The sequence below is a fragment of the Acidobacteriota bacterium genome (genome assembly GCA_020845575.1).
Classification (GTDB): Bacteria; Acidobacteriota; Vicinamibacteria; order Vicinamibacterales; family Vicinamibacteraceae; genus Luteitalea.
In genome coordinates, this window is the sequence record JADLFL010000072.1 from 1 (window position 1) to 115,343 (window position 115,343).

General features: G+C 68.7%; 91 protein-coding genes and 2 pseudogenes (1 of these 93 running past the window's edge). 33 read left to right on the forward strand and 60 right to left on the reverse strand.

The window, feature by feature from the left end; translation table 11 throughout:
* From IT182_18225 to IT182_18235, 3 genes and pseudogenes are all read right to left on the reverse strand, one after another.
* A partial coding sequence (locus tag IT182_18225; protein MCC6165286.1) for a ribonuclease H-like domain-containing protein occupies positions 1 to 1,294 on the reverse strand: 1,294 nt, incomplete at its 3' end.
* A 2-nt stretch (positions 1,295 to 1,296) separates the two neighbouring features.
* The gene (locus IT182_18230) at positions 1,297 to 1,863 is read right to left on the reverse strand and encodes a DUF1998 domain-containing protein (GenBank protein ID MCC6165287.1); all 567 of its coding nucleotides are present in this window, start codon (positions 1,861 to 1,863) and stop codon (positions 1,297 to 1,299) included.
* A gap of 312 nt (positions 1,864 to 2,175) precedes the next feature.
* Positions 2,176 to 4,005 (reverse strand): annotated as a pseudogene (locus IT182_18235) (DEAD/DEAH box helicase).
* Positions 4,006 to 4,156: 151 nt separating this feature from the next.
* On the opposite strand from IT182_18235, the gene IT182_18240 reads away from it, so the two are divergent.
* Entirely contained in the window at positions 4,157 to 6,103 is a 1,947-nt protein-coding gene (locus IT182_18240) for a hypothetical protein (GenBank protein ID MCC6165288.1), read from the forward strand.
* Between the two features lie 3 nt (positions 6,104 to 6,106).
* Here the strand turns inward: IT182_18240 and IT182_18245 are convergent, their stop codons facing one another.
* The 4 genes from IT182_18245 to IT182_18260 form a co-directional block, all read right to left on the reverse strand.
* Positions 6,107 to 7,423 carry a sodium:alanine symporter family protein gene (locus IT182_18245; protein MCC6165289.1) on the reverse strand — a complete coding sequence of 439 codons (1,317 nt, stop codon included), beginning with the start codon at positions 7,421 to 7,423 and terminating at the stop codon, positions 6,107 to 6,109.
* Positions 7,424 to 7,435: 12 nt separating this feature from the next.
* Positions 7,436 to 8,215 carry an SDR family oxidoreductase gene (locus tag IT182_18250; protein MCC6165290.1) on the reverse strand — a complete coding sequence of 260 codons (780 nt, stop codon included), beginning with the start codon at positions 8,213 to 8,215 and terminating at the stop codon, positions 7,436 to 7,438.
* Positions 8,216 to 9,079: a DUF547 domain-containing protein gene (locus IT182_18255; GenBank protein MCC6165291.1), complete on the reverse strand. Its 864-nt coding sequence runs from the start codon at positions 9,077 to 9,079 to the stop codon at positions 8,216 to 8,218. It abuts the gene before it with no gap.
* Positions 9,080 to 9,249: 170 nt separating this feature from the next.
* Entirely contained in the window at positions 9,250 to 10,056 is an 807-nt protein-coding gene (locus IT182_18260) for an alpha/beta fold hydrolase (GenBank protein ID MCC6165292.1), read from the reverse strand.
* Positions 10,057 to 10,088: 32 nt separating this feature from the next.
* Between IT182_18260 and IT182_18265 the strand changes: the two genes are divergently transcribed.
* The gene (locus IT182_18265; protein ID MCC6165293.1) at positions 10,089 to 11,882 is read left to right on the forward strand and encodes a hypothetical protein; all 1,794 of its coding nucleotides are present in this window, start codon (positions 10,089 to 10,091) and stop codon (positions 11,880 to 11,882) included.
* A gap of 54 nt (positions 11,883 to 11,936) precedes the next feature.
* Here the strand turns inward: IT182_18265 and IT182_18270 are convergent, their stop codons facing one another.
* Positions 11,937 to 12,332, reverse strand: coding sequence for a hypothetical protein (locus IT182_18270; GenBank protein ID MCC6165294.1), 396 nt, complete (start codon positions 12,330 to 12,332; stop codon positions 11,937 to 11,939).
* Between the two features lie 66 nt (positions 12,333 to 12,398).
* Here IT182_18270 and IT182_18275 point away from each other — a divergent pair, with 66 nt between their 5' ends.
* Positions 12,399 to 13,319 (forward strand): COX15/CtaA family protein, encoded by a 921-nt coding sequence (locus IT182_18275; GenBank protein MCC6165295.1) that lies wholly within the window; start codon positions 12,399 to 12,401, stop codon positions 13,317 to 13,319.
* On the opposite strand, the gene IT182_18280 is transcribed toward IT182_18275, so the two are convergent.
* Entirely contained in the window at positions 13,306 to 14,148 is an 843-nt protein-coding gene (locus tag IT182_18280; GenBank protein ID MCC6165296.1) for a zinc metallopeptidase, read from the reverse strand. The two genes, IT182_18275 and IT182_18280, sit on opposite strands and share 14 nt — an antisense overlap.
* A 253-nt stretch (positions 14,149 to 14,401) precedes the next feature.
* Between IT182_18280 and IT182_18285 the strand changes: the two genes are divergently transcribed.
* Positions 14,402 to 15,361, forward strand: a complete 960-nt coding sequence (locus IT182_18285) for a ring-cleaving dioxygenase (protein ID MCC6165297.1) — start codon at positions 14,402 to 14,404, stop codon at positions 15,359 to 15,361.
* A 118-nt stretch (positions 15,362 to 15,479) separates the two neighbouring features.
* On the opposite strand, the gene IT182_18290 is transcribed toward IT182_18285, so the two are convergent.
* The 5 genes from IT182_18290 to IT182_18310 all read right to left on the reverse strand — a co-directional run bounded on the left by IT182_18290 (position 15,480) and on the right by IT182_18310 (position 19,679).
* Positions 15,480 to 16,505, reverse strand: a complete 1,026-nt coding sequence (locus tag IT182_18290) for an aminotransferase class I/II-fold pyridoxal phosphate-dependent enzyme (GenBank protein ID MCC6165298.1) — start codon at positions 16,503 to 16,505, stop codon at positions 15,480 to 15,482.
* A 22-nt stretch (positions 16,506 to 16,527) separates the two neighbouring features.
* Entirely contained in the window at positions 16,528 to 17,583 is a 1,056-nt protein-coding gene (locus IT182_18295) for a DUF3500 domain-containing protein (GenBank protein MCC6165299.1), read from the reverse strand.
* Between the two features lie 140 nt (positions 17,584 to 17,723).
* Positions 17,724 to 17,936 carry a cold-shock protein gene (locus IT182_18300; GenBank protein ID MCC6165300.1) on the reverse strand — a complete coding sequence of 71 codons (213 nt, stop codon included), beginning with the start codon at positions 17,934 to 17,936 and terminating at the stop codon, positions 17,724 to 17,726.
* A 329-nt stretch (positions 17,937 to 18,265) separates the two neighbouring features.
* Complete coding sequence (locus tag IT182_18305; GenBank protein ID MCC6165301.1) at positions 18,266 to 18,721, reverse strand: CoA-binding protein; 456 nt, start codon at positions 18,719 to 18,721, stop codon at positions 18,266 to 18,268.
* 7 nt (positions 18,722 to 18,728) lie between these two features.
* Entirely contained in the window at positions 18,729 to 19,679 is a 951-nt protein-coding gene (locus IT182_18310; GenBank protein ID MCC6165302.1) for a TIM barrel protein, read from the reverse strand.
* Positions 19,680 to 19,768: 89 nt separating this feature from the next.
* Here IT182_18310 and IT182_18315 point away from each other — a divergent pair, with 89 nt between their 5' ends.
* Positions 19,769 to 21,484: an NAD-binding protein gene (locus IT182_18315; GenBank protein ID MCC6165303.1), complete on the forward strand. Its 1,716-nt coding sequence runs from the start codon at positions 19,769 to 19,771 to the stop codon at positions 21,482 to 21,484.
* Positions 21,485 to 21,505: 21 nt separating this feature from the next.
* Here IT182_18315 and fumC read toward each other — a convergent pair whose 3' ends face one another.
* Positions 21,506 to 22,909, reverse strand: a complete 1,404-nt coding sequence (gene fumC / locus IT182_18320; protein ID MCC6165304.1) for a class II fumarate hydratase — start codon at positions 22,907 to 22,909, stop codon at positions 21,506 to 21,508.
* A gap of 109 nt (positions 22,910 to 23,018) precedes the next feature.
* On the opposite strand from fumC, the gene IT182_18325 reads away from it, so the two are divergent.
* Positions 23,019 to 24,773, forward strand: a complete 1,755-nt coding sequence (locus IT182_18325; protein MCC6165305.1) for a hypothetical protein — start codon at positions 23,019 to 23,021, stop codon at positions 24,771 to 24,773.
* Positions 24,774 to 24,794: 21 nt separating this feature from the next.
* On the opposite strand, the gene IT182_18330 is transcribed toward IT182_18325, so the two are convergent.
* Genes IT182_18330 through IT182_18340 form a run of 3 tightly spaced genes read right to left on the reverse strand, consistent with a single transcriptional unit; the run spans position 24,795 to position 31,315 of the window.
* Positions 24,795 to 25,226, reverse strand: coding sequence for an NIPSNAP family protein (locus IT182_18330; GenBank protein ID MCC6165306.1), 432 nt, complete (start codon positions 25,224 to 25,226; stop codon positions 24,795 to 24,797).
* Between the two features lie 20 nt (positions 25,227 to 25,246).
* Complete coding sequence (locus IT182_18335) at positions 25,247 to 28,414, reverse strand: TonB-dependent receptor (GenBank protein MCC6165307.1); 3,168 nt, start codon at positions 28,412 to 28,414, stop codon at positions 25,247 to 25,249.
* A 21-nt stretch (positions 28,415 to 28,435) separates the two neighbouring features.
* On the reverse strand, positions 28,436 to 31,315 hold the full coding sequence (locus IT182_18340; protein MCC6165308.1) for a HEAT repeat domain-containing protein: 2,880 nt from the start codon (positions 31,313 to 31,315) through the stop codon (positions 28,436 to 28,438).
* A 353-nt stretch (positions 31,316 to 31,668) separates the two neighbouring features.
* On the opposite strand from IT182_18340, the gene IT182_18345 reads away from it, so the two are divergent.
* From IT182_18345 to IT182_18355, 3 genes are read left to right on the forward strand one after another with little or no spacing between them, the layout of a single operon-like run.
* Positions 31,669 to 32,430, forward strand: coding sequence for a class I SAM-dependent methyltransferase (locus IT182_18345; GenBank protein ID MCC6165309.1), 762 nt, complete (start codon positions 31,669 to 31,671; stop codon positions 32,428 to 32,430).
* Between the two features lie 21 nt (positions 32,431 to 32,451).
* Positions 32,452 to 33,960, forward strand: a complete 1,509-nt coding sequence (locus IT182_18350; protein MCC6165310.1) for a hypothetical protein — start codon at positions 32,452 to 32,454, stop codon at positions 33,958 to 33,960.
* Entirely contained in the window at positions 33,957 to 35,249 is a 1,293-nt protein-coding gene (locus IT182_18355; GenBank protein ID MCC6165311.1) for a hypothetical protein, read from the forward strand. Before IT182_18350 ends, IT182_18355 begins: the two co-directional genes overlap by 4 nt.
* Positions 35,250 to 35,423: 174 nt before the next feature.
* Here the strand turns inward: IT182_18355 and IT182_18360 are convergent, their stop codons facing one another.
* The 5 genes from IT182_18360 to IT182_18380 all read right to left on the reverse strand — a co-directional run bounded on the left by IT182_18360 (position 35,424) and on the right by IT182_18380 (position 43,549).
* Positions 35,424 to 36,029, reverse strand: coding sequence for a hypothetical protein (locus IT182_18360; protein ID MCC6165312.1), 606 nt, complete (start codon positions 36,027 to 36,029; stop codon positions 35,424 to 35,426).
* Positions 36,030 to 36,365: 336 nt separating this feature from the next.
* Complete coding sequence (locus tag IT182_18365; GenBank protein ID MCC6165313.1) at positions 36,366 to 39,140, reverse strand: vitamin B12-dependent ribonucleotide reductase; 2,775 nt, start codon at positions 39,138 to 39,140, stop codon at positions 36,366 to 36,368.
* Positions 39,141 to 39,641: 501 nt separating this feature from the next.
* Entirely contained in the window at positions 39,642 to 40,241 is a 600-nt protein-coding gene (locus IT182_18370; protein ID MCC6165314.1) for a hypothetical protein, read from the reverse strand.
* A 16-nt stretch (positions 40,242 to 40,257) separates the two neighbouring features.
* Complete coding sequence (locus IT182_18375) at positions 40,258 to 42,102, reverse strand: HAMP domain-containing protein (GenBank protein ID MCC6165315.1); 1,845 nt, start codon at positions 42,100 to 42,102, stop codon at positions 40,258 to 40,260.
* Between the two features lie 13 nt (positions 42,103 to 42,115).
* Positions 42,116 to 43,549: a sigma-54-dependent Fis family transcriptional regulator gene (locus IT182_18380; GenBank protein MCC6165316.1), complete on the reverse strand. Its 1,434-nt coding sequence runs from the start codon at positions 43,547 to 43,549 to the stop codon at positions 42,116 to 42,118.
* Positions 43,550 to 43,574: 25 nt separating this feature from the next.
* Between IT182_18380 and IT182_18385 the strand changes: the two genes are divergently transcribed.
* On the forward strand, positions 43,575 to 44,357 hold the full coding sequence (locus IT182_18385) for a CPBP family intramembrane metalloprotease (protein ID MCC6165317.1): 783 nt from the start codon (positions 43,575 to 43,577) through the stop codon (positions 44,355 to 44,357).
* A 106-nt stretch (positions 44,358 to 44,463) separates the two neighbouring features.
* On the opposite strand, the gene IT182_18390 is transcribed toward IT182_18385, so the two are convergent.
* A complete protein-coding gene (locus IT182_18390; GenBank protein ID MCC6165318.1) occupies positions 44,464 to 46,500 on the reverse strand; it encodes an O-antigen ligase family protein in 2,037 nt (678 codons plus the stop codon).
* Positions 46,497 to 47,057 carry a hypothetical protein gene (locus IT182_18395; GenBank protein MCC6165319.1) on the reverse strand — a complete coding sequence of 187 codons (561 nt, stop codon included), beginning with the start codon at positions 47,055 to 47,057 and terminating at the stop codon, positions 46,497 to 46,499. Before IT182_18395 ends, IT182_18390 begins: the two co-directional genes overlap by 4 nt.
* A gap of 64 nt (positions 47,058 to 47,121) precedes the next feature.
* Here IT182_18395 and IT182_18400 point away from each other — a divergent pair, with 64 nt between their 5' ends.
* Positions 47,122 to 47,808: a glycosyltransferase family 2 protein gene (locus tag IT182_18400; GenBank protein MCC6165320.1), complete on the forward strand. Its 687-nt coding sequence runs from the start codon at positions 47,122 to 47,124 to the stop codon at positions 47,806 to 47,808.
* Between the two features lie 35 nt (positions 47,809 to 47,843).
* Here IT182_18400 and IT182_18405 read toward each other — a convergent pair whose 3' ends face one another.
* The 8 genes and pseudogenes from IT182_18405 to IT182_18440 form a co-directional block, all read right to left on the reverse strand.
* Entirely contained in the window at positions 47,844 to 50,960 is a 3,117-nt protein-coding gene (locus tag IT182_18405) for a BamA/TamA family outer membrane protein (protein MCC6165321.1), read from the reverse strand.
* Entirely contained in the window at positions 50,960 to 55,009 is a 4,050-nt protein-coding gene (locus tag IT182_18410) for a translocation/assembly module TamB domain-containing protein (protein ID MCC6165322.1), read from the reverse strand. The genes IT182_18405 and IT182_18410 overlap by 1 nt, the downstream gene beginning before the upstream one ends.
* A gap of 83 nt (positions 55,010 to 55,092) precedes the next feature.
* Positions 55,093 to 55,602: a hypothetical protein gene (locus tag IT182_18415; protein MCC6165323.1), complete on the reverse strand. Its 510-nt coding sequence runs from the start codon at positions 55,600 to 55,602 to the stop codon at positions 55,093 to 55,095.
* Positions 55,603 to 55,616: 14 nt separating this feature from the next.
* Positions 55,617 to 57,143 (reverse strand): annotated as a pseudogene (locus tag IT182_18420) (ATP-grasp domain-containing protein).
* 83 nt (positions 57,144 to 57,226) lie between these two features.
* Complete coding sequence (locus tag IT182_18425) at positions 57,227 to 58,777, reverse strand: methylmalonyl-CoA carboxyltransferase (GenBank protein ID MCC6165324.1); 1,551 nt, start codon at positions 58,775 to 58,777, stop codon at positions 57,227 to 57,229.
* A gap of 3 nt (positions 58,778 to 58,780) precedes the next feature.
* Positions 58,781 to 59,428, reverse strand: coding sequence for a fructose-6-phosphate aldolase (fsa, locus tag IT182_18430; protein ID MCC6165325.1), 648 nt, complete (start codon positions 59,426 to 59,428; stop codon positions 58,781 to 58,783).
* A 39-nt stretch (positions 59,429 to 59,467) separates the two neighbouring features.
* On the reverse strand, positions 59,468 to 60,211 hold the full coding sequence (locus tag IT182_18435) for a fumarylacetoacetate hydrolase family protein (GenBank protein ID MCC6165326.1): 744 nt from the start codon (positions 60,209 to 60,211) through the stop codon (positions 59,468 to 59,470).
* Between the two features lie 11 nt (positions 60,212 to 60,222).
* Positions 60,223 to 61,605, reverse strand: coding sequence for a hypothetical protein (locus IT182_18440; protein ID MCC6165327.1), 1,383 nt, complete (start codon positions 61,603 to 61,605; stop codon positions 60,223 to 60,225).
* Positions 61,606 to 61,758: 153 nt separating this feature from the next.
* Here IT182_18440 and IT182_18445 point away from each other — a divergent pair, with 153 nt between their 5' ends.
* Positions 61,759 to 62,694 carry a PEGA domain-containing protein gene (locus tag IT182_18445; protein ID MCC6165328.1) on the forward strand — a complete coding sequence of 312 codons (936 nt, stop codon included), beginning with the start codon at positions 61,759 to 61,761 and terminating at the stop codon, positions 62,692 to 62,694.
* A gap of 96 nt (positions 62,695 to 62,790) precedes the next feature.
* Here IT182_18445 and IT182_18450 read toward each other — a convergent pair whose 3' ends face one another.
* The 5 genes from IT182_18450 to IT182_18470 form a co-directional block, all read right to left on the reverse strand.
* Complete coding sequence (locus IT182_18450; GenBank protein ID MCC6165329.1) at positions 62,791 to 64,191, reverse strand: amino acid permease; 1,401 nt, start codon at positions 64,189 to 64,191, stop codon at positions 62,791 to 62,793.
* On the reverse strand, positions 64,188 to 64,700 hold the full coding sequence (locus IT182_18455) for a hypothetical protein (protein MCC6165330.1): 513 nt from the start codon (positions 64,698 to 64,700) through the stop codon (positions 64,188 to 64,190). The genes IT182_18450 and IT182_18455 overlap by 4 nt, the downstream gene beginning before the upstream one ends.
* 30 nt (positions 64,701 to 64,730) lie before the next feature.
* On the reverse strand, positions 64,731 to 65,657 hold the full coding sequence (locus tag IT182_18460; GenBank protein MCC6165331.1) for a hypothetical protein: 927 nt from the start codon (positions 65,655 to 65,657) through the stop codon (positions 64,731 to 64,733).
* 184 nt (positions 65,658 to 65,841) lie between these two features.
* A complete protein-coding gene (locus IT182_18465; protein MCC6165332.1) occupies positions 65,842 to 66,711 on the reverse strand; it encodes a hypothetical protein in 870 nt (289 codons plus the stop codon).
* A 12-nt stretch (positions 66,712 to 66,723) separates the two neighbouring features.
* Positions 66,724 to 67,347, reverse strand: a complete 624-nt coding sequence (locus IT182_18470) for a sigma-70 family RNA polymerase sigma factor (GenBank protein ID MCC6165333.1) — start codon at positions 67,345 to 67,347, stop codon at positions 66,724 to 66,726.
* 189 nt (positions 67,348 to 67,536) lie between these two features.
* Here IT182_18470 and IT182_18475 point away from each other — a divergent pair, with 189 nt between their 5' ends.
* From IT182_18475 to IT182_18485, 3 genes are all read left to right on the forward strand, one after another.
* Positions 67,537 to 69,615, forward strand: coding sequence for an ABC-F family ATP-binding cassette domain-containing protein (locus IT182_18475; GenBank protein ID MCC6165334.1), 2,079 nt, complete (start codon positions 67,537 to 67,539; stop codon positions 69,613 to 69,615).
* 135 nt (positions 69,616 to 69,750) lie between these two features.
* Positions 69,751 to 70,962: a hypothetical protein gene (locus IT182_18480; protein MCC6165335.1), complete on the forward strand. Its 1,212-nt coding sequence runs from the start codon at positions 69,751 to 69,753 to the stop codon at positions 70,960 to 70,962.
* Between the two features lie 66 nt (positions 70,963 to 71,028).
* Positions 71,029 to 72,441: a sigma-54-dependent Fis family transcriptional regulator gene (locus tag IT182_18485; GenBank protein MCC6165336.1), complete on the forward strand. Its 1,413-nt coding sequence runs from the start codon at positions 71,029 to 71,031 to the stop codon at positions 72,439 to 72,441.
* Here the strand turns inward: IT182_18485 and IT182_18490 are convergent.
* From IT182_18490 to dprA, 4 genes are all read right to left on the reverse strand, one after another.
* Positions 72,434 to 73,384, reverse strand: coding sequence for a tyrosine recombinase XerC (locus IT182_18490; protein ID MCC6165337.1), 951 nt, complete (start codon positions 73,382 to 73,384; stop codon positions 72,434 to 72,436). The genes IT182_18485 and IT182_18490 overlap by 8 nt on opposite strands.
* Positions 73,385 to 73,452: 68 nt before the next feature.
* Positions 73,453 to 74,946, reverse strand: a complete 1,494-nt coding sequence (gene trmFO, locus IT182_18495; protein ID MCC6165338.1) for a methylenetetrahydrofolate--tRNA-(uracil(54)-C(5))-methyltransferase (FADH(2)-oxidizing) TrmFO — start codon at positions 74,944 to 74,946, stop codon at positions 73,453 to 73,455.
* Positions 74,943 to 77,606 carry a type I DNA topoisomerase gene (gene topA, locus IT182_18500; protein ID MCC6165339.1) on the reverse strand — a complete coding sequence of 888 codons (2,664 nt, stop codon included), beginning with the start codon at positions 77,604 to 77,606 and terminating at the stop codon, positions 74,943 to 74,945. Before topA ends, trmFO begins: the two co-directional genes overlap by 4 nt.
* Before the next feature lie 17 nt (positions 77,607 to 77,623).
* Positions 77,624 to 78,712, reverse strand: a complete 1,089-nt coding sequence (gene dprA / locus IT182_18505; protein ID MCC6165340.1) for a DNA-protecting protein DprA — start codon at positions 78,710 to 78,712, stop codon at positions 77,624 to 77,626.
* A gap of 1 nt (position 78,713) precedes the next feature.
* Between dprA and IT182_18510 the strand changes: the two genes are divergently transcribed.
* The 8 genes from IT182_18510 (at position 78,714) to IT182_18545 (ending at position 83,649) form a co-directional block, all read left to right on the forward strand.
* Positions 78,714 to 79,214 carry a tetratricopeptide repeat protein gene (locus IT182_18510; protein MCC6165341.1) on the forward strand — a complete coding sequence of 167 codons (501 nt, stop codon included), beginning with the start codon at positions 78,714 to 78,716 and terminating at the stop codon, positions 79,212 to 79,214.
* Complete coding sequence (locus IT182_18515) at positions 79,183 to 79,956, forward strand: hypothetical protein (protein ID MCC6165342.1); 774 nt, start codon at positions 79,183 to 79,185, stop codon at positions 79,954 to 79,956. Before IT182_18510 ends, IT182_18515 begins: the two co-directional genes overlap by 32 nt.
* Positions 79,957 to 80,154: 198 nt before the next feature.
* Complete coding sequence (rplU, locus tag IT182_18520) at positions 80,155 to 80,469, forward strand: 50S ribosomal protein L21 (protein MCC6165343.1); 315 nt, start codon at positions 80,155 to 80,157, stop codon at positions 80,467 to 80,469.
* A 12-nt stretch (positions 80,470 to 80,481) separates the two neighbouring features.
* Complete coding sequence (rpmA, locus tag IT182_18525; protein ID MCC6165344.1) at positions 80,482 to 80,742, forward strand: 50S ribosomal protein L27; 261 nt, start codon at positions 80,482 to 80,484, stop codon at positions 80,740 to 80,742.
* Positions 80,743 to 80,778: 36 nt separating this feature from the next.
* Positions 80,779 to 81,855 carry a GTPase ObgE gene (gene obgE, locus IT182_18530; protein ID MCC6165345.1) on the forward strand — a complete coding sequence of 359 codons (1,077 nt, stop codon included), beginning with the start codon at positions 80,779 to 80,781 and terminating at the stop codon, positions 81,853 to 81,855.
* A complete protein-coding gene (gene nadD / locus IT182_18535) occupies positions 81,848 to 82,546 on the forward strand; it encodes a nicotinate (nicotinamide) nucleotide adenylyltransferase (protein MCC6165346.1) in 699 nt (232 codons plus the stop codon). The genes obgE and nadD overlap by 8 nt, the downstream gene beginning before the upstream one ends.
* Positions 82,533 to 82,925: a ribosome silencing factor gene (gene rsfS / locus IT182_18540; protein ID MCC6165347.1), complete on the forward strand. Its 393-nt coding sequence runs from the start codon at positions 82,533 to 82,535 to the stop codon at positions 82,923 to 82,925. The genes nadD and rsfS overlap by 14 nt, the downstream gene beginning before the upstream one ends.
* Positions 82,926 to 83,088: 163 nt before the next feature.
* On the forward strand, positions 83,089 to 83,649 hold the full coding sequence (locus tag IT182_18545; protein MCC6165348.1) for a ComF family protein: 561 nt from the start codon (positions 83,089 to 83,091) through the stop codon (positions 83,647 to 83,649).
* Positions 83,650 to 83,680: 31 nt separating this feature from the next.
* Here the strand turns inward: IT182_18545 and IT182_18550 are convergent, their stop codons facing one another.
* The 4 genes from IT182_18550 to lysA form a co-directional block, all read right to left on the reverse strand.
* The gene (locus IT182_18550) at positions 83,681 to 84,073 is read right to left on the reverse strand and encodes a putative addiction module antidote protein (GenBank protein MCC6165349.1); all 393 of its coding nucleotides are present in this window, start codon (positions 84,071 to 84,073) and stop codon (positions 83,681 to 83,683) included.
* Complete coding sequence (locus tag IT182_18555) at positions 84,070 to 84,339, reverse strand: type II toxin-antitoxin system RelE/ParE family toxin (GenBank protein ID MCC6165350.1); 270 nt, start codon at positions 84,337 to 84,339, stop codon at positions 84,070 to 84,072. Before IT182_18555 ends, IT182_18550 begins: the two co-directional genes overlap by 4 nt.
* 113 nt (positions 84,340 to 84,452) lie before the next feature.
* Positions 84,453 to 85,034 carry a dTMP kinase gene (gene tmk, locus IT182_18560; GenBank protein MCC6165351.1) on the reverse strand — a complete coding sequence of 194 codons (582 nt, stop codon included), beginning with the start codon at positions 85,032 to 85,034 and terminating at the stop codon, positions 84,453 to 84,455.
* On the reverse strand, positions 85,031 to 86,293 hold the full coding sequence (gene lysA, locus IT182_18565; protein ID MCC6165352.1) for a diaminopimelate decarboxylase: 1,263 nt from the start codon (positions 86,291 to 86,293) through the stop codon (positions 85,031 to 85,033). Before lysA ends, tmk begins: the two co-directional genes overlap by 4 nt.
* Positions 86,294 to 86,385: 92 nt before the next feature.
* On the opposite strand from lysA, the gene IT182_18570 reads away from it, so the two are divergent.
* From IT182_18570 to IT182_18585, 4 genes are read left to right on the forward strand one after another with little or no spacing between them, the layout of a single operon-like run.
* Positions 86,386 to 86,979: a sigma-70 family RNA polymerase sigma factor gene (locus IT182_18570; protein ID MCC6165353.1), complete on the forward strand. Its 594-nt coding sequence runs from the start codon at positions 86,386 to 86,388 to the stop codon at positions 86,977 to 86,979.
* 24 nt (positions 86,980 to 87,003) lie between these two features.
* Positions 87,004 to 87,345, forward strand: a complete 342-nt coding sequence (locus IT182_18575) for an STAS domain-containing protein (GenBank protein MCC6165354.1) — start codon at positions 87,004 to 87,006, stop codon at positions 87,343 to 87,345.
* A gap of 4 nt (positions 87,346 to 87,349) precedes the next feature.
* Entirely contained in the window at positions 87,350 to 87,616 is a 267-nt protein-coding gene (locus tag IT182_18580; protein ID MCC6165355.1) for a hypothetical protein, read from the forward strand.
* 3 nt (positions 87,617 to 87,619) lie between these two features.
* Positions 87,620 to 88,978 carry a radical SAM protein gene (locus tag IT182_18585; protein MCC6165356.1) on the forward strand — a complete coding sequence of 453 codons (1,359 nt, stop codon included), beginning with the start codon at positions 87,620 to 87,622 and terminating at the stop codon, positions 88,976 to 88,978.
* 392 nt (positions 88,979 to 89,370) lie between these two features.
* On the opposite strand, the gene IT182_18590 is transcribed toward IT182_18585, so the two are convergent.
* The 9 genes from IT182_18590 to IT182_18630 form a co-directional block, all read right to left on the reverse strand.
* Positions 89,371 to 90,030 carry a hypothetical protein gene (locus tag IT182_18590; protein MCC6165357.1) on the reverse strand — a complete coding sequence of 220 codons (660 nt, stop codon included), beginning with the start codon at positions 90,028 to 90,030 and terminating at the stop codon, positions 89,371 to 89,373.
* 161 nt (positions 90,031 to 90,191) lie between these two features.
* Positions 90,192 to 91,226 (reverse strand): hypothetical protein, encoded by a 1,035-nt coding sequence (locus IT182_18595; protein ID MCC6165358.1) that lies wholly within the window; start codon positions 91,224 to 91,226, stop codon positions 90,192 to 90,194.
* Positions 91,226 to 91,831 (reverse strand): sigma-70 family RNA polymerase sigma factor, encoded by a 606-nt coding sequence (locus IT182_18600; protein MCC6165359.1) that lies wholly within the window; start codon positions 91,829 to 91,831, stop codon positions 91,226 to 91,228. The genes IT182_18595 and IT182_18600 overlap by 1 nt, the downstream gene beginning before the upstream one ends.
* A 178-nt stretch (positions 91,832 to 92,009) precedes the next feature.
* The gene (locus tag IT182_18605; protein MCC6165360.1) at positions 92,010 to 92,918 is read right to left on the reverse strand and encodes a UDP-3-O-acyl-N-acetylglucosamine deacetylase; all 909 of its coding nucleotides are present in this window, start codon (positions 92,916 to 92,918) and stop codon (positions 92,010 to 92,012) included.
* A 195-nt stretch (positions 92,919 to 93,113) separates the two neighbouring features.
* Positions 93,114 to 95,981 carry an excinuclease ABC subunit UvrA gene (gene uvrA, locus IT182_18610; protein ID MCC6165361.1) on the reverse strand — a complete coding sequence of 956 codons (2,868 nt, stop codon included), beginning with the start codon at positions 95,979 to 95,981 and terminating at the stop codon, positions 93,114 to 93,116.
* Between the two features lie 44 nt (positions 95,982 to 96,025).
* The gene (locus IT182_18615) at positions 96,026 to 97,861 is read right to left on the reverse strand and encodes a CRTAC1 family protein (protein ID MCC6165362.1); all 1,836 of its coding nucleotides are present in this window, start codon (positions 97,859 to 97,861) and stop codon (positions 96,026 to 96,028) included.
* Positions 97,862 to 97,895: 34 nt separating this feature from the next.
* Positions 97,896 to 98,555 carry a response regulator transcription factor gene (locus IT182_18620; protein ID MCC6165363.1) on the reverse strand — a complete coding sequence of 220 codons (660 nt, stop codon included), beginning with the start codon at positions 98,553 to 98,555 and terminating at the stop codon, positions 97,896 to 97,898.
* 10 nt (positions 98,556 to 98,565) lie between these two features.
* Positions 98,566 to 99,933, reverse strand: a complete 1,368-nt coding sequence (locus tag IT182_18625; GenBank protein MCC6165364.1) for a sensor histidine kinase — start codon at positions 99,931 to 99,933, stop codon at positions 98,566 to 98,568.
* 15 nt (positions 99,934 to 99,948) lie between these two features.
* Positions 99,949 to 100,809: a sugar phosphate isomerase/epimerase gene (locus IT182_18630; GenBank protein MCC6165365.1), complete on the reverse strand. Its 861-nt coding sequence runs from the start codon at positions 100,807 to 100,809 to the stop codon at positions 99,949 to 99,951.
* 121 nt (positions 100,810 to 100,930) lie between these two features.
* On the opposite strand from IT182_18630, the gene IT182_18635 reads away from it, so the two are divergent.
* From IT182_18635 to IT182_18645, 3 genes are read left to right on the forward strand one after another with little or no spacing between them, the layout of a single operon-like run.
* Positions 100,931 to 102,622 (forward strand): CRTAC1 family protein, encoded by a 1,692-nt coding sequence (locus tag IT182_18635; GenBank protein MCC6165366.1) that lies wholly within the window; start codon positions 100,931 to 100,933, stop codon positions 102,620 to 102,622.
* 7 nt (positions 102,623 to 102,629) lie between these two features.
* Entirely contained in the window at positions 102,630 to 105,938 is a 3,309-nt protein-coding gene (locus IT182_18640; protein ID MCC6165367.1) for a VCBS repeat-containing protein, read from the forward strand.
* Complete coding sequence (locus IT182_18645; GenBank protein ID MCC6165368.1) at positions 105,935 to 106,927, forward strand: nitrilase; 993 nt, start codon at positions 105,935 to 105,937, stop codon at positions 106,925 to 106,927. Before IT182_18640 ends, IT182_18645 begins: the two co-directional genes overlap by 4 nt.
* 80 nt (positions 106,928 to 107,007) lie before the next feature.
* Here IT182_18645 and IT182_18650 read toward each other — a convergent pair whose 3' ends face one another.
* Together IT182_18650 and IT182_18655 are read right to left on the reverse strand one after the other, a co-directional pair.
* The gene (locus IT182_18650; protein MCC6165369.1) at positions 107,008 to 107,967 is read right to left on the reverse strand and encodes a gluconolaconase; all 960 of its coding nucleotides are present in this window, start codon (positions 107,965 to 107,967) and stop codon (positions 107,008 to 107,010) included.
* Positions 107,968 to 108,056: 89 nt separating this feature from the next.
* Positions 108,057 to 108,536 (reverse strand): C40 family peptidase, encoded by a 480-nt coding sequence (locus IT182_18655; protein MCC6165370.1) that lies wholly within the window; start codon positions 108,534 to 108,536, stop codon positions 108,057 to 108,059.
* A 172-nt stretch (positions 108,537 to 108,708) separates the two neighbouring features.
* Here IT182_18655 and IT182_18660 point away from each other — a divergent pair, with 172 nt between their 5' ends.
* Positions 108,709 to 109,242 carry an HNH endonuclease gene (locus IT182_18660; GenBank protein MCC6165371.1) on the forward strand — a complete coding sequence of 178 codons (534 nt, stop codon included), beginning with the start codon at positions 108,709 to 108,711 and terminating at the stop codon, positions 109,240 to 109,242.
* 84 nt (positions 109,243 to 109,326) lie between these two features.
* Here IT182_18660 and IT182_18665 read toward each other — a convergent pair whose 3' ends face one another.
* Together IT182_18665 and mtgA are read right to left on the reverse strand one after the other, a co-directional pair.
* On the reverse strand, positions 109,327 to 110,118 hold the full coding sequence (locus IT182_18665; GenBank protein ID MCC6165372.1) for a hypothetical protein: 792 nt from the start codon (positions 110,116 to 110,118) through the stop codon (positions 109,327 to 109,329).
* Between the two features lie 59 nt (positions 110,119 to 110,177).
* Positions 110,178 to 111,101, reverse strand: a complete 924-nt coding sequence (gene mtgA / locus IT182_18670; GenBank protein MCC6165373.1) for a monofunctional biosynthetic peptidoglycan transglycosylase — start codon at positions 111,099 to 111,101, stop codon at positions 110,178 to 110,180.
* Positions 111,102 to 111,176: 75 nt separating this feature from the next.
* Between mtgA and IT182_18675 the strand changes: the two genes are divergently transcribed.
* Positions 111,177 to 114,038, forward strand: a complete 2,862-nt coding sequence (locus IT182_18675) for a SpoIIE family protein phosphatase (protein ID MCC6165374.1) — start codon at positions 111,177 to 111,179, stop codon at positions 114,036 to 114,038.
* Between the two features lies 1 nt (position 114,039).
* Here the strand turns inward: IT182_18675 and IT182_18680 are convergent, their stop codons facing one another.
* The gene (locus tag IT182_18680; protein MCC6165375.1) at positions 114,040 to 115,053 is read right to left on the reverse strand and encodes a dihydrodipicolinate reductase; all 1,014 of its coding nucleotides are present in this window, start codon (positions 115,051 to 115,053) and stop codon (positions 114,040 to 114,042) included.
* 75 nt (positions 115,054 to 115,128) lie between these two features.
* Between IT182_18680 and IT182_18685 the strand changes: the two genes are divergently transcribed.
* Positions 115,129 to 115,343, forward strand: partial view of a DUF2339 domain-containing protein gene (locus tag IT182_18685; GenBank protein ID MCC6165376.1) — the start only. Its footprint extends 2,107 nt past the window's final position; the window shows 215 of its 2,322 coding nt (coding positions 1–215); the start codon lies at positions 115,129 to 115,131; its stop codon lies beyond the right edge, outside the window.

Consider the following 115,343-nt stretch of genomic DNA (forward strand, 5'->3'; position numbering starts at 1 on the left):
GTTTGCGCTCGAGCCGTGCCAGACGCCGGCTGAAGTCGTCCCGCTCCCCTCGCCCGATCGCCTGCTCGACGCCCGCCACGGCGTGACGCCTGGCTTCCTCGAGCCGGCCGCCCCGATGTTCGTGGTGAATGGCCAGCGCTTCACGCGCCTCGCGGAGCACCTGCGGCCGACCGCCCAATTGCAGCACCACGTGCCACGCCTCGGCGGCCTCGTCGAAGCGACGCTGTCGGCGTAGGAGCCTGCCCAGCGCCCGCGCCGCGGCACGCCTGACGTCGCGCGTCTGCCAGCGATCCTCGATGGCCGCGCGGTACGCCGCCACGGCCGCGTCGATCCACCCGCCGCGTTCGTACAGCACGCCAAGCCCGAACGCCGTCGCGCCGCTGAAGGTCGGGTTCGGGGGGCCGACCCTACCGAGGCTTCCTTCGCGCACGAGCTGCTGTGCGTGGGCCGTGAGGGCGGCGAGCGAGAGCAGGTCCAGACGGTTGTGCAGCAGCACGGGTTCCAGCAGGGCGGCGCTGCCGCCGCGCACGAAGTGGAAGTAGCGCGCGGGAATCTCGAACCCGCCGACGTCGCCCACGCGGCCGAATCCGAGCACCGATTCCTCGAGGTGCGTGAGGCGGCAGGATCTGTCGCCCTCCTCCGACATCCGCCAGAGACGCCGCGCCGGGTGCAGCATGTCGAGGTGCGGGAGTTCGCAGGCCACCTGCGGGACGCGCTGCATCTCGCCGCGCAGTTCCATCACCGGCACGTCGAACGTCCGCCCGTTGTAGGTCACCAGCACCGCATCGTCGCGGAGGTACGCGTTGAGGGCGTGCAGCAGCGCACGTTCCGCCGCGAGTGCGGGCATGAGGAACTGCGTGGTGCGGAAGCCGTCGGGCGTCCACTCCCCCACGCCCGCGAGGAACGCCACCATGCCCGCGCCGCCGTTGAGTCCCGTGGTCTCGAGATCGAAGTAGACGAGACGCGACGGCGCACAGTCCGCGCCGGCCGGACGCAGCGATCGCCCGGCGAGCAGGTCGAGCGTGTCGTCGACGACCACGTCGCCGCACTGCTCCACGCGCACGCGCCCGTGGCTGCGGTCGGCCTCGAAGAGATGCTCGACGATCACGCACGGTCCATGCGCCGTCTGCTCCAGCCGCGCGCCGTCGAGACCGATGGCGGAGCCTTCGGGATCCGTCGTACGCGGATCGAGCGGCAGGCCGTCGGCGTCGACAGGCTCGTACGTCAGCTCCGGGCGAGGAGACGCGCGTCGCGCACCGTTGGCGATCTCACGCAGGCGCGACAGCGTCGACACGGCTAGAACGGCACCTCGTCGGCCGACGGCGCCGTGCCCTGCAGGCGTGCGAGCAGTTCGAGCGCCACGCGCTTGGCGCGCGGGCCGATGTCTCCGACGGGCCCCACGCACGACGGACATCCCACGTCGCAGGGGCACGCCTCGATCAACTCGCGCGTCTGCGCGAGCAACGCGTCGTGCATGCGGTACAACGGCGCGCTGCACCCGATGCCGCCCGGGTAGTTGTCGTAGAGGAAGACGTGCGCATCGGCGTCGCCCGTGGCCGGCGCGGCATCACCCGCACCGGACGCCTCGCCGCTGCCCGTGTCGATCGAGACGCCGATGTCGCGCCTGTCGCACATCAGCAGCAACTGCGCGATCGACACCATCGCGTACGCGAGTCCGCTGACGCCATCGCGTCGATCGTCGGGCGAGTACGGCACGTCGAGCAGCACCTCGCGCGGCACCGTCAGCCAGTACGACGTGGTGTGCATCTGCTGCTCGGGCAGATCGAGATCGCCCGATCCCACGTTCTCGTTGGTGTAGAACCGGATCTTCTTGAACCCCACCCCGCGCGACACCACATGCACGTCGCCATGCGAACGTCGATGCGGGTGTGCCACGGGCTGAAGCCCGTGGCCTCCATCAGAAATCGATGCGCGGCCTTCATCATGCTGCCCGGTTGCCGGCTAGTCCACCGTAGCGCGCAGCGCGGAGGTGGATTGCCCGTTGCCCGTTGCCGGAGTTCCGGTGCCCGGTGCCCGCTGCCCGGTGCCCGATGTCTCCCCGGTTGCCGGTTGCCGGTTGCCCGTTGCCGGCGGTCCGGTGCCCGCTGTCTCTCCGGTTGCCCGTTGCCCGTTGCCGGTTGCCGACTCTGTTTCCGTTTCCGTTTCCGCCTCGTCCAGCACCTTGACCTTCGTGTACGTGATCGCATCCGTGTAGTAATCGCACTCCACGCTGCGCACGTATGCCTTGCGGCCTTCCACGTCGAGGCGCTCCACCTGGAACAGCGCCCCTTCGAGGATGTAGATCGCCTTCTCGTGCAGCGTCGACAGCGCGCTCGTGTAGTCGGTCTCACCGATCACGCGCGATCCTTCCGTCACGTCGACGATCACGAAGTTGTCCGACGTGATCGCGCGCAGGCTGATGGCGTCCGCAGGATACGACTCGTGCGTCCAGTGCCACTGCCCGTCGGCGGCGTGCACGAAGCCTTCCTCGTCGAGCACCTGGAGGATCTCCTCGGTGCTCACGGGCGTGCGACCGAAGCGCTCGCCCTCCTGGAACGGCAGCTCGAACGCCGCGCACTTCACATGATTGAACAGGACGTGCAGGTTCTCCGGGTTGATCAGCGCATGTTCGGGCGACGCGTCGAAGAAGTACGTCGGGTGCCTGACGATGAACTGATCGAGTGGCGCGCTCGATGCCACGAGCACCGCCGCCGATCGCCCCGACCGCCTGCCGGCCCGGCCCGCGCGCTGCCACGTCGACGCGATCGTGCCCGGATACCCTGCCATCACGCACACGTCGAGCGCGCCGATGTCGATGCCGAGTTCCAGCGCGTTGGTCGACACCACGGCGCGCACGTCGCCCTCGCGCAGGCCTCGCTCGATCTCGCGGCGGCGCAGCGGCAGGTACCCACCGCGATAGCCGCGCACCGCCTCGGTCGCACCCGGCGGACCCTGGAAGGCATCCTTCAGATACGTCGTGAGAATCTCGGTGGCGAGGCGGCTCTGCGCAAAGACGATCAGCTGCAGGTTGCGCCGCAGGAACTCGAGCGCCACGCGTCGTGCTTCGGACAGGTACGACCGGCGGATGCCCAGTTCACGATTGACGACGGGCGGATTCAACAGCACGAAGAACTTCTCGCCGCGCGGCGCGCCGCTGTCGGCCACGAGCTCGAACGACTGCTCGGTGAGCTGCTCGGCGAGCGCCTTCGGGTTGGCGATGGTCGCCGACGTGCAGATGAACGTCGGATTCGATCCGTAGTGCCGGCAGATGCGCTGCAGCCGCCGCAGCACGTTCGCAAGGTGGCTGCCGAACACGCCGCGATACGCGTGCAGTTCGTCGATGACGATGAAGCGGAGGTTCTCGAAGAGGCGCGCCCAGCGGGGATGGTGCGGCAGCACGCCGGCGTGCAGCATGTCCGGATTGCTCAACACGACGCTGGCGCGCGCGCGGATCGCGCGCCGCGCGTCTGCCGGCGTATCGCCGTCGTAGGTGAAGACGCCGATCTCGCGTTCGGCGGCCGCGCCGACGATCTGCGCGAGCCCCTGCAACTCCGCGAGCTGATCCTGCGCGAGGGCTTTCGTCGGAAACAGATACAGCGCGCGTGCGCCGGGCTCGCGCAGCACCGTGCTGAGGACGGCGCCGTTGTAGCAGAGCGTCTTGCCCGACGCCGTCGGCGTGACCACCACCACGTGACGTCCCGCGAGTGCGTGACCGATCGCGTCAGCCTGATGCGAATACGGCTCCTCGATCCCGCGCGCGCGCAGCGCTTCCCTCAGCAGCGGATCCACGTCGGCCGGCCACGGGGCGTATCGAGCCGACTGCGCCGGGATATGCCGCACCGCCGTGACGACAGTGTCGCCACCGACCTGGACGTGGACGCCTGCCGCGGCCGCTGGCGACGGCAGCGTGGACGGCGCCGTGCGGGCGTCTGGTGCGAGATGGCCGATGGCGTCCTGCAGCGCCTGATCCTTGTTGCCGGAGACGCGCGTCAGGGTGCCGGACATCGCGTCCGATGCTACGCCGAGGGGTCGAGGCGATCAAGAGACGAAAGAGACGGCTATCCGTGTCGTAACAAACGTTAAGAAATTGTCAAGCTTGTAAAGCGGCCGTGCTAGCATCCACCCGCTCGACCGTCTCACCGTGCCGTCTCCTCGTGTGTCCCTGCTGTGGTGTGGCTTGTGTCTCGGCCTTGCGGTGGCCTTCTCGTGGCCATTGCCGCTCCACCTCTCGACGCACCTCATGGGTGAGCCCAGCGGCGATACGGGCGTCTACGTGTGGAACATGTGGGTGTTCCGGCACGAGGTGCTCCAGCACCAGTTCCCGCTGCAGACCAACGCCGTCCTGTCGCTGTCGCCGCGCGTCGACCTGACCCTGCACAACTACACGCTGTTCATGAACCTGCTGGCGTTCCCGTTGATCGGACCGCTCGGGCTCGTGGCGGCGTTCAACGTCGTGTATGTCGCGATGATGGCCCTCACGGCATGGTGTACGGCGCGCCTCGCGTACGCGCTCTGCGGGCGCGGCTGGGAGTCGTGGCTGGCCGGTGTGGCCTTCGCGTTCTCACCCGTGCTGATGGCGCGCAGCACGGCGCACTTCTCGCTCGTCGCCGCGGCGCCCCTCGCCGTGCTGGTGCTCATCCTGGTCAGGGGCGAGGGCAAGGGACGGATACGCGACTCGATCGCGCTCGGGGCAACGCTGGCGTGGGCGGCGTTCTGCGACATCTACTACGCCGTGTACGGCGCCCTCATCATCGGCGCCTACGTGATCGCGGCCGCCATCACCATCTCGCGCGGCGAGGCTGCGGCCTGGACGGCGTTCGTCCACAGGGCCACTCGTGGACTCTCGGTGATCGCCGCCACGTTCGTGGGCGTGGTCGCCGTGCAGGGTGGTCTGATCCACGTGGCCGGCATCCGCATCAGCATGCGGTCGCTCTACACACCCGTGCTGGTGCTCACGGTGCTCGTGGTGACGTACCTGCTGACGGTCTGGCGGCCGACGATCGCATGGCGCCACAGGTTCACGTGGTCGCACGCGCGCATGGCGGGCGCACTGGTGGCGACGGCCGCCCTGCTGCTCTCGCCGGTGCTCATCGCCTACGGCCAGCGGATGCTCAGCGGCCAGATGGCACCGCACGAGATCTACTGGCGCACGAGCCCGCCGGGCGTGGACCTGCTCGCGTTCGTGATGCCGAACCCGACGTCGCCGTGGTTCGGCGCGCCGTTCAAGGCATGGATCGAAGCGCGGCGTGCCGACGGCTTCGCGGAACTGACGGGGTCGATGTCACTCGTGGTGCTCGCCGTGCTGGCGTTCGCGTGGTTCCGTGCCGGCTGGCGGCCCACTCGGCGGCGCTGGCTGTGGTTCCCCGTGGTGTTCGCCACGATGGCGCTCGGGCCGTTCGTCCACATCGCGGGCATCAACACGTACATTCCCGGACCGTGGGCCGTGTTGCGCTACGTGCCGATCGTCGGCCTCGCGCGATCGCCGTCGCGCTTGGTCGTGCTCGTCGCGCTGTTCGTGGCCGTGCTGTTCGCGCTCGCGCTCACGGCGATCGGCCAGCGCTGGCCCGCGCGCCGCCGCGTTGTCCTCTCGGTGCTGACGGTGTTGCTGCTGCTCGAACTGTCGCCGGTGCCCCGGCAGATCTACTCCGGCGACGTGGCCGCGGCGTACCACACGATCGCCGCCGATCCACGCGCCGACGCGCGCGTGCTGTCGCTCCCCTTCGGCGTGCGCGATGGCACCTCCTCGCTCGGCCGCTTCAACCCGCTCACGCAGTACCAGCAGACGGTGCACGGCAAGCGGCTCGTCGGCGGCTATCTGTCGCGCGTCACGCGCGAACAGAAGCAGTCGCTGCTCCGCCACCCGGTGCCCGATGCACTGGTGGCGCTGAGCGAGCCTGGCTCACCTGGTCTCACCGATGAGCAACGGCAGCGCGCGTACGACGGGCGCGATCGCTTCCTCGACGCGACGCACCTCGCATGGGTCGTGACAGACGATGCGTTGACGTCTCCGGAACTGCGCGCCTTCGCCGAGGACCTGCTGCGCCTCCGCCGTATCAGTTCAGCGGACGGTTACACGTTGTACGTCCCTGAACAGGCTCCCTGAATTTCAGCGCTCTCTTCTCCCCCGCGCCACCTTCGCGACGACGCCCGACAAGCCGATGACGCCGACGAGGTTCGGGAAGATCTGGAGGGCGTTCATCAGGTCGCCCCACGCCCACACGACTTCCACGCGGCCGATTGCGCCGAACGGAATCAGCAGGCAGTAGATCCAGCGGTACCAGTGCGCCACGGGACGGCCCAGCAGGTACTCGAAGAACTGCTCGCCGTAGAAGGCCCAGCCGATCAGCGTGGTGTAGCCGAAGAGGAACGCGCACAGCGCGACGACGTAGCCGCCGATGCCCGGCATCGCGGCGTCGAAGGCTGATGCCACGGCCGCCGAACTCGTGAGCCCCGATTGCCAGGCGCCCGTCAGCAGGATCGTCATTGCGCTGATCGTCGACGTGACGAACGACACGATCGCCACTTCCATCACCGCCTGCAACCCCTGCTGCGCGGGATCGTCGCTGCGCGCGGTGCCGTACGCGGCCGATGCCGTGCCATAGCCGGCTTCGTTGGCGTACATGCCGCGCGCCAGGCCATAACGCATCGCGATCACCATGCCGAGCGTGCCGCCCGCGCCGGAACGCAGCGAGAACGCCTCCTCGAACACGAGCGACAGCACCGCCGGGATCCGGTCGGCGAACATCGCGATCACGATCACGCCGCCACCGAGATACAGCGCGACCTTCAACGGCGCGAGCTTCTCCGCCGCGCGGCCGATCGATCCGATGCCGCCGACGATCACCAGCCACACGAGCACCGCGATCGTCACGCCCGCCGCCCACGTGGGAATACCGAGCTGCGACTGCAGGACGACAGCGATCGAATTGGGCTGCGTGAACGGCGTCGTGCTGATGGCCGCCACGCCCGCGATGAGCGCGTACGTGGACGCGAGCCACGGCTTGCCGAGGCCATCGCGCAGCGCATACATCGGCCCCGACCGCATCGCGGCGCCATCGGCTTCGCGCCACGTGACGCCGAGTACCGCCTCGGTGAACTTGATCGTCGTGGCGACGAACCCGTACGCCCAGATCCAGAACAGCGCACCAGGCCCGCCAGAGACGATGGCCGTGGCGACGCCGGCGATGTTGCCGGTGCCGATGGTGCCCGACAGCGCCGTCATGAACGCCTGGAACGGCGACAGCGCGCCCGCCGCCGCATTGTCGGCGGCGAGCATGGCGCGGAACGCCTCTCCGAATCGCCGCACCTGCACGAACCGATACCGGATCGTCAGGAACGCCCCCGTGCCGAAGAGCAGCACGATGAGCCACGGCACGAACAGCGCGTCGGCAGCCCGCTGGATCAGATCGGCAAGGATGGCCATGGGGACTGAATTCTAGATGTTGCTCCTGCTCTGGCAGCCGTCGACGGTGACGCAGGCGCCACTGATCCAGCTCGCACGCGGCGAGGCGAGGAAGGCGACGACGTCGCCGACCTCGTCGGCCCTGCCGAATCTGCCGAACGGCAGCTCGCGGGCAACGAACTGCGCCATGCCCTCCGGATCGGCCTGCTGGCGCTGATGCCACGATCCGCCGTCGAACAGGATCGACCCCGGTGCGATGGAATTGACGCGGATGTTGTCCGGGGCGAGCTGCTGCGCCAGCGCCTTGCCGAGACTGATCTCGGCGGCCTTGACGGCGTTGTACGTCATGCGGCCGCCCGACTCGCGGCCCCAGATCGACGCGATGAGCAGGATGACGCCGCCGCCCCGCGCGCGCATGTGCGGCACGACGAGCCGCGATGCACGGATCGCCGGGAACAGCGTCTGATCGAACGCCTGCTGCCACACATCGTCAGGCGTATCGAGCAGGCCGGCGCCCTTGCCGAGCCCGACGTTGTTGACGAGGATGTCCACGCCGCCCCACGTCGAGACCGCAGCGTCGACAATCCGCTGCACGTCGCGCTCGATCGAGACGTCGGCTTCGACGGCGATCACGCGATCGCCGGTGCCCGCCGTCGCCGTGAGTGCTGCGGCTGCCTGCCCGAGCGTCGAGGGCGTCCGTCCGCAGATGACCACGCGCGCGCCTTCGGTGACAAGGGCGTGCGCGGCCGCGAGTCCGAGCCCCTTGCTGCTGCCCGTGACGATCGCGACCTTGCCTGCGAGTCCGAGGTCCATCTACTGGGGTCCTCCGTCGGTGAGATCGTTGAGGCGCCAGTCGTACTCGGAGTAGGCCACCGAGAACGTGTTGGCCGTGAGCGCGCGCCGCTCGCTCGGGAGCACGTGCGGCATCACCAGGTGGAGGATCGCGAGCTCGAGCGGACTGCGCCCCGCGAACGTCTGCGCGTCGCCCGCCCAGGCGCGCGTGAAGTCGGCTTCGCGCCATCCGAAAATGGGCGAGATCTCGATGCGGTCCGCGCCGGGATCGAAGCGGAAGCACTCGTTGCGCGTGACGCACTCGGCGCCCACCGATTCGAGCTGCGATTCGAGCCGCGCGGCGGTGAAGGCTTCGCTGCGCAGGCGTCCGCCGCCGATCGATCCACGCCCGATGGCGAAGTACATGCGCGGGTCGTCGAATCCCGGCAGGATCTGCTTCTCGATGTCTTCGAGCGAGAGCAGTCGTCCGCCCACGCGGTGTCGCTTCGCACCGAACGCGCCAGGCACGTGCTGGATGCTGTTGCGCGGATACTGCGCCGACGTACCGCGGATCGGATACGCGTTGACCACCGTTCGCAGCACGATCGCGTTGTAGGCGTTCAGCCAGAACGCCGCCTGTTCCTCACGCGACCACGCCTCGAGCGCCGCGGTGGGCATGTCGAGGTTGCTCACGTAGGTGTCGAGCCGCCCGCGTTCGGCGCGCAGGGCACGGTAGTACACGAGCCCCTCGCGCACGTACGTGTCGAGGATGACGTCGAGCGATCGATGCATGCCGACGTCGGACATGCTCGCCGATTGCTGGGCCCGCACTCCCCTCGTCTGTGGCAGGAAGCACGCCACGAGCGCCAGGATCGACGCAACGAAGCGAAGGACAGGAAAGCGCATATCGGGTGGGAACTGTATCATCCGGCAACCGGCAAGCCGGCAACGGGCAACCGGGCACCGGGCACCGGGCACCGGGCACCGGGCACCGGAACTCAGGATGAGCGAGGCCGAGGCCAAAGGGCCAAAGGTTCAAAGGCTCAAAGACGTCAAGGCCGGGAGTCGACGGGGACTCAGGCCGTCAACGTCTGCAACCAGGTGTGCAGGGTGGCGTCGAACGCGTCGGGTTGTTCGACGTTGGCAAGGTGGCCGGCGTCGGGGATCGTCACCAGCGTCGCGTTCGAGATGCCGTCGGCGATGACGCGGGACAGGTCCGGTGGCGTGAGCGTGTCCTGCTCTCCCACGATCACCAGCGTGGGACATGTGATGGTGGTCAGCGTCGGACGGCTGTCGGGACGTGTCCGCAGCGCTTCGAGCCCGTCGATGACACCCTCCGGCGCGTTCTCCATCGCCCACTCGCGCACGGTGCGCGCGAGGTGCGGATCGCGCGTGCGCGTGGTCTCGCCAAGCAGGCCGGGCAACATCCCGTCGATCACCACCGCCGTCCCCTCCTGCGCGGCCTTCTGCTGCGTGGCGACGCGTTTGGCTTTCGCCTCGTCGGAGTCGGCCTCGGCGCGCGTATCGGCGAGCACGAGTCCCCGGATCGCCGACGGCTGGCGACGCCAGCATTCGAACGCCACGTATCCACCCATCGAGAGACCCGCGAGCACGACGGGCCCGCTTTCGAGGGCCGCGATGAGCGCGAGCACGTCGGCGGCGTGATCGCCCACGTGGCGCGCGGGCGAGGTGCCGCGCGGCGACGCTCCGAAGCCGCGGAAGTCCGGCGCCACGCCGCGCCAGCCATCGGGCAGCGTCGCAAGCTGTCGCTCCCACATGCGCGACGAGAGCGGGAACGCATGCAGGAACACAATCGGCGCACCGTGACCGGACTCGGCGATCGAGAGCGTCGTGGACCCGAGGCCGAGCGTGCGGGATGTCATGGCTTCCATCATGAGCAGGTATCATGCCTCCCGTGAGCCGGCGCGTCTGGGCACTCTGCCTCGTGGCCTGGCTCGGGGTGGCCTTGTGGCAGGCCAATCCGGTACGCGTGGGCGACGGGCATGAGCACGTAGCCGTGGCTCTGGCGTTCGCGCGCGGCCAGGGATCCGCTTTCGCGCCAGACCAGATTCCGTCACTCGAAGCCGAACTCCGGGCCCTCGGTCCCTCCTTCGCCACTGCCTCGCTCGTTCATCCCGATCTGGTCGGGCGGGATGGACGGCAGGACGTGCCGCATTTCTGGCTCTATCCACTGCTCGCCGCACCATGGGTGTGGCTCGCGCTGACCTGCGGCGTGTCGCCGCTGTGGGCCTTCGTGATGCTGCACGCACTGCTGCTGGGGGGCCTCACGGCGTTGATCCTCGCGCGGCCCGCACCGGTGTGGACGTCGCTGCTGCTGTTGAGTCCGCTCGTATGGTGGATCGACAAGCCGTCGGCCGATCTCCTGCTCGTGAGCTGCCTCGCAGGTGCGCTCCTTCTCTGGACGACGAGGCCGGCCGTGTCGCTCGTGCTGCTGGGCGCGGGCGCAAGCCAGAATCCCGGGCTCGTGCTGGTGGCCGCGCTCTTTGCCGCATGGGGTTCGATCGAGCGGCCGGCGCGCCTCATGTGCCGGCGCTGGCAGACGGGGGCCCTGCTCGCCGCGCTCCTCATCACGCTGCCGCCGGCGTACTACCTGTGGCGCCTGGGCATCCCGTCGCCGCTGACGGCCTCCACCATCACGCGGTGGCCGGGACTCTTCGACGCGCTGTTCCCTATCTCCGACGTCTCGGTCGGCCTGCTGTTCCGCTTCCCACCGTTCGCGCTCGCGGTGGTGATTGCCACGGTCTGGCTCGCGTGGCGTGAGCTCGGGCGGCTGCGCGAACCGCTCATCGCGACAACGGCACTCGCGGCACTTGCGCTCCTGTGGGCTGCCGGCCAGCCCGTGAGCCAGAACCACGGCGGCAGTCCCGACCTGAGCCGCTATGCGATGTGGCTCATGCCGCTCGCGCTGCCGCTGCTGCAACAGGCAGGCACGAGCACGCGCGTGTCGATGCGGCACACGGGCCTGGCACTCGCGGTCGTGTCTGCGGCGTGGACGCTCGTGGCGTTCCCACCGTCACGACCCGAAGGACACCTCCAGCCGACGCCGTTCGCGGGCTGGCTGTGGTCGCGTCACCCGATGTGGAACGACCCTCGTCCGGAAGTGTTCGCCGAGCGGCTCTCCCACGCCGAACCCGCCATCGTCCCCACAGCCACGCCGGACTGCCAGAAGGTGCTGCTGTACGAAGGCCAGTGGCCCGTGCAGTGCCTGCCGCAGGACACGCCGCCGGATGACTGCTTCGATGCGCAACGATTCTGTTACGCGAACAGGACGGCGACCGGTGCGGGCTACCTGTTCATGATCGAGCCGCTGCGTCCGGGCTTCCCGATCGTGCAGGCCGAGAAGACGTGGACGCGGCAGACGCCGGCCGTCGCGACGATGCGGCAACTGGTGCGCGATCTGACGATCGGCGAGACCGACGAGGCGATGGTGTCGCTGCGCGGGCTGTGGAACGCCGCGTGGCTGCAACAGTGGCACGGCCTCGATCGGACGGTGTTCTACGTGCGAAACACGCGTGGCGATGCCCGCATAGGCGTGCGCACGCGACGGGACGTGCTGGCACGCGTCATCGATCTGAATCGCGCCGTGGAAATCGCCACGTACCCGATCGAGCCCGACACGCGCCTGCCCGTCGAGATCCCGCTCCCCGACGCCGCACCGGATCTGGCGATCACGTTCGAACCCAGATAGCCCGCGCGACCCACGCTCCGAGGCGTGTCGCGGGCCGGGCTCGGAGAGCCGGCCCTAATACCTGGCGCCGGCGGCGATCCACTTGCGGAGCGTGTCGATCTGCTCGTCGGTGAGAGGATCCTTCTCGAGGGGCATGCGATCGTCGCCGTCGAGGCCCAGGACGCGACGCATCAGGAGGCTCTTCTCCGGATCGCCCGGCTCGATCAGGGCGCCGTTCCTGCCGCCCTTCTGCAGGGCCTCCACCGAATCCATGCGCAGGCGGCCCTTGGCCTTGGTGGGGCCGTGGCACTCGACGCACGTCTCCTTGAAGATGGGCACGACGTCGCGTTCGAACGCAGCGGTCTCGGCCTGGACCATCACGTTGTGGTGGTGTGCGCTGGCCACCGATCCGCCTACGACGGCCACCACCGCACCCGTAGCCACACCAGCCGCCAGAAGGACTGCAGACATCAGTTTCATGCCGGGACAGTATCGCCCAACCTTCCGCTTTTCGTGCGTTCACACTACGATCGCGTGGTGCTTTCCGTTGCGCGCGCGGCCTGGCTGATCCTCGCCTACAACATCGGCGTGATCGCCTGGGGCGCGTACGTGCGCGCCACGGGATCGGGCGCCGGCTGCGGCGCGCACTGGCCACTCTGCGACGGCAGGCTCGTGCCGCGCAGCCTCGGCGCGGCAACGCTGATCGAGTACTCGCATCGCATCACGAGCGGGCTGGCGCTGTTATCGGTCGTGGTGCTCCTGTTCTGGGTGCGACGCGTCTGCCCGCCCGGTCATCCCGCCCGTCGAGGCGCCGCGATGACCGTCGTCTTCATGCTCACCGAAGCCGCTGTGGGTGCGGGGCTCGTGCTGTTCGAGCTCGTGGCCGACAACGCGAGCATGGCACGCGCGCTGTTCATGGCCGTGCACCTGGCGAACACGTTCGTCCTCGTGGCGTGGATCACGCTCACCGCGTGGTGGCTCTCGGGCGGCCGCGCGCTGGACGTGCGCGCGAGGCCGGGCCGGGCGGCGGCGGTGGCCGGTCTGCTGTGCGCTGTATTGCTGGTGGGCGTGAGCGGCGCCGTTGCCGCGCTGGGCGACACGCTGTTTCCGTCGCAGACGCTGGCCGACGCGCTGGCGGCCGATCTTTCGCCGACCTCACACGCGCTCATCCGCCTCCGCATGCTCCATCCCGCGTTCGCGATCGTGACCGCGGTGCTGCTCGTCGTGGTGGCACCACTGCTCGCCAGGCATAGCGGCGTGACGCCAGCGATCAGATTCGCGAACGCCGTGGCCGCGCTCGCCGTGGTGCAACTCGTCGTGGGCGTGGTGAACGTGATGCTGCTGGCGCCGGTGTGGATGCAGCTCGTCCACCTTCTCGTCGCCGACGCCCTCTGGATCGCGCTGGTCCTCTGGGCCGCCACGATGCTGGCTCAACAGCCGGCCCCTACGTCCCGCTGAACGTGTCGCAGGCCTTCACGTCGCCCGTCTGAAGGCCGCGGCGCAGCCACTCGACGCGCTGGGCGGCCGATCCGTGTGTGAAGCTCTCGGGACGGACGCGGCCCGCCGACTGCCGCTGCAGCGTGTCGTCGCCAATCGCGGCCGCCGCACGCAGCCCTTCCTCGGCGTCGCCGGGTTCCATGATGCCGCGCTGCGCCGTCGAGTGTCCCCACACGCCGGCGAAGCAGTCTGCCTGCAGTTCCATCAGCACCGACAACTGGTTGGCCTGCTGCGGTGAACGCTGCTGGGCTTCACGCACCTGACGCTCGATGCCGAGCAGGTTCTGCACGTGGTGCCCGACTTCGTGCGCGATCACGTAGGCCTGCGCGAAGTCGCCCGGCGCGCCGAAGCGTCGGTCGAGCTGGTCGAAGAACTCGAGATCGAGATAGACCTTCTGATCACCAGGGCAGTAGAACGGCCCCATCGCGCTCTCGCCCATGCCGCACGCCGACGGCGTCGCGCCACGGAACAGGACGAGCGTCGATCGCTGATAGCGGCTACCGAGCAGCCGTGTCCACGTGGCCTGCAGGTCGTCGAGCATCTTGCCGATCTCGTCAACCTTGGCTTCTTCCTGCGGCGTCGTCTCCAGCCTGCCGTCACTCGTCTGCTGCTGCGGCATGGACGCCTGCTGCTGGAGCACGGGCGACACGAGATCGCGTCCGAACAGCAGGCTCAGGATGAACAACACGGCGATGCCGCCGAGTCCCATGGACATGCCCCGTCCGCCGGCACGCGTGGCGCGGCGATCCTCGATGTCCTGACTCCTCTGCCCCCCGGGGTTCCAGCGCAACGTGAGACTCCTTTGGTCGAACGGGCCATGCACCCGCATCTGCCCCGCCAGCACGCCGCACCGCGCGCCGCGAATCCGGCGATTCAGAGTACGCCTGTCGTGGCCCCGTTGCACAGGGCCGGGCACCGGCATCGGTGACGCGTCCGTGTGCCACACTGCATCTCACGGCCAGGACTCGCGGCGCGGGCGCGCGTGGACGCGGGCATCGCGGTCCGCTCCTCCCATCGAGGAGTCGCCGACAAGGAACACCGACATGCAGACCACCAGCGGCTTGCACCACGTCACGGCCATCGCCGGCCCTGCCCAGGAGAACCTCGACTTCTACGCCGGACTGCTCGGCATGCGGCTCGTCAAGAAGAGCGTGAACCAGGACGATCCCGGCACCTATCACCTCTTCTACGCCGACGCCGCGGGCAGCCCGGGCACCGACATCACCTTCTTCCCGTGGGCGCACATGGCTCCCTCGCGCGAGGGTCACGGCCTGAGCACCGAAGTGCAGCTCACGGTGCCGACCGACTCGATCGACTACTGGGGCGAGCGCCTCGTGCGGTACGGCGCGAGCGTGGGCCGGCCGGAGACGCGCTTCGGCGAACGCGTGCTGCCCGTGGTGGATCCACACGGCCTGCGCGTCGCGCTCGTCGAAGCCGGCGACACGACAACGCGCGGATTCGAACCGTGGGCGCACAGTCCCGTACCCGTGGAGCGTCAGATCCGCGGCCTCCACGGCGCGCGCATGCAGGAGCGCGATCGCGCAGCCACGGCGTGGTTCCTCACGACAGTGCTCGGGTTCACCGAGCACGCGACCGAGGGCGACTGGACGCGCTACGTGATCGGCGACGGTGGTCCGGGGCGGGTGCTCGACATCAGCGAAACGCCGGATGCCCATCGCGGCGCGTGGGGTAGAGGCAGCATCCACCACCTCGCCTGGCGCATGACCGACGAGGCGCAGGAGCTCGCCGTGCGGAGCGCCATCGAGGGCATCGGGCTGCGGCCCACGCCCGTCATCGATCGCTTCTGGTTCAGATCGGTCTATTTCAAGGAACCTGGCGGCGTGCTGTTCGAACTGGCGACGGACGGACCGGGGTTCGCCGTGGACGAGGATCCGGCGCACCTCGGCGAAACACTCGTCCTCCCGCCGTGGCTCGAACCCCGCCGCGCCGAGATCGAACGCGGCCTGCCTGCGCTCACGGCCCGTGCGCCGTCTGTGCCCTGACGGCGCAGGGGCCGGACTCGGAGAGCCGGCCCTACCGACTGCGGCGATGGGTAGGGTCGGCCCAGACCGTAGGGGGGACGCATGCGTCGCCCCTACGCCAGCGGTGAGCATCTGCCCCCTACGTCGTGACGGCGACAAGGATGTCCGCGGCGGTGGCGCACTGCTCGCGCGTGACGTCGAGGTGGGTCACGGCGCGGACGGTGCGCGGGCCGAACTGGATCACCAGAACGCCTCGCTCTCGCGCACGGGCCAGCACCGTCACGGCATCAGGACCATCGTCTGGTAAGTGAAAGATGACGATATTGGTCTCGACCGTGGAAAGATCAAGCCTGACGTGCGACGTGGCGGCGAGTCGTTCCGCGATGAGCCGCGCGTTCGCGTGATCGTCGGCCAGACGCTCGTAATGATGCGCTAACGCATAGGTGCCGGCCGCGGCGAGCAGTCCAGCCTGCCGCATCGCCCCGCCGAGCATCCGCCGATACCGCACCGCACGCGCGATCAGCTCCCGCGGTCCCGCGATGAGCGATCCCGCCGGCGCACCCAGCCCCTTTGACAACGCCACCCACGCCACGTCGAACGGCGCGGCGAGATCGGCAGGCGTGCGGCCGGTGGCGATGGCGGCATTCCACAGCCGGGCACCGTCGAGCAGCGTGGCCACACCGTTGGCACGCGCCGCCGCGCAGATCGCCTCGACATCCTCCTGCGGCATCACGACGCCGCCGCCGCGATTGTGCGTGTTCTCGACCGCCACGAGCGTCGTGGGCGGATACGTCATGTGGCCCGGTGGCTTGCGCGCCGCGAGGAACTCCGCAGCGGTGAACGTTCCGCCACTGCCCACGGCCGTGAACTGCACGCCGGCGTTCGCGGCGCCCGCACCCGTCTCGTGCCACACGAGGTGACTCTCCGCGCTCACCACCACATCGTCTCCGGGACGCGTGAGGACGCGGAGCGCGACCTGGTTGGCCATCGTGCCGGTTGGCAGCCAGAGCGCGGCGTCCTTGCCGAGGAGCGCGGCGGCCTGCTCCTGGAGCGCGTTGACGGAGGGGTCCTCGCCGAACTGATCGTCGCCGACGGGCGCCGCGGCGATCGCGGCCCGCATGGCGTCCGTGGGTCTGGTGACGGTGTCCGAACGAAGGTCGATCACGAAGGGAACGAACGGCGAGACGTCAGTGCTTGTGCGTGGCCAGGTGCTGGCGGAGCACGTCGCCACCGAAGTCGTGCTCGAGATCGCGCCACATGCTGTGGATGTGGTTGGCGTCGTTCTGGCTGTTGTCGTACTCGATCAGCATCGTCGGGCCGTGGATGCGGTAGTAGTGCTTCTTCCCGACGTCCACGCTCCCCGCCCACGCGAAGTGCAGCGTGCCGAACCCGGCCTTGTCGATGCGCGCGAGCTGCCACGCGCGCTGCCGCGGCGTGAAGCGCGCCGCGTACACCTCGATCAGCTTGCGGAGTTGCGCCTGCTGCGCCGGCGTCATCGCGGACGCCGCAAGGCCGTCGAACTGGCCGAGTTCCACCTTCGGCTTGTTCGTGGTGACGATGTCGTTGGTGGTCTCCGGCGCGATGATTGCCGTGCGTCCCTGATCGGGCGTGAAGAGCGCCAGCAACGCGCGTGCCTCGTCCTCTTCGGCGGCAAGGATGCGCAGTCCTTCGTACGGCCCCGACTTGACCTTCGCGGGATTGGCGCCGAAGAACAGCGGCGCGACGATGTCGCCCTGCGAGCCGGCGTGCGTGACGTTGACGGAGATGTGATGGCCTTCGAAACGCCAGCCCCACACGTCGTTGGCGAGGGGTGAGCCGAAGAGCGCCGTGTAGTAGAGCCCCGGCTGGCGCCGCATGTAGTTGCTGACGCCCGCGCCCTTCTCGATCTCGCGAAGGATGTCCTCGTGCGCGATGATCTTCTGCGCCGTCGAGTAGCCGCTCGCCCCGAGCCCCGATTGCAGCAGCGCCATCGCCTGCGTCTTCTGCTGCGCGGTGAGATCGTCGAGCGGCACGCCCGCACGCACCATCGGCACGTAGTTCAACTGCGTGCGCGCCTCGTGGTCGAACGGCAGCAGCGCCTTCTCCTTCGCGGGCCCGGAGAGCGACGCCGCGAACGCCTGCGCCGGCGCGGTGCTGTCGGAGGCGGCAGCCTGGGTCGCCGGCTGATTGCCGAGAAACGACCGTGACGCCACCGCTGCAACGGCAACGCCGAGGATCAGGACGGAAGTGGCCAGCGCGCGCATGGGAGTGCGCGGATTCTACACCCAAGCAGACATGCAGATGGAGGTCAGGGGTTTCAACCCCTGGCGCAGGTCCACGCAAAAGAAAACGGCCGAACCACGCGAGGTGGTTCGGCCGTCCCCATCCGATTGTCAGCGAGAGCTCAGTGGCCCTGGCGAACGACGTTCTCGGCTGCCGGTCCCTTGGCGCCCTGAACGATGTCGAACTCCACGCGCTCACCTTCGACAAGGGTCTTGAACCCGGTGCCGGCGATGGCGGAGTGGTGCACGAAGCAATCCTTCTGGCCGCCCTCCGGGGTGATGAAGCCGAAGCCCTTGCTCTCGTTGAACCACTTCACGGTACCAGTCGTACGCATAACGAACTCCTCGTTCGGTAATCGGAGCACCGCCATGCCTCACGGACCGACCGACTACTGATGCTCTGTCGTGATAACTCCCCCACGACGGGGGCAACCGCTGCGCTACCGACGATTGCGGGCACACAATGCAAAAGGCCTGGCGATTGTTTCCCAGGCCTTCTACGAACCTTGGATTCACGCCCCTTTTTCGAAAGGCGTGTCGCGCACCCGTCATCATACACGCCTGCGGCGCCGTGCGCAAGTGGCTTCGTCTCGGCTGACGTCCGCGCCAGGGGGCTGAAGCCCCTGGCCTCCATTCGGGATCGGCCGGGCTCGGAGAGCCGGCCCTACCGAAGACGCGGACCGAGCGCGCGGTATTCGACCATCAGACAGCGGTCCTGGACGACGGGGATGCCGGCGCGGGCGAGCTGTTCGGCGACGGCGTCGTTGCTGATGCCGGCCTGGAACCAGACGGCGCCGGGGGCGCAGGCGATGATGTCGTCCACGTGCGCGGGCAGGTCCTCGGCCCGGCGGAAGACATCGACGACGTCGATGGGGCGGGGAACGTCGGTGAGCCGCCGGTGGACGGGCTCACCGAGAATCTCCGCATCCGGGTGGTCGTTGACCACGACCGGCAGGATGGTCAGGCCCATGCGCTGGAGCGCACCGGCGACGTAGTAGGCCGGCCTGTCGGGCATCGAGTCGGGCCGGGCCCCGAGGATCGCCACGCGGTGGATCCCCGACAGCAGCGAGCGGATGCCGTCGGGCGTGTCGATGAGACGTGTGCGCCAGTCGTCTGTCATCGCGGGTTCAGAACGTGTCAGCGGCGACGTACGCGTCGATCAGCTTCTGCTCGCCGTCCTTGCCGGGGAACGCGTTGCCGTGTTCCATGCCGAAGATGAAGTCGCGCGACTCGGCGCGCATCTTCGCGTGGACGTGCTTGAAGACGTTGCGGTAGTTGATCTCGCCCGTGCCGGGTTCCTTGCGACCCGGGTTGTCGCCGATCTGGAAGTAGCCGATCTCCGACCACGCGTAGTCGATGTGGGGGATGATGTGCCCCTCGTTCTTCTGCATGTGGTAGATGTCGAACAGGATCTTGCACGCAGGCGAGTTCACCGCGCGGCAGATCATGTATGTCTGATCCGACGTGCGCAGGAACTGGTCGGGGTTGTCGCTGAGCGGTTCCAGCACCATCACCAGCCCGTGCTTCTCCAGCACCTCGGCGCCCGCGCGCAGCGTGTCGATCACGTGGCCGTGCTGCACGCCGATGGGCAGCCGTCGCTCGAAGCCGCCGGGCACCACCGTCATCCACTTCGCGTTGCAGCGCTTCGCGACCTCCACGGCGGCCTCGCACGCCTTCACGAACTGGCCGCGATTCTCCGGCTTCCCCGTCGTGAACCTGTCGCTGTTGTTGCCACCGGTCTGGATCACGAAGACGCCCATCTGCATCTTCAGGCGGGCCATGGCCTCGCCGAGCTGCGCCTGCAGTTCCGGCGTCCGGCCCATCATCCCGTTGTCTTCGAGCGCGGTGAACCCCTGATCGGCCATGAACTTCAACTGGTCGAAGAGGTCTTCGCCCGCCGATTGCTGGAACATCCCGAAGTGCGGGGCATACTTCAACTGGAACGTCCGGGCCGGCGTGGCCGGCGCCAGGGCGCGAGGCGCCGCCGGCGCCGTTTGTCGCGCCCTCGCGGCCACGGGACCGATTCCGAGGGCGGCCGTCATGGCGGTGGTTTTCTGCAGGAACTCGCGTCGATGCATGCGGAACTCTCGTGGGAGATGGAAGATGCGCCAGATTGTAGGTCGAAACGCGACGAGGGTAGCATTCGACGCGTGAGACGCCGCCGCCGATGAAGTTCCTCGCCAGCCAGGTCGCCTACTTCATGACGGAGCGCGAGGCCCGGGGCAACCTGCGCGCCCTGCTCGCCTACATCGCGTTCCTCGCCGCGCTCGTCCTCACCTACACCGCGCTCTTCCACCTCATCAAGACGACCGTGGAGCACGAGCAGCACTCGTGGGTCACGGGGCTCTACTGGACGCTCGTCGTGATGAGCACGCTCGGGTTCGGCGACATCACGTTCACGAGCGACGTCGGACGCCTCTTCAGCGTCGCCGTGCTGCTGTCGGGCGTGGTGTTCCTGCTCGTCCTGCTGCCGTTCCTGTTCATCAGACTGTTCTACGCCCCCTGGCTCGAGGCCCGCGTCAGGCTCCGCGTGCCGCGCGACGTGCCGCGCGACGTCTCGGGCCATGTCGTCATCATCGAGCGCGACGCCATCGCCAACGGCCTCGTCATCAGGCTCGAGGAGGAAGGCATCCCTTACGTCATCGTCGAGCCGGATCCCGATCGCGCGGCGCTGGCCTACGACGAACGGCTGTCCGTCGTCGTGGGCGAGCCCGACAGCCGCGCCACGCTGGAGCGCCTCGGGATCGACAGGGCGAGACTCGTGCTCGCCAACGCCGAAGACACGGTGAACACGAACGTCACGCTGACGGCGCGGGAAGTGTCGTCGACGGTGCCCGTGGTGGCGATCGTCGAGGACGACGATTCGGTCGACGTGCTCGAACTGAGCGGCGCGACAAAGGCGCTGCCGCTCAAGCACCAGCTCGGGCAGTACCTCGCCAACCGCGTCCACGCGGGCAGGGCCGAGGCGCACGTCATCGGCAAGATTCACAACCTCCAGCTCGCGGAGGTGCCGGCCCGGGACACGCCGTTCGTTGGAATCACCGTCGCGGAGACGCGCCTGCGCGAGCAGACGGGACTCAGCCTGCTCGGCCTCTGGAGCCGCGGCAAGCTCCAGCCGTCGTACCCGAACACGCGGATCGAGACGGACGCGGTGCTCGTCCTGGCCGGCAGCGACGAGCAGGTGGAGGCACTGAATTCGCGCATCGGCGATCGCGCGACGTCGGAAGGGCCTGTGCTGGTGATCGGCGCGGGCACCGTTGGCCAGGCTGCCGCGCGCGCCATCCGCGCCAAGGGCCTGCTCGTGCACGCGATCGACAGGAGCGCCGCCGCGCTCGCGCCGATGGCCGCCGACGTCGACGCCACGTTCGTGGGAGACGCCAACGATCGCGAACTGCTCGCGCGTGCGGGCATCCATGAGTCGCCGTCGCTGCTCCTCACGACCAACGACGATGCGATGAACATCTATCTGGCGGTGTACTGCCGCCGGCTGAACCCGGACCTGCGCATCATCAGTCGCATCACCCACGAGCGTAACGTCGAGGCGATCCACAGGGCGGGTGCGGACTTCGCCCTGAGTTACACGACGCTCGGCGCCGAAGCCGTCGTGTCGCTGCTGCGCGGCCACGAGCCGGTGCTGCTCGGCGAGGGCGTGGAGTTGTTCAGCATCGCGGTGCCGCCGTCGCTCGGCGACGTCGCGTTGCGCGATTCGGGAATCGGCTCGCGAACGGGCATGAGCGTCGTGGGGATCGAGGACGGCGCGGGGGTGGTCAGCCGCCTGACGGCGGCCACCGTCCTGCGGCGCGGCACGTCGCTCGTGATGCTGGGCTCACGCGGCCAGCGGCGAGCCTTCGCCGAAGCCTACGAAGGACGCCGCCCCGCGTAGTCATGAGCGAGTCGAATGGCGTCAGGCCTTGCTTGAACGCGTCATTTCCACCGGCACGATCCACTGCTCGTACTGCTCCGCCGTGACGTCGCCCGACGCGAGCGCGGCCTCGCGCAGCGTGAGTCCCTTCTTCTGCGCGTGCTTGGCGATGGCCGCCGCCTTGTCGTAGCCGATGTGCCGGTTGAGCGCCGTCACGAGCATCAGGTTGCGCCCGAGGTTCTCGACGATCTTCTCCCGGTTGGGCTCGATGCCCTTCGCGCAGCCTTCCTCGAACGCCAGGCACGCGTCGGCGATGAGCGCGATGCTCTCGAGCACGTTGTGCACCATCACGGGCTTGAAGACGTTCAGCTGGAAGTTGCCTTGCGTGCCGGCGAACGCCACCGCCGCGTCGTTGCCGAACACCTGCACGCACACCATCGTCATCGCCTCCGACTGGGTGGGGTTCACCTTGCCGGGCATGATGGAGGAGCCGGGTTCGTTCTCCGGGATGAAGAGCTCGCCGATCCCGCAGCGCGGGCCGCTCGCGAGCCAGCGCACGTCGTTGGCCATCTTCATGAGGCCGCCGGCGAGCGTGCGCAGCGCCGCCGACGTCTGGACGAGCGCGTCGTGCGCCGAGAGCGCGAAGAACTTGTTGGCCGCCGACCTGAACGGGTAACCCGTCGCTTCCGAGATGTAGTGGGCCGTGCGCTCGCCGAACTGCGGGTGCGCGTTGAGGCCCGTGCCGACCGCGGTGCCGCCGATGGCGAGATCGTAGAGTCCGTCGAGTGACTGCTCCACGCCATGGAGGCCGAAGTCGATCTGTGCGACCCACGCGCCGATCTCCTGGCCGAGCGTCACGGGCGTGGCGTCCTGCAGGTGCGTGCGGCCCGTCTTCACGATGTCGTCGAAGGCCTCGGCCTTCGCGGCGAGCGTGTCGCGCAGCGTCTTCACAGCCGGGAACAGGCGATGGTGAAGCTGCTCGACGACGGCGATGTGCATCGCGGTGGGGAACGTGTCGTTGGACGACTGTCCGCGATTGACGTGATCGTTCGGATGGATGGTGCGGTCCACGCCGACGGTGCCGCCCGTGAGCGCCACGGCGCGATTGGCGATCACCTCGTTGGCGTTCATGTTCGACTGCGTGCCCGATCCCGTCTGGAACACGACCAGCGGGAACTGGTCGTCGAGTCCGCCGGCGATCACCTCGTCTGCCGCGCGCACGATCGGGTCGGCCACGGCCGCCGGGAGCTCACCCAGTTCCGCGTTGGCCTGCGCCGCGCTCTTCTTGAGGATCCCGAGCGCGCGCACGATCGGACGCCCCCATTTGAAGCGGTCCACGCCGATCGGGAAATTCCTGATTGACCGCTGCGTCTGCGCGGCCCAGTACACGTCGGCGGGCACCTCGATGGGGCCCATCGAATCCTTCTCTGTGCGGGTCTTGGTCATGGTCGTGGGCGCGGCCAGGGGCACCGGGACAGCCGGAGGCCGGCGGCCGCATCGCCCAAGCATACCGGGTGTCATTTGGCCGCGCACGCGCCCCCACTACAATGCGTCGGTGCGCCGCAGCATGGTGCTGATCGCGATCGTCTGGCTGGCGGCCATGGGCCTGCTGGCGCGACCTCGACGCGTCGGAGACGCGAGCGAGTACGTCGCCATGGCCGGTCGACTCGCCAGCGGGAAGTCACCCGCGATGACCGCCGCGGAGATGGAGGCGTTCACGCTCGCCTGGGACGACTCCGATGCCGGGTACGAGCTTCGAACGCGTCGACTGCCGGAATTGCGGGGCCGCGACGGCCGATGGGACATGCCACACATGTGGCTGTATCCCCTGCTGTCGGTCCCCTTTGTCTGGATCGCCCGGCTGGCCGGCGCAAGTGATCCATGGGGCCTCGTCGGGCTCAACGCATCCATGATGGCGTGGCTGCTCTGGCTCGCAGCGCGACGTGGCGCAGGTCCGTGGACGCTGACGCTCTTCGTGAGCCCGATCGTCTGGTGGATCGACAAGCCGCTGGCCGACGTCTTCATCGCGTGCGTCCTCGGCGGCGCGGCGTTGTTGTGGCCCCATCCAGCCAGCCTCGTCCTGCTCGGCCTCGGCGCCGGCCAGAATCCGGCGTTGCTGGTGGGTTGCGCCATCTTCGGCGTCTGCGCGCTCGTTCAGGACCCCGGGCGCATGGCCTCGGGGCGCTGGCGGGTTGCCGCCGCGGCGGGCGCGGCGTGCGCGGCCAGTGCGCCGCTCTACTACCTGTCGCGTCTCGACCGCCTGTCGCCGCTCACGAGCTACACCGTCGCGTCGTGGCCATCGCTGACGTCGCTGCTCTTCCCGGTGACAGACGTCAACATGGGCGTGATCGTCAGGTTCCCGCTCCTCGCTCTCGTCGTGATGGCGGCGCTCCTCCAGCGTCGCGCCTGGCGCGAAGCAGTCGCGCCTCCCGCCGCGCTGACCGCCGTGGCGCTGCTGGCGGTGATCAGTCAGCAACCCAACATGAATCAGGGCGGCAATCCCGATCTCTCGCGCTACGTCTTCTGGCTGGTACCGTTGGCACTGCCGTGGCTGCTGGCCCTCGACCACTCGCCCCGTCGCATCGCACGGTCGTTCGGCACGCTCGTGGCCGTCGCCACTGTCGTGTGGACCACCATCGCCTTTCCGCCGCCACGACCCGAGAGCTATCGCTATCCCACACCGCTCGCGACGTGGTTGTGGGCGCACCATCCGTCATGGACGACGCCACGCGTGGAGGCGTTCGCCGAGCGGACGTCGCATCGCGAGCCGGGAATCGTGCCGACAGCCACGCCGGGATGCGAGAAGGTGCTCCTCTTCGAGGGACTCTGGCCGGCCAACTGCCCGCCATCGTTCCCGTCGCCATCGTCATGCGACGCGCCCGGCGCGTACTGTTACGCAGATGGCATCGCGGGCACCTTCACGGTGCTTGGACCGTGGCCGCACTACGAACCCGTCGTCAGCGATCGCACGTGGCGCAGCGGCGAGCCCGCGCACTGGCTCGCGTCCCGCATCGGACACCTGCCGAGCGGTGAGCAGGAGTCGGCGCCAGCTCACGTACGCGGCGCGTGGGGCGTCGCGTGGACGCAGACATGGTCGTCAGACAAGGCGTTCGTGGTGTACGCGCGCGATGCCGGAGAGGGCGCCCGACTCGCCATGCGGAATCGAACGCCCCTGCTGGGCCTCGTGCAAACACCGGAGGACGGCAGAGTCGTCCGGACGCTGATGCTCGAGGGCACTACCGACTCGCCTGCCATCATCGACCTGCCACGCGGGCCGCACGTCCTGGTCTCGCTCTGGCCGCATCCCTGACGTGAAGGCCAGGTGGGACGGCTACTTGATCGGCGAGTAGTCGATGGCGTCCATGAACACCGAGTCGACCTTCTCCACGATCCTGCCGTTGACTTCCGACGCCGTCTTCGCCTTCACCCAGTCCGGGTCGGCACCGAACGCCGCCCAGTTCTTCCTGGCCTGCTCGCGACTCGCGTGCGCGATCACGTACACGAGCGTGTTGCCGTGCGCCGGTTCGTCCTGCGGCACCCAATAGCCGACGTTGGTCATGCCGTGCTTCTCGAACAGGCGCAGGGTGTGATCGCGGAAACGCGTGTTGAGATCGCCGAGCTTGCCGGGATACGTGTAGTACGTGCGCATCTCGAACACGCGTGGCGCCGCCTGCGCGGCCGCGTCGACACGCGTGAACTGGCCAGCCGCGTACCCGGCGGCGAACATGACGGCAAGCGCGACCACCGAACGGGACGTGCGCATCGAAGACTCCTTCAAGGGACTCAGAACGTGAACCGCGCGGCCAGTTGCACCTGCCGGCGCGCGTACGCCGACAGCGACTGCCCGAACGTGGGCCGATCCACGAAGCTGTCGGGCAGATGGAGGTTTGTGCGATTGAGCAGGTTGAACACCTCGAACCGCAGCTCGAGGTTCCGTGCACCGCCGAGCGCCAGCCGGCGCGACAGGACCGCATCGATGGTCGCGGATCCGGGGCCGATCAGGATGTTGCGCCCCGCGTTGCCGTACGTGTACTGCGGCGCGACGACGAAGGAACGGCCTTCGTAGGTGACCACTGTGGCACCGGCCGGAGGTGTCGTGCCCGTGACCTCGTTCGGCCTGTCGTACGCGAACGTGCCGCCGCCGGTGTTGCCGCTGTTGCTGTTGTCGTAGCTCACGCGCGGCGTGAACGGACGCCCCGACTGCAGCGCGACGACGCCGGCCACCTGCCAGCCGCGGCCGAGCACGCCACTACCCATGTTCGGGAGCAGATACGACCCGCTGAACACGAGACGATGGCGGACGTCGAAGTCCGAGAGCCCCCATTCCGCGGCGATGTTGCGGCTGTCCTGCGGCGTGTTGTCGTTGCCGTCGGTGGCGAGGAACGCCGACTGATCGTCCATCGACTTGGACCACGTGTACGCCCCGCGGAACGTGAAGCGACTGCCCGCGCGACGTACCGCGCCCACCTGCAGCGCGTGATAGTCGGACGAGGCGCCCGATTCGACCATCAGGATGTCGCCGTACGCGGGCATGGGACGTCGCGCGGCGGCGCCGCCAGGACCGGGCACGGCCTGGTTGATGTTGCGCTTGCGCACCAGCGCGCGTCCGAACGATCCCACATACCGCGCATCGAACGTCGTCTTCGCGAGCGCGTGCTCGACGCCGAGGCTGACCTGGTGTGCGTACGCCGTCCGCATCGACTGATCGAGCGAGTTGTACGTGGGCTGCGTGCCGACGGCCTGTCCCGGGAACGGATCGGCGAGCGTGAGCAGGCGCGTCTGCGACGGGAAGTACAGGCCGATGCCGAAGTACGGCGGGTTGAAGTACAACGCCGACGTCTCGATGAGCGTGCCGATGTTGTAGAAGATGCCGTACCCGCCCTGGAGCAGCGTGGTCCCCCGGCCCGTGATGTCGTAGTTGAAGCCCACGCGCGGCGCGATGTTGTTGTGGTCCGACGCGATGCCCGAGCGCGGGATGCCGTCCGTGCCGACCTGCACGATCCGGTTCGTGGCCCGTTCGAAGATCCGCATGCGGTCGTCGGCGTCGACCGGGGGCGCGTTGAATTCGTAGCGCAGGCCGGCGTTGAGCGTGAGGCGCGACGACAGGCGCCAGTCGTCCTGCACGAACGCGTTGAAGGACCACGTGCGCAGCTTCTGCGCGTTGTCGTTGGTGCCGAGCAGCGACAGCGTCGGATAGCCGAGCAGCAGATCGGCGAGCGGTGATCCGCTGATCGCGCCGGCGAACGTGATCTGGCCGCGCGCGAAGAGGTGGTTCAGGCCATCCGACTGGTAGTGCCTGAACTCACCGCCCGTCTTGACGTGATGACTGCCGATCTGCGCCGTGAGCGTGTCGGCCAGGTGAATGGTGCGCGTGCTGCGAAGCACGGGCAGGTTCGGATCGTCGCCGAGCGTCTCGTACCCGCTCACGACGAGCGCGGGATAGCCGAGGTCGACGCCACCGATCGACGGCCCCCTGATACCGAGCGCGGCGAACGCGTCGGTGCCGGCATTGGTCGGCACGCTGTCGCGCTTCAGCGCGTTCACGCCGATGCGCACCTCGTTGACCACGCGGCTCGAGATTGCCTGATTGAATCCGGCGGCGACGTTGTGGCCCTGATCGAGCACCGACGTGCCGAACGCGGGCAGGTTGCGCGCGCGCGCCGGGAACGGCAGGTCGCGGTCCTCGCGACCGAAGGTGTATCGCAGGTGGAACGGCTTGTCCTGCCACGCGTTCACGTCGGTCTTCACCGTGAACTGGATCGCGTTGCGCTCCCCCGCCGGCGACGACACGAAGTTGGCCGACCCGTGATCGGCGGTGTTGGCGCGCGGATACAGGCCGACGGCGGCGAGCCCGGCGGCGCTCATGCGCGACGCGGGAATCACGTTGCCGGGAAACGGCTGCTGCGTGAACGGATCGACGATCGGCCGTCCCAGCGCACTGAAGTCGCCCGCGCGCTCCGCGTCGGTGGGCACGCGGGCGAGCCGCGTGTCGGCTTCGTGCGCCTTGATGGCTTCCACGTTGACGAAGTAGAACGCCGGCATCCGCCCGAACGGACCGCCGACGGTACCGCCGAACTGGTGCTTGCCGAGGGCTGGCTTCCCTGTCCCGTCGGGCACGAACGCCGGACGCGCGTCGAGCGCCTCGTCGCGGAAGTATTCGTAGGCCGACCCACGCAGCGTGCGCGTGCCCGACTTGATGACGACGTTGACCTGCGCGCCGGCGCTGCGCCCGTGCTCGGCATCGTAGGTGCTCTGGTGGACCGACACCTCGCGCACGGCGTCGAGGCTCGGGTTCACCACCAGGCGGTTGAGGAAGAGGTCGTTGTTGTCGACGCCGTCGAGGCGGAAGTCGTTGGCGGCTTCGCGCGATCCGCTATTGTTCAGGCCGACGTTGCCCTGCGTCGAGAGGCGCGACCCCGGCGACGGCGGCGCCACGCCCGGCGCGTGGAAGGTGAACTGGATGACGTCGCGCTCGGACACGGGCACCGTGACGAGCGTCTCGCCGTCGAACACTTCACCCACCGTCCCGCTGCCCGCGCGCAGCGTCGTCAGGTCGGCGCTCACGATCACCTGTTCGGTGATCGACCCGGGCACCATCACGACATTGACGGTGCCGCGCACGCCGGCCTGCACCGCGATGTCGCGCACGATCTCCGTCTTGAACCCTTCACGGCTGGCCTGCAGCGTATACGTGCCCGCGGTGAGCAGCGGGATGACCAGCAGCCCCGACGAGGATGTGGTGCCCTCGCGCATGAGCGCCGTCTGCTGGTCGGTGAGCGTGAGCGTGACGTCCGGCAGCCAGGCGCCCGTCTGATCGCGCACCTCGACGAACAGCGTGGCGGCCATGGTCTGCGCGAGTGCCGTGGCCGGCATCGTCACCAGGATGGACGCCAGCAGGCACAGGATCGCGCGCCACCGGCGAGCGACAGCGAGAGAACGTTCCGACGACATCACGACCATGCGCCTCTGGATCTAGCTTCCGGGTGCCCGCTCGAGGAAGGCCAGGAGATCAGACACCTCCGCGAGCGTCAGCAGGTTGAGCAGGCCTTCGGGCATCGGCGACACTTTCGCCGCCGTGCGAGACGCGATGTCCCTGACAGCGAGGGTGATCGGCGGGGCGCCGATGGGCTGCACGACGACAGCATCAGCGGTCTCCGACACTATCACGCCCGCGACAACCTTCTTGTTCTTCAGCACGAACTCGAACGCCGTCCACTGGTCGGAGATGACCTTCGACGGTTCCAGGATCGCGTCGAGCAGGTCGCTGCGACCGAAGCGCTGCGCCACGTACGTGAGATCGGGTCCGTATTCCTCGCCCATGTCGCCGTGCTTGTGGCACGTCGCACACAGCGCCTTCTCGAACGTCCGCTGCCCGCGCGTCGCGTCGCCCGTGTAGGCCATCGGATCGAGCATGAGGTATTCGCGCATCTCCTGGATCGAGAGGCGGTTGGCGTTGTCGCCGAGTTGCTGCGGACGACCGGAACTGGTCAGTTGCACCGGCGGCGTGTACACGTCCATCTCTTCCTCTGCCGTCTTGCGCTCGTCTGCGGGCAGCACCGTGAGGAACTCGTTCCACATGTCGCGCATGTAGCCGGGGAAGCTCGCGCCACCGCGCCACCGCTGGTCCTGCGCCGTGAGGAACCACTTCACCACCGCCGCGCGCTGCGGCTGTTCCCAGCCGCCCTTCATCGCGCGCAGGCAGTACATGAAGAACAACTGGTCCTCGCGATGGACGCCGGGGGCCGTCATCGCGGTGACGATCTTCGGCACCGCGCCAGGCGTCTCGAAGAACGCGAGCGTCCGCGCGATCTCGCGATCCACCTGCGGCGTGCCGGTCGGGAACGTCTCGAGCAGCGCACTGCCGATGGCGGTGTAGCGCGCCGTGTGCTTCACGCCGCCCGCATGGATGATCGACAAGTGCATCGCGCGCAGCAGGCCGATGAGGTCGGCGCCCTTCGGCCCGGCCTTGATGAGCGCGAGCTGGCGATCGAGCATCGGCGGGATGTCCGTCGACACGCCGGCCGTCTGCGCGAGCACCACCTGCGCGTCGATGGCCGCGGGCATCGGCAACGCCATCGCGGCGTCGCGCCAGCCATTGCGGTCCACGCGGCGCAGGAGCTGCCGAGCCGCGTAGCGGACGTGACGATCGGGGCTTGCGAGCAGGGGCAACACGTCGGCGACGGGATCGAACGGCGGCGCGATCGCGGGATGCAGGCCCGACCGCACGAGCGCTTCGATCGCGCGGCGCTGCACGAGCTGGTCGCTGTCGCGCAGCAGAGACACCAGTGCCGCGCGTGATTCAGCGGTGTGCTGGAGACCGAGATGGAGCGCGGCGGTGGCGCGCACGTCCTCGGCACCGTCGCGCGTCAGCGAGACGAGCTTGTCGACGGGCAGCGGATCGCCGTGGACCTGAAGGAGTTCGATCGCCCTGGCCCGACGCTCGGCAGGCTCGTAGTCGGACACCATGGCCCGCAGGCGGGAACCCCACTCCGGGCCCGCGTCCTTGCGCGCCTGCTCGATGGCCGCGCGTCCGAACGCCGACCGCGGCTGCGGCTGCGCAAGGGCGCGCACGATGGGATCGGCGTGCGGTGCCGGCCGCGCCGCCGCGGCCTCCGCATGCCACACGCGATACAACCCGCCCCGCGTCCGTCGTCCGCCGAGCGCGAAGATCACCGAGCCGTCGGGGCCGACTTCGAGATCGGTGACGTTGAGCGGCGTCCCCATCACGAACTCGCTGATGGTCTCGGTGTAGCTCGCACCGGCGCGCTGCTGTCGTCCGGCGAGGATGCGGCCGCGCGACCAGTCAGCGATCAGTAACGCGTCGCGGTACTCGGCCGGGAACGCCTCCCCCTGGTAGAACGTGATGCCCACCGGAGAGCCGCGTCCGAGCTCGGAGAGCGACGGCAGCGTGTCGGGGTACACGGTGGGGAACGGTCCGGAACCATAGCGGAAGCCGTAGTCGCCGCCGGGAAGCAGGTGCAGCGTGCGCACGGGGCGATACCACGGGAGGTTGATGTCCCACTCCATGTCGGAGTCGAACGTGAAGAGCTCTCCCGCGAGATTGAACGCGGTGTCGTACGAATTGCGGAACCCGCCGGCGACGATCTCGATGGCGGGCGACTTCGCGGATCCCGTCGACGCCACGATCTCCGAGAGCTTCATCCGCGAGATGAACCCCGCCGGCGCGCGCACCTGGTTGCCGTGGCCGCGCGCGTCGCCCATCACCGGCAGCAACTGCTCCTCGCCGAAGTTCTGGTACGGCGAGAGCGGCGCGAACGACGTCTCGGTGCCGCCGAAGTTGCCGATCATCCAGTACACGTCGCCCTCGGGGCCGAAGACGAGCGCGTGCGCGCCGTGCTCGCCGATCGCATACGTGCTGCGCGCGACGAGGATCGGTGCCTCGCCCACGCCGTCGCCGTTGCGATCGGGTACGCGATAGAGCGACGCGATGGTCGGCTTCTCCGGGCCGTCGCAAGTAGCGAGCAGATCGGAGCCCGCAAACAGCAGGCCCTGGCAGTTGGTGATCGCGCCGGTGATCACCTGCTCGGTGTCGTACACGCCGTCGCCATTCGTGTCGCGCAGGCGCACGATGGGTCCGTACTCCTTGGCGACGACCAGCTCCCCTTTCGCGTCGAACGTGACGTTGACGATGGAACTCGCCTTGTCGGCCGGGTAGACCTCGCGGACCGAGAAGCCGGGCGGGACGATGAGTTTCGTGCCCGCAGGGGCGACACCCGGTGCGGCGCCCTGGGGCTGTCGCGACGCATCGAGCGTCAGGCGCGTCCCGACGGCGCACGCGAGGAGGACGACCATCGCGCCAACGGCGCGTTGCGAGAAGCGAAGTCTGGGCATGTCAGTCGAAGGCAAAGGGCTGCGCCCGCAGGGGTTGCGTTGTGGCCGACACGCTACCACAAGGCCGGGACGGTGGGCGATGAAGCGGTCCAGGGAGTTGGAGGGGATCGAACCGGCAACCGGCGTCAAGGCTCGCCTCAGTTTCCCGATGGGGCAGGAACTTCTTTTCTCGGATGGAGGCCGGGGCTTCCTCTTGCAGATGGAGGCGGGGGCTTCTTCTCTCAGATGGAGGCCAGGGGCTTCAGCCCCTGGCACGTTCGCGCCACACTACTTCTGCGTAGAATGGGGCGCCTCGGTGGACGCATGACGCGCTGCCGGTACCTGACGACGAGTGGTGAACTGTTCGTGACGGCATGTCTGACTCATTTCGACTGCGCCAACTGACCAAGCGCGCGATCAGGACGTGGTACTGGCTCTGGACGCGTCGGCTCGAGGTCGGCGCCGTCGACATCGCGCGCTCGGACTACAAGCGGACGTGGCAGCACCTGTCCGAGCGCGAGACGGACGCCGTGATGTACGTGGCGTCGACGACCGATCGCGACGAGCTCCAGCGTGCGGCCACGTACACACGGGCGCTCCTCGAACGCCACGTCGGGCTCCGACAGAACGATGTCGTGCTGGAGATCGGCTGCGGCGTCGGCCGCGTGGGCGCAGAGATCGCGCCGAGCGTCAGGGAGTGGATCGGCACCGACATCGCGCCCAACATGCTCGCGCACGCCGCGCGCCGCCTGGCGCACCTCGGAAACGTCAGGTTCGTCGAGCTGCACGACGTGGGCCTGTCCGAGATACCCGACAACTCGATCGACGTCGTGTACTGCACCGTCGTCTTCATGCACCTCTACGAGTGGGACCGGTACAAATACGTCGCCGAAGCCTTCCGCGTCCTCAAGCCGGGTGGCCGCCTGTATTGCGACAACATCGACATCGCGTCGAGCCGGGGCTGGACGCTCTTTGCCGACGCGGCGTCGTATCCGCCGAAGGAGCGGCCGTGCTTCCTGCCGATGCTGTCGAGCGCCGACGAGTTCCGCACGTTCGCGACGCATGCCGGCTTCACCGACTTCGATGTCACCCGCTTCGACGACGCGTGGGTCGCGCTCGTCGGCCGGAAGGGGTGATCCGACGAATAATGTTCCGCGATGCCGCGAATGTCGCGACTGTCGTGGGGCGCCATCGTCGCGATCGGCGTCGTCTGGTGGTTCGTCGTCGCGTACTCGCATGCGGCCGGATACTTCCTGCTGGCCGACGACCACGCACTCGTCGCGGACGCAGCGGCGCACTCGTTCCGCGGGATCTTCACCACGGGGCTGTTCGGCGTGTACCGGCCGCTCGGCTTCACGGTGGCCAGGGTGCTCGGCCCGCTGCATCCCGGACACGCGGGCTGGATGGCCGTCGTGCTCGCGCTGCACGCCGTCAATGCCGGGCTCCTGTTCGTCGCGGCGCGATCGCTCGGGCTGACGCGCGGAGTGGCGGCGGCGCTCGCCACGCTGTTCCTCTGGTCGCCATGGGCGAGCGAGGCGTATCTCTGGTTCAGCGCGATCTTCGACGTCGGTGCGACGTTCGGCGTGCTCCTGGCCCTCGTGCTGGTCACAGCGGGCCGGGCAAGCCCGGCCCCGGAGAACGGAACTCCGGCGACAGACCCCACGCGGCGGAGGCGCGCGGCAGAGGCGGGGTGGGAAACCCTGTTGGCCTTCGGCATCGTCGTCGGCTGCGTGACAGCGGGCCTGTTCAAGGAGAACGGGTACCTGGCGGGGCCACTCGTGCTCGCCCTCGCGCTGGCGAGCAGCGCACCGCATGTTCGCCGGCGCGCGCTCATCGGAGCCGGAGCGAGCCTCGTCTGCGCGGTGCTGCTCTACACGTACAGGACACGCGTGCTCGCCGGCGTCGACACGCCATACACCGTCGCCGGATTCGGGGGACGTCTGCTGTCGCTCGACGCCATCGCCGCGGTCGCGTCCAACCTGCGCGCGCTGTTGCTGTGGCCCGTACCGGGCGTGTGGGGCGACACGACGCGGTACCTCGCGGCACTGCTGATCTGGCCGATCGGTGCCAGCGCCGCGGCGGCGCTCGCCGTGCGCGCACTCGTTCGGCCTGGTCGCGCGTGGTTCATCGCGGCGGCGATTCCCATCGCCATCGCGGCAACGGCGGGATTCCAGTTCGACGTGATGGCCATCGTGCCGCGACGCTACCTGTACATGGTCGGTGTCCCCTTCTGTCTGCTCATTGGTTACGGCCTCGGGATGTGGCGGTCGCACTGTCGTTGGCCGGCAGCCGTCCCCACGGTGATTGGGGCGCTGGTACTCGTGGCCGCACTCGCAGGCACCACACAGGCGCGCATCTGGGGACTTGCCGCGGCAACCGCGCGCTGCGCCATGGAGGACTTCGGACGACAGGTGCCGGCACCCGAGGCCGTCTACGTGGAGAACATGCCGTTCGCCATCGAAGAAGGGCCCATCGTGCTGCTCGAATATGACTTCTCGTACACGTACGCGAAGAGCGGCGCGGCACGCGATGCCGTGTTCCGGCGTGCCGTGCTCACGCTCGCGAACGACGGGACACTGGCAGTGCAGGGACACTTCGAGCCACCCGTGATGACGGGCCTACGTCGAACCGTCACGCTCGACTCCTGCCTGGGACGGGCCCGGTGACAGCGCGACGATGGGGTCCCTTCGCGGCGCTGATCATCCTCGCTGTCGTATCGGCCACGTGGGCGTATCACTGGCTCGCGCACGCGGAAACGGGGCGGCTCGATACACTGACAGGCGTACGGTCCGGCGAGGCGCCGCTGCCAGTCGACGGCAGTCTCGTCGCGCAATCATTCGTCGTGCCACCGGGAGGCGCAGGCGACGCGTGCGTCCACGTCGTGAATCACGCCAGCGGTGTCAGGCGTGTCGTGATTCAGCTACTGGCCGACCGCGACGGCGCGCCGGAAGCCGGCATGGGTCGTACGCTCGTCGAGGTGCCGCCCGGCACACGGCGCTGCGCGAGCATCCGCGTCGCGACCGCTGCCGAACCCGGACGCACGCTCTGGGTCGGTCTGCGCGCGGTATCCGCCGACGCATCGTCTGACGTCGCCTTCCTCATGAGCCGCGAGCGACGCTCGCGAACGGGACGTTTCCTTCGTGGTGGCCGCGAATGGTGGGGTGCACTCGGCCTGACGGTGACAGCACCTCGATCGACACGATGGGATGTCGCGTGGCCGAAGGCGCTGCCGCGCCCGCACACACGCGCAGGCGTTGGTGCCGTGGTGGGCCTGGCAACACTGATCGCGTTGCTGCCCCTGCTCGCTGTGGCTCTCACGTCGCAGTCGTCCCGCACGACGTGGATCCTCGCGCTCGGTCCACCGGTCCTGTTGTTCGCCCTGCAGGCCGCATCGTCGTGGACACCATCAGACGCGACACCGACGTGGCGTGGTGAGGGACGCGCGCTCATCGACGACCTGTGGCAGGCGCGCATCGACACGTCGTGGGACACGCTGTCAGGGCCGATCGATGTCGTGACCGGCAACATCGGACCGGCGCGGGATCGCGCGTTGTTCGCGCTGCCCGAGTCGTCCGTCGCGTGGGAGATCGACGTGACGGAACCCACGAGTCTCGACACGGCTGTCGCGTTACGGCGGGAAGCGTGGACGCGCGCGGGCGATGGCGTGACGTTCGCGATCTCGGTGGAGACAGAAGCGGCCGCGCCCGGAGGGCGGGGGACGGCCGGGCTCGGAGAGCCGGCCCTACCAACGAAAGATGTGTTGTGGGAGGGGCACGTCGATCCGTATGCAAACCCGGACGACAGGCAATGGCGCGACGTGACGGTGCGCCTCGACCGCTACGTCGGCCGGACCGTCACGCTGCGACTCTCCACCAGCGCCGGCCCGTCAGGCAATGCCGTGATGGACGCCGCGATGTGGCGGGAGCCGGTACTCCGGAAGAGCGTGGTTCGCTGACACAGAAATGCCGCGATGCCGGGAATGCCGGGAATGCTGCAATGACGAATGACGAATGACGAATGTCAAGGACAAAGCAGAAAGCCTGGAACATCCAGGACTCGACATTCCGACATTCGGCATCGGCATTTCACTGGCGTGAGTACGGTAGCGTCCAGACCCACCAGACTGCTGTCACGTCGCTGGCTCCTGGGAGAGAGCGCGCACGAGCGGCGCGCGATACTCCGGATCCTTCTCGTTCAGATGCATCCGTCGATTCGCGAGATCGAAGTCCAGATAGGCCTCTGCGTATCTGGACTCGTCCTCTGGCTCGAAGAAGATCTTGATCTTCGTGATGCCGTCACTGAGCGCTGTGGGATCGCCTTGCAGCGCGATCGCTGCGCACCTGATCGAATGCCGCATCGCCGCTGGTGCGAGCCTCGTTCCGTAGATGGCGTCGAGCGCCGTGACGAACGCGTCGCTATCGGGTCCTGTGGACTCCAGAGTGATGACGCCAGAGAGAAGGACCACGTCCGGCTCTCCCGTATCGAGAGTCTTCCAGGCGGACGCGATCAGGACCTTGAAGCCAACCCGCTTCGCGCCGGACAGACCAGCGACATCGATCGTTCTGGTGTCATCCGCGGTGACCGTGTCGCTGGTGATGGCGAAGACCAGGTCGCGAAACCCGTCTTCGGCCAGCGACGTGATCTCGGGCAGTTGGCGCTCGGCGTCCCAGATGCGCCATACGAGGATGGCCAGCACGAGAATCGCGCCAAAGCCGAGAAAGATTCGTAGCGCCATGAAGTCAGCCGAAGAGAATCCGATAGAGGATCATTCCTGCGGCCAGTCCGAGCGCCATACCCCACCCAAGCTTCCTGTTCCCTTCGTTCATCCCTGTTCTCCTTCGCATGTCTGTACAACGGTACAGTGTCCCTGAAACACGAAGACTTACGGCTCGAGGAGCAAGGCTGAAACGAGCAATGCCGGGAACATCGAAGACTCTCGACATTCCCGGCATTCGGCATCGCGGCATTGCACCGGCATGATTTGAGCGAGCGCCGTGCTCGCTCAAATCAACCGCATCCGCTCGTCGTTCCGCCCTTCGACAGGCTCAGGACTGGGACGACCAGTGGCTGCTCAACCGCAGCCACTGGTCGTCCCGCAGTTGGCGCACTTGTAGCAGGCGCCGGCGCGCACCATGATCGAGCCGCACGTGGTGCAGGGCGGCGCGTCTTCCTGGTTCTGCATCGAGGCGAACTCCGAGCCCTTCGCGCCCGGGACCGCCGCGGCGGCGGCCACCGTGGCGGCGACGGCCGAATCGCCGGACCCTTCCACCGACGCGAGCGTCGGATCGGGCATGTTCACCCCGGCGCGGAATCGCGCTTCGGGCGACAGGAACTTGGTCGCCATCCAGCGGAACACGTAGTCCACGATCGACTTCGCGAAGCGAACCTCCGGGTTGCGCGTCATGCCCGACGGCTCGAAGCGCGCGTGGCTGAACTTGTCCACGAGCACCTGCAGCGGCACGCCGTACTGCAACGCGTACGAGATCGCCTGCGCGAAGGCGTCGGCAAAGCCCGAGATCGTCGAGCCCTCCTTGGCCATCACGAGGAAGATCTCGCCCGGCAGCCCGTCCTCGAACAGGCCCACGGTGATGTAGCCCTCGTGGCCCGCGATGTCGAAGCGGTGCGTGATCGACGGACGCTCGTCGGGCAGCCTGCGGCGCACCGGCTGCGGCACACCCGTCGCGGCGTCGGTGGCGACCTGCTTGTCCTTCGACGTGTTCAGCGGCTGCGTCCGCTTGCTGCCGTCGCGGTAGATCGACCCGGCCTTGGCGCCCAGGCGCCACGACTGGATGTAGGCCTCCTGGATCTCCTCGACCGAGGCGTCCTTCGGCACGTTGACCGTCTTGCTGATCGCGCCCGAGATGAAGGGCTGCACGGCGCCCATCATCTTGATGTGCCCCATGTAGTGGATCGAGCGATCGCCCTTGAGCGCCTTGAACGCGCAGTCGAAGACCGCGAGATCGTCGGCCTTCAGGTGCGGCGCACCCTCGATCGTCTCGTGCTCGTCGATGTGCGCGACGATCTCCTTGACCTGCTGCGCGGAGTACCCGAGCTTCTCGAGCGCCATCGGCACCGTGCCGTTGACGATCTTCATCAGCCCGCCGCCCACCAGCTTCTTGTACTTCACGAGCGCGATGTCGGGCTCGACGCCTGTCGTGTCGCAATCCATCATGAAGCCGATGGTGCCCGTCGGCGCGAGCACCGTGGCCTGCGCGTTCCTGAAGCCGTGCGCCTCGCCGATTTCGATCGCATCGTCCCAGGCCTCGCGTGCGCCATCGAACAGGTCGGCCGGCACGTGCGTGCGATCGATGTCCTTGAGCGCGTTGCGGTGCTTGCGCATCACGCGGAGGAACGGCTCGCGGTTGCGGTCGTAGCCCTCGAACGGCCCGCCGTGATCGCGCGACACGCGCGCCGACTGCGCGTACGCCTCGCCCGTCATCACGGCGGTGATCGCCGCGGCCATGTCGCGGCCGGCGTCGCTGTCGTACGGCAGGCCGCGCGCCATCAGCAGCGCGCCGAGGTTCGCGTAGCCGAGCCCGAGCGGCCGGTACGCGTGGCTGTTGCGCTCGATCGCCTTGGTCGGATAGCTGGAGTTGTCGACGATGATCTCCTGCGCGGTGATGAGCACGCGGCAGGCGGCGCGGAAGCCGTCGACGTCGAACTCGCCCTGCTCGTCGACGAACTTCATCAGGTTGATCGACGCGAGGTTGCACGCCGAATCATCGAGGAACATGTACTCCGAGCACGGGTTGCTCGCGTTGATGCGCGCCGTGTTCGGGCAGGTGTGCCAGTCGTTGACCGTCGTGTCGAACTGCATGCCGGGATCGCCGCAGATGTGCGTCGCCTCGGCGATCTGGTGCATCAGGTCGCGCGCCTTGTACGTGCGCATCGGCGCGCCATCGCGCACCGCGTGCGTCGTCCAGTCGCGATCGTCGAGCACCGCGCGCATGAAGTCGTCTGTCGCGCGCACGCTGTTGTTGCTGTTCTGGAAGAACACCGACGCGTACGCCGGGCCGGTGAACGAGCCGTCGTAGCCGGCGTCGATCAGCGCCCACGCCTTCTTCTCTTCCTCGACCTTGCAGTTGATGAACTCGACGACGTCCGGGTGGTCGGCGTTGAGGATCACCATCTTCGCGGCGCGGCGCGTCTTGCCGCCCGACTTGATGACGCCCGCGAAGGCATCGAAGCCCTTCATGAACGACACGGGGCCCGACGCGGTGCCACCACCGGCCAGCAGCTCCTGCGACGAGCGGATCGCCGACAGGTTCGACCCGGTGCCGGATCCGTACTTGAAGAGCATGCCCTCGGTCCTGGCGAGGGTGAGGATGGAATCCATCGTGTCCTGCACGGCGTTGATGAAGCACGCCGAGCACTGCGGGTGGGGTTCGATGCCGCAGTTGAACCAGACGGGGCTGTTGAACGCCGCCTTCTGGAAGACGAGCAGGTGCTTCAGGTCGTCGCTGAACGCCTGCAGGTCGTCTTCGCTCGCAAAGTACTTCTGCGTGCGGGCCCAGCCCGTGATCGTGTCGACCACGCGCCCGATCAGTTGACGGACGCTGCGCTCGCGCTCCGGCGTGCCGATCGTGCCCCGAAAGTACTTCGAGACGACGATGTTGGTGGCCTGCTGCGACCAGAACCTGGGGATCTCCACGTCGCGCTGCTCGAAGACGACATGCCCCTTCTCGTTGCCGATGATCGCGGAGCGGGTCTCCCACTCCACGGCGTCGAACGGGTCGATACCGTCGCGCGTGAAAGTCCTGCGGAACTCCAGACCCGGAATCGGCACGACATCGGTGGCACCAGTCGATGGGCCGAGGATGCCCTCGACCGACTGTGCAGACTGCATTCCCTTCCTCCTCGCACCGGCACGAACCCTCCCCAGAGTCAGCACGCGGCGATCTCTATGTGAACCCCACACCCGAGCCACCGAGAACCCGCCACACCGGAGAAACAGCCGCCCCGAACCCGCGAACACGGGTGTGCCGATCGACACGGCACGGGTCAGCAGACACCGGTTGTGGGAGGCGTGATCCGTCCTGCGGCACGTCCTCGTTCGTGGTGACTCAGGGACGCGTCGCTCCGAGGGGCTGGGTGCCTTCGGGTGGGCGAACTTCGGCGCTACGGAGTGCCACTATGCTCCCGTCGGCTGGGGTTGTCAACGGGAAATTCCACCACATCTTGTGCGTGCAGTAGTCCACCGCCCCAATATGCAGTCAGTCGACCGAATACCCCGCAACACCTTCCAGCAGCGGAACTTACGGGGGTGGCCGGTGGGAACTTCAGAATTTCACGATTTCAGAATTGCACGGGCCTGGCTCCGCATCGCGGCATCGCGGCATTTCACCAATCACCGGCTCAGCCCGCGCGCCAGGGTTTCGGCCTTGTCGGCCAGCGACGCCGCCAGGAGGTAGTTGCGCTCAGACAGGGCCTGGAGCGACTGATCCACGAAGCGGCGGGCCGTTTCGTGCTGCTGGCGCGCCTGCTGCCCGAGACGCGCCGCATTGACGCGGTCGAGCAGCCCCGTCGCCCGGCCGAGTACCTCGCGCGTGCGCCGTTCGGCGTTCGCCTCGTCAGCCGTCTGCGGCGTCCGCAGCAACGGTCCCGGAGCGGGCATGTGCTCGGGTGCTGTCAGGGGCGTCTCGACAGGCGCGGCGGGGCTCGGCGCTTCGGCCTGCTTCGGCGGCTCGGTCCGCCCCTGGGTGCTGCGCGCCGCCCGCGTGGGCCGATTGGCCGGTGCCGGACGCTCGACGGTCGTGGCCTCGGTCGGCAGTACCGGCTCCGGCGGCACGGAGATCACGCGCGCCGGCGGCGGCGGCATCTCGAGCGCCACCACGCGCGGGGCGGCAACCGGCTTGCTCCTGGTACACCCCACGACACTGACGCCGCAGAGCAGCGCCACGAGCACCGCCCGGTTCGGCGTCGCCTTCGATGCGTGTCCCTGTCTCACTCGCACCTCCCCGCCATCATGCACGCGGCAACCGCATGCGGAACGTCGCGCCATGGCCCGGCGACGACTCGACCTCGATCGTGCCGTCGTGCAGTTGCACAGTCCGGTACACCATCGACAACCCCAGCCCGCTGCCCTGCTCGCGCGTGGTGAAGTACAAATCGAACACCTTGCCGAGGTGCTCCGGCTCGATCCCGATCCCCGAGTCGACGACGTCGATCTGCACCTGCTGGTCCTCGACTGGTTGCGCCCGCAACGCGAGCGTGCCGCCGGTGGGCATCGCGTCGATCGCGTTCAACGCCAGATTGAGCAGCGCCTGCCGCACCATGGCGCGGTCGACCTGGATGGCAACGCGCTCGGGCGCCGCCATTTCGACGGCGATTCCCTGTTGCTCGGCCTGCGGACGCACCACGTCGACGATGTCCTGGAGCAGAAATGCGACGTCGACGGGCTCGACCTGCAACTCCTCGGGCCGGCTGAACCGCAGGAAGCCCTGGACCACGTCGTCGAGGCGACGAATCTCCTCGCCGATGATCGACACGTGGCTCATCAGCCCTTCGGGAGGCGCAGCGGTGGCGACGACGCCACCACCGGCACCGCCACCCGCGGCGACTGCCGGCCGCCTTCCGAGCTTCTGCCGCAGGAGTTCGAGGTGGATGGTCATGGCGTTGAGCGGGTTCTTCACCTCGTGCGCCACGCCCGCCAACAGCCGGTTCAACGACGCCAGCTTCCTCGAATACCGCAGCATGGTCTGGAGTTGCGAGAGGGCGCCGACGTTGCGCGCCACGAGCATCACGCCGACGAACCCGCGCGTCTGATCGGCCACCGGGTGGGCCATCAACTGCTGCTGGCTGCGCGCCTCGCCCACGGCCGCGGGGAGATCCGCGATCACGGGACCGCGAGACGCCTTCACGGCCAGCGCACGTTCGACGAGGCTCCGGCAGGGATGTGCCTCCGGTGCCGCCGCCGCAAACGGCGCGCCGACCTCCAACGCCGGCAGCAGCGCCTTCATCGCCGCGTTGGCGAACACGACGTCGCCGGTCGGGCCGACGATCGCGACGGCGTCTTCGAGGCGCTCGACGACCGATTCGGCACGCCGCGCCTGCTCGACCAGCTGCGACCTGATCGTGGACACCGACTGGCTCAGCGCGTTGAACGACGTCCCGAGATCCTTGAAATCATCATCCGGCAAGTCGAGCCTGACGTCCTCCTCCCCTTGGCCGAGACGCGCGATGCCGCTCTGCAGCACGTGGATCGGCCGCAGGAAACGGCGCGCCATGAGCCACGACACCGCGGTGGCCAGCAGGATCGCGGCCACCGACACGCCGGCGATCGGCGCCAGCGTGTCCTCGATGCCGTCCCAGATGAGCACCGTCGACACGCCGATGCGGATGGAGCCGAAGCGCGCGTCGCCGAGCAGCAGCGGCTGCGTCACCTCGTAGCTGCGCTGGTCCCACACGCCGCGCAACTGGGTGAAGGGGCCCTCCTGCAGCAGGTGTTCGAGAGACGGCTGCACCGGCACCACGGTGCCTTCGAGCGTCGGCGAACTGTGGACGAGCGCCACGTCGCGGACGTCGGTGATCGTCGCGTACGTGACGTTCTGCGCGAAGCCGATCGCGGAGGTGAGGATGTCGCGCAGGCCGGGATCGGCCTGCAGGTCCGCGGCCGCCGTCTCGCGGCTGCGCACGAGCGTGAAGGCGCGCTGGTACGTCGCGTTGGCGAGCATGCGTCCGCGCACCTCGCTCTCGGCGAGCAGCGTCTGCGCGTGGGCGGCCAGGTACACCACGCTCATCGTCACGACCGTCATCGCGACGATGCAGGTGACGCCGAGCGCCTGCCGGGTCTGGTAGCTCAGACGCATGCGCCACGCACGCTCAGTCGACGGACTGATCGCGCCCCTTCATGCGATTCAACTTGTTGTGCAGCGTCTTGAGGCTGATGCCGAGCAGTTCGGCGGCCCGCGTCTTGTTCTGTCCGGTGTGCGCCAGCGTGATCTCGATGAGCCGCATCTCGGCCTCGTCCACGGTGGTGCCCGGGCTCAGCGTGATCTGGTGGCGTTCGCTGGTCCTGGCCTGCGGCGTCGAGAGCTCGGGCGGCAGCTGCGCGGCCTCGATGAACTCGCCGGGCGTGAGGATGGTGGCCCGCTCGATGACGTTGCGCAGTTCGCGGATGTTGCCCGGCCAGTGGTACTGCTCGAGCAGCGCCAGCGCGTCCTGCGACACGCCGCGCACGTCGCGGCCGTTGCGCGCGTTGAACTCGCCGATGAACGACTGCACGAGCAGCTGGATGTCCTGGCGGCGCTCGCGCAGCGGCGGCAGTTCGATCGAGACCACGTTGAGCCGGTAGTAGAGATCCTCGCGCAGCTTGCCGCGCTGGACGGCGTCGAGCGGATTGACGTTGGTCGCGGCGATGATGCGCACGTCGACGTTCTGTTCGGTCCGTCCGCCGAGGCGGCGGAACGTGCGCTCCTGGAGCACGCGCAGGAGCTTCACCTGCGTGACAGGCACCATTTCTGCGATCTCATCGAGGAAGAGCGTGCCGCGATGCGCGAGTTCGAAGCAGCCGAGACGCCGCTCCACGGCGCCCGTGAACGCGCCTTTCTCGTGCCCGAAGATTTCGCTCTCGAGCAGCGTCTCCGGGATCGCCGCGCAGTTGATGGCGATGTACGGCTGGTGGATGCGGTCGCTCAGCTGGTGGATCGTCTGCGCCACCAGTTCCTTGCCCGTCCCGGACTCGCCCCAGACAAGCACGGAGGCCGACGTCGGCGCGGCCTGTTCGATCGTGCGATACAGCTTCCTGATGGCCGGCGTGTTACCGATGATGCGGCCGAAGCTGCCCTGATCGCGGAGCTGACGCCGCAAGACGCGTACTTCCCGCCGCGTCTCCTGCCGCTCGACGGCCTTGGCGAGCAGGATCTGCAGGCGATGCGGATCGACGGGCTTGGTGAGGTAGTCGTATGCGCCGTCGCGGATGGCCTCGACGGCGGTCTCCACGGTGCCCTGCGCGGTGAGAATCACGACGCACAGGTCCGTGAGCTGGTCCTGCAACGCCCGCAGCAGGCCGAGGCCGTCCATGCGCGGCATCACCAGGTCCGTCAGCACGATCCCTGGCCGGAACGTGGTGATCTTCTGGAGCGCCTCCTCGCCGTCGGCGGCGTCCTCGGCCACATATCCCCACGCCCGGATCAACTCGGTGAGACCGATGCGTGCGGCGCGGTCGTCCTCGACCACGAGGATCCGCTCACCGGATGCCTGGCCCTGGCCCGAATCCGACGACTGCGGTGATGACGACGCGATCTCGCTGGGCATCGCCCCACAGCGTAACATCTACACGGTGACCGTTCCCGACACGCTCGACGAGGCGCCTCAGCCGTTGGAGTCCAGCCTGCCGGCCCTGCCACGCCGGTCGCGGGCACTGTCGCTGCTCGAAGTGCTCCTGTGCTCGGGCCTGCCGACCCAGATCCTCATCGGCGGCCTGCTCATCGTGGCCGGCGCACGCCCGGCCAGCGACGGTGTCCTGCCGTTCTCGTTCGTGGTGGACGTGTCCCTGCTCGATACGTGCGCCATCGTCGCGCTGGCGACGTTCTTCCTGAGACTCGGCGGGGAGAGTCCGCGCGCGGTCCTCCTCGGGCGTGGGCCGATCAACGTCGAGGTCCGACACGGCGTGGCGTGGCTGCCGTTCGTGTTCATCCTGGTGATTTCGCTCGGCGCGCTCGTCCAGTTCGCGGCGCCGTGGCTGCACAACGTGCCGCAGAACCCGCTGCAGGCCATGCTGACCTCGCCGTGGCGCGTGGCGATCTTCGCCCTCGTGGTGGTGCTGGCCGGTGGCGTGCGTGAGGAGGTGCAGCGCGCGTTCATCCTGCACCGGTTCGAAAGGGACCTCGGGGGGGCAGCCGTCGGTCTCGCGATCTTCAGCGTCGCCTTCGGCCTCGGTCACCTCACGCAGGGCTTCGACGCCGCCCTCATCACCGGCGCGCTCGGCCTGTTGTGGGGCCTCATGTACCTCGCCCGCCGCAGCATGGTCGCCCCCGCCGTCTCACACGCGCTGTTCAACCTGGTCGAGATCGCACTCTACCAGTACGCGTCGAAACACGGGTTGCTCCCACCGACGACGTAGCGGGCGCCGGGCACCGGGCACCGGGCACCGGGCACCGGATTGTGGCCCCCGGACGTTCTCGCCATTCGTCATTCGTCATTCGTCATTCGGCATTCGGCATCCCCTGTCACCGGGCTTCGTACCGCCACTCGCCGAGGATGGCGCCGAGGATGCGACCGTCGCCGGGGACCTGCCATGTCGGCGTCACGCGAAGCCGGATCGTGTGCCAGCGGCCGTCAGGGCGGGCCGGCAGCCGGTACTCGAGCGTCGTCCAGGGCCCTGACTCGAGATCGCGCTGATCGGCGGGCCGCTCGTCGATCGAGACGTCCAGACGCTGGACGCCGGGCGAGAGGTTGCGTAAGGGGATCTCGACGCGATAGGAACCGGCGGGCACGTAGAGCACCGTGTCGCCGGTGGTCCAGCGATACATGTCGCCGCGCGATCCCTGTTCGGCGAAATACACCCCTTCGTCCGGCGGACGGTCGACGGAGTCGGCCGAGGACCCCACCCATCCGGCGCGGATCGGCCACGACGCGAGCGTCACGCCGACGAGCGCCGCCGCGGCAAGGCGCCAGGCGCGCGGCGGCCGACCGGCGCCGAGCGTGGCCAACGCGGTGCAGATCGTGCCGACCACCACGTCCTCCCGCAGCAGGATGCGGTCTCCCGTCAGCATCGTGAGGGCGTATCCCGCCAGGCCGCCGAAGAGGCCAACGACGGGCCAGGCCGTGGACGCACCCATCGGCAGGTTCCCCGGTGCGCGCATCCCGATGACCACGGCCACGAGCAGCAACAGGAACGCGCCGAGGCCGAGCAGGCCGAGTTCGGCGGTCACCAGCAGGTACGTGTTGTGGGGCGACAGATACGCGTTGGGTGGCAACGACTCGATGCCGAGTTGCGCCCGCACACGCTCGAACTGCAGCGGCGCCTGTCCAACGCCCTGCCCCACGAGGGGCCGCTCGCGGATCATCGTCAGCGCCACGTGCCACACGGCGATGCGTCCCTTCGCGATGGCGTCTGGAGGCTGACGGAGGTTGAACGTGTACAGCCACGTGTGCAGATAGGACGTCTGCTGCTCGTGCCTGATGTCGAGCGCGGTCCCGACTGCCGTGCACGTGACGATCGACGCCACGACCGTCGCGACCGACACCCGCAACGCGCGCCGCGCATGCCGCCGGACGAACACCGACGGATCGATGGCGTCGAGGTCGCGCCTGAGACCGAGCCAGACCATCACCAACGCGCCAGCCGCGAGCGCCAGCAGGCCGGCGCGACCGGCGGTCATCACCGTCGCGACGAAGACGATGCCGCCGGCGGCGGCCCAGGCCCCTCGACGCCACCCGGAGGACCTGAGCGCCAACCCCGCGATGACCGGCGCGACGAGCGTGTAGAACGCCGCGAGCGCGTTGGGGTCCACGTACGTGGCATTGATCCGGACAATCCCCGCGTCGAAGACGCGCCAGGCGTGCTGCAACCCGATGCCCGTGGCCGCCTGCACCATGCCGAAGACGGCCGTCGCGATCGCCGCCACCCCCGCAGCACGCAGGATCCGCTCTCGCGTCGCCCTGGTCGTCGCCCATCCGGTGATGAGCGTGCACGACAAGCCGTCGACGATGACGGTCCACTCGGGCAGCGCACTCGGCACGAGCGCACGGTCCACGCCGAAGATGTACGCCGGCATCTGGGCCTGGACCTGCCGCCACACGTGCGGCAGATCGAGTCCGCGCCAGGGTTCCGGCGTGAGTGTCACCAGCAGGGACACCGTCGCGACAACCGTGAGCAGCGCCCAGCCATTCGACAGGCTGCTGCCGTCGCCGCGGCGACCGGCGATCCGGTACACCAACCACGGGATGGCCTGAGTGGCCACCACGAGGTGTACCAGTTCACGTGGCAGCGATGGCTCGACGGTCGGCCAGACAGGCAGGAGGGGCACTATGCCGATCAGCACCGCCGGCGACCAGTGAGGTCTGGCGATGGCGACCATCACCAGCGCCATGAGGAGTGCGCGTACCCACGTCGGGATCTGCGGAGACGCCAGCAGGACCTGGCCGGGGCCACCCAGGTAGACCGCCAGCAGGGGCAACACCGCCACGCGAACGGCCAGGTCCGTCCACGGCGAGGCCGGACGTCGGTCGACGACTGGACCGTCGAGTGGCGCCTGGATCACGCGCCCCCCGCGACCTGCACCGACGTGCGCGCGCGAATGCCGGCGATCCAGTCGGCAATCAGCGCGGCGCGGCGCGTCTGCACGAGCCGACGCCGCGCCGCTTCGCGCTGGTCCGGCGTCGGCGCGACAGCCCCTTGCGACGCAGCCTCCTGCGCGACCTCGGCGTCGGTCGGTTGCGCCGCCGCAGTGAATCGCTGGTCCACGTAGATGTCGATGCGGATGTCGTCAGCCACCCAGTCGCGCGCACGCGCCTCCGTCAGGCCGATCGTCTCGAGCGCCCGCGCCAGGGCGGCTGCACCGCCCGCCCGTTGTCGCGCCCTGTCGAACCGCTCGTCCACGGCGGCGGCGATGGGCACGGCCACGGCGAGCCGGGTCACCTCGATGTGCATCAACTCCCGCGTGATGACTCTGTCGATCGCCTCCTGCGGCGTACCCGCCGCGGCGACCGAGCCGAGCAGACGCGCGGCCTCCACATCGCGCCACGTCAGCGCCTGATCCCCGACGGTGGCCACCAGACGATCGATGAGGATGGCCTGGGCGCGAGCGGCGTCAGGCACGACGGTACAGGTGGCCAACACGGCCAGATATACTGTCGCGGTTGCCCATCGGCACCGTGCCTGCATGAGACTGACTGTCGTCATTCCTGTCTACAACGAGGTCCACACGTTACTGCACCTGATCGACAGGGTGCAGGACGTGGCGGTGGACAAGGATCTCATCCTGGTGGACGACTGCTCCACCGACGGCACGCGGGACCTGCTCCAGCGGACCGAGTTCCCACCGAACGTCCGCGTGTTGTACCACGAACGCAACCAGGGCAAGGGGGCCGCACTGCGCACGGGCTTTGCCGCCGCCACCGGCGACATCGTGATCATCCAGGATGCCGACCTCGAGTACGACCCGCAGGAGTACCCCAAGCTGATCACGCCCATCCTCGAAGGACGGGCCGACGTCGTGTTCGGTTCACGCTTCGCCGGGGGCGATGCGCATCGCGTGCTGTACTTCTGGCACTACATGGGGAACAAGTTCCTGACGCTCTGCTCCAACGCGTTCACGAACCTCAATCTCACCGACATGGAGACCTGCTACAAAGTCTTCCGGCGCGAAGTCCTCCAGGGCATCACCGTCGAAGAGAACCGCTTCGGATTCGAGCCCGAGATCACGGCCAAGATCGCGAAGCTGCGCGTCCGCATCTACGAGGTCGGGATCTCCTACGACGGCCGCACCTACGAAGAAGGCAAGAAGATTGGCTGGAAGGACGGCGTGCGCGCCCTCTGGTGCATCGTCAGGTACAACTGGTTCCGATAGCGATTCGGCATCGCGGCATTCGGCATTCGGCATTCCTAGAACGCCTGGCCCACGGTGATGTGAAGCGCCGTGCGGCTCTCCTTCATGCCGTTGGCGAAGGTCATGGGCGACAACTTGAAGCCCAGGTCGACGCGGATGGGACCGATCGGGGAGAGGTAGCGCACGCCGACGCCGGCCGCGCCGCGGATGCGGGCCAGATCCAGGTTCGAGACACGCTGGAAGACGTTGCCCGCGTCGATGAAGCCCGCCGCGACGAGCCCCCGCCACACGGGCACCCGCACTTCGCTGTTGAAGATCAGCAGCGCGTTGCCCCCCGTAGGCAACCCATTGCGATCGAGCGTGGCTGGCTCCCCGAGCCGATCCTGCGCGAAACCGCGCACGGTGTTGTCGCCACCCGCGAAGAAGCGCTCGGCGGCCGGCAGATCCGTGACCACGTCGACGAGCGCCACGCCGTCAGGCCCGAACAGCGGCTGGCCATCGTCGCCGATGCGCGCGAGTTCACGCGGCAGGCCGCGGGCGAGTCCGAGCCGCGCGCCGCCGGCCACCACCACGCGCAGCGCTCCGGGAAGACGACGGTAGATGAATCCCTGGAGCAGCGTCTTGTTGAAGCCGACTTCGGATCCGATCGAACGCCCCGCGAGCTCGCCATCCACGGCCACGAACGTCCCGCGTCCGGGGTCGAGCGGATCGTCACGCGTGTCGCGGATCACGGAACTGGTCACCGACGAAATCCGCACTTGTGGAAACAGCCGGTCGACGTTGAGCTGATCCTCCGGCGCGACGCGCGCGTCGAACAACTCCGTGCGGCCGATGCCGTAGCGCGCGACGAACGTGGTGTGCTCGCCCAGCAGGCGCGACCAGTCCACGCGCGCCTGCTGGCGCCTGAAGCTGAAGCTCGATCGGATCGCCTGCTCCACGAACGTGGTGACGTCGAGGTTGGCGCTGTCGCCGAACGCGCGCGGCTCGCGCCACGTGCCGAGCACGCGGTACTCGTTCAACGCGAGCCCGGAGCCGTCGCGGTCGGGGTCGCCGGGATAGTCACGCGGCCTGACGCTGGCGCGGAGGAAGAGCCCGAGCGTGCGGTTCTTGCCCCACAGGTTGCGCCGGCCGGCCTCGAGGAACCCGCGCGCCGCGAACTCGAAGGTCTCGTCCACCGCACCGGTGTCGGCCACGGTCCGCAGCCGCTGGCCCCCCTGGAGACCCGCACCGTACCCGAGCGTGGTGACAGGCGCCTCTTCGACGGTCACCACCACGTCGCGCTCCGCGTGCCCGTCCTGGCCGACGTCCGTGATCCGCACGCTGCGAAACAGGCCCAGCGCGGTGAGGCGCCGCTGGCTCTCGAACACGCGGCCGAGGCCATACGGCTGCCCACTCGCGATGCGCAACTCGCGGCGAATCGTGTCCTCGCTCGTGCGGACGTGTCCGACCACGAGAATGCGATCGACGATCGTCTGCCGGCCTTCGGTGAGCACGAACGTGACGGCGATCGCACCGGGCGTGTCCCCGGCGTCGAGCCTGGCCTCGATCTGCGCGTGGCGGAAGCCCTCGTCGAGATAGCGGCGCAGCACCGCCTCGCGGCTCGCCACGACGGCCGCCGAGGAGAACGGTTGTCCCGGCGCGACCGTCAGCACCGACCGCAGCACCGACTCGTCCATCGCCGCCGCGGCCTCGAAGGCCACCGACGACAATGTCGCCCGCGCGCCCTCGTCGACACGCAGCCTGACGTCCAGCAACCCATCGACGTCCGGCGAGAGCGACGGTTCGCTCACGTCGACCAGCGCCTGCTCCACTCGCACGGCAGGGTAGCCGTTGTCGTGATAGTGCTGCGTGATGGCCGTGATGCCGGTCGCCAGTGCGGACGGTACGAACGGCTGTCCGATCGGCAGCGACACGCGTTGGCGCAGCATCGCCTCGGAGGCTGTCCGGGCACCGCCGATCTGCACCGACCGCACGCGATACAGCCGCCCGCGCGCGATCGAGTACACGACCTCGAGGCGATCGTCCGCCTGCTCCGATCGCCCTGTGCCCGGCAGTCCCTCCGGTTGCCCGTTGCCCGTTGCCGGTTGCCGACCGCCATCTCCGTCCGGTTGCCGGTTGCCGGTTGCCGGTTGCCGGTCACCATCCGCCTCCGGTGGCCGGTTGCCGGTTGCCGGTTGCCGGTTGTCGGTCTGTCTCCGCGTATACGACACGCGCGCACGCCAGTAGCCGCGCTCCTGCAACCATGTCACGATGCGGTTACGCGAATCCTCGAGCAGGTCCTCGTCCACACTCGCTTCGGCCTGGATCGGCACGAGCTCCCGACGCACGCGCGGCGGAAGCGAGTCGCCCTCGAACGAGAGCGAGACGAGCGGGCCGCGCGCCACGTCCACGGTCATGTCGATGGACGTCTCGTCCTGACCGGGGACGGGCGTGGTCCGCACCACGGCCTCGTAGTAGCCCGCCTCGCGCAGGCGATGCGTGTACCGCTCGATATGGCGATCGATGCTGTCCCTGTCGTACGGCATACCCGGGCGGATATCGAGCGCAGCAACGGTCACGGAGCGATCGGCCTGTGGCACGCCAGTCACCGTCACCTGTCCCACGTGCCACCGCGGGCCGGGATCGCCGGTCAGCACCAGCGTGACCACGTCGCGGCGTTTCGTGGTCTCGATGCGCGTCTCGGTCTGCGGGCGCAGGAAGCCGTGCGAACCGAGTACGTCGTTGGCCACACCAACGGCCTGCCCGGCGTCGGAGGCCAGCGCCGACGACCCGAGCCGCTCGCGCACGGCGCGCACGATGTCGCCGCCGAACTGCCGCAACGCGCCGTCCACACGCACCTCTCCGATGCGCTGCACGGACGCCAGCTCGACTCGCACGAGGACGCCGGTACCCGTCGGCTCGGCGTAGACGTCGACCGTGGCGAAGCGCCGCATGTGGACGAAGTGCTCGATCGACGACCTGACCTGCGCCGGGTCGAGCGGCCGGCCGATGGCAACGTCGAGCAGTTGCGCGAGCCCCCTGTCGGTCGTCGGCACGCCGTCGAGCACGATCACGAGGCCCGTCACCGTCTGTCCGCGCACGTCGGCGGCCGGCGGCGAGGGTGCCGGCTGCCGGGCGGAGGCTCCGCTCGCGGCGGCGATGACGATCAGGCAGGCGGCAACGGCGAGGCGCATCAGAAGATGTGGCGGACGCGCACGTCGATGGCGTACGTGTCGTCCTCGTTCTGCGACACGATCCACGACAGGCGATCGTTCTGCGTGAACTCGAGGAGGATGAGCTGGTCGCGCTGCTCGGACGTGAGCAACTGCGCGAAGGTCAGGTAGATCCTGTCGCTGATCCGCTTGCCGATCGTGAGGCGGGCGCCAGGATTGAGGCGCGACGACTGCTGGCCGATGTTGACGAGCGACGGCGTGATCTGCACCGAGTCCACGCCGAGCGCCTGCTGCGCCACGCGCCCGACGTTCTGCGAAATCGGGCTTGCGAGCAGACGCGCGGCCCGTGCGGCGATCAGATCCTGCTCGGTCTGGTTCGGCGCGCGCAGCGCACGCAGTTCGGCGTTCACGGGATCGCGCACGTCGCCGAACAGGAGCGCCGTGATGTCCACCGCGTTGAGCGGCGGGTCCGACGAGAGATCGAAGACGAAGCGATCGGGCGTGCCCGACACGCGAAACGTGACGATGTAGATCTGGCCGGGCACCTGTGCGCGCGTTTCGGCCTCGATGTCGAAGAAGGGTTCGATGCGCGTCGGGTTCGAGAAGTCGATCACGCCACGCCGCACGTTGTAGCGCTTGCCCTCGAAGAACACTTCGCCGCGCTCGACCTCGGCACGGCCGAAGAGCTGCGGCCTGTCGTACGTGCCGCGCAGCGTCAGATCGGCACTCGAGACGAGGCGAGTCGTGTTGTTCTCGATACGCAGCGTGGACGGCGCTTCGACGCGCAGGTCGAACCGCAGCGGGTAGCTCGACTCCTCCGCCGCACCCGCGGTGGTCGTGAGCCCGCCGGCCGCCAGGCCGAACACGCCGGTCCCGCTGGTGTCGAACGTCCGCGTCAGCACCGCGTCGCGCACGCGCACGGTACCGCTCAGCGTCGGATCGGCGATGGGGCCGCGGAGCGCGAGCTCTGCGTCGACGATCGAGCGGAAGCCTTCCGGGTAGCGGATTCGCATCTCGTAACCGGTGGCCGACACGTTGAACTCGCTCGGCGTGAGGCCGGCGAAGGCGACGCGGCCGGCGAAGCGCACGGGGCCGCCGCCGAGTCGCGCAGTGACGCCTTCGAGCGACGCGCCGCCCGTGTCGAAGCGCACGGTGCCGTTGATCGCTTCGAGCGAGTGCGGCATGCCCGCGTACCGCAGGCGGCCATCCGAGATCAGCGCGCTGCCGCCGACGACGGGCGACCGCCAGGATCCGCTGATCTCGGCCGAGACCTCCGCCGCGCCAGACGCACGCACGTCGGTCAGTGCACCCTGCAGGAGACCGAGGTTCGCGTCGCCGATCATCCTGATGCTGACGCGCTCGGTGCCGAAATCGACGTCGCCCACCACGTCGAGACGCGTGCCGTCGCCCACCAGACGCATGCGATCGATCTGCAGGCGATCCCGTCCGAGCGCGAGTCGCAGCGGTTCGTCGTTGCGGAGCTGATAGTCGATCAGGCGCAACGCGAGCGCGTCGATGCGAAGGTCGCCCCTGAGGCGCGACGAATCGTTGAACGGGCCGACGAAGCGGAGCTGACCCGAGCCGACCATCGACGTGAAAGGCGAGAAGGTGGGGCTGTAGACGCGGATGTACGGATCGAGCGAGGTGTTGACGAACGTCAGCGTGATGTCGCTGTCCGCGTCATCGTCGAACGGCATGCGACCCGTGCCGGAGACGGCGAGGCGCGACGAGGCCATCTCCAGCGCATCGATGTACATCTGCCGGTCGCGGATGGAGAGCTGCGCCGTCACCTGTCCGATGCCCTCGTCGGCGACGTAGAGATCGTCGATGGCCGCACGCACGTCGTAGCGAGGAGCCTGGAACGTCGCGTTGCCCTCGGCCACGAGACGCAGCGCGCCGGTGAGCGGCACGCCTTCCCACGTGAGCGCGTACACGCTCGACACGGGGATGTCGCGCCCCTCCACCTTGAACTGGTAGGTGCCTGCCCACGCGACGTAGGCCGACCCGTTCACGTGTCCGCCCTTCTTGGCGATCACGATGTCGTCGAGGAAGACGCCACGTCCATCGAAGCGCAGCGCCGACGTGGCCGTGTCGAAGGGCTCGTCGTACGCAACACCGTTGTCGAGGCGGAGCCGCCCGAAGCCGAGCGGGCCGGTGTAGTCGCCCTGCAACTGGAAGTCGCCCGACAACGGCCCTTCGACGGGATACTCGTCGAGCACGAAGGCGTGACGCAGATCGCGCAGCGGCCAGTCCACCATCTGGATGCGCGCGCGGATCTCCTCGCCGCCGTCGCGCCGTGGGAACCCGAGCGAGAAGCGGCCCGCCACGCGCATGCGTGCCCCGTCCTTCTCGATCTCCGCGTCCGCGATGTCGACGTAGCTGTCCTCCACGGTGAGCGCGGTCTTCGCGGTACCCCACGTGACGTCCCAGGCACGCAGGTCGCGCCCGCTGAACTGCCCGTCGATGCGCGGCGACCTGATGCGGCCCGTCATCCTGCCGTCGAACACGCCGGAGCCGCCGACCAGTACCGGCCGCGTGGGCGATCCCGCCGCCGTCATGATGCCCACGAGCAGCTTGTCGCTCTCCTGCCAGTCGCGGCTGGTCACGTGGAAGTCGAAGTCCGACGCATCGCCCGACTCGGTCCGCCCCGTGAACTCGACGTACGTCTCCTCGGTCGCGGCAAAACTCCGGCTCACGTCGATGCGCGCGCCCTCGTACGCGTACCGCAGCTCGGCGGTCATCGGCACGCGCCCGAGAGGGGCGTCCCTGTCGAGCGAATCGGGAGCCGGCGGTTCCGGGGCGCCGAGATCGATCAGCTCGCGCCCCTGCATGCGCTGGCCCTCGGGCGCGGCGATCACGATCTCGCCGTCGCCGGTCCGCAGATCGAAACGGCCCGACGGGAAGTCCAGCAGGTGCCGTCCGTCGGCACGCCCTGCCACCTGCATGCCGGCGAGCCCGATGGTGCGTGACACACGCTCGACGTCAACGCCGCGATAGCGCGCGTCGAGGCGCTGGTGCGCGGGCGTCGGTGCCCCGAGCGGCGCGTACGAGTAGTTGATGTCGAGCCGGCCGCCCTCGAATCCCATCTGCGACTCGATCACTTCGAACCTGTCGCGTTCCCACAGCAGCGAGCCGCGCACATCGTCGAAGTCGAACGAGGTGAGGTGTGCGCGCGGGCTCTGGAAGCGGCCGGTGAGTTCGCGGAAGTCCTTCGCGAGTCTGAAGCGGCCGGCGAACTGCCCGGTGCCGGTGAGCACGAAGTCGTGGCCGGCGAAGAACAGCGCGCGCATGCGCTCGAAGTCGATGGTGGATCGCTCGATGTCGTACACCTGCTCCGGCCAGTTGGCGAGGTTGACCTCGCCGTGGACCTGCGAGACGGAGCCGTCGGCCTGGAGATCTATGCGCGACATCGTCAGGCGCGGGCCGTCGACGATGAACTCCGACTGCATGTGCATCCACATCGGCTCGAAGCCCATGATGCGGATCTCGCCGTCGTGCGCGCGCGCGGTGCCGCGATAGCGGTCGCTCTTCGCGATCGAGACGTCGAGATTGCGTACGTCGACGCTCCACGGCGTGCCGTGGTCGGTGAAGTGGACGCGGCCCCCCGTACCGGTGAACTGCCGCAGCGTGGTGACGAACCGCTTCGGGCCGTCGGACTTCGGGATCGAGATCTTCGGGAAGTTGTGACGCCCGCCGGGGAACGTCTCGATCGTCATCGCCCAGTCGCGCATCGACACGTCCTGGACCACGAGCTCACCCGTGACGATCGACCACCACGGCACGCCGACGGTGATGCGGTCGGCGGTGAAGAAGGGTTCGTCCTCCGGCGTCAGGCCGGCGATGCGCAGGTCGTCGATGACCAACTGGCCCGTGAGGAGGCGCACCGAAAGACCGCCGATGTGCAGCGCCCTGTCGAGCCGCTTGCTGCCTTCGCGTTCGGCGAGTCCACGCAGGCCGGGACCGAGATCGATCGAGAGTACGGAGACGAGCGCGGCGGCGACGCCGGCGATGAGGAGCGCCGACGCACGCTTGCTGAGGCGCCACACGAAGCGACGCTTGCGTCCGCGCACGCGAGGACGCGGAGGCGCCGGGTCTGCTGGCGGCGATGGTGAATCCGGCGGAGGCGTGGTCCCTGCGGGTTCGTCTGGCACGCTCACTCCACGACCACGAGCGGGCGGCCGGCCTCCACCGACTGACCCTCCTGCACGAGCACGTCCCTGACCACGCCTGCGCGACCGGCCGAGAGTGCGTTCTCCATCTTCATCGCCTCGATCCCCACGACGGGCTGGCGCGCCTCGACGCGATCCCCCGCGGCGACAGGCACGCGCACGACCTTGCCCGGCATCGGCGCCGTGACGCGCAGCGGACCGTTGCCCGCCACCGCCGACGCCGCGCGCCGACGCACGCCGTTGAAAACGCCAACGGGCACGCGGCGGCCATCCACGTGCACCACGCGCTGTCCCCGCGACGACACGTCGGTTTCGACGAGCAGATCGTGCATCGAGCCGTCGGGCAGTCGCAGACTCACCCTGTCCGATCCGTGGCGGCGAACGTCGCAGGTGACGAGGGTGCCGTCGACGCGCACGTCGAGCGTGCCGGGTTCACGGCCCGCCGACACGGAGACCAGGCACTGACGTCCGTCAACCTCGATGTGCAACCGCATCGCCACCGGGCATTCTACTTGCGGAGCGCTGCCTGCCTCGCCGCGAGGGCCCACGCAGATCGGACGGGGGCTGCACCGTCGGTGGCCACGCGGGCCGCCTGGCGCGCGTCGAGAAAGGCCTGCGCGGCGACGGCAAGGACGGCATCCCGCTCCTGATCGGCGTCGGCAGGCAGGAAGGGCTCGCCGGCGCGCCGCTCGAGCTCGGCGTCGAGCATCGTCGTGTCGAGATCGCCGGCGATGAAGGCCGGCTGGGTCAGCATCCAGCGGAAGAATGGCAACGTCGTCGGGATGCCGCCCACGTGGTATTCGCCGAGCGCGCGCAGCATCCGCACGCGCGCCGCCTCGCGGTCGGGTCCCCAGGCCACGAGCTTGGAGATCAGCGAGTCGTAATAGATCGGCACGTCGAAGCCGGCGTCGACGCCGCCATCGTCGCGAATGCCGGGACCGCCGGGCACCGACAGCGCCGTGATGCGCCCCGGCCGCGGCATGAAGCCGCGATCGGGATCCTCGGCGTAGACGCGGCATTCGATCGCGTGGCCCCGCGGAACGATCGCCTGCACGGGATCGATGGCGAGCGGCTCGCCCCGCGCGATGCGGATCTGCCACTGCACGAGGTCGAGACCCGTGACCATCTCGGTGACCGGGTGCTCCACCTGGAGCCGCGTGTTCATCTCGAGGAAGTAGAAGCTGTCGTCGGCATCGACGAGGAACTCGATGGTGCCGGCGTTGGTGTACCCGACCGCCGTCGCGATCGACGCGGCCGCCTCCGCCATGCGTTCGCGGAGGGCCATCGTCATGCGCGGCGCGGGCGATTCTTCGATCACCTTCTGGTGCCGGCGCTGCACGGAGCACTCGCGCTCCACGAACGGGACAACGGTGCCGTGGTGATCGGCGAGCAACTGGATCTCGACGTGCCGCGGACGCAGGATGCGGCGTTCGAAGTACACCGACGCATCACCGAAGGCGCCGAGCGCCTCTGACCGCGCCGTGCGCACCGCGTCGAGCAGCGCACGCGCGTCGCGGACCTCGCGCATGCCCTTGCCGCCGCCACCCGCCACGGCTTTCACCATCAGCGGATATCCGACGGCATCCGCCAGCGCCTGCACCTCGGCGTCCGGCACATCAGGACCGACCGGTGCCTCCGTCCCTGGCACCACCGGCGCGCCGGCCGCGATCGCCGCCTCGCGCGCGGCCGTCTTGGTGCCCATGCGCGCGATGACGCCGGGCGACGGCCCGACGAACGTCAGCCCCGCGTCGACGCACGCCTGCGCGAACGCGGCGTTCTCGGCGAGGAACCCGTATCCCGGGTGCACCGCGTCCGCGCCGCCGCGGCGCGCGATGTCGAGGATGCTGTCGATGCGCAGATACGTGTCGGCCGGCGCGTTCCCCCCGAGCGGAAACGCCCTGTCGGCCCACCGCACGTGCCGCGCCTCACGATCGACGTCGGAGTAGATGGCCACCGTCGCGATGCCCATCTCGCGACAGGCGCGGATGACACGGACGGCGATCTCGCCGCGGTTCGCGATCAGGAGAGTCTGCACAAGGCAAAAGGATAACGGGCAATGGGCAAGGACAGTGACAATGGAGCCGGCAGGACGTCAGCGAGCCGGCACCGTGAGCCGTCCTACAGCGGAATGTTGCCGTGTTTGCGGGCGGGCATCGTTTCGCGCTTGGTGTGGAGGCGGGCCAGGGCGCGGCAGATGCGCTGGCGCGTGAGGCGGGGGGCGATGACTTCGTCGAGGAAGCCGCGCGTCGCGGCCACGTAAGGGTTCGCGAACGCGTCACGGAACTCCTGCGCGCGGGCGGCTCTGGCCGCCACGGGATCCTCGGCCGTCTCGATCTCGCGCTTGTACCGGATGTTCACGGCGCCTTCGGGTCCCATCACGGCCAGTTCGGCGGTGGGCCACGCGAGGTTGACGTCGGTGCGCAGGTGCTTGCTCGACATCACGCAGTACGCCCCGCCGTATGCCTTGCGCGTGATCACCGTGATTTTGGGGACCGTCGCTTCCGCGTACGCGTAGAGCAGCTTGGCTCCGTGCCTGATGATGCCGCCGAACTCCTGCACCGTGCCCGGCAGGAAGCCGGGGACGTCCTCGAAGGTGACGAGCGGGATGTTGAACGCGTCGCAGAACCGCACGAAGCGCGCGCCCTTGACCGACGCGTCGATGTCGAGCGTGCCCGCCAGGTGCGCTGGCTGGTTGGCGACGATGCCGACGGGGCGTCCGGCCATGCGCGCGAAGCCGACGAGGATGTTGCGCGCGTAGTGCTGCTGCACCTCGAGGAACGCGCCATCGTCCACGACGAGCGCGATCACGTCGTGCATGTCGTACGGCTGGTTGGGCGACGCCGGCACCAGCGTGTCGAGCTCGGGGATCTCGCGCTCTGCCGGATCCGAGGACGGCAGCACGGGCGGGTCGTCGACGTTGTTTGACGGCAGGTACGACAACAGCTCGCGTACCAGTCCGATCGCGGCCTCATCGTCGGGCACCGCGAAGTGCGCCACGCCGCTGCGCGCGTTGTGCGTCATCGCGCCGCCGAGGTCTTCCTTCGTGACGTCCTCGTGCGTCACGGCGCGGATGACGTCGGGCCCCGTCACGAACATGTAACTCGTGTGCTCGGCCATCACCGTGAAGTCGGTGATGGCGGGCGAGTACACCGCGCCGCCGGCGCAGGGGCCGAGGATCGCCGAGATCTGCGGCACCACGCCCGACGACATCGTGTTGCGCAGGAAGATGTCGGCGTAGCCGGCGAGCGACGCCACGCCCTCCTGGATCCGCGCGCCGCCCGAGTCGTTCAGGCCGACGATCGGCGTGCCCAGCTTGAGGGCCTGATCCATCACCTTGCAGATCTTGGCGGCGTTGGTCTCCGACAGCGACCCGCCGAAGACGGTGAAGTCCTGCGCGAAGGCGTGCACCACTCGCCCGTCGACGCGTCCGCTGCCGCACACCACGCCGTCGCCCGGGTACTGCTGCGCCTCCATCCCGAAGTCGCGGCAGCGATGGACGACGAGCTTGTCGACTTCCTCGAACGTGCCGGGATCGAAGAGTCGCTCGATGCGCTCGCGCGCCGTGAGCTTGCCCGCCTCATGCTGGCGCGCGATGCGGTCCGCGCCGCCACCGAGCTCGGCGCGCGCCTCGAGCGCAGACAGCCGCGCGGACGGACTCTGGGGCGTCATGGCCTACTTCTGCTGCGCTTTCTCCCAGTCCTTCAGGAAGCGCTCGAGCCCGATATCGGTAAGCGGATGCTTGAACAACGCGTCGAGCACCGACGGTGGGCACGTGCAGATGTCGGCGCCGAGCTTGGCCGCCTGGATGATGTGGCCGGGCCCGCGCGTGCTCGCCACGAGCACCTGCGTGGTGAACTCGTAGTTGTCGTAGATCTCGACGATGTCCTCGATGAGCGCCATGCCGTCGTGCCCGATGTCGTCGAGGCGCCCGACGAACGGGCTCACGAAGTACGCGCCCACTTTCGCGGCGATCAACGCCTGCGCCGCCGAGAACACGAGCGTCACGTTGACGCGGGTGCCCTCCTCGGTGAGCGTCTTGCACGCCTGCACGCCCGCCGGCGTGAACGGCACCTTGACCACGATGTGCTCGGAGATCTCGCGCAGCTCGCGGCCTTCGCGCAGCATGCCCTCGACATCTGTGGCCACCACTTCCCCGCTCACGGGTCCCTGCACGAGATCGCAGATTTCACGGAGGATCTCGCGTGAGTCGCGCGTCTCCTTCGCCATGAGCGACGGATTGGTGGTGACGCCGTCAACGATGCCGAGTGCGTGCAGGCGCGTGATGTCGGCGATGTTCCCTGTATCGACGAAGAACTTCATGTGTCCCTCCCGGCCGGGCTCGGAGAGCCGGCCCTACGATCATTGTCCCGTCACGGGGCTGCACAACTTGCCGATGCCTTCCACACACACGACGAACTCGTCGCCGGGCGCGAGCGGACCGATCCCCGCTGGCGTGCCCGTCGAGACGATGTCGCCGGGCAGCAGCGTCATGATGCGCGAGATGTAGGCGATGAGCGTGGCGACGGGGAAGATCAGCTCGCGCGTGCTCGACTGCTGGCGTACCTGCCCGTTGAGCAGACCTTCGATCGCCAGCGCGTCGGGATCGAGCCCCGTCGCGATGCACGGGCCGAGCGGCGCGAACGTGTCGAAGCCCTTCGCGCGCGTGTAGCGCCCGTCCTTCTTCTGGAGCTCGCGCGCCGTCACATCGTTCATGCACGTCAGGCCGAGGATGTGCGACAGCGCGTCGGCTTCCGACACGCGCGTCGCGCGGCGCCCGATGACCACCGCGACTTCCGACTCGTAGTCCACGCGGCCCACGCCGTCCGGGATCACGATCGACTGCCCCGGATCGACGATCGCCGTCGAGGGCTTGAGGAAGATCAGCGGCTCGGCCGGCAACGGTTTGCCCTGCTCGGCCGCGTGGTCCTTGTAGTTCAGGCCGATGCACACGATCTTCGACGGGACGACGGGGGCGAGCACCGACGCCGGTGCCTCGACCTCCGCGCCGGCACGCCACGTGCCGAACGGATCGCCGTCGAGCGCGCGGTACGCGCCCTGCTCTTCGACCACGTACCCCGCCGGGGTCCTGAAGATCCTCGCCACTGATGCCTCCCTTACCTGGCGCTTTCGCGCACCCGATTGCTCTCGGGGCTCGCGTTGGCCGGCGTCGCCCTGTCGACGGCCACCACGGCGTACGTGTAGATCACGCCCGGCTGCGCGGTCGCGTCCCTGTAGGTCGCCTCGACGATCGGCGACTCCGTGATCGGGCGCAGCGCTTCACCCTCGACGCCGCGCAGCACCAGATAGCCTGCCAGATCTGGCGCCATCACGGGTTCCCAGATGAGCGACACACCACCGCCACTGCCGACCGCCACGAGCCCGGTAGGTGCCGGCGGCGGATACGTGTCCGCCGCGGTGACGCACGTCGGCGCCGAGAGCGGACTCTCGATCGCGATCGCACCGCGCTGCTCCACGCTGCGTACGGCGTAGCAGCGCGGCACACCAAACACCATGCGCGCGTCGACGAACGTGGTGTCCTCGATCGGCTCGACGCTGATCGGCGTGGGCGGTGGCCCACCAGCGGTGCCGGGCGGAGGCACCTCGTACACACGGAAGGTGTGCGCAGGCCCGTAGGTCACGATCGGACGCGCCGGCAGGCGTGCATCCATGTCCTTGGCCGCCATCGCCGCGCCGTACGATGCCGCCGTCACGGTGGCCTGGATCGGGCGCTGTAACCCCGGCGGAATGGTCCACGCGATCGTGAAAGCCGTCGCGTCGTGGGTCACGCTGGGCGCGGGCGGCGCGGGCGGCGCGGGCCCGAGGGGGACCGCAAGCGCCGTCGACTGCGTGCCAGGCACACCACGCGTCGAGTACGGCAGCGCGATGTAGTGGCGGGCCGCACTCGTGTCGGGCATCGGCCACAGCAGCGTGCGCCCGCTGCCCTCCGTCGACGGCACCGGCGCCTCGTCGACATCGTCGCCGACCTCGGCGCGCAACTTCGCGATCTTCGCGGCGTCGGGGTGAGCGAAGCGTTCGGCGCGCAGCGCGTCGGTGAGCGTCTCCTCGACGAACACGACGGTGCCTTGCACGGGACGACCGTCGGCCGGCGCGGGTGTCGGAGGCGGTGGCGCATTCTCCGCCTCGTCGCCCTCGACCACGATGGGCGGAGGCTGCACCTCGATACTGCCCACGCGCGTCAGCAGCGTGGAGATCTCCTTGGGCGTCAGCGGACGCCCGAGCGGGCCTTCGGGCCGGCCCGTCACGGCATACACGTCGACGCGCGCGAGATTGGCCGGCGTCGAACCGTCGGCGTTGACCGCCGGCAACGTGAACCGCAGTTGGACCACGTCGCCGAGTCGCGTGGCGGTGAGATCCGAGACGGCGGCCGGCACGGGGCGGAGCGGGGCCAGCGGGGGCCCCTTCTTGCCGCACCCCACGACCGTGAGGACGACACTTGCGAGGACGAGGCTGAACAGGAACGGGCGGACGGGACGCACGGGCTCCCTATCGTACTCTGTGGGCGACGGACTGTTGCTTCGCGGGGACAGGCGGCAGCGACACGGCCGCCGTCATCAGCCTGCATATGGAGCAGGCAGCCCTGGCAGAATTGTTGCAGCGACGTGAAGCGGACAACCATCGGAGGTCTGCCCATGAAGCGCACGTTCCTCACCTCTCTCGTCGCCGCCGGATTCCTGCTCGCGAGCAGCTCGCCTGTCGCCTGGGCCGATCAGCGTCCGCGCAACCCGGGCGGGGGCAGCTCGGGTGGGTCCTCCAGCAGCTCAGGGGGATCCTCGAGCCGCGGCGGGTCATCGAGCAGTTCAGGCGGGTCGTCATCGAGCAGCGGCAGCACCGGTCGTGTGGCGCAGCCGCGTGGTGGCGGGGGCGCGTCATGGGGCGGCGGCGGGAGCACCGCCTCCCGGCCGAGCCAGCCGTCATCGTCGGGCCGTCGTCCGGCACGGGTGTCCGGCGGTCGCGACGGGTCGTCCGTGGGGGCGATTCCTCCGTACTCCCGTGCGCGCAACGGCGCGCCCGTGACGGGCTATGGCGTCCCGCGCGGGTCGGTGGCCACGTTGCCTCCGATCATCAGCGGCCCGATCTACTGGGGTCCGAACGACTGGTACTTCTACCCATGGGGGTACGGCGGGCTGACCCTCGGCTACCTCTGGGATCCGTGGATGTGGGGCGGCTACTACGGTGGGAGCACGTGGAGCGATCCCTACTGGAGCGGCGGCGCGACGGCCGGCGACGACTTCGACGATGACGACTTCGACGATGACGACTTCGACGATGATGGCGGCGCGTACGCGGAACGGACGGATGGAACGAGAGCGCCGAACCCGCTCGACGCGCGCCTGCCGACCGGCAGTCTTCGCCTGAAGGCGCAGCCGCGCGATGCGGAAGTATTCGTTGACGGATTCTACGCCGGTCGCGTCGACGACTTCGATGGTGCCCGCCAGCGCCTGAAGATCACGCGCGGCGTTCACACGATCGAACTGAGCGCGCCCGGCTACGAGACCGTCACGCTGAACGTGACAGTCGTTCCCGGCGACGACCAGACCATCAGCGCAACCCTGAAGCGCCGATAGATCGGAACCCGGACGGGAGCGAACGGGCTTCAGTCCGTTCGTCAGCGCCAGGGGCCCGAAGCCCCTGGCCTCCATTGCGATGGGCAGCGCCAGGCTTCAGCCCGTTCGTCGGCGTTGGAACAGGCAGTAGACGGGGATGCCGGCGGCGAGGATGGCGATGCCGCCGAGCGACGGCAGGGGTTCGCGCCAGATCGCGTTGACGACCATCGCCACGCTGGCGACGACGAACAACCCGGGCGCCACGGGATAACCCAGAGCCTTGAACGGACGCGGCGCGTCCGGTTCCCGCCGCCGCAGCACGAAGAGTGCAAGCACGGCGATCCCGGCAAACAGCACCACGGTGAAGCCGGTGTAGTTCACGAGTTGGGCGAACGTCCCGGTGAGCACGAGTGACACGGCCCACACCGCCTGTGCCACGATCGCGGCGAGCGGCGTCTCCGTCTTCGGATTCACGCGGGCCGCAGCAGGCAGGAACAGGCCGTCGCGCGCCATGGCGTAGTAGACGCGCGGGCCCGCGAACACATTGGCGCTGATCGTACCGAGTGCGATGACGATGCCGACGGCAACGAGGACCGTCGCGGCTCCCGATCCGAACAGCACGTCCGCCGCGGCGTCCACCACCCGCACCTCCACGGTCGCCATCGTCCTGATGTCGAGCGCGTAGAGGTAGACGACGTTCATGGCCACGAACAGGGCCACCACGGCAATCGTGCCCATGGCGAGCGCCCGCGGCACGTTTCGCGCGGGATCCTTCACCTCCTCGGCGAGATACGACGCCGCATTCCAGCCCGAGTAACTGAACATCACGGGGACGAGCGCGAGCAGCACTCCCGACAGCGTCCACGACGCATCGGCACCTGCCGAGAAATGCGTCACCGATCCCTGACCCATCGACAAGCCCGCCGCCACGAACACGGCCAGCACCAGCACCTTGAACAGCGCGAGGACGTTCTGCACGACGCGCCCGGGTCCGATGCCCAGGCCGTGGACCACCGACAGCGAGACGATCACCACGATCGCCAGCAGTTGCTGCGGCGACAGGCCGACCGTCACGATGCCGAGCGAGACGCTGACCCAGGGAGTGGGGTTGCCCGCACCTGGAAAGAACCGGTCGAGCAGGCCGGCGAGTCCCATCGCGGTCGCGGCGATGGCTCCGGAGAAGCCCGCGACGAAGGATGCCCACCCGGTGAGGAACGCCGCCAGCGGTCCGAACGCCTCGCGCAGGTACACGTACTCACCGCCGGATTTCGGCCGGAGCGCGGCCAGTTCGGCGTAGGCCATCGCGCCGGCAAACGCGAGTGCGCCGCCGACGACCCACACCATGAGCATGGCCACGGGATGGCCGACCATCCCGGCGACGATGGCCGGCATGAAGAGGATGCCGCTGCCGATGACGTTCGAGACGACAACGGCTGCTGCATCGTACGCAGACAGCCGTCGTTCCAGATGACCTGCCGACCAAGCCGTGTCGGCATCCGGTGAATGAGGTGGCGTCACGGCTGCGCCGCCGGCGCCGGTGCAACAGCGAGCAACTGGCGCTCCACGATGCGCTCCTCCAGCTTCACCCACTGGTTGCCGCCCTGCTTGGCGAACAACTCCACCTGCACGTCCTGGAAGCCTTCGTGCTGGAACATCTCGATGCGCGCCTGTTCACCCGTGTAGCCGAACGGCGATCGCAGCGTGAACGGACCGGCGGTCTGCCCGGCCGGCAGGCCGTTGTAGTCGATGCCTCGAATGAGCTGCGCGCCGAGCTCCTCGGGATCGCCGATCACGCGGAACACCGCGTTGAACTGCACGGTGGTGATGGGGCGCGAGGCCTTGTTGCGCACCTGGAACGCGATCGTCGGCAGGAGCCTGCTCTGCCCCGACTCACTCCCCCCATCGTCGTACCCCGTCGTGAGATCGAGGATCTCGATGGCTTCCTGTACGGTGGCCGAAGAGCGACACCCCGCCGTGCAGAGCACGATCACAGCAAGAAGAACGAGCCGACGGTCGAGGCGCATCATGCCGCGGATTCTACCCGGTTGGCCGTGCGATCAGAATTCGCGCACGACGACACGCGTGCGTGCCTCGGCGCGCGTGAGCCGCTGCGCGCGAAACTCCACGAGGTCGGACACGCGCACGCTGAGCGTCACGGTGACCATGTCGGACACGGCATCGGGGAACGCGACGTAGCCGGCATCGCGCGCCGCCACTGTGACCCACTCGGCGTTGGGCAGGTCGAGCGAGCCGCCGTAGTCGAGCACCGCATCGACGAGCGCGCGCTTGACCTCGTCTTCGTAGGCCACGCTCGGATCCGCCTCCACTGCGACGGCCACTTCCGGTGGGGGCGCCGGTGCCGGACCTGCCGCGAGCGTGGGCTCGGACATGGCCGATGCGGCGGCAATGCCCTGTCCTGACGCCGGCGCGGCGTCAGCGCGTTCGGGAACCGCCTGCGGCGGTGACGCCGTCCGCCGCGCTGTGGTGGCACCGGGCTGCAATTGGAGCTCGACCGTACGGATAGCGCGTTCCAGATCGGCGCGTACCGCCGGGTCCACCTCTGCTGCCGCCACCTTCTGCAGCGACGCGATGACGCGTTCATCGCGATCCTGGCTCAGCACGCGCAGCGCCCAGTTCACGCTCTCGCTGAGGCGCGGCACTTCAACCGAGAAGAACAGACCGTAGCCGTCGATGCGGAAGCCTTGCGCGCGCGGCGCGCCAGCGAGCGCGAGCACGTCCGACGTGACGGCACGCAACCGGCGACGCATGAGGTCGGCGGCATGTTGCACGGCGCGCTCCAGCACATGCTCCATCTGCCGCACGTGGTAGCGCGCGGTGAGCGTGGCTCCGCGACCGGCATCGCCCGTTCCGGTACTCGGCGACATGCCTGGTACTGGCGGCTGATGTCCCTGCGCGCGGACCGGCGATGCGGCGACCACGATGACCAGTCCGAGCGTGGCAGCAAGGTATCGGGTACCGGGCATCGGGCACCGGGCACCGAACAGTCGCGCACCGGGCGATACCGGCGGGGTACGCGGCAACCGGCAGCCGGCAGCCGGCAACCGGGTACCCCACATCGCCAGATGGAGCGAAGGGGTTTCAACCCCTTCGGGGTCTCGGTCGACGAGAGGTGTGCTCGACGCAGTCACGGGAGTAAAGACGCCGGGATCAGGGGCGCGGCTGTTGTGCGGCCACGCGGCGCAGCAGGTCGTTGCGCTGCTGCTCGATCTTGCGGAAGGCCTGTTCCACCTGGACGATGTCGCCCTGGCGCTGCAATTCGAACTGACGGCCGAGCTCGGTGACGCGCAGTGCGAGGTTGCTCTGCTGGCGGATTTCGCTCTGGTCGATCAGTTCCTGGATGCGCTGGAGGAGCTGTGCATCGGTCATCGTGCGGCCAGCCGGCGCCGGAGCTGCCGCCAACGCGGCACGCATCGGCACGGCGTCCTGTGCCTGCCGCGATTCGGCGAGCAGGCGCGACACGTCAGTCCTGATCTGCGTGGCGAGCAGGTCCATGTCCTGCCGCCAGGGCGGCTCGCCCGCCGACGCGGCGCTGACCCATGCCTGTGCAGGCGAGGCCGATGTCATCGACACGGGCGTGGCCTCGGCAGCCTGGGGTGCCGCGCTCGCATCCACCGCCGACGCCGGGACGACGCCCGCCTGAGCGGACCTGATCTCGTCACGCGACACGCCCGTCCGGATGCGCAGGCCGTCTGTGCCGTACGAAATGTCGAGTTGCGCGAGTGAGACGGCCGACGCCAGCACCAGCACCGCGGCGGCGGCAAGGCCGCCACGCCAGAGCATCGACCGGTACGGAGACGCGGGTTCCTGCCTGACGAGGGCGAACCCGAGAGGGAGGCGTGGAGCGTGCCAGGCGCCGAGCATCCCGCGTGTGCCGTCGAGGGCGGTCAGGGCTTCGGCACACCGAGGGCACCTGTCCACATGTGTGTGGAGCACCGCTCGTTCATCGGCAGTCCCCTCATCGTCGTAGAGCAGGACGAGGAGGGATTCGGGATCAGGGCAGCGCTTCACATCGATCATCGATCGTCGCCGTCAGTGGCGACGGGCCTCCATTCCAGAAGCAGGTCGTGCATCGGGAAGCACCACGTCAGCCGTGATGCCCTGCCGCTCCAGTTCACGCCGGAGCACGACCAGTCCCTGGTAGAGCCGCGTCTTCACTGTGCTCAGGGGGCAGTCCAGCAGATCGGCGATCTCCTGGAAGGTCAGCCCCTGGTATTCCTTGAGGACGATGGCCTTGCGCTGATCTTCGCTCAGCGCCTTCATCGCCCGGTTCACTGCGGCGCCGAGATCGCGCCGCGCCACGAGATCCTCGACCGACTCGACGGGCCCATGTTCGCCCGCGAGCTCGATCACGTCCACACCTTCGGGCGTCTCGACAAACGGCGCCCGCTTCTGCCGCCGGATCCAGTCGCGGCAGAGATTCAGCGTGATCCGATACAGCCAGGACGAGAACTTGGCGTCGCCGCGGAAGCCACCGAGCGACCGGTACGCACGGAGGAACGCCTCCTGCACCAGATCGCGCGCCTCTTCCTCGCGCCCGATCACTCGGTACGCCAGGGCATAGATCGGCCGCTCCCAGCGAACCACCAGCTGGTTGAAGCTGTCCATGTCGCCACCCGCCGAGCGGGCGACGAGTTCCTCGTCGCTGGACGTCATCTGCGCAGTGGACCCCGGGGCATCGCCTCCCCGTGTCCTGTTCTTCTGACGCCCAGGCGTCGAATTGGTCGGGACGGACACCGCGACGTCTCCGAAATGGTCTCCAGTGAGGACAGAAACGGACATTGGCACGCTCCTGTGTCAGGACAGTGCAAGGAGAATGCCGGGGCCGGCTGTTAGGATCCCTCCGTGTTGCAGTTGGTGGGGCTTCGCAAGGCGTTCGCCGATCGGGTGTTGCTCGACAACGTGACGTGGCAGCTCAACGCGCGGGATCGCGTGGGGCTGTGCGGGCCGAACGGCGCGGGCAAGACCACGCTCATGAAGATCCTGGCGCGGCTCGACGAGCCCGACGCCGGTGAGGTGGTCACGCCGGCGGACCTTACCATCGGGTACCTGCCGCAGGACGGCCTGGAATACAGCGGCCGGACGCTTGCCGACGAGGCGCGCCAGGCGTTCGGGCCCCTGCTGGCTCTCGAAGAAGAACTGCGCCGGCTGGAGGATCAGCTCGGCGACACGTCCCTCGACGATGCGGCGCACGACGCGGTGCTGGTCAGGTACAGCGAGGCGCAGGAGGAATTCCGCCGGCTCGACGGTTACACCATGGACCTCCGCGTGGCCACGGTGCTTCGGGGCCTGGGCTTCGAGGAGGCCGACATGGCCAAGCCGACCGAGACCTTCTCCGGCGGCTGGCAGATGCGCATCGCGCTGGGCAAGCTCCTGCTGCAACGCCCGGCGCTGCTGCTCCTCGACGAACCGACCAACCACCTCGACCTCGACGCGCGCAACTGGCTGGAGGAATACCTCTCCGAGTATCCCGGCGCTGTGATGCTGGTCTCGCACGACAGGTACTTCCTCGACGCGTCCGTCACGCGCATCGCGGATCTCAGCTTCCGCACCATCACCGACTATCAGGGCAACTACTCGTTCTACCTCCGCGAGCATGAAGCGCGGATGGAGCGGCTGCGCACGATGAAGCGCGAGCAGGACGAGGAGGTGGCACGGATCCGCATGTTCGTCGATCGGTTCCGCTACAAGGCGACCAAGGCCGCCCAGGTGCAGAGCCGCATCAAGGCACTCGAGAAGATCGTCCCCATCGACGTGCCGCCCGAGCGCAAGAAGGTGCACTTCACCTTCCCCGACTGCGTGCGCAGCGGCCGCACGGTCCTCGAACTCGCGCACGCATCCAAGCGCTACGACGACAAGGTCGTGTTCAAGGACCTCTCGCTGCTCATCGAACGCGGCGATCGCGTGGCGCTCGTCGGGCCCAACGGCGCCGGCAAGTCCACGTTGATGCGAATGCTCTCCGGTGCCGAGGCGCCCGACACGGGTACGCGGACCGAGGGACATCAGGTGGTGACGCAGTACTTCGCGCAGGACGAGGCCAACAGGCTCGATCCGACGCGCACTGTGTACGAGACGCTCGCCGACGGCTCGCCCATGAACATGGTCCCGGCGATCCGAAACATCCTCGGCGGCTTCCTCTTCGCCGGCGACGATGTGTACAAGAAGGCGGGCGTGCTGTCCGGCGGCGAACGGACGCGGCTGGCCGTCGCGCGCATGCTGCTGCGCCCCGCCAACCTGCTGCTGCTCGACGAGCCGACCAATCATCTCGACCTCGACTCGAAGGACGTCCTGCTCGAATCGATCGAGAGCTTCACGGGGACGCTGCTCCTCGTGTCGCACGATCGCTACTTCGTCGACAGGCTGGCGACCAGGATCATCGCCGTCGGCCACGGCGAGGCCATCCTCTATCCCGGCACGTACGAGGAGTACCGCTGGAGCCAGGCGCAGCGCGACGCCGGCGCCGGTGCCGGCACCGGCGCCGCGACACCTGCCCGGACCACGCCTGCCCCTGCCGCGAAACGTGCGGCTGCCGCCACGAGCAGTCCCGCACCGGTCCCCCAGCCATCGACGGCTGCACGGAAGGGCCCCGCGCCGACATCGGCCCCTGCTGCGCAGGGTCGAGACACGACAGCCGTCGCGGCCCCGCAGGATCGCGACCAACGGAAGCGGCTCGAGGCGGAGCAGCGGCGCGCGCGGCGCGCCTGGGACGCGCATCAGGAGCGCGTCATCAGGGTCGAGAGTCGCATCGCCGAGTGCGAGCGTGAGATCAAGGCTCTCGAGGCCACCATGGGCACGCCGGGCTTCTACGACGATGCGGACGCGTCAAAGCCCGTGATCGACCGGCATCAGGCGCTGATGTGGGAGGTCGGCGACAGGATGTCCGAATGGGAAGCCCTGGTCGAGTCGGCCCCTGCAAAGCCATAACGATTCCGTCATCGACTTACAGATCTGTCCATCTGGGGCATCCGAAAAGGCGCCGGAGACGGCTCGGCGGCATACAGAAACGGCTGACCAGCATGCCAAACCGTAAGCGGCATGCACCTTGAATGTAATCGAGGCGTGTACGCGACGCGCGCCTCCCAGCTTGACCCGTTTCCGCCGCCCCCGGCGGGTCTCCGCGGCGACGATCTCGTCCCGGAACGGTTCTATCGCGATCTGATCGCCGGCATGCGGAATGGCGCGATCGTCATCCGCCGCGACGGCACCCTCGTGGCCATCAACGACGCGGCGTACGCGTCGCTGGACATGCTGCCCGGCGCCGCGGACATCGGACGCCAGATCGGGGCAGTGCTTGCCGATGTGCCCGAAATGGCCCGTGTTTTCGACCGCGCCTTCGGCACCGATCCGCTGCCCAACCGCGCGGAAGTGCGCCTGGCGCGCACCGGCCGGTCGATCGGATTCACCCTGTCACTCGTGAGGGACGGGCTCGGATCGGTGTCAGGAGCGGCGCTCTTCTTCCGCGATCTCACACGCGTGGAGCAGCTCGAAGAACGCGAGCGCCTCCGCGACAGACTGGCGGCGCTCGGCGAGATGGCGGCGGCCATCGCGCACGAGGTCAAGAACCCTCTCGCGGGCATCGAGGTGATGGCGGGCCTGCTCAAGCGTCGGCTGACCGACAATCCCGAGGCCCAGACGATGCTCGCCGACATCATCGGCGAAGCGAAGATGGCCAACGCCATCGTCCTCGAGGTGCTCGATTTCGTGCGGCCGGTACGGCTGCACGTGGAGGACGTGGGCCTGGCCTCGCTGCTGCACGACTCGCTGCACATGGCAGACAGCCAGGTGCCGCGCGGCGGAATCGTGGTGAGCGTGGACGTGCCGGAGAACCTGCCGCCCGTGCAGGGCGACGGTCACCAGTTGCGGCAGGTGTTCACCAATCTGCTGACCAACGCGTTCGAGGCGCTGGGCGGAGAGGGCCGCGTAATCGTGCAGGCCACCGCGCACGAGCGGCTGCCGCTGCCCGTCGCGCTCGATCACGCGCCGGCCCCCGGGGTCGAGCTCACCGTCATGGACGATGGGCCGGGTATCCCCGAGTCGCTGCGCGAGCGCATCTTCAATCCGTTCTTCACCACCAAGCCACGCGGATCGGGCCTGGGCCTCGCGATCGTCAGGAAGGTGATCGACGCGCACGAGGGCCGCATCGACGTGCAACCGGGCATGAACGGCTCGGGCACGTGCATCAGGCTCCTGCTGCCGTTGGCGCCGGCGCTCGACGCGCCGCTCGTGACACCCAAGGACGACGGCGCACCGGGCGGCCCGAGGCCACGCTAGCCGCGAGCACCGATCCGTAAGCCATAAGCCGTAAGCCGTAAGCCGTAAGCCGCAGGAAACTCGAACATGGGCCGCATTCTCGTAGCAGACGATCACGACTCACTCCGCCGCGCACTCGCGCGCGCGCTCACCGAAGCCGGGCACGAGGTCACCGAGGCCTCCAACGGCAACGGGGCCATCGAGCGGCTGCACGACACGAACTTCGACGTCGTGCTGAGCGACCTCAAGATGGGGGGCAGCGACGGCCTCGACGTGCTGCGCACGGCCAGGGCGCTGCAGCCGCAGTGCGCCGTCATCCTCATGACCGCGTTCGGCTCGGTCCACACGGCCGTGGAGGCGATGAAGATCGGCGCCTTCGACTACGTGCCCAAGCCGTTCGAAATCGAGGAGATGGAGGTCAAGATCGACAAGGCGCTCGAACATCGGCGCCTGAAGAACGAGGTGGACTACCTGCGCCACGAGCAGGGCGGCATCTACCAGTTCGACAACATCATCGGCGCGAGCGGCGCGCTGCAGCGCGTGCTCGACGTGGTGCGCAAGGTGGCCAAGAGCAACACCACCGTGCTCGTCAACGGCGAGACAGGCACCGGCAAGGAGCTGATCGCCGGCGCGATCCATCACAACTCCCTGCGGTCGGCGCGCAACTTCGTCAAGGTCAACTGCGCGGCGCTGCAGGAGAACCTGCTCGAGTCAGAGCTGTTCGGCCACGAGCGCGGCGCGTTCACGGGCGCCGACAAGCAGCGGATCGGCAGGTTCGAGCAGGCCGACGGCGGCACGCTGTTCCTCGACGAGATCGGCGACATGAGCGCCAACACGCAGGCCAAGATCCTGCGCGTGCTGCAGGAGCACGAGTTCGAGCGCCTCGGCGGCACGCGGACGATCCGCGTCGACGTACGCCTCATCGCGGCCACCAACAGGAATCTCGCGGCGATGGTCGAGGCCGGCGGGTTCCGCGAGGACCTCTACTACCGCCTCAACGTCGTGCAGATCGAGATGCCGCCCGTGCGCGACCGCAAGGACGACATCCCGGCCCTGACCAACTTCTTCATCAAGCGGTATGGCGTCGAACTGAAGAAGAAGATCGAGGGTGTGACGCCCGAGGCGCTCAAGCTCCTCATGCGCTACAACTGGCCGGGCAACATCCGCGAGCTCGAGAACACCGTGGAGCGCGCCGCGCTGCTCTGCGAGGAGCGTCTGATCGGCGCCGACGACCTGCGCATCGGCGGCACGAGCGCCACGCCCGAACAGGAAGGCGTCCACGCGTCGGTGAAGATCCCGCCGCAGGGCATCCCGCTCGAGGAGATCGAACGCCAGGCCGTGATCGAGGCGCTCAAGATGGCCAACTGGGTCCAGAAGGACGCCGCCGAGCTCCTGTCGATCAGTCCGCGCGTGATGAACTACAAGATCAAGACTCTGGGCATCGACTTCCCGCGGACCCGCAGAGCACCCGCACCCATGGGGATGGGGATGGTCATGTGACCCCTTTTCCCTTGGCCTTCGGGTGCGCCGCTCTATACACGTCCATGAGGTGTTGAAGGTTCACCTGCGTGTAGCGCTGGGTCGTGGTGAGCTCGACGTGGCCGAGCAGTTCCTGGATGGCGCGGAGGTCCGCGCCGCGTTCGAGCAAGTGGGTGGCGAACGAATGGCGGAGGGCGTGCGGGCTGATGCCGTATCGCGTGGTGCAGAGCGCGACGTAACGCGCCACGAGGCGGTGCACGCTGCGCGGCGTGAGGCGCGTGCCGCGGTAGTTCACAAACAGTGGTTCCTCGACGGCAGCGCGGCGGCGCACCGGCCCGCGTGATGCGGCATCCGCGTCCGCCTGCGCGACGAGAGCGAGGCGATCCTTCAACCAGCGCTTGACGGCGTCGGCCGCGCGCTGATGGCAGGGAACGAGGCGTTCCTTGCGACCCTTCCCCATCACGCGCACCATGCGCGTCGACAGGTTCACGTCCTCGACGTCGAGCGACACGAGCTCCGACAACCGCAGGCCGGACGCGTAGAACAACTCCAGGATCGCGGCGTCGCGCCTGCCGAGCGGCGTCGACGTGTCGGGCGTCTCGATGAGTGCCGTGACCTCGTCGACGGAGAGGACGTGTGGCACGCGCTGCTCGCGGCGTGGACTCCCCACCAGCGCCGCCGGGTCATCGTCTCGCACGCCTTCGTGGCGCAGGTAGCGCGCGAAGCTGCGGATCGCGGAGATGCGGCGCGCCGCCGACGCACGGCTGTTGCCGCGCGCGTGCAGCTCGCCGAGGAACCCCTTGATCGCGTCGGGTGTCACGTGCGCGGGCGTGAGCGCATGCCGCGGCGTGGATGAGGACGCCCCGAGGAAGTAGAGGAACTGCACGAGGTCCGCTTCGTAGTTGCGGACCGTGTGCTCCGAGGCGTTGCGATTGAGCGTGAGGTGATCGCTGAACGCGCGGATGGCATCGCGGAGCGGCGAGTCGACGTCGATGACGCGTGCGACAGGCGCCGGCGCGCGGCCGACGCGTGTCACCGCGGCGTCTCCGCGTGCGGCTCAGCGCTCTGCCTTGCGTCGAGCCCGGCCGTCCATGCGTCGAGCGCCTGCAGCGCGCGCGACGCCAGCGCTTCGTTGCGCAGAGCCTTCTTGCCGGGTCTGCCCGTCCGCGGCCCCTGCGGACGCTTCGGTGTCTCTGCCAGCGCCGGCATGATCCCGAACGTGATGTTGGTGGGTTGATAGTGCGCCGCGTCGGCGTGCGACACGTAGTGCGCCAGCGCGCCGATCGCCGTCTCGCGCGGTGCGATGGCCTCGGCGTCGCCACGTGCCTGACGCGCGGCGTTGATCCCCGCGAGCAGGCCCGATGCCGCCGATTCCACGTAGCCCTCGACGCCGGAGACCTGTCCGGCGAAGAACAGGTCCGGTCGCGCGCGCGTCTGCCACGTGGGGAGCAGCACCGTCGGGCCGTTGATGTACGTGTTGCGGTGCACCATGCCGAAGCGCACGAACTCGGCCTGTTCGAGGCCGGGAATCATGCGGAGCACGCGCGCCTGTTCGCCCCACTTCAACTGGGTCTGGAAGCCGACGAGACTGAAGTGATCGCCGGCCAGCGTGTCCTGGCGAAGCTGGACGACGGCGAAGGGAATGCGTCCCGTGCGCGGATCAGGCAGGCCGACGGGCTTCATCGGCCCGAAGCGCAGCGTGTCGCGCCCGCGGTGCGCCATCACTTCGATGGGTAAGCATCCCTCGAAGAATCGCACGCTGTCGAAGTCGTGGACCGTCGCGGATTCGGCGGCCACGAGCGCGTCGTAGAACGCGCGATACTGCGCCTCGTCCATCGGGCAATTCAGGTAGTCGCCCTGCCCATCGTCCACGCCGCACGCCGGCCCATCGGTCGCCTCATGCGCTCCGTGTCCGGTTGCCGGTTGCCGGTTGCCGGTTGCCGGCCCTGTGCTGCGACCCCATCGCGATGCGCGGAAGACCACCGACATGTCGATCGTGTCGGCGAGGACGATGGGGCTGATGGCGTCGTAGAAGGCGAGGTGCTCGGCGCCGACGAAGCGCTGGATGGCCTGCGAGAGCGCGTCCGACGTGAGCGGCCCTGTCGCGATGATGACGGGACCCGAGGTGACGCCCGTCTCGGGAATCGCCGCAATCTCTTCGCGTACGACGTCGATCAACGGATGCGAGACGACAGCGTCGGTGACGGCTTCGGCGAAACGCACGCGATCGACGGCGAGAGCAGCGCCTGCCGGCACACGCGTCGCATCGGCGCAGCGCATGACGATGGAGCCGAGGCGCCGCATCTCCTCCTTCAGCACGCCGACGGCGTTGTCGAGTTTGTCGCCACGGAAGCTGTTGGAGCAGACGAGTTCGGCGAGCCGATCCGTCTGATGGACGAGCGTAGGGCGCACCGGGCGCATCTCGTGCAGGCGCACGCGCACGCCGCGCGATGCGACCTGCCAGGCCGCCTCGCATCCCGCCAGGCCGCCGCCGATGATGGTCACCACGGGTGTCGTGTGGCTCACGCCGATCGCTTCGTCGTCCGCTTGCGCGCCGCGGGGGCCTTGCGCGCACCGGTGCGCGCCGACGCGCGGCCGCGTCCCTTCCGCGCGGGCGCACCCTCGCGGGCCTTGAGGAGACCGACGGCTTCTTCGAGCGTCAGCGCATCGACGGCAACGTCCTTCGGCACCGAGGCATTCGTCGTGCCGTCCGTGACGTACGGACCATAGCGCCCTTCGAGGATCTCCACCTTCGCCTGCGAATCGGGGTGCACGCCCACTTCGCGCAGCACCGTGCGCGTCGCCGTGCGCCGCCGCCCCTTCTTCTCCTGCTTGAAGAGCTCGATGGCCTGATCCAGCGTGACGCCGAAGACCTCCGCATCGCCGGCGAGCGAGCGGAATTCGTCGCCGCGCTTCACGTACGGACCGAAGCGACCGAAGTTGGCGATGATGTCGAGCCCGGCTTCGGCGTCGTGTCCCACCAGACGCGGCAGCGACAGGAGTTCCAGCGCGCGCGCGAGCGTCAGCGTGTCCGGCCGATCGTTCTTGGTCAGCGACGCTCGACGCGGCTTTTCCTTGCTGCCCTTCTCCGGCACCTCGCCAAGCTGCACGTACGGACCGAACCTGCCGGTGAGTACGTACACGGGAAGGCCCGTCTTCGGATCGGCGCCGAGACTCTTGGGACCTTCGGTGCGCTCCTTCAACAGCGTGATCGCCTGCGCGAGCGTGAAGTCGGCGGGTGCGACGTCCTCGGGGATCGACGCATTGGCATCGCCGAGCTGCACGTACGCGCCGTACCGGCCGATGCGCACGACGACCTTCTGGCCGGTGCCGGGATCGATACCGAGCTCGATCGCCGGATAGTCGATGCGGTCCTCGTTGGTCACGAGGTGACGCAGGCCCGGCCAGGCGTCCTCGCCGTTGTAGAACTGCTCGAGGAAGCGCGTGCGGTCCAGATCGCCGTTCGAGATCTGGTCGAGATCCTCCTCGACACGACCGGTGAAGCCAAGCTCGACGAGCTGTCCGAAGTGCGCCTTGAGCAGGTGCGTGACGGCGAACGCGGTGTAGCTCGGGACGAGCGCCTTGCCCTGCCGCCACACGTAGCCGCGACGCTCGATGGTCTGGATGATCGACGCGTACGTCGACGGACGGCCGATGCCGTCCTCTTCGAGCCGCTTCACGAGCGACGCGTCCGTGTACCGCGCGGGTGGCAGCGTTTCGTGCGCCTTCGGATCGAGGCTCGCGAGCGTGAGCGGCCCCTGGCCGGGTGCCGTCACGCGATCGCCGACGGCCAGCTTCGGCAGGATCGTCTCCTGATCGCCGAGCTCGCCTGCCGGGTCGTCGCTGCCCTCGACGTACGCGCGCAGGAACCCCGCGAACTGGATGGCCTTGCCCGTCGCGGTGAATACGTGCGCCTGGCCGTCAGCCCCCGTGGCCGTGATCTCGAGCGTGGTGCGCAGCAGGCGCGCATCGGTCATCTGCGACGCGACGGTGCGTTTCCAGATCAGGTCGTACAGGCGCGCCTCGTCGGGCGGCAACGACAGCGACTGCGGCGTCTGCACGAAGTCGGTCGGACGGATCGCCTCGTGCGCCTCCTGCGCGTTCTTGACCTTGGTCTGGTACTGCCGCGGACCACCGTAGAACGCGTCGCCGTACAGACCGCGAATCGCCTTGGCCGACTCACGCAATGCCTTGTCGCTCAGCGTCGTCGAGTCCGTGCGGTGATAGGAGATGACGCCGTCCTGGAAGAGGCGCTGCGCGGCGCTCATCGTGCGGTCGGCGGAGAACCCGAGCTTGCGGTTCGCTTCCTGCTGCAGCGTCGACGTCGTGAACGGCGCCGACGGCCGTTGCGTCGTCGGCTTCTCCTCGACACCCGTCACCGACCACGGCAGCCGTCCGGCGAGGTCGTCGCGCATGGTGCGTGCCGCGGCCTCGTCCAGCAGTCGCGCCCCGCGACCGACGAGCGCGCCGGTGGTGGGATCGAAGTCCTTTCCCGTCGCCACGCGCGCATCGCCGACGCGCACCAGCGTTGCCGTGAATTGCGTTTCGCCCGATCGCAGGCGTGCGTCGAGATCCCAGTAGGTGCTGCGGTGGAACGCGCGGCGCTCCTCTTCGCGCTCGACGATCAGCCTGACGGCCACACTCTGGACGCGGCCGGCACTGAGGCCCGTCTGCACCTTCTTCCAGAGGACGGGCGACAGCATGTAGCCGTACAGCCTGTCGAGGATGCGGCGGCTCTCCTGCGCGTCGACGAGCTTGAGATCGATGTCGCGCGCGTGGGCGATCGCATCGCGCACGGCTTCCTCGGTGATCTCGTGGAAGACGATGCGCTTGACCACGCCCTTGGGCTTGAGCACTTCGCGGAGGTGCCAGCTGATGGACTCGCCTTCGCGGTCCGGGTCGGTGGCCAGCAGGACTTCGGGCGCGTCCTTCACCGCGGCCTTCAGTTCGCGCAGGCGCGGCTTTCTGTCCGCTGACTCGACGTAGTACGGCTTGAAGCCGTTGTCGACGTCGACGCCCATCCGGCCCCACGGCTGGTTCTTGATTTCCTTGGGGACCTCGCTCGCGTTCTCGGGGAGATCGCGCACGTGCCCCACGCTCGCCTCGACCCTGAAGTCGTGGCCCAGGAATCGGGCAAGGGTCTTGGCCTTGGCGGGTGATTCGACGATGACGAGGGGCTTGGACATTGCGTGCGGCCTGTACGTTACCACTTCCGTTCGGCGGGCAAGAACCGGCCGGCCCCGTCGCGCCTGACGGCCCCTGCCAGTTCCAGATCGAGCAACTCTGCCAGCAATTCCGTGGGATTCCTGCCTGTTTCCTCGACCAGATCGTCGAGCGCCCGGCCGTCGGACTCGCTCGCGAGCAGGCCGAGCAACGGCACCGCCGCTGGTGCATCGGGCGGTCCCGACGGCCGCGCGGCGGTATACCAGCCGAGCTCGTCGAGGACATCGGCGGCGCGCTCGACGAGGCGGGCCCCGTCGCGCAAGAGGGCGTGTCCGCCGGCGTTCGTCCCTGCCCGCACGTCGCCGGGCACGGCCATCACGTCGCGCCCCTGCTCCATGGCGAGCCGTGCCGTGATGAGCGACCCGCTCCGTTCGGCGGCCTGCACCACGACCACCGCCCGGCACAACCCGCTCAGGATACGGTTGCGCAGCGGAAAATGATGCGCCCGCGGAGGCGACCCCGGCGGGAACTCGGTGACGAGCAGGCCCGCCGCCTCGATCTCCTGCCTGAGCGTGGCGTGGCCGCTCGGGTACGACTGGTCCAGCCCACACCCGAGCACGGCGAGGGTGCGGCCCCGCGAGAGCGCTCCCCTGTGGGCAGCCGCGTCGATTCCCAAGGCGAACCCGCTGGCGACCACGAGACCAGCGGCGGCCAGATCAGCCGCCAGTTGCCAGGCCACCTCGCGCCCGCTGCCGCTGGCCCGGCGCGAACCGACTATGGCCACCGCCGGGCTGGCGAGCACGTCGAGGTGCCCCGTCATCCAGAGGCCCAGCGGCGGGTCGACGATCGTGCCGAGGAGCGGTGGGTACGACGGATGGGCCGGCCAGAGGAGCGTGTGCCGGGCGGCGTTGGCCCGAGTCAGGACGCGGGTGGCCGCGAACCGCCAGTAGGTGGGCGACGCGGATACGTCCGGGCCGAGCCTGCCGTGCTGTGCCAGCAGCGCAAGACTCTCGGCCAGCGGCAGGACGGGCCACGTCCTGACCGTCGCCTTGAGGAGTGCGGCACAGCGTGCGGGCTGCGTCCCGACGGCCAGGGCGAGGGCGGCGGCATCGAGGCGGGAGGCGTCCATCGTGCCGATCGCCCAGGCAAAGGCGCTGCCAACGGCCGGATCGACGTCTGGCGCGTCAATTGGTCATTGCGTGCGCGAGGGGTGGCAGGAACTGCCATGTGGGGGCCTCGGGCACAGGTGTATATTGGCAATCACTTCCATGACCAAGACCCGTTCCTGGCTGCTCGCGCTGGCATTGGTGCTGAGCGCGTCCGGCGTGGCGTTCGCGCAGGATGCGCGGGATCAGGCACGCTCGCAGGTCGAATTCGGCATCAAGGTGGCGCAGCGGGGCCTCTGGCAGGAGGCCGTCTTCCGCTGGGAACGCGCCACGGAGATCGACCCGACCTACGCGGCGGCCTTCAACAACCTGGGGATCGCGTACGAACAGCTCGGCAAGTTCGAGCAGGCCGGCAAGGCCTACGAGAAGGCGCTGGAGCTGGAACCGCAGAACCTCACGATTCAGCAGAACTACGATCTCTTCAAGGAAATCAATGACCGCGCCAAGAGGAACACGGGTAGCTAGCGTCGCGCTCGCGGGCCTGCTGGCCACGGGCGTGGCCTGCTCGTCGGTCTACGAGATCCCGATCGACACGCCCATCCAGGCCAAGCTGGACGTGTCGCCGTTCTCGCGCGTCCATGTCGCGGGCTTCATCTCCGGCGGCAGCGACGATGTGGACGCCAACATGGAGACGGTACGCCTCCTGCGGAGCCAGTTGCGGACCAAGAGCAAGCTGCGCGTGATCGAGGCAGACGCGCTGCCCCTGCAGCAGGTAGCGCGCGAACAGGCGCTCGCTCCCGGTGGCAATGGCGGGGGGATGACGTTCCCCGAGCGGATCAACGACGAGAAGGACCTCGAAGCCTACGAGCCGCTCTTTGCCAACGCCGCGTACTGGAAGAAGATCGGCGAGGAGTTCCAGCAGCCCCTCATCGTCACGGGGACGATCATCTTCAGGGCGCACCAGGCGTCGGGGATCGTGACGCAGGAGCGCGAGCAGTTCGACCAGCTCGGACGACGTGTGGTGGTGCCCATGCGCGTCTACATGGAGCGGAAGGGGTACGTCCTCCGCCCGAAGATCGTGTTCATCGACGGCCGCAGCGGCTCGGTGCTGTACCAGGAGAGCTACAGGGAAGAGCGCCTCTACCCGGCCCAGCAGAACGTGCCCGCCCTGTCGTCCTTCTTCGAGCAGATGGACGCCGTCCTGCCGTCGTTCCTGAACACCCTGAGCACCACGAGAGTCCGCGGCTCCCGCATCCTCCTCAGGTAGGCAACGCCAGGGGCCGAAGCCCTGGCCTCCCTCTCGTCAAACCGCCGCGGACGCGGAAAGGGTCGCCCCGGGTGCCGGCTTGCCGGTTGCCCGTTGCCGGTTCGGCATTCCAGTCCTCCACGGTTCCGTGTTATGCTCGCTGTCTTTGCCGGGTCCGCCGTGCGGGCCCGTGAGCAGTAGCGCGCAGGAGCAACGACAGTGTTTGCCATCATTCAAAGCGGCGGCCGCCAGGTGAAGGTCGCCCCCGGTGAAATCGTCACCGTCGATCGCGTCGACGTCGAACCGGGCCAGGAAGTCACAGTGGACAAGGTGCTGCTCGTGGGCCAGGACGGCGGAGAGGTGCTCGTGGGCGCCCCGTTCGTCGACGGCGCCCGCGTCCTGGGCACCGTGGCCGGCGAGTCGCGCGGGCCGAAGATCCGCGTCTTCAAGAAGAAGCGCCGCAAGGGCATGCGCCGGACCAAGGGTCACCGCGCCACGCTCACGCGCATCGCGATCACCGACATCCTGCTCTGAGGACCGTACGTCATGGCTCATAAAAAGGGACAGGGCAGTTCGCGCAACGGGCGCGACAGCAACGCACAGCGTCTGGGCGTGAAGCAGTTCGACGGCAACGTCGTGACAGGCGGGTCGATCCTCGTCCGTCAGCGCGGCCGCCGCTTCAACCCCGGCACCAACGTCGGCCTCGGCAAGGACGACACGCTGTTTGCGAAGGTGTCTGGCGTGGTCAAGTTCGAGGACCACGGCGCGCGCGGACGCTTCATCAGCGTTCACCCCGCCGCGGAGTAACCCCCACCGGCCAGGCCTCGGCCGCTCCGGACCTGCATGTTCGTCGACGAAGTCGATATCGACGTCAGCGCCGGGGCCGGCGGACGAGGCGCCATCAGTTTCCGCCGCGAGAAGTTCATCCCGCGCGGCGGTCCTGATGGTGGCGACGGCGGCGCTGGTGGATCGGTCTACCTGATCGCCAGCCCGCACCACAACACCCTCGTCAACTACAGGTTCCATCCCGATTTCGCCGCCCCGCGCGGCGGACACGGCGAAGGCTCGCTCCGGACCGGCAAGTCGGGCAAGGACATCGAGCTGCCCGTCCCGCCGGGCACCGTGGCGTATCGCCTCGACGAGTTCGGTCACGCACACCAGTTCGCGGACCTGATCGCGATCGGCGATCGCGTGCTGGCGGCCAAGGGCGGGCGTGGCGGACGCGGCAACGCGCGATTCACCTCGTCCACCAATCAGGCCCCGCGGCGGGCCGACCCCGGTGAGGCGGGCGAGACGTTCAAGATCCGGCTCCGGATGAAGATGCTGGCCGACGTGGGGCTCGTCGGCTTCCCGAACGTCGGCAAGTCCACGCTCATCGCGCGCGTCTCCGCCGCCAGGCCGAAGATCGCCGACTACCCGTTCACCACGCTCGTGCCCAACCTCGGCGTGGTGCTGCTGAGCGACGACCGCAGCTTCGTGATGGCCGACGTGCCGGGCCTCATCGAGGGCGCGCACGAAGGCAGGGGGCTCGGCCATCGGTTCCTCGGCCACGTCGAGCGGACGAAGGTGCTGCTGCACGTGGTGGACGTGAGCGAAGCGTCTGGACGCGATCCCGTGGAAGACCTCGACGTCATCAGGCGCGAGCTCGAAGCGTACGTCCCGAACGCCGATACGCTCGACCCCGACGCGCTGCCGCTGGCCGCGCGCCCGCAGGTCGTGGCGGCCAACCGCATTGACATCCTCGGCGACCCGGCGCGCCTCGAGGCGCTGCGCGAGAGAGCCGCCGAGCTGGACCTGCCGTTCCACGCCATCTCCGCCGTCACGGGCGAGGGCGTGCCGGCGCTGCTCGAAACGCTGTGGCCTTACGTGGCTCACGTCAGTGCCGAGCGTGCGCTCCTCCGTCGCGCCGACGATGAGTAGCGCCCTCTTGCGCCTCGGCGTGCTCGGTGGCACGCTCGACCCAGTGCATGACGGACATCTGGCCGCCGCCCACGTTGCGGCTCGAGCGCTCTCGCTCGACGTCGTGTGGCTGCTGCCCTCGCACGTGCCCGCGCACAAGGCCGCGCCGAGCGCGTCGCCCTGGCATCGGTTCGCGATGGCCAGCCTCGCCGCCGCCGAGGATCCACTGATCGCCGTGAGCGACCTCGAGCTCGCGCGTCCGGGGCCGACCTACACGTGGGACACGCTCCACGTGCTTGCCGCGCAGGGCTTCCGGCCATCGCAGATTTTCTTCATTGTCGGGACCGATGCGATTGCAGGAATTGACACATGGCACCGCTTCCCCGCCGTGCTCGATGCCGCGAATTTCGTCGTGGTGACACGGCCCGGACAGCCTCCGCCCATCGAGGCCCTCACGCATCCGGCCGTGGCGCCGCGCGTGAGGCGCCACGGCAACGGCGACGCGGCGATCGCGCCGGATCCTGAAGATTCCTGCGGGATCTGGCTCGTCGAGGGCAACACGCCCGACGTGTCGTCGAGCGACATCCGTCAACGAATCCTTACTGGAGAGGGCGCCGGTCCGCACGTGCCGGCGCTCGTGGCCGCGCACATCCGCCGGCACGGCCTGTACTCCCCTTCCCCGGCGGCGAGGCGCTTGCATGGCGAAGACTGACGCGCAGCGGGTCGAACACGAGCCTGCTCCCATTCCCGACGACGTCCGCGCGGCCATCGAGGCGGCGCTGGATCGCAAGGCCACGCGGGTGACCGTGATGGACCTCAGGGGCGTGGGAGCCTTCACCGACTTCTTCGTGGTGTGCACCGGCACGAACGTCAGGCAGGTGCAGGCCATCGCGGACGGAGTGGAGGAGGGGCTTCGGGCACAGGGCCTGCGTCCCGCGCACGTCGAGGGATACGACCGTGCGGAGTGGATCCTCCTCGACTTCTTCGACTTCATCGTCCACGTGTTCATGCCAGACACGCGGGAGTTCTACGCGCTCGATCGTCTGTGGGGCACGGCCCCCCGCATCGAGATGGCGCCCGACGTTCGCTGAACCGCCGGCCCCGTCGCTGCTCGACGCGGCCGTCGCGCTGGTCTTCGACGCGCGCTGCGTCGCGTGCCGGGAGACGCTGCCGGCTCCCACGTGCGGGCCCGTCTGCACGGCCTGCTGGGCTGCCGTCCCCTGGTACGACGCCGACCTCTGTACCCACTGCGGCATGCCGATCGTTGCCGGCGTCACGTGCCGGTGCGACACCCTTCCGCCGCACCTCTCGTCGCTTGTCGCCGGCGCGCGCTACGAGGGACCGATGCGCGCCGTCATCCAGGCCTTCAAGTACGGAGGCCACCAGACGCTTGGCGCCACGCTCGTCGAGCACCTCCTCGAACACGTCCCGCTGACGCTCGACGCCATGGACATCGTCGTTCCCGTGCCGCTGCATCCGTGGCGGCGCGTCTCGCGCGGCTTCAATCAGGCCGAACGCCTCGCGCGCCATGTCGGTCCGCCCGTGGTCCACGCGCTCGCGCGCTGGTCATGGACGCCCGCGCAGGCCACGCTGCCAGCCGCCGCGCGCCGCATCAACGTGACGCGCGCCTTCGGCCTCGCCCCGCGCATCACCGCCGCAGGCCGCCATGTCCTTCACACCTGCCTGACCGGCGCGCGCGTGCTGCTCGTGGATGACGTGATGACGACGGGCAGCACGCTGTCTGCCTGCGCCCGTGTCCTGAAACACGCCGGCGCGAAGGAGGTCCATGCCCTGGCCGTCGCACGAGTGGAGTGACAGCGACTGGTGACGCGTGCTGCTGGCGGGTCTATGGGGCGGTTCGCGGCGTCTGCGTACGTGGCCGCTTGCTCTTGCGCGGGCCTACGCGAGGCTTCGAGTGCCGAGAACTCGGGACAACCGTGCTTGTCGCGCGGACCGATAACGTCAGTCCGAGCGCACGAGCGAGTCGCATCACTGTGGTGAAACTCGGATTGCCCGTTGGTGAAAGCGCCTTGTACAGCCCTTCACGGGTGATGCCGATCTCACGCGCCAGAGCGGCCATGCCACGCGCCCGGGCGACCACGCGAAGCGCCTCCAGAAGCGACGCGGGGTCGTCCGCGCTGTCCTCGAGCGCGAGTTGGAGATACGCAGCGATGGATTCCTCGGAGGTGAGGAACTCCGCCGTGTCCCATCGGTATGTCTCGAGAGTGCCCATCGTCATTGCTCCGTATCGGAGGCGAGCGCCTTGCGCATGGCCTGTGCCGTCGCGATGTCAACTGCCTGCGTCTTCTTCGTGCCACCAATGAGCAGGACAACGATTTCCGGCCCTCGCTCGGTGTAATACACCCGATACCCGGGACCGTGGTCGATCTTCAGTTCTGCGACACCGCCGTCCAGCACGCGGTGCTGCCCCGGGTTGCCCTCCGCGAGACGGGCGATCCGCCTGGCAATGTGTGCCTCGGCAACGGGATCCCTGAGAGTGCGCATCCAGCGCCCGAACCGCTCCGTGTAGCGAATCGTTCGAGGTATCGCACCGGCCACGCGTGAAGTATAGTTCACGATTCCATGAATGTGAACTGCACTTCACAAGATGCACGGCGTCAGGGGAGGAGCGCGAGGACGTCGGTGGTGACGGCGTCGCGGTCGCGGGCGGCGTCGACGATGTGCCATGCGTGGCCGGCGGCGGCCTGGCGGAGATAGCTGGCGCGGACGCGCGCGAGCAGCGCCAGGTCCTGTTCGAACGCGTCGCGCTGGTCGCGCTTGCGGGCGGCGGCGACGTCGGGGGCGATGTCGAGCAGCACCGTGACGTCTGCCGGCGGCAGCACACGCTGGATCACCGTGAGCCACTCGGGATCGAGGCCCTGCGCGTCGCCATACGCGATCGTCGACGCGACGTAGCGATCGCACACGACCCACGTGCCTGCCGCGAGCGCCGCTTCGATCGCGGGCTTGTGCTCGCACCGGTTGGCCACGTACAGCAGTTGCAGGCAGTCGGGCGGGAACGCCCGCTCGCCCTTCAGCGCGGCGCCGATCTCCCGTCCGATCGGTGTCTGGTAGTCGGGAAAGTCGAAGCTCAGCACGGAAAGACCGCGCGCCTGAAGCGCCTCGCGCGCACGCAGCGCCTGCGTCTGCTTGCCGCTCTGGTCGAGGCCTTCGAAGGCGATGAGGCGCCCGCGCGTCATGCCTGTTCGAGCGCCAGCATCTCGTCGATGGTGGGCCGGCGGCGGATGACGCGCCACGACCCGTCGGCCTCGACGAGGACTTCGGGCGGCAGCGGCCGCCTGTTGTAGGTGTTCGACATCACCGCGCCGTACGCACCGGCGTCCATGATCGCCATGAGATCGCCAACCTGTGGATCCGGCAGATCTCTCACGCGCCCGAACGTATCGCTGCTCTCGCACACGGGTCCGACGACGGTACACGAAACGAGCGACCTGTCTGCCGCGCCGGCCACGGGTGCGATGTGGTGATACGCGCCGTACAGGGCGGGACGCAGCAGTTCGGTCATGCCCGCGTCGAGCACCACGAAGCGCCCGCCGCCCGCGTGCGGCTTGACGTCGATCACCCGCGCCAGCAGCACGCCTGCCGGGCCGACGATCGTGCGTCCTGGTTCGACGATGAGCGTGAGGCCCGTCGGGCGAACGACATCGACGAGGGCCTGCGCGAAGGCCTCGTACGTGGGCACGTCGCCGCCAGCCTCGTAGACGATGCCCAGGCCGCCGCCGAGATCGAGATGCGAAAGAGGGATGCCCGACGCTCGCAGTGCGACAGCCAGATCCGCCACACGTCGCGCCGCGGCACACAGCGGCCCGAGCGACGTGATCTGCGAGCCGACATGCACGTGCAGGCCCACGATCTCGAGACCCGCGGCGTCGCGGCGCGCGTCGAGCACGCCGGCCGCCTCGTCGAGCGGCACGCCGAACTTGCTCGTCCTGACGCCGGTGGTGATCTTCTCGTGCGTGCCGGCGTCGACGTCGGGGTTGACGCGCAGGGCGACTCGCACGCGGCGTCCGTGCGCGCGACCGAGCGCGTCGATCCGATCGAGCTCTCCGGCCGACTCGGCGTTGATGGCCGCGAGATCGAGGGCCACGGCCCGCGCGAGTTCGTCAGGCGACTTGCCGACCCCGGTGAAGACGATCTGGTCAGGCCTGAACCCGGCGCGCAGCGCGACGTCCACTTCGCCGATCGAGTTGGCGTCGGCACCGGCGCCGCCCTCCCGGATCAGGCGCGCGACGGCAAGCGACGAATTGGCCTTGAGCGCGAAGTGCAGCGCGTACGGGTAGTCACACGCCTCGAAGGCCTGCCGCAGCGCGGCGAGCCTGTCGCGGACGATCGGTGCGCTGTAGACGTAGCAGGGCGTGCCCTCCGCCGCGGCAATCGAAGCGAGGGGTACGGCGTCGAGCGCGAACACGGGCGCGAGCGTGGTGTCTGTGGCCGCCACGCGTCGGATCATACGCTGGAGGCGGACTCCCCTGTTATCATGCGACCCACCCCCGCCACATGCCATTCGACCCTACCCAACCCCCGTCGGAGATGGATGCGCTGATCGAGCGCTGTCTGGCCGGCGACCAGGACGCCTGGGGGCAGATCGTCAGGCAGCACTGGCGGAAGGTGTTCAACGTCGCGTACAAGTTCACCGGCAAACACGACGAGGCGGAGGACCTGACGCAGGACATCTTCGTCAAGATCTTCAAGTCGCTGCACACCTTCGATCGCCGGGCCAACTTCCAGACGTGGTTGATCAGCATCAGCCGGAACCTGTGCATCGATCACTACCGGAGCGTGCGCAAGGAACGCGAGACGATCTCGCGCGACGTGGACTCGCGCGAGATGGGCACCGCCACGCGTCACGAGCCGGGTCCCCTGGCGGGGATCGAACGTGAAGATCAGCGCGCGCTGCTGCGGCTGGCGCTGGATCAGCTCGCGCCCACGCTGCGGTCCGCGGTGCTGCTGCGCGACATCAAGGAACTGTCGTACCAGGAAATCGCCGCGATGCTGGACCTGCCCGAGGGCACGGTGAAGTCGCGCATCAACAGAGGGCGGACGGAACTCGCGCGGCAGATCCGCCGCCTGCAGGACTCGGGTCTCTCCACGCCGCGGCGGGCCACGGCGGGCCGTCGTCAGTAGCATCGCAATGGAGCCAAGCCAGAGATGAACCTCACCACCGAGCACCATGGGGACGTGGCTGTCGTCCGGGTCCTGGAGTCCCGGATGCTGTACCCGATCCTCTCGGACTTCGCCGACACGGTCACCGGCCTCGTGCAGCAGGGACAGCGCAAGCTGCTCATCGACCTGTCGCCGGTCACGTATCTCGACAGCGCGACGATCGGCTGCCTGATGGACGTCTACCGGCAGATGAGCGGTGCGGGGGGCGTCGTGAAGCTCTCGGGCGTGCAGAAGCGGGTGGAGACGATGCTGACCATGACGGGCACGCAGAACTTCATCGAGGTGCACCCCGACGCCGACACCGCGTTGGCGAGCTTCGGAGGCTGATCCCATGCGTGCCATCAAGACCAGCACCGGCGTGGAGATTCCGCTCGACGGCGACCTGCTCGCCGTGGTGGAGACGTTGTTCCAGGAAGTGACGGTGCGCCACGAGCTCGGGCGGACGTTCGAGGACATGATGCGCGAGATCCAGCACCTCACCGACCAGTTGTCGCCGGAGGAACAGCGCGCGTACCTGGTCGAGAGCCTGTTCCTCAACACCGTCACGTACGAGAACGAGCGGCTCGGCGCGCTGCTGCGCAAGCTGCCGGACGAATAGGCCGTGTCCCTCAACTACCTCGCCACGCACTACCGCTGCTCGTGGCCGTGGAACACGGCCGTGATGCTGTGCGATGGCCGGCTCGTGTGCGGCTGCGCCGATCCGTACGGCAAGCGCGTCCTCGGCGACGCGCGCACCGCGTCTGTGGGCGACATCTGGACGGGCCCCACGGCGTCGACGCTGCGACGCGAGCTCAACGCCGGCGGGTCGGAGTTCTGCGGCGACTGCCCCCTCAAGCTGCCGCTCGCCGAAGACGAGATGCCGCCGCAGCGGTCGCTCGACGCGGGACCGTTGCCGTCGCGGATGTACGTCGAGTGCACGGCCGCGTGCAACGTGTCGTGTCTCGATTCGTGCTGCGCACCCGAGACGGGCATCGCGCGCACGCGCCAGGCGGGCATGCTCGACGTGGATCTGTTCCGCCGCGTGCTGGCCGAAGTGGGCCCGACGCTCGAGCGCATCGATTTCTTCAACTACGGCGAAGCGTTCCTGCACAAGCGCGCCGTCGAGATGTGCGAGCTCGTCAAGCGCGAGTACCCGCACATCTACCTGTACACGTCCACCAACGGCGGCGCGCTCAACGAGGAGTCGGCGCGGCGGCTGGTGCGGTCGGGGATAGACGAGGTCACGTTCTCGGTGGACGGCGCGTCGCAGGACGTCTACGCCACGTACCGGCAGCGCGGGCGCTTCGACCACGTGATGAAGAACCTGCGCGCGGTGATGGACGAGAAGCGCGCGCTCGGCACCGACGTGCCGTTCGTCAACTGGCGCTACATCCTCTTCACCTGGAACGACAACGACACCGAGATGCAGCGCGCCCGCGCGCTCGCCGCCGAGATCGGCGTGGATCGCCTGTGCTGGGAGATCACCGATCACCCCGAGCACGCGTTCTCGCGCCGCTTCGCGCCGGGCACGCCCGACTGGGCGCGCATCAGGCACCAGGTGTGGGACGACAACCACCTCGGGAGCGCGATTCCAGGCACCACGCCGCGCGCGCGCATCGAGGTGCGCGGCCCGTCGCGTCAGGACACGCTGACGCATCAGGCTGGCGTCCCGCTCGCGCTCGACCTGCGCGTGCGCAACCTGTGCCAGCGTCCGTTCCCGCACACGGCGACGTACGGCCGTCGACTCGTGCGGGTCGGCGCCAAGTTGCTCGACGCCGATCGCGAGTTGCAGGATCGCGACTTCGCACGGTCGTCACTCCCCGCGACGGTCGCTCCCGGCGGGTGGCAGGACCTCCGCATGGAGATCCCCGCGCTGTCGCCAGGCCACTACCACCTGAAGCTCGACCTCGTGAGCGAAGGCGTCGACTGGTTCGAGTCCTGCGGCTCGGAGATCACCCTGAAGGCGCTGCAGGTCACGTAGGAGCGCCTGCGGCGCTTCGTTGCGGCACTGGCAACCGGCAATCCATCTTCGCGCTTCGCGCCACGGCGCGACAGGTTGTCCGGCAGTCAGTGCACCGCGCCGGGGATGTCCAGCCTGCCTATGGGTTCGAGCAGTCGCGCTTGTCCATCCTTCGTCCGCGCGTAGTCCCCTTCCGGGATGAGCCTTGCGCCGGGCGTGGTGCTCAGTGGCTGCATTCCTCCACATCCGATGGACACGCGTCAAGAGAGGCGGCGCTCCGCTCGCACGTGCCTCTCCCATAGATGTAGGGGCGCCCCTTGTGGGTGCCCGCGAACGGGCGGCCACAAGGGCCGTCCCTACGCACGTCTCTCCATCAGGACGGGTACGCGCCGCGGCAGGACAGAGGGCCGCCGCTACTGGAAGTGCGTCGTGACGTTGCGGGCGACGAGGGTGTCGGCTTTCGCGAGGGTGCGGGCCTTCGCGAGGTGCGCGGTGTGCTGCGCGCGTGCGGCGGGGCGCTCGGTGATCAGCGCGGCGGCAAACTGCAGGCCGGCGTCATCGGGCTTCAGCGCGAGCGCCGACTTCACGAGCGCGTAGCCGTCGACGCCATCGATGGACGCCTTGACCTTCACGCCGCCATCGCCGAGTTGCCTGTACGTCTCCACGAGATAGCCGTAGTCGAACGACGCGAGCGCTTCAGCGGACGATGTCGGCGACGTCACGCTGCGGGCCGCGAGCGCGCGCAGCAGCCGCGACGCCAGCGCCGCATCGTCCACCGAGTACGCCGACGCGCGACGCAGCGTCTCCATGCGCACGATGACGGGCGTCTGCGGCGTGAGAAGGGCGAGCGTGTCGTCGACGAGCCGGGACGTGTCGTACGACGCGAGTGTCGCCTGCCATCCTCGCCAGCCTTCGCTCGTGTTGCCGAACGGCAGCGACGTCGCCGTGCCGATGTCGAACGGATGGCAGATGAGCGGCGGCCCCGCAAGCGCCGGGAGTGGCGACGTCAGCAACAACGCCGTGGTGGCAAGAACGACTCGACGGGTGGTGGACATCGCGTGCTTGGTGAACATGTGAACCTCCTGGAATCGGGAACGCACCAGGAAGGACGCGACACGCGCACCGCTGTTAACGCGACGTCGTCATTCACTCACCCTCACATCATGGCCGCGGCTTCGCGCCTGCTGCGCCACGGCGAGGCAGGCATTCCCGGCATTACAGCATCGCGGCATTCTCACGAGCCCGGATTCCACTGCTGGCGCCACGTACGCCACCAGTCGGCGCTGCCGAGGCCGAGTGCGGTCCACCATGCGTCGCGCATCGCACGATCGCCGGTGAGGACACCCTCACGCGTGACACCCTCGGGCATCGGCACGAGCGCAGCCAGACGATCCACCACGCGCGGTACCAGCGTGGCGTCGACGCGATCGATCAGGTGCCAGAGCGTCAGCGCGTCTTCGGGTCGTGCGTCACGCAGCACGACGCCGAGCGGCGTCTCCTGCTCCGCCGCAGACGACGTGCGATCGATGACGTCGATGGCCGCGCGCAGCGTGTCTGGCGCGTCGGTGTATGTCGGTGTGCCAGGACCGATCCCCGGCCACGTGCGTCCCGTCGCGCCCGCAGGAATGAACGCCTCGCGGCCGCGGTGCTCGAAGCCCACCCATCCGCCCTGGACGGTGATCAGCCCGCTGCCGTCCTCGTTGACGGTGAGGGTGTACGCACATCCCAGATCGATGGCCGTCGCAGACGGCGTGTCGATCACGAACTGGCCGGGCGGCGCCCAGATCTGCGCTTCGATGGTGCCCCGCGTCAACTCGGCGCGATGCGCACCGGACTCCGCCGTCATCACGCGCAGCCGCGATGCAGGCGCCATCTCCAGTCTGCCGATCTTCCCGACGAACATCACCGTCGACGACTCCGCCGCCGTCTCCACCCATCGTCCCGGCGCGACCGTCTCGCGGCTTGCCAGCGGTGCGGCAGCCATGGTGGCCACGCCGTCGACGCGCGCAACGCGCCACGGATCGCTTACGGAATCACGACGCGGCGCAAGCCACGCCACGCCGATCGAGACGATGAGCAGGGCCGCTGCCGCAGCCAGCGACCACCACGGCGGCGTGAGGCTCGACGCCGCTGGTGGCAGCGACAGCGGCGGCAGTTCATCCGGCGGCGCAGCCGACAGCGTGGCCAGGAGTCGTTCGAGTCGTGCGACGTCCGGGTCGGCGGGTCCGCTGCGGTCCCACAGATACGGCTCCTCGTCCATCGGTTCCATCACGCGGATCCTCGGTGCTGGCGCGCGGTGAGTGCGTCACGCAGCAGCTTCATGCCTCGACACAGGTTGACCCGCACCGACTCCGGCGTGAGCCCCGTGCGCGCGGCGATCTCCGGTCCCGTCAGCCCTTCCACGAGCCGCAGCACCAGCGTGTCGCGATACGCGGGTGGCAGCGCCCTGATCGCGTCGAGCGCCTGTCTGGCCTCGAGGCGATCGTCGGCACGTACCTCCGCACTCGCGACGCGATCGACGGGGGCCGTGCCAGTCCCGTCGAACGCCGCCACGATGAACCCGTGCCTGTCTGCGGCGGCGTAACGCCGCACGCGATCGATGCGCGCATGCCTGGCGATGGTCACGAGCCATCCGGCGAACGCCGCGGCGTCGCGCAGCGTCGACAATCGCTGCCATGCGGTCAGGAAGACGTCCTGGACGAGATCGTCCACGTCCGCGCGCGTCGCCCGTGCGAGCAGCACGCCATGGACTACGCGCGCATGACGACGGTAGAGCGCGTCGAAGGCCGCAGCATCACCTGCACGCGCCGCTTCCACGAGCGGTGCATCGTCTGCCGGCACCCACGCCACGGGCCGCGGCGCCGGACCATCCATATGGGTCGATGACGGCACGTGCTGAAATTCAGGACGCAGGGAAGCGGGAGAGCGTTAACCGGCAACCGGCAACCGGCAAACGGCATACGGCAAACGGCAAACCGGCAACCGGTCAGTCAGCAGGCAGACATCACCGACCGCCGGATGACATCCGGCGGCTACACGTCAGCGGGCGATATCAGTTCCTGAACGCGGGCTCGACGGCGATGGGCATGCCCACGAGATCGGTGACCGACTCGGGGGTCTCGACGTAGGTCCAGGCGTCGCGCTGTTCGAGCAGGGTGCTGCCGAGGGCGGTATGCAGGGCGTGCCCGCCGCGGTGCGCGACGACGTGGCCGATGATCGGCGCACCGATGAGCGCGAGATCGCCAATCGCGTCGAGGATCTTGTGGCGGACGAACTCGTCCTCGAAGCGGAGCGTGTTGTTGAGCACGCCCGTCTCGCCGAGCACGACGGCGTTGTCGAGCGAGCCACCGAGCGTCAGGCCTTGCTGGCGCAGCATTTCCAGGTCCTTCAGGAACCCGAACGTGCGCGCGGGCGCGAGATCCTCGGCGAACGTGTCGGCCGTGACGACGATCGAACGGCTCTGGTTGCGCAGGAGCGGGTGATCGAAGCTGATGGTGTAGCTGATGCGGAACTCGTCGGACGGGTAGATGGCGATGTGCTTGTCGCCGCGAGCCAGGCTCACGGGCCGCAGCACCTTCAGGAACCGGCGCGACGCGCTCAGCTTCTTGATGCCGGCCTCCTGGAGCAGGTACACGAACGGCGCCGCGCTGCCGTCCATGATGGGCACCTCAGGCGTGTTGAGCTCGATGGCGACGTTGTCGAGGCCCTGACTCACGAGGGCCGCGAGCAGATGCTCGACGGTTTCCACGCTGGCACCGGCAAAGGACAGCCCCGTCGCGTAATTGAGACTCGCGACGTGCTCCAGGCGAGCCGGAATCTCGAGCCCCCCAAGGTCGGCGCGACGGAAGCGGATGCCGTAGTCGGCAGGGGCGGGACGGAGCGTCATCGTGACGCGGTGGCCGGAATGCAACCCGATTCCGGCACAGGTGATGGAACGACGAAGAGTCCGCTGCGATGTCATTCAGCTCTCAGATCCAAGGGCGCCGATGGCCGCCGGCCGCGTAGAAGCAAGACTGATACCGTAGCGATGACTCTCACGAGAAGTCTCGCAAACCATTCCAGCGACGGCAGTTGTACTCGAGATGCTCATCCGGGACCCGTTCCAGCGAGAGGTCACTGTTGCGCTCGTGACACGCCATTCCCTGATTGACTGTGGCTAGGCAACCACACTGACGTCTCGGCTCCGTCCTCGTCGACCTGTAGGGGCCATTGACGATTCGGCCAGAAACGCCCCCGTATGCGACCCCCTGACGCGCGCCACCTGCTCAGGTGTACCTTGCGCCACCACGTGTCCCCCGCCCCGTCCGCCCTCCGGTCCGAGGTCGATCACGTGATCGGCCGATCGGATGACGTCGAGGTTGTGCTCGATCACGACGATGGTGTTGCCCTGCTCGACGAGTTGGTGCAGCACGTCGAGCAGACGCGCCACGTCCTCGAAGTGCAACCCCGTCGTCGGCTCGTCGAGGATGTAGAGCGTGCGGCCCGTGCCGCGTCGCGACAGCTCCTTGGCCAGCTTCACCCGCTGTGCTTCGCCACCACTCAGCGTCGTGGCCGACTGCCCCAGTTCGACGTACCCGAGGCCCACCTGCTGCAGCGTCCGCAGCTTGTTGGCGATCGACGGGAAGCTCTCGAGCAGCGGCAGCGCCTGATCGACCGTGAGCTCGAGCACGTCGGCGATCGACTTCCCGCGATAGCGCACCTCGAGCGTCTCGCGGTTGTAACGCCGGCCCTTGCATTGCTCGCACGTCACGTACACATCGGGCAGGAAGTGCATCTCGATGGCCATCACGCCGTCGCCCTGACACGCTTCGCAGCGGCCACCCTTGACGTTGAACGAGAACCGCCCCGGTTTGTAGCCACGCTGGCGCGATTCGGGCAGCATCGCGAACAGATCCCTGATGAACGTGAACAGGCCGATGTAGGTGGCCGGGTTGCTCCGCGGCGTGCGGCCGATCGGCGACTGATCGATCTGGATCACCTTGTCGACGTGCTGCAGCCCGTCGATCCTGTCGTGCGCGCCGGGCGGGTCCGTCGCCCGATACAGTTCCTTCGCAAGGCGCTTGTACACGATCTCGTTGACGAGCGTGCTCTTGCCGGATCCGCTGACGCCCGTGACGGCGATGAACAGGCCCAGCGGAAAGTTCACGTCGAGCCCCTGCAGGTTGTTCTCGCGCGCCCCGGTGACGCGCAGCACGGCCTGGCCCGCGCGGCGGCGCGTACGCGGGGCGGCAATCGTCTTCTCGCCGCGCAGGTACTCACCCGTCACGCTACCGGGCGCCTCGGCGATGAGCGACGCGGGCGTACCCTGGAACAGCAGCTCGCCGCCGTGCTCGCCGGCACCCGGACCGAGGTCCACGACATAGTCGGCCGTGCGGATCGTCTCCTCGTCGTGTTCCACCACGAGCACGGTGTTGCCCAGATCGCGCAGGCGTTCGAGCGTGTGCAACAGCCGGCGGTTGTCGCGCTGGTGCAGGCCGATGGACGGTTCGTCGAGCACGTACAGCACGCCGCTCAGGCTCGATCCGATCTGCGTGGCGAGCCTGATGCGCTGCCCTTCGCCGCCCGACAGCGTCGCCGCCGATCGCGCCAGCGTGAGATAGCCGACGCCCACGTCGTTCAGGAAGCGCAGACGTTCGCGAATCTCCTTGAGGATGCGCCCGGCGATCAGCTCCTCGCGCGGCGCCAGTTCCATGGCGTCGAACACGAGCGACGACTCGCTCACGGGCAGCGCCGTGAGATCGACGATCGTGTGGCCTTTGACGCGCACCGCGCGGCTCTCGGGTTTCAGTCTCGCGCCTTCGCACGCCTGGCACGTCGACAGCGCACGATACGGCTCGAGCGCCTCGCGATCGCTCCAGGTGCCGGCCTCGTAGCGCCTGCGCAGGTTCGGCAGCAGGCCTTCGAAATCGGCGCCGAACGGATCGGCAGGCGTCTTCTTACGCTTCGAAGACGCGGCAGGTGCACCCGGTGCGCCGAAGAGCAGGACGTCGCGCTGCTTCCGCGTCAGCTTGCGCACGGGGACGGCGGGGTCGATGCCGTGCGCCTCGTGCAGGCGCGCGAGCGCCGTCGCGATCGACTTCGCGTCGCCGCGCGCCCACGGTTCGACGGCGCCCTCGGATAACGACAACCCGGGATCGGGGATCACGCGATCCGGATCGAAGTCGTACACCGAGCCAAGACCCTGGCAGCCTGCACATGCGCCGTGCGGAGAATTGAACGAGAACGCGCGCGGCGTGAGTTCCGGCACGCTGATGCCGCAGTCGGCGCATGCGAGCCGTCGCGAGAACAGGCGGTCGCCGCCGTCCCACGTGTTGATGATGACGAGGTCGTCGGCGAGCGCAAGGGCCGTCTCGATCGACTCGCCGAGCCGCCGCTCCATCCCCGGCTTCACGATGAGGCGATCCACCACGACGTCGATCGTGTGGTTACGGCGCTTGTCGAGGACGATGTCGTCCTCGAGCGAGCAGAGCTCGCCATCGACGCGGGCGCGCGTGAAGCCGCGCTGCCGCCACGCCGCCAGCTCCTTCTTGAACTCGCCCTTGCGGCCGCGCACCACGGGCGCCAGCACGTTGATGCGCTCATCGCCCGGGAACTGGCGTGCGAGGTCGAGGATGCGGTCCACCGACTGGCTCGCGATCGGCTGTCCGCACCGCGGGCAGTGCGGATCGCCGAGGTTGGCAAAGAGCAGGCGGAGGTAGTCGTAGATCTCGGTGACGGTGCCCACCGTCGATCGCGGGTTGGACGCCGTGGTCTTCTGCTCGATGGAGATGGCCGGCGAGAGCCCGTCGATGAGGTCGACGTCGGGCTTCTCCATCTGCTCCAGGAACTGGCGCGCGTACGCCGACATCGACTCCACGTAGCGCCGCTGCCCTTCGGCGTAGATGGTGTCGAAGGCGAGCGAGGACTTGCCCGACCCCGAAAGGCCGGTGATGACCACGAGTCGATCGCGAGGGAGATCGACGTCGATGTTCTTCAGGTTGTGGACGCGCGCGCCGCGCACCGAGATGCGCTCGTCGAAGGTCATGGGCAAGGTCTGGGTCCGTGTGGCAGGCCCAATCGGTGATTGTATCAGCGCCGGAAGGCCGTTCTGCCCGTCACGCCCCTGCCTTCCACCACGTCGTAGACGAATCCCGCCGCCAGCCGACCCAGCCGTTGGCGCGGCCGGCCCGGCCATTCCACCACGACATCGTCCAGCGCAGGGGCGGCACCGAGGCCGAAGCTCAGCACGAGTTCCGACTGGGACAGGTAGCTGGACCCCGTCCGTACGAGACGGCTGGCCGTCTGGCCGTTCACGATGCCAGTCACGCGCGTGCCGATCGCGTCCCTGTTGGCGTCCACACCCTTCAGGCGCAGCCGCACGACCCCGCCGCGCGGCGCTGTGTCATTGCGGAAGAGCTGGGCCATGCCGCCGTTGCTGGTGACCACCACGTCGGGGTCGCCGTCGTTGTCGATGTCGGCGAAGGCCGCGCCCCTGCCGATCCGCGGGGCCGCGAAGGCCCCGCCAACCGAGGCGGCGACGTCCTCGAAACGGCCCTGCCTGTTGAGGAAGAGGTGCGGCGCGAACGCACCGCCCGGGGTGCGCGCGAACATCGCGTCGAGCTGCCCGTTGATCACGAGCAGGTCCTGCCAGCCGTCGAGGTTCACGTCGAAGAAGAAGCAGCCCCAGCCGAGCGTCTGGCGCGTGGCGCGGCCGACGGCGTTGCCGGGGGCCGTGTCCACGTACACGCCGGGCTCCTGCGGCACGAACAACCCGAGCATCTCGCCCGAGAAATTGGTGACGGCCACCGACGCGCGGCCGGAATTGTCGACGTCGGCGGCGTCCACGCCCATGCCCGCGCGCGCGCGCCCGTCGTTGCTGAACGCCACGCCGCTCTGGAGGCCGAGTTCGGTGAATGTGCCGTCGTGGTTGTTGCGATAGAGACGGTTGGGCACCGTGTCGTTGGCGATGAAGATGTCAGGCCATCCGTCGCCGTCGTGGTCGAGCACCGTTGCGCCGAGCGCCTTGCCCGTCACGTCGAACAGGCCGGCGCGGGCGGTGATGTCCTCGAATTTCCCGCGGCCCAGGTTGCGGAACAGCCACGATGTGCTGCCGCGATAGGCCTGCGGCGTGCAGTACGTCTTCTGCGTGCCGTTGGCGCTGCAGAACAGGTCGGTGTCGCGCGACCACTGCACGTAGTTGCACACGAGCAGGTCCACGAGGCCGTCGCGATCGACGTCCACCCACACGGCGCACGTGCTGAACCCCTGCCGCCCGCCAAGCCCCGCCTGCGTCGTCACGTCGACGAACCGTGTCCCGCGGTCGTTGCGAAAGAGCGTCACCCCGCCGACGGACGTGAGCACGATGTCGGTCCACCCATCGTTGTCCATGTCCGCCGCCGCCACCCCCATGCCGTAACGCAGGGGCGGGTCGCTGTCCGCCAGGGGTTGAGAGCCATGGCCTCCATCTGACGGGAGCGATGCGCCGGCTTGATCGCCGCGCCGCCGCGCCGCAGGCGTGGGCCCGGTGCCCGGTGCCCGCTGCCCGGTGCCCGCCCGGACTGTCCGGGTGCCGATTGCCGGTTGCCGGTTACCGGCCGACGGCCGCAGGCCGACGCTGTCCGTGACGTCTTCGAACCGTCCCGCACCGTCGTTGCGATACAGCGTGGCGTAGCGACCGCCGCCTCCACCGGGGAACAGCCCGTTCACCAGGAGCAGGTCCTCGTCGCCGTCGTTGTCGTAGTCGAAGAACGCCGCCCCGGCCCCCATCGTCTCGGGCAGGAGCTTGCGTCCCGCGGCGCCGTTGTCGTGTCGCGCGGCGATCCCCGCCTCACGCGTCACGTCGACGAGCACCACCCGCGCCCCCTCCTGCGCCACGAGCACCGCGGCCATACCAACGACAAGAATGCTCCCCAGCACTCCTGGCATCCCCGTCATTCGGCATTCGTCATTCGGCATTTCCCTACTCAGGAATGACAAGTCCCTTGCGCACGGCATACAGCACCAGTTCGGCGGCCTTGTGGACGCCGAGGGTGCTCATCAGGTTGGCGCGATGCACGGCCACCGTGTTCACCGACAGGTTGAGGATCGCGGCGATCTCCTTGTTCGACTTGCCGCGCGCGATGAACTGCAGCACCTGCTTCTCGCGCTGCGTCAGCTTGTCGAACGTGTCGCCGTCATCAGGCGCGTCCTGCTTGTCCCGCAACGCACGAATCAGCACGTGCGAGAGCTCGGGACTCAGGTACTGCTGACCCGCCGCCACGGCACGCACTGCGCGCGTGAGGTCTGTTTCGAGCGCGCTCTTGAGGATGTAGCCCGAGACGCCGGCGTCGAGCGCGCTGCGGACGTACTGCGCGTCGGAATACATGCTCAGGACGAGGATGCGCGTCTCGGGACGCTCGCGCAGGATCTCGCGGGCGGCGTGGATGCCGTTGGCGTCTGGCATCGACATGTCCATCAACACCACGTCGGGACGCTCGCGTCGCGCGAGCGCCACGCCGTCCTGCGCGTTGCCGGCTTCACCGACGACGGCGATGCCTGGCTCTTCCTCGAGAATCCGCCGGAAGCCCTGTCTCACGAGGGCATGGTCATCCACCAGGATTACGCGAACCACGTTTGGCACCTCACATTCCTCACACGGGCCAACCACGCGCGTTGCCCACGGGCACGCGCACCGCGACGCGCGTGCCGCCCAGTGGACTCACGCCTATCCGGAACGACCCGCCGATCAGCGCCGCGCGCTCGCGCATGCTGGTCAGGCCGAGCCCCGGAGACGCCGGTCGCGTCTCCTCCACGCCACGTCCATCATCGTCCACCGTCAGCGTCGCTCCCGTCGCGTCGCGCGTGGCGGTGACCGCCACTTCCGATGCCCCCGAGTGCCGCACCACGTTCGTGAGCGACTCCTGGAGGATGCGATACAAGTGCGTCGCCGTCTCGGGTGGCAGGGTGGCCAGATCACCCGAGGTCGTCACCTCGATCGGCAGCCCCGTCTGCCTCGACACGAGTTCCACGTGCGATCGCAACGCGTGCTCGAAGCCGAAGTCGTCGAGCACCACGGGATGCAGCGCGCGCGACCGTTGCCGGATGCCGTCGAGCACCTGTCCGGCGAGGCCCTGCAACTCCGAGAGCTGTCCCGCCACATCCGCCGACGGCGCCTGCTGCTCCACGTGCCGCTTCGTGCGCGAAAGCCCGAACCCGAGTGCCGTGAGGACCTGTCCGAACTCGTCGTGCAACTCACGCGCGAGGCCGGCCTGCACGTCTTCCTGGAGACGGATCATCTGCCACGACAGTGCGCGACGCGCCGCCGATTCCCGCTCGAGCGCGACGATGCTGCGATGGACCGCGCGCACGACAGTGGCACCGGCGGCGAGCAGCGCAACAACGAGCCCCACCGCCGTCCACAGGATCTGTCGTCGCACCGCGTCGTACACCCCGCGTGCCCGCGCCGTCCCCGCATCGTCGACGCGCGTGTTCTCGATGAGGAGCTGCGACACCTGGTGCGCGAGTTCCGCCTGACGCGATGACGCGTCGGACCTGAAGATCGCCCGGGCATCCGCCTCACGGCCGGCCTTCGCCGCCGCGAATCCGCTGTCGAGCGCCGCCCACAACCGCCGCACCGCCTCTTCGAGCTGGCGCGCCTGCGCTTCCGGCCGTGCCGCCGGTGCCAGTTCGCGCTCGCGCGCGAGTGCCTGATCCAGGTCGACGTGCAGGCGGTCGAACGTCTGCTGCCAGGCCGACAACGGATACGGCTCGCTGCCGTCCGTCATGTCGCGCAGCGTCTCGGTCAGCGTCGTCAGGTTGTTGTCGATGCGAATGAGCTGCAGCGTGTCGAGACGCTGCCGCTCGAGCAACGCCACCTGTTCGTCACGCAGCCCGGCGACCTCGCGTCGCGCGTACAGCGACACGCTGACGACGACGAGCGCCGCCACGAACACGCCGGCCACGAGCCACGCGATCGGGCGGCGTGGCGCGGCGCTGACGGCTGGCGCATCCTCTGTCACGTGTGTCAGTCGTCCTCACGCAAGGGCGGCGGCGAGCCCTCGCATGTAGGACAGCGACTCGAGCATGCCCGACACCGGATCGTCAGCCTTGATCTCGTATTCGAGCGAGACGTGCCCGTTGAACTTCGTGCGCACGAGTTCCCTGAACACTCCCGCCACGTCGAGCACGCCACGGCCCACTTCGACCTGGCTCTCCCGATTGGTCGTGTCGGTGAGGTCCTTGATGTGCAGGTCGAGGAGCCGCGGTCCGGCCTGGCCGACGGCGGCCACGATGTCGGCACCGGCACGTACGGCATGACCGATGTCCATGCACACACCCAAGCGCGGGTCGCGGCCGTCGAGGCGCTTCAGGACGTCCGACGGCGCCGGCCACCACGGATCCTCGGTCCCGTGGTTGTGGATGGCGGCCTTGATGTCGTACGCCTTCACCATCTTCTCGAGCACGTCGAGGGTGTCGGGCGCGGGCGAGCAGACCACGAGGGGCATGCCGGCGGCCTTCGCGTACTCGAAGTCCTTGCGCATCGCCGCCTCGTCAGGCGTCTTCCAGGTGAGCGTCCCGCCGCCCATGATGGTGATGCCCGCGTCGCGGAATCGTTGAGCTCCCGCACGAATCTGCTCGGGTGTGTCGGTGCGGGCGAGATGGACGTCCTTGATGGTGACGTAGCCGACGTTGAGATCTTTCAGCGCCGCGATGGCCTTGTCCTGCGGGAACTTCCGGAGCGAGTACGACGCGACGCCAATCTTGAGCGGCAGCGGACGTCCGGCGGCAGCGGCGGCCGCGCGACCGACGGAGACCATCGACGTCAGCGGCAACGACAATGCGGCACCAGCGGCGTACAGCACCTGCCGACGAGAAAGATCCTTGACGAGGGACACGTAACGCCTCCTTACGGACTGTCGATGGCGGGGCGACCCACCCTTTCGGATGGCGAAGCATAGCCCGAATCTGCTATGCCGTGCCTCCTGACGACCGGTGCCGGTAGGATTGACGAGTTCGATGCCCTCCACGCGACTGCTCTCGTTCACGCTGATGGCGCTCACCGCCGCCAGCCTCGGTTCCGGCCTTCACGGACAGGCGCCCGCCGGTGCCGGCGTGGCATTCACTGACGTCACGACCGCCTCGGGCGTCAGCTTCCGTCATGTGACGGGCGCGTTCGGCCGCAAGTACCTGCCCGAGACGATGGGGTCGGGCGTGGCAGTGCTCGACTTCGACAACGATGGACGCCAGGATCTGTTCTTTGTGAACAGCACCTCGTGGCCGGGACAGCCCGCGGCGCGCAGCCTGCCGGCGCTCTACCGCAACGCCGGAAACGGCCGCTTCACCGACGTCACGCGCGCGGCGGGCCTTGCCACACGCATGTACGGCATGGGCGTCACGGCGGGCGACTACGACAACGACGGGTTCGTCGACCTCTTCGTGACGGGCGTCGGTGGCAATCGCCTCTACCGCAACACCGGCAAGGGTGCGTTCCAGGACGTGACTCAGAAGGCCGGGCTCACGCGCGCCGGCTTCTCCGCGAGCGCGGCGTGGCTCGACTACGACAGGGACGGGCGCCTCGATCTGTTCGTGACCAACTACGTGGAATGGACGGTCGCCACCGACCGACACTGCTCGCTCGACGGCAAGACGAAGTCCTACTGCACGCCGGAGGCCTACAAGGGCGCGACGCCATTCCTGTTCCGGAATCGCGGCAACGGGACGTTCGAGGACGTCACCACGAAGGCGGGCGTGCACGATCCGGCGAGCAAGGGTCTCGGCGTCGCCCTGATCGACTTCAACGCCGACGGCTGGATCGACATCCTGGTCGCCAACGACACGCAGCCCAATCGCCTGTATCGGAACACGGGCAAGGGTACGTTCGTGGACGAGGGCGTCGCGTCGGGCGTGGCGTTCAACGACGCGGGCGTCGCGCGCGCGGGCATGGGCATCGACGCGGCGGACTTCGACGGCACCGGCCGGCAGGGCGTGGTCATCGGCAACTTCTCGAACGAGATGCTGGCGCTCTATCGCAACGAGGGCGACGGACTGTTCGTGGACGAGGCGCCGGCGACCAGTCTCGGCCGCGACTCGCTGCTCACGCTGACGTTCGCGTGCTTCTTCGTGGACATCGACAACGACGGCCTGCTCGACATCTTCGCGGCCAACGGCCATGTCGCCGACGACATCGCCCGGGCGCAGTCGCGCGTGACGTACGCGCAGCCCGCCCACTTGTTCCGTAACATGGGGCGCACGCGCTTCCAGGATCTCGCACGCGCCATTCCCGCACTGGCGCAGCCGATCGTGGGCCGCGGCGCGGCGCACCTCGACATCTACAACGACGGCGACCAGGACCTCGTGATCACCACGAGCAACGGCCCGGCGCGCGTGCTGCGCAACGACTCCCGCGGCGGTCAGGCGCTGCGTCTGTCGCTCGTCGGCGGTCCGTCGAACCGATCGGCGATCGGCGCGGTGGTGCGCGTGACGGCTGGCGGCAGGACGCGCATGGCGATGGTCAAGACGGGCTCCAGTTACCTGTCGCAGAGCGAACTGCCCGTCACGTTCGGGCTCGGACCGGCCACGCGCGTCGAGCAGGTCGAAGTGCGGTGGCCAAACGGCGGCGTCGAACGACTCGGCGCGCAGCAGGCGGGCCAGACGCTCGTGGTCACCGAAGGACGCGGCATCACGGGGCGCGTCCCGTTCCGTCGCTGATGGCCCAATGACTCGAAGCCTCCTGTTCCTCGTTACCGCCGTCACGCTCGGCGTCGCGCTCGCTGCGCAGACGCAGGCACCGCCCCCCTCCGCCGATCGTCGCGAACGCACATGGCAGGCCAATAACCTCGGTGTGGCGTACCTCGAGCAGTTCGACTACGCGAAGGCGGCCGCGCAGTTCGACGCGGCCCTGGCCATCGACGCCGCGTTCACGCCCGCGCGCGTCAACCTCGCGATCGCGCGACTCTACGAACCCGATCTGCCGGCGGCGCTTGCCGCTGCCACTGCCGCCGCTGCCGACCCGACGGCGCCGCCGCACGCGGCGTTCGTGCTGGGACTCATCGCGCGCGCGGAGAACCGTGAGGCCGACGCGGTCGCCGCGTTCCGGCGCGTACTCGCCGCCGACCCCGACGATGTGGCGTCGCTCGTGCACGTGGGCCAGGTGCTCGTGCAGCAGCGCGAATATGCCGAGGCGGTACCACTCTTCACGCGCGCCGTGGCGCTCGAGCCGTACAACGTCTCCGCGCTCTACAACCTCGCCATCGCGCAGACACGCGCCGGACAGCGCGAAGCGAGTGCGGCGACGATGGCCCGATTCCAGGCCTTGCGCGAACACGGCTACGGCACGACGTACTCGAACACGTACCTCGAACAGGGGCGCTACGCGGAGGCGATCGTCTCGACGGGCGCGGAGGCCGACGTGCTGCCCGTCGCCGCGCCGCCGCTGCGTTACGCGACGACGTCGACGGGTGTGGCGTCGCCCGTACTCGCGATGGCCGCCGGCGACGTCGACGGGGATGGATTCAGCGAGGTGATCGTCGTGCGCGACGCCGGCCTCGAGATCCTCCGCACGTCGGCCGGCGCGGCACCCGCGCCCATCCGAGCCACGCCCTGGCCGGTGCCATCCACGCTCGGCGTACGCGGCATCGTCATCGCCGACATCGACAACGATGGCAGGGCCGATCTGCTGCTGCACGGTCGTGCCGGGGTGACCGTGTGGCGACAGAAGGGTGGTGCGTCGACCGACTTCGAAGACGTCACGGCATCGACCACCATCAGAACGACGCTCGACGTGCGTACCGTCGCGCTCGCTGACGTCGATCACGATGGTGACCTCGATCTCGTCCTCGGCGGCGCAACGCGTGACGCGGGCGCCGCGGCGCCGCTCGCGCTGTGGCGGAACAACGGTGACGGCACGTTCGCGGACATCACGACGTCGGCTCTGCCCGATCAAGGTGCCATCGTCGCCGCGGCGATCGTCCCCACCGACGTCGACCTGCGCCGAGACATCGATCTCGTCGTGCTGGGAGGGGACGGGCGCATCAGGTTGTGGCGCAACATGCGCGATGCGACGTTCAGCGAGGTCGGCGCGACGTTCGGTCTCGACGCACTGCCCGCCGCGCGCGCCATCGCCGTCGCGGACTTCACCAAGGACGGATTTCCCGACATCGCGATCGCCACGGCCGCCGGCGACGGTGTGATGGCCGTCGGCTCCGCGCGCAACACGTTCTCGTCGCGGCCTGTCGCAACGATGCCGCGCGGGACCGTCGCACTCCAGGCCGGCGACGTCGACAGCGACGGCCTGCTGGATCTCGTCGCCGTCACCACCGACGGTATCAGCCCGCTGCGCCAGCACGCCGCCGGCGCGTTCGAACCTGTCGCGCAGGAAGTGCTGGCAGGCGCGTCAGCTCTCGTCCTGCTGGATGCCGACAGATCCGGCACCCTCGATCTCCTCTCGCTGCGCGACACGACTCTCGCCCTGCACACATCGAGCGGCCCGAGCAGGGGCTTCCGCGTGACGACGAAAGGCCAGGTGAGCAATCGCAGCGGCGTGGGCGCGAAGGTGGAGATGCGCGCGGGCAGCCTGTGGCAGAAGGTCGAAACGACAGCGGCGTCACCTGCCGTGACGCCCGCCGATCTCCTCTTCGGTATCGGCGCGCGATCGGCCGTCGACGTGGTTCGCGTACTGTGGCCGTCGGGTGTGGTGCAGGCCGAGCCCATCACGCCAACCCTCACGACGGCTGGCGCTCTGACGGTCGTCGAACTCGATCGCAAGCCCTCGTCCTGTCCGTACCTGTTCACGTGGAATGGCGACGGGTTCGAGTTCATCACCGACTTCCTCGGCGGCGGCGAGATGGGTTACCAGGCGAGCCCCGGCGTGTACGCAACACCCGATCCCGAGGAGTTCGTGCGCATCAGGGGCGACCAGCTTCGCGCACGCGACGGACGCTTCGAACTGCGCGTGACCAACGAGCTCGAAGAGACGCTGTTTCTCGATCACCTGTCGCTCATCGCCGTGGACCACCCGGAAGGCACCGACGTCTTTCCGCTCGAGGGACTCGTGTCGGCGCCGCAGCCGGGACTTCGCATGGCCACCGTGCGCAATCCCCGCCCAGCCGTGCACATCGTCGACGCCGCGGGACGCGACGCCTCGTCCGAAGCTGCGCGCACGGACCGTCGCTACGTGGACGGCCTGCCGTTGCTGCCGATCCGCGGCTACGCGCAGCCACACGCCGTGACGATCGACCTCGGTGCCGCGACACCCGCGCAGGGCGCCGTGCTGCTCCTCACCGGCTGGACCGACTACGCCTTCTCCAGCGACAACATCGCCGCTGCGCAGGCCGGGCATGCCCTGCAGCCGCCCGCACTCCAGGTTCGCGATGGCAACGGCGAATGGACCACGACGATCGCCGAGATCGGCGTGCCCGTCGGTCGTCCGCAGACGATCGTCGTGGACCTGTCCGATCGGTTCCCGTCGGCGTCGCGCGAGGTCCGCATCACGACGAGCATGCGCGTGTACTGGGATCACATCGCAGTCGCGACGCGCGTGGCGGACGCCCGCGTCGTCACGACGCGCCTGCCCGCGGCTGCGGCCGACCTGCGATGGCGCGGCTTCTCCGCGATGGTGTCGGCGCAGGAACCCCTGACCTTCGACTACGCGCGCGTGACGCCCGACGCGCCGTGGAAGCAGATGCCGGGCCGGTATACGCGCGAAGGCGACGTGCGCGACCTGTTGTCGGCGGTCGACGATCGATTCGTGATCTCGCGGCCGGGCGATGAAGTGGCGCTGGCGTTCGCGGCCGATGGACTGCCGCCACTGCCCGCGGGATTGACGCGCACGTTCCTGCTGCACGGCGACGGATTCAGCCGTGAGATGGACATCAATTCGGCCAATCCCGACTCGGCGTGGCCGCTGCCCTCGCGTGGTCCCGTGCGTGCGTCGACGGCCCGCGTCGATGACCCCGACTGGATGGTGCAGCACAACACGCGCGTCGTCTCGCGCCAGGTGCCGCGCCTCGCCGGAGTGCCGCGATGACCGCGCGCCTGCGCTATGCGGTGGCCGCGTGTCAGACGGACCTCCCCAACCCGCGGACGCGCGACGAGATGCGCGCCAGCACGGATCGCATCGTCGCGCTCATCGACGCGGCCGTCGCCGGCAGCCAGCCCTTCCTTCCCGTGCGGCTCGTCGTGTTCCCTGAATTCGCGCACGCGGCGCCGGTCTATCCGCGCGTGGAGACGCTCGCCGAGAAGCTCGCCGTCTCGATCCCGAACGAGCACACGGATCGACTCGCCGAGCGGGCGCGCCGCCACGACATCTACATCCAGAGCGGCTCGATGCTGGAGGTCGACGCGCGCTGGCCCGGCGTGGTGTTCAACACGACGTGCCTCATCGGTCCGGGCGGTATCCTGACGCGCTATCGCAAGGTGAATCCGTGGATCCCCTTCGAGGTCCACGCGAGTCCGCACGACATCCCGGACTACGACGAGCCGCTCTTCCCCGTGGCAGACACGCCCATCGGCCGCCTCGGCTGCGCGATCTGCTACGACTGGCTGTTTCCCGAAGCCATCCGCCAACTGGCCGCCAACGGCGCCGAGGTGCTGATCCGCGTCTCCGCATACATGGATCCATGGGGTGCGACCGAGCCGATGAACTGGTGGACGCTCGTCAACCGCACGCGCGCGATCGAGAACATGGCGTACGTGGTAGCGGCCAATCAGGGCGCGAGCCTCGCGCACTATCCGCCGTATTCCTGGCCCGGCGGGAGCCAGGTGGTCGACTTCGACGGGCGCCTGCTTGCGGATGCCTCTCCGGGACCCGGTGAACGGATCGTGGTGGCGCCAATCGACATCGACGCACTGCGCCACGAGCGGGCCACGCGCATCGGACATCACATGCTGGCGCACCTGCGTTCGTCGGCCTATCCCGTGTACCGGCAGGACGGCTTCCCGCCCGCCGGCATCGCGTCACCGATCACCTACGCGTTGAACGAAGCCCGCACCCGCGGCAGGCGCGGGACGGTGTAGCCGCCGGATTTCATCCGGCGGACCATCATCACTGACTGCCGGACAAAGTCCGGCAGCTACATCGTGGTGAAGTCCGGCATCTATCCAGCCACGCGGTAGATCGTGTCGTCGGTGCAGACGGTCATCGCGCCGTCGAGGTGATCGAACGCGACGCCGATCAGGCCGGCGCCGCTCAGCACCGCGGTGCGCGTGCCATCGGCGTCGACGCGATAGACGAGGCTGTCGCCGGCCAGCGCATCGACGACGTGCAGGACTCCGTGCCGATCGAACGCGACGCCCTGTGGCCTGCCGAAGCCATCGAGCCAGCGCTCGACCGTGCCGTCGGGACTCACGCGATACAAGGCATCCGACGAACTGAGCGTCGGCGCAGACACGATGAGCACGTCATCGGGCGCCACCGCGAGATGGAACGCGGCAACGCTCGGCGGGATCGACGCGAGCACCGCGGGATGGCCGTCGCGATCGAGCCGATGGATGGTGCCAGACCGATCGCCCACCAGCAGGTGGCCGGTACTCGTGAACGCCAGGCCGAACGCGGCGCCAAGACCGTCGGCGAACTTCGTCGGCGTTCCTTCCGGCGACACGCGTGTGACGCTGCCTTCGAAGCGGTTCGACACGTAGAGTTCGCCATCGGGTCCGAACGCCAGCGACGTCGCGTTGCCGAGTCCCGCCGCGAAGGGTTCGCGCGCGCCATCCGCACTCACGCGGAACACGGACACGGGTGTCTGCTGCCCACGCTGACCGCTCAGCGTGGTGTAGAGACGTCCGTCGCCGTCGTACACGGGGCTGTCCACCTGGTGGACGCCGGTGGCGAGCACCGACCCGACGGTGACGTAGGGCGTCGATCCTTCGAGGCCCTCGATCGCGACCGGTTGGCGTCCACCGGGCACCTCTCCCGGCACGTCGACCACGAGCACGCGAGACGAGGCCCGCACGACGCGCACCGGTACGCTCCCGAGCGTCACGCCGGGCACGTGGCCGGGCCGCACGTCGAATCCCTGTCCCTTGACGATGAGACGGCCGCCAGGCACGACGGCCATGGGTTCGACTCGCTGAATCTCCGCACGCGCCATCCCAGCAGAATTCCAGAATCGAGCGAATCCCACAACCTCGTACGGCCGTCGTGCGGTCAGGGCCTGACGATGCGGCGGGCACCGGCGTAGCGATCGGACCAGTACGCGGCGTCGAGGCGATCGACGCGGACACGGCTGCGCGCGTTGGGCGCGTGGATGAAGGTGCCGTGCCCGGTGGCGATACCCACGTGCGAGATGCGACGGCCTTCCGTGCGGAAGAAGACGAGGTCGCCCGCCTCCAGGTCGCGCGACCGCAGCGAGCGCCCCGCGTCGAACTGCGACTCGGCCGTCCTCGGCAGGGCGATCCCTGCCTGCCGGTAGAGGTATTGCACGAAACCGCTGCAGTCGAATCCCGTCGGGTCGCCCCCGCCGGCACGGTACGCGACTCCGGTGTAGGTCCGTGCCTCGGCGGCAATGGTCGCCCCGCGCGCCGCGCTGCCAGGCGGCATGACGAGGGCGCGCGGCGCACCTGATGAGGCACACGCACCGGCGCTCGTCGCAAGCAGCAGTACGAGGGCGAGGCGTCGGAGGTCCACGAAGTCGCTATCGGGCACAGGGGCGCAACCCATTAGAGGCGGAGGGCTTACGGCCTGGGCGGGCGGGGCACGCCCGGGCTCCTATGGGAAGGGAGCGCGTGTCTTGACACTCCGAAACGGGCTCGGCCAGACTACGGGACAGTACCGTCGCAGCCGTCAGTAAACGCCGCCTATGGAGCAGACACTGCTTCTCAACGCGACGTGGGAACCTCTCAAGGTCGTCAACTGGCAGAAGGCACTCACGCTGTGGTGCCAGGGCAAGGTCGAGGTCGTGGCCAGTTACGACCGGGAAGTTCACTCCGTCTCGCTGAGTTTTCGCCTTCCGTCGGTCATCCGCCTGTTGAGGCGGATACGCATCAGGCGGGCCATCGATGATGTGCCCTTCTCGCGCGCGAACATCTACGCCCGCGATCATTGCACCTGCCAGTATTGCGGCGTGCGCCATTCGGCCGCCGACCTCACCTTCGATCACGTCGTGCCAGTTGCCCAGGGCGGTCGCAAGAACTGGGACAACATCGTCGCCGCGTGCGTGACGTGCAACCGGAGGAAGGGCGGACGCACGCCCGAGCAGGCCGGCATGACGCTCATCCGCACCCCGAAGCGGCCGTCGAAGGCGCCCGCAGTGCGCCTGACGATCGGCCTCCGCCACACGCCGGACAGCTGGCGCGACTACCTGTACTGGAACGTCGCCCTTGACGAAACGTAGGTCAGGACCGACGACCGGCAACCGATCACATCCTGCCTGCGCCTGCATTCCCGGCATTCGGCATCGCGACATTCCCGTGCCCGCCTACGCAGCGCACGTGGGGACGACGGGCTGCCGGGCGCGGCTGAAGTCGCGGACGACGAGGTCGGCGTCGGTGAACAGGGCGCGACCCGGCGGTTCTTTCAGCGGTTCGACCGGCACGGTGGGTTCCGTCGGCTGGTCCGCCAGCACGTCGACGTAGCGCTGCGGATACGACGCGTCCCTGAACGTCGTGCCGACAACCTGCCCGTGCCGTGCCACGAGGGTGGCGAAATCGTGCTGCACCACCTCCAACACGTCAGCGCATGGTGACGTATCGAGATAGGCTCGAACGAGATCCCGCACGTCGTCGAAGAACTGCGGCGGATGCGCGCGGTGATCGGCCGTGCCGTCTGGTCGCGTGAGGAGACGCAGGCCGCTCGCATCAGGCGCGATGTGATACAGCTCGTGAACCACCGTGTCGAGACGCCCCACCCACGGCGGCAACCCCGGATAGCGTTCGCGCTTGCGACGGCTCACCTGATCGGAGAAGCGCGGGAGCGCCACCGAAATCATGTAGTCGATGGGCGTGTCCTGTATCACTACGCGCGGTGAGCGCGTGACAAACCACGGAGACCGGCGCGTGAGTGCGCCGGTCTCGGCATCCGCCCAGTAGTAATACCCCGGCTCGCTCGCCGGCAGCGTGAGGCAATGACACGTCGCATTGGGCCCATCGGCACCCGACCGGCCACGCCGCGCGAAGACCAGCGTGCGCTCGGTCTGCACATGCGCCATCGCCGGCACGCGCGACACGATGTCGGCGACGAGCGTGGAAAGCGCGTGAGTGAAATGGAACATCGCTGTCAGCGAATCGGCCTGGCGGAACGCAACATGAAACACTTGCCCTGCCCGGCGGGTCAAGCGTCGGGTGTCGTCGGCGGCAACGGTCGAGGTTCCGTGCTGTCGGGCTGCGTGGCCTGAGGCGGCGCGACGTTCGCGTCTTCAGACGTGGCTGGCACGTCGGGAGTTTCCACGGCCGAGTCCGGCGCGGGCGCCGCGGGCGCCGCGGGCACCGTCGTCACGCTGTCGGTGGGCGGCACCGGCGCACCGCGCCTGCCCATGCGCGCGAGGATGAGTTGCTGACGACGACGCAGTCGCGGCGGCGGATCGGCCGGGCTGTAGCGGTTGGGATTGATGAGCGCACCGGCGAGCAGCGCCGCTTCTGACGCCGAGAGGCTCGCCGCCGACTTGCGAAAGTAGCGCCGGCTCGCCGCTTCGGCCCCCCACGTGCCGCCACCCCATTCGGCCACGTTGAGGTAGAGCTCGAGGATGCGCTGCTTGGTGAGCAGGCGCTCGAGCCTGTGCGTAATCATCAACTCACGCAACTTGCGCAGCGGATCCTGCGACGGCGGCAGGTAGAGGTTCTTCGCCAGTTGCTGCGTGATCGTCGAACCGCCCCTCACGATCTCGCCCTTGGCGAGGCTGGTCTCCAGCGACTCCATGATCGCGTCGAGCTCGATGCCATCGTGATTCCAGAATCCGCTGTCCTCGGCCGTCAGCACCGCACGCTTCAGCGTCTGGGCGATCCGGCCATACGGCACGAAACGGTAGTCGCGCGCGTCGGGCCGCCCCTCGGCGTGCGCCTGACGCGCGCGCATGCGCATGAATGCGGTGTCGGCGGGTGGCGCGCCGATGAGCGGCCGCACATCGGGCACCGTGAGCGCGAGATAGCCGAGAAAGAGGACGCCCGCGGCGATGGTGCCCGTGAGCCACTGCCCTGCCGTGCGCAGGGGAGATGACCGCTTCGGCGCGCGGGACGAACGGCGGCGGGGCGCGGCCATCGGCGTGACGAGCAGTATATGTCGCCCGCATCACGGGGTCCGGGGTGAGACGGGCACTCTCGTACAATTCCGCGGATGACCGCCCCGGCGCCCGTGCCTGAGGAGATCGCCCACGACGGGGTGACCAGCGCGATGCTCCGTCATCGCCGCGCGCTCTCCACGGGCGTACTGGTGGCACTCGCGGTGATGAGCCTGTGGGGGGTCGTGGCGCTCGTGCAGGCACGCACGAAGCCGACGCTGGGCCTCCAGATGAATCGCGAGCGTTCGACGATGCTCGGGCGGTCAGATCCATCCGCCTCAGTCGTCGTCAAGGCGGTGCGCGCCGGTGGCGCCGCCGCGTCCGCGGACATCAGGCCCGGAGATCGGGTCATCGCCGTCGACGGGATCGCGACGTCGGAGTCGCGCGACCTGATGGCCGTCCACGACAGGCTGCGCGTCGGCGACACCGTGACGTTCGACGTCGAACGCGCCGGCGTGCGGCTGACGCGACAGCTCACCGCGACGCCCGTCCTCGAGACACGCCGGCAGTGGTGGGGCGTCGCCCTGCGCCTGCTCGTGGTCTTCGCGCTGTTCCTGGGCATCCCCGCCGTGGTCTTCAAGTGGCGGCCCGACGACCCGCGTGCGCTGCTCTTCATGCTGTTCGGCTCGACGCTGGGCCTCTCGATGCTGAACTTCTCGGTGCCGGGCCTCAGCCAGCCGCCAGAGACGGTGATGCCGGTACCCGACGCGTTCACGCGCTTCAACCTGGCCTCGCTCGCGATCACGTACGCGTGCGGGCTGGTCATCAACCCGACGCTCCTGCACTTCCTCGCACTGTTCCCACAGCCACGCCTCGCACCGCGTACGCTCGGTCGCGTGCTGCGCCTGACGTACCTCGTGCCGACGCTGATGTGCTCGATCGCCGTGCCCGCGATCGTCGTCATCGCGCTGCAGGCGCTCGCCCGCCCGACGCGCCCCATCGTCGGATTCGCCGTGGCGGCCGTGGCAGGCGGCGCGGCGGTGGCAGTCTGGCGAGGACGTCTTCGCGGCCTGATGTGGCGAGACCGCCTGTTCGACCACGCGCAGTGGCTCGCGGCGGCGACATCGCTGGCCTACATCGCCGCCTTCACCGCGCTCGTCGTGGCCATCGGCATCCGGTGGCCCCAGGCGGCGGGCGTCGTCGTGGGTGCGCTGGTCGTCTGTGCCGTGCTCCTGTTCACGCTCGGGATCGGCGCGGCATACCCGGTCGCCTGCGGGATCGCGATGTGGCGATCGTGGCGGCACAGCTCGGAGGACGTGCGCCGGCAGATTCGCTGGCCGCTCGTGAGCGTGACGCTCGCGTTGGGCAGCGCGCTCGTGCTCGCGCTGCTCTCGCTGTCGCTCTCGTTCTCGTCGGGCTACGCGCCGCCGCCGTGGCTCTTCCCGCTGTTCGAGATCTCGACGTGGGTGGCGTACTCGGTGATCCCGCTCGCGTTCGCCGCCGCGGTACTGCGTTTCGGGTTGATGGACATCCGCTTCATCATCCGCCTGACGTTCTTCTACCTGCTGACGACGGCGAGCGTGTACGTGGGGATGGCCGCCATCGTGCTGTTCATCGCGACAACGCTCGGCGAAGCGCTGCACAGCAGCAGGATCGTGACGATCCTGATCACGCTGCTGGCGACATCGGCCCTCGAACCGCTCCGTCGACGCGTGCAGCGGCGTGTCGACAAGCACTTCTACCAGCGCACCCCTGACCCGGTCGGCGTCCTGGCGCGCCACCGACAGGAGCTGCGCTCGGTGTCGCGGCGCGATGATCTCGAACGGAGTCTCGTGCTCGCGCTGCAGGAGGCGATGCCGCACGCGCCCACGTACGTGTTCCGCCGGCGTGAGGATCAGTCGTCGTTTGTCACCGCTCATTCGCCGGATCCGACAGCGCGCGATGCGTTCGCCGTCCTTCCGTTCCTCACGCAGCGCGCGCCGGGCCTCATGGGGCCGACGATGCTCGCCGAGGTGTCGATGGGCGTCACGGAGGCGGAGACATGGGAGCAGTTCGGCATCGAGACGCTGCTGCCCGTGCGGCAGGGCGACGCGATCCCTGTCGTGCTCGGCCTCGGGCGCAAGCGGTCAGACGACTCGTGGCACGAGCGCGACATGGAAGTCCTGTCGTCGCTCGCGGCGCAGACGTCGATGGTACTGGCGGACATGGAAGCCCGCCAGCACGGTGCGTCGATGAAGGAAGCTTTCGACAACCAGCGCGCGCTGCTGCCGCAGCAGTTGCCGCAGCCTGACGCATGGTCGCTCGCCGGCGCGTGGCATCCCGCGCTCGCCGTGGGCGGCGACTACTACGACGCGTGGAGGCTGTCCGACGATGCGATCGCCGTGTGCGTGGCGGACGTGGCGGGCAAGGGTCTCGCGGCGTCGCTCGTCATGGCCAACCTGCAGGCTACGGTCAAGGCACTCGCGGGCCCCGACGTGAGTCCCGCCGATCTCTGCACCCGCGTCAACGAAACGCTTGCGTCAAACCTGCGCAGGGGACGCTTCGTCACGTTCTTCTATGGCGTGCTGCGGATCTCGACAGGGGATCTGCGATACGCCAACGCGGGTCACAATCCGCCGGTACTCGCCACCGAGGGTGTGGTGCACGAACTCGGGCTCGGCGACCCGGGTCTGGGCCTGTTGCGGCGTCACCACTACAGGGACGCGCACGTACGGCTCGGCAACGACGCGCGCCTGCTGCTGTACACCGACGGCGTCACCGACGGGCACAGTCCGGACGGCGAGGACTTCGGGATGGGGCGCCTGCTCGATCTCGTCGATCGCCCGCACACGAGCGCCGGGCAACTGCGCGACGACGTCCTGTCTGCCATCGCCGCCTGGACGCAGGGTCAGTTCGACGATGACGTCACGCTGCTGGCAGTGGTCGCCCGTCAGGGCCAGCCGGCCCACTTCCAGTCACAGAAGATCCGGCTTCCGTGATCTAGCGCTTCGACTTGCCGCCGAAGTACGACGGGATCACCATGCTCCGCATCGTCTGCAGGCCGGCGGGGGCGGTGAGCACCTTCGGGATCGAATTGACGGTGATCGCCGCTGTCGCGATGTCGCCATGGACGCCGCCGTCGATGCGCATCGTCAGGTCGGGCACGCCCTTCACGATCGTCGCGTCGTAGGACTTCGGCGCACCAAGGTACGCCTCCATGTGCAGCGTGATGCGCGCCTGTCCGTCCTTGTCGTAGCCCGTGCCCGTCTGCACGATGCCGGCGACCTGCCCCTTCTTCACCGTCAGAAACTGACTCGACGTCGTCTTGGTGGCGATCTTCGGGCCGATCACGTCGGTGATGGTCTCCAGCTTCCAGCCCATTGCGTCGGCGATCATCGCCACCGACTCGGTGAGCCCCACATGACGCACCGAGCCGCCCTTCACCTTCTCGGCGAACTGTTCCGGCGTGAGCCCGGCACCAATCTTCTGCTGGAAGGGCAACCGGCGAATCGACGCGTCCTGGATGCGCTCGACGCGAATCGCGTCAACGCGCTCGCACACGCCGGTGAGCGTGATCGGCAGTGCATCCATCGTGAAACCGGGATTGACGCCCGTGCCGAGCACCGCCACCTTTGCCTTGCGCGCGATCGCGTCGATCTTCTTCGCGAGGCGCGTGTTCGAGAACCACGGATACGCGAGCTCCTCGGTGGTCGACACGATGGGCAGCCCGCAGGCCGCCACGTCGGCGATCTGATCGGCGACCTTCGCGAGCGACGAGCTCGTGCAGAGCACCACCACGTCGGGCTTGCCCGCCCTGACCGCGGCACTCAGCTTCCCGTCCACCTTGACGCCGATCCTGCGGTCGAGACCAGCCACCTCTCCCACGTCCTTGCCGATCTTCGCCGGATCGAGATCGACGGCCCCGACGATCCTGAGGCCCTTCCGGGCCGCGCACATGCGAACTACACCAACGCCGATGGGACCGAGCCCCACATGCAGGATACGAATGGCCATGACCGGGAAGACTCCTGAGGGCGGCATCGGTGATTCCCGATGCGCGGAACCCGCAGATTATACTCGCGGACAATCGTGGAACTGCTCATCGGACTCGTCTTCCTGGGCGCCTCCCTCGCGGTGGCCTTCGTGCTGCCGATCCTGTCGTTCCTGCGATCCACGCGGGCGCTGCGCGACGCAGACGCGCTGGCCCGTGAGGTGCAGGTCCTGCGGGCGGAGGTCGCCGCGCTGCGCGCGGGCACGACGACGGCTGCCCCTCCCTCGCCGGCCGACATCGCGCCGGAACCCGT

What these genes read in the sequence shown, in the direction of transcription:
- IT182_18605 (MCC6165360.1), bottom strand. Translation starts at nt 92,918, where the DNA reads ATGACATCGCAGCGGACTCTTCGTCGTTCCATCACCTGTGCCGGAATC.
- fumC (MCC6165304.1), bottom strand. Translation starts at nt 22,909, where the DNA reads ATGACCAAGACCCGCACAGAGAAGGATTCGATGGGCCCCATCGAGGTG.
- IT182_18335 (MCC6165307.1), bottom strand. Translation starts at nt 28,414, where the DNA reads ATGTCGTCGGAACGTTCTCTCGCTGTCGCTCGCCGGTGGCGCGCGATC.
- rsfS (MCC6165347.1), top strand. Translation starts at nt 82,533, where the DNA reads ATGGCGAAGACTGACGCGCAGCGGGTCGAACACGAGCCTGCTCCCATT.
- IT182_18245 (MCC6165289.1), bottom strand. Translation starts at nt 7,423, where the DNA reads ATGGCCATCCTTGCCGATCTGATCCAGCGGGCTGCCGACGCGCTGTTC.
- topA (MCC6165339.1), bottom strand. Translation starts at nt 77,606, where the DNA reads ATGTCCAAGCCCCTCGTCATCGTCGAATCACCCGCCAAGGCCAAGACC.
- IT182_18270 (MCC6165294.1), bottom strand. Translation starts at nt 12,332, where the DNA reads ATGTCTGCAGTCCTTCTGGCGGCTGGTGTGGCTACGGGTGCGGTGGTG.
- IT182_18305 (MCC6165301.1), bottom strand. Translation starts at nt 18,721, where the DNA reads ATGACAGACGACTGGCGCACACGTCTCATCGACACGCCCGACGGCATC.
- IT182_18360 (MCC6165312.1), bottom strand. Translation starts at nt 36,029, where the DNA reads ATGGCGCTACGAATCTTTCTCGGCTTTGGCGCGATTCTCGTGCTGGCC.
- IT182_18340 (MCC6165308.1), bottom strand. Translation starts at nt 31,315, where the DNA reads ATGCCCAGACTTCGCTTCTCGCAACGCGCCGTTGGCGCGATGGTCGTC.
- IT182_18455 (MCC6165330.1), bottom strand. Translation starts at nt 64,700, where the DNA reads ATGATGCGCCTCGACCGTCGGCTCGTTCTTCTTGCTGTGATCGTGCTC.
- IT182_18425 (MCC6165324.1), bottom strand. Translation starts at nt 58,777, where the DNA reads ATGACGCCCCAGAGTCCGTCCGCGCGGCTGTCTGCGCTCGAGGCGCGC.
- IT182_18675 (MCC6165374.1), top strand. Translation starts at nt 111,177, where the DNA reads ATGACCGCCCCGGCGCCCGTGCCTGAGGAGATCGCCCACGACGGGGTG.
- IT182_18635 (MCC6165366.1), top strand. Translation starts at nt 100,931, where the DNA reads ATGCCCTCCACGCGACTGCTCTCGTTCACGCTGATGGCGCTCACCGCC.
- IT182_18595 (MCC6165358.1), bottom strand. Translation starts at nt 91,226, where the DNA reads ATGGAACCGATGGACGAGGAGCCGTATCTGTGGGACCGCAGCGGACCC.
- IT182_18460 (MCC6165331.1), bottom strand. Translation starts at nt 65,657, where the DNA reads ATGCCCGGTACCCGATACCTTGCTGCCACGCTCGGACTGGTCATCGTG.
- IT182_18365 (MCC6165313.1), bottom strand. Translation starts at nt 39,140, where the DNA reads ATGCAGTCTGCACAGTCGGTCGAGGGCATCCTCGGCCCATCGACTGGT.
- IT182_18310 (MCC6165302.1), bottom strand. Translation starts at nt 19,679, where the DNA reads ATGCATCGACGCGAGTTCCTGCAGAAAACCACCGCCATGACGGCCGCC.
- IT182_18415 (MCC6165323.1), bottom strand. Translation starts at nt 55,602, where the DNA reads ATGCGGTTGCACATCGAGGTTGACGGACGTCAGTGCCTGGTCTCCGTG.
- IT182_18345 (MCC6165309.1), top strand. Translation starts at nt 31,669, where the DNA reads ATGTCTGACTCATTTCGACTGCGCCAACTGACCAAGCGCGCGATCAGG.
- IT182_18295 (MCC6165299.1), bottom strand. Translation starts at nt 17,583, where the DNA reads ATGCGCGCGCTGGCCACTTCCGTCCTGATCCTCGGCGTTGCCGTTGCA.
- IT182_18570 (MCC6165353.1), top strand. Translation starts at nt 86,386, where the DNA reads ATGGATGCGCTGATCGAGCGCTGTCTGGCCGGCGACCAGGACGCCTGG.
- IT182_18300 (MCC6165300.1), bottom strand. Translation starts at nt 17,936, where the DNA reads ATGCGTACGACTGGTACCGTGAAGTGGTTCAACGAGAGCAAGGGCTTC.
- nadD (MCC6165346.1), top strand. Translation starts at nt 81,848, where the DNA reads ATGAGTAGCGCCCTCTTGCGCCTCGGCGTGCTCGGTGGCACGCTCGAC.
- IT182_18330 (MCC6165306.1), bottom strand. Translation starts at nt 25,226, where the DNA reads ATGCGCACGTCCCGTTCGGTGGTCGCGCTTGCCGTCATGTTCGCCGCC.
- IT182_18400 (MCC6165320.1), top strand. Translation starts at nt 47,122, where the DNA reads ATGAGACTGACTGTCGTCATTCCTGTCTACAACGAGGTCCACACGTTA.
- IT182_18550 (MCC6165349.1), bottom strand. Translation starts at nt 84,073, where the DNA reads ATGACGATGGGCACTCTCGAGACATACCGATGGGACACGGCGGAGTTC.
- IT182_18645 (MCC6165368.1), top strand. Translation starts at nt 105,935, where the DNA reads ATGACCGCGCGCCTGCGCTATGCGGTGGCCGCGTGTCAGACGGACCTC.
- mtgA (MCC6165373.1), bottom strand. Translation starts at nt 111,101, where the DNA reads ATGGCCGCGCCCCGCCGCCGTTCGTCCCGCGCGCCGAAGCGGTCATCT.
- IT182_18680 (MCC6165375.1), bottom strand. Translation starts at nt 115,053, where the DNA reads ATGGCCATTCGTATCCTGCATGTGGGGCTCGGTCCCATCGGCGTTGGT.
- fsa (MCC6165325.1), bottom strand. Translation starts at nt 59,428, where the DNA reads ATGAAGTTCTTCGTCGATACAGGGAACATCGCCGACATCACGCGCCTG.
- IT182_18650 (MCC6165369.1), bottom strand. Translation starts at nt 107,967, where the DNA reads ATGGCCGTCGTGCCTGGCGGCCGTCTCATCGTCAAGGGACAGGGATTC.
- IT182_18315 (MCC6165303.1), top strand. Translation starts at nt 19,769, where the DNA reads ATGAAGTTCCTCGCCAGCCAGGTCGCCTACTTCATGACGGAGCGCGAG.
- IT182_18380 (MCC6165316.1), bottom strand. Translation starts at nt 43,549, where the DNA reads ATGCCCAGCGAGATCGCGTCGTCATCACCGCAGTCGTCGGATTCGGGC.
- IT182_18285 (MCC6165297.1), top strand. Translation starts at nt 14,402, where the DNA reads ATGCAGACCACCAGCGGCTTGCACCACGTCACGGCCATCGCCGGCCCT.
- IT182_18250 (MCC6165290.1), bottom strand. Translation starts at nt 8,215, where the DNA reads ATGGACCTCGGACTCGCAGGCAAGGTCGCGATCGTCACGGGCAGCAGC.
- uvrA (MCC6165361.1), bottom strand. Translation starts at nt 95,981, where the DNA reads ATGACCTTCGACGAGCGCATCTCGGTGCGCGGCGCGCGCGTCCACAAC.
- IT182_18465 (MCC6165332.1), bottom strand. Translation starts at nt 66,711, where the DNA reads ATGATCGATGTGAAGCGCTGCCCTGATCCCGAATCCCTCCTCGTCCTG.
- IT182_18575 (MCC6165354.1), top strand. Translation starts at nt 87,004, where the DNA reads ATGAACCTCACCACCGAGCACCATGGGGACGTGGCTGTCGTCCGGGTC.
- IT182_18665 (MCC6165372.1), bottom strand. Translation starts at nt 110,118, where the DNA reads ATGTTCCATTTCACTCACGCGCTTTCCACGCTCGTCGCCGACATCGTG.
- IT182_18545 (MCC6165348.1), top strand. Translation starts at nt 83,089, where the DNA reads ATGCCGATCGTTGCCGGCGTCACGTGCCGGTGCGACACCCTTCCGCCG.
- IT182_18590 (MCC6165357.1), bottom strand. Translation starts at nt 90,030, where the DNA reads ATGTTCACCAAGCACGCGATGTCCACCACCCGTCGAGTCGTTCTTGCC.
- IT182_18515 (MCC6165342.1), top strand. Translation starts at nt 79,183, where the DNA reads ATGACCGCGCCAAGAGGAACACGGGTAGCTAGCGTCGCGCTCGCGGGC.
- rpmA (MCC6165344.1), top strand. Translation starts at nt 80,482, where the DNA reads ATGGCTCATAAAAAGGGACAGGGCAGTTCGCGCAACGGGCGCGACAGC.
- IT182_18375 (MCC6165315.1), bottom strand. Translation starts at nt 42,102, where the DNA reads ATGCGTCTGAGCTACCAGACCCGGCAGGCGCTCGGCGTCACCTGCATC.
- IT182_18600 (MCC6165359.1), bottom strand. Translation starts at nt 91,831, where the DNA reads ATGGATGGTCCGGCGCCGCGGCCCGTGGCGTGGGTGCCGGCAGACGAT.
- IT182_18470 (MCC6165333.1), bottom strand. Translation starts at nt 67,347, where the DNA reads ATGACGTCCAGCGACGAGGAACTCGTCGCCCGCTCGGCGGGTGGCGAC.
- IT182_18260 (MCC6165292.1), bottom strand. Translation starts at nt 10,056, where the DNA reads ATGACATCCCGCACGCTCGGCCTCGGGTCCACGACGCTCTCGATCGCC.
- IT182_18660 (MCC6165371.1), top strand. Translation starts at nt 108,709, where the DNA reads ATGGAGCAGACACTGCTTCTCAACGCGACGTGGGAACCTCTCAAGGTC.
- tmk (MCC6165351.1), bottom strand. Translation starts at nt 85,034, where the DNA reads ATGACGCGCGGGCGCCTCATCGCCTTCGAAGGCCTCGACCAGAGCGGC.
- obgE (MCC6165345.1), top strand. Translation starts at nt 80,779, where the DNA reads ATGTTCGTCGACGAAGTCGATATCGACGTCAGCGCCGGGGCCGGCGGA.
- IT182_18615 (MCC6165362.1), bottom strand. Translation starts at nt 97,861, where the DNA reads ATGCCAGGAGTGCTGGGGAGCATTCTTGTCGTTGGTATGGCCGCGGTG.
- IT182_18255 (MCC6165291.1), bottom strand. Translation starts at nt 9,079, where the DNA reads ATGCGCTTTCCTGTCCTTCGCTTCGTTGCGTCGATCCTGGCGCTCGTG.
- IT182_18555 (MCC6165350.1), bottom strand. Translation starts at nt 84,339, where the DNA reads ATGCGCACTCTCAGGGATCCCGTTGCCGAGGCACACATTGCCAGGCGG.
- IT182_18485 (MCC6165336.1), top strand. Translation starts at nt 71,029, where the DNA reads ATGGGCCGCATTCTCGTAGCAGACGATCACGACTCACTCCGCCGCGCA.
- IT182_18580 (MCC6165355.1), top strand. Translation starts at nt 87,350, where the DNA reads ATGCGTGCCATCAAGACCAGCACCGGCGTGGAGATTCCGCTCGACGGC.
- IT182_18640 (MCC6165367.1), top strand. Translation starts at nt 102,630, where the DNA reads ATGACTCGAAGCCTCCTGTTCCTCGTTACCGCCGTCACGCTCGGCGTC.
- dprA (MCC6165340.1), bottom strand. Translation starts at nt 78,712, where the DNA reads ATGGACGCCTCCCGCCTCGATGCCGCCGCCCTCGCCCTGGCCGTCGGG.
- IT182_18350 (MCC6165310.1), top strand. Translation starts at nt 32,452, where the DNA reads ATGCCGCGAATGTCGCGACTGTCGTGGGGCGCCATCGTCGCGATCGGC.
- IT182_18405 (MCC6165321.1), bottom strand. Translation starts at nt 50,960, where the DNA reads ATGCGCCTCGCCGTTGCCGCCTGCCTGATCGTCATCGCCGCCGCGAGC.
- IT182_18445 (MCC6165328.1), top strand. Translation starts at nt 61,759, where the DNA reads ATGAAGCGCACGTTCCTCACCTCTCTCGTCGCCGCCGGATTCCTGCTC.